Origin of the sequence: Sphingomonas morindae (assembly GCF_023822065.1) — a bacterium.
Lineage (GTDB): Bacteria > Pseudomonadota > Alphaproteobacteria > Sphingomonadales > Sphingomonadaceae > Solisphingomonas > Solisphingomonas morindae.
Map to the genome: position 1 here is coordinate 1,434,445 of NZ_CP084930.1, position 108,673 is coordinate 1,543,117.

At 71.3% G+C, this 108,673-nt stretch carries 111 protein-coding genes and 1 tRNA gene (2 of these 112 running past the window's edge); 61 read left to right on the forward strand and 51 right to left on the reverse strand.

What is annotated here, in order from left to right; all coding sequences use genetic code 11:
* A protein-coding gene (locus tag LHA26_RS06965) for a response regulator (RefSeq protein ID WP_252167991.1) crosses the window boundary here: on the forward strand, positions 1–648 show its 3' portion. 63 nt of this gene lie to the left of the window's left edge; only the last 648 of its 711 coding nucleotides appear in the window; its start codon lies beyond the left edge, outside the window; the stop codon is at positions 646–648.
* 1 nt (position 649) lies between these two features.
* Positions 650–1,978, forward strand: coding sequence for a sensor histidine kinase (locus LHA26_RS06970; RefSeq protein WP_252167992.1), 1,329 nt, complete (start codon positions 650–652; stop codon positions 1,976–1,978).
* A gap of 35 nt (positions 1,979–2,013) precedes the next feature.
* On the opposite strand, the gene ppc is transcribed toward LHA26_RS06970, so the two are convergent.
* Entirely contained in the window at positions 2,014–4,692 is a 2,679-nt protein-coding gene (gene ppc, locus LHA26_RS06975) for a phosphoenolpyruvate carboxylase (protein WP_252167993.1), read from the reverse strand.
* A gap of 138 nt (positions 4,693–4,830) precedes the next feature.
* On the opposite strand from ppc, the gene LHA26_RS06980 reads away from it, so the two are divergent.
* On the forward strand, positions 4,831–5,700 hold the full coding sequence (locus tag LHA26_RS06980; protein ID WP_252167994.1) for a 3-hydroxyacyl-CoA dehydrogenase NAD-binding domain-containing protein: 870 nt from the start codon (positions 4,831–4,833) through the stop codon (positions 5,698–5,700).
* A gap of 13 nt (positions 5,701–5,713) precedes the next feature.
* Here LHA26_RS06980 and LHA26_RS06985 read toward each other — a convergent pair whose 3' ends face one another.
* Positions 5,714–6,955, reverse strand: coding sequence for a NupC/NupG family nucleoside CNT transporter (locus tag LHA26_RS06985; protein WP_252167995.1), 1,242 nt, complete (start codon positions 6,953–6,955; stop codon positions 5,714–5,716).
* A gap of 163 nt (positions 6,956–7,118) precedes the next feature.
* Here LHA26_RS06985 and LHA26_RS06990 point away from each other — a divergent pair, with 163 nt between their 5' ends.
* The 3 genes from LHA26_RS06990 (at position 7,119) to argB (ending at position 9,369) form a co-directional block, all read left to right on the forward strand.
* Positions 7,119–7,688: a hypothetical protein gene (locus LHA26_RS06990; RefSeq protein ID WP_252167996.1), complete on the forward strand. Its 570-nt coding sequence runs from the start codon at positions 7,119–7,121 to the stop codon at positions 7,686–7,688.
* 85 nt (positions 7,689–7,773) lie between these two features.
* The gene (locus LHA26_RS06995) at positions 7,774–8,430 is read left to right on the forward strand and encodes a queuosine precursor transporter (protein ID WP_252167997.1); all 657 of its coding nucleotides are present in this window, start codon (positions 7,774–7,776) and stop codon (positions 8,428–8,430) included.
* Positions 8,431–8,457: 27 nt separating this feature from the next.
* The gene (gene argB / locus LHA26_RS07000) at positions 8,458–9,369 is read left to right on the forward strand and encodes an acetylglutamate kinase (protein WP_252167998.1); all 912 of its coding nucleotides are present in this window, start codon (positions 8,458–8,460) and stop codon (positions 9,367–9,369) included.
* A gap of 6 nt (positions 9,370–9,375) precedes the next feature.
* Here the strand turns inward: argB and gluQRS are convergent, their stop codons facing one another.
* A complete protein-coding gene (gene gluQRS, locus LHA26_RS07005) occupies positions 9,376–10,248 on the reverse strand; it encodes a tRNA glutamyl-Q(34) synthetase GluQRS (protein ID WP_252167999.1) in 873 nt (290 codons plus the stop codon).
* Between the two features lie 155 nt (positions 10,249–10,403).
* On the opposite strand from gluQRS, the gene LHA26_RS07010 reads away from it, so the two are divergent.
* On the forward strand, positions 10,404–10,970 hold the full coding sequence (locus LHA26_RS07010; RefSeq protein ID WP_252168000.1) for an HNH endonuclease: 567 nt from the start codon (positions 10,404–10,406) through the stop codon (positions 10,968–10,970).
* Positions 10,971–10,980: 10 nt separating this feature from the next.
* On the opposite strand, the gene egtD is transcribed toward LHA26_RS07010, so the two are convergent.
* The 4 genes from egtD to LHA26_RS07030 all read right to left on the reverse strand — a co-directional run bounded on the left by egtD (position 10,981) and on the right by LHA26_RS07030 (position 14,178).
* The gene (gene egtD, locus LHA26_RS07015) at positions 10,981–11,964 is read right to left on the reverse strand and encodes an L-histidine N(alpha)-methyltransferase (RefSeq protein WP_252168001.1); all 984 of its coding nucleotides are present in this window, start codon (positions 11,962–11,964) and stop codon (positions 10,981–10,983) included.
* A gap of 1 nt (position 11,965) precedes the next feature.
* A complete protein-coding gene (egtB, locus tag LHA26_RS07020) occupies positions 11,966–13,261 on the reverse strand; it encodes an ergothioneine biosynthesis protein EgtB (protein WP_302898053.1) in 1,296 nt (431 codons plus the stop codon).
* Positions 13,262–13,350: 89 nt separating this feature from the next.
* Positions 13,351–13,932, reverse strand: a complete 582-nt coding sequence (locus LHA26_RS07025; protein WP_252168002.1) for a cob(I)yrinic acid a,c-diamide adenosyltransferase — start codon at positions 13,930–13,932, stop codon at positions 13,351–13,353.
* A 9-nt stretch (positions 13,933–13,941) separates the two neighbouring features.
* Positions 13,942–14,178, reverse strand: a complete 237-nt coding sequence (locus tag LHA26_RS07030) for an HIG1 domain-containing protein (RefSeq protein WP_252168003.1) — start codon at positions 14,176–14,178, stop codon at positions 13,942–13,944.
* Between the two features lie 80 nt (positions 14,179–14,258).
* Here LHA26_RS07030 and LHA26_RS07035 point away from each other — a divergent pair, with 80 nt between their 5' ends.
* From LHA26_RS07035 to LHA26_RS07045, 3 genes are read left to right on the forward strand one after another with little or no spacing between them, the layout of a single operon-like run.
* Positions 14,259–14,564, forward strand: a complete 306-nt coding sequence (locus tag LHA26_RS07035) for a YggT family protein (protein ID WP_252168004.1) — start codon at positions 14,259–14,261, stop codon at positions 14,562–14,564.
* Positions 14,561–15,448: a bifunctional methylenetetrahydrofolate dehydrogenase/methenyltetrahydrofolate cyclohydrolase FolD gene (folD, locus tag LHA26_RS07040; protein ID WP_252168005.1), complete on the forward strand. Its 888-nt coding sequence runs from the start codon at positions 14,561–14,563 to the stop codon at positions 15,446–15,448. Before LHA26_RS07035 ends, folD begins: the two co-directional genes overlap by 4 nt.
* Positions 15,448–16,074 carry a MarC family protein gene (locus LHA26_RS07045; RefSeq protein WP_252168006.1) on the forward strand — a complete coding sequence of 209 codons (627 nt, stop codon included), beginning with the start codon at positions 15,448–15,450 and terminating at the stop codon, positions 16,072–16,074. Before folD ends, LHA26_RS07045 begins: the two co-directional genes overlap by 1 nt.
* A gap of 6 nt (positions 16,075–16,080) precedes the next feature.
* On the opposite strand, the gene LHA26_RS07050 is transcribed toward LHA26_RS07045, so the two are convergent.
* Positions 16,081–17,874 (reverse strand): AcrB/AcrD/AcrF family protein, encoded by a 1,794-nt coding sequence (locus tag LHA26_RS07050; protein ID WP_252168007.1) that lies wholly within the window; start codon positions 17,872–17,874, stop codon positions 16,081–16,083.
* 93 nt (positions 17,875–17,967) lie between these two features.
* On the opposite strand from LHA26_RS07050, the gene LHA26_RS07055 reads away from it, so the two are divergent.
* Genes LHA26_RS07055 through LHA26_RS07065 form a run of 3 tightly spaced genes read left to right on the forward strand, consistent with a single transcriptional unit; the run spans position 17,968 to position 20,113 of the window.
* Positions 17,968–18,399, forward strand: coding sequence for a GtrA family protein (locus LHA26_RS07055; protein WP_252168008.1), 432 nt, complete (start codon positions 17,968–17,970; stop codon positions 18,397–18,399).
* Positions 18,396–19,385 (forward strand): glycosyltransferase family 2 protein, encoded by a 990-nt coding sequence (locus LHA26_RS07060; protein WP_252168009.1) that lies wholly within the window; start codon positions 18,396–18,398, stop codon positions 19,383–19,385. Before LHA26_RS07055 ends, LHA26_RS07060 begins: the two co-directional genes overlap by 4 nt.
* Positions 19,385–20,113 carry a class I SAM-dependent methyltransferase gene (locus tag LHA26_RS07065; protein WP_252168010.1) on the forward strand — a complete coding sequence of 243 codons (729 nt, stop codon included), beginning with the start codon at positions 19,385–19,387 and terminating at the stop codon, positions 20,111–20,113. The genes LHA26_RS07060 and LHA26_RS07065 overlap by 1 nt, the downstream gene beginning before the upstream one ends.
* Here LHA26_RS07065 and LHA26_RS07070 read toward each other — a convergent pair.
* A complete protein-coding gene (locus LHA26_RS07070; protein WP_252168011.1) occupies positions 20,047–21,639 on the reverse strand; it encodes a hypothetical protein in 1,593 nt (530 codons plus the stop codon). The two genes, LHA26_RS07065 and LHA26_RS07070, sit on opposite strands and share 67 nt — an antisense overlap.
* Positions 21,640–21,748: 109 nt before the next feature.
* Between LHA26_RS07070 and LHA26_RS07075 the strand changes: the two genes are divergently transcribed.
* Entirely contained in the window at positions 21,749–23,365 is a 1,617-nt protein-coding gene (locus tag LHA26_RS07075) for a hypothetical protein (RefSeq protein WP_252168012.1), read from the forward strand.
* Here the strand turns inward: LHA26_RS07075 and LHA26_RS07080 are convergent.
* Positions 23,319–24,539 carry an argininosuccinate synthase gene (locus tag LHA26_RS07080; RefSeq protein ID WP_252168013.1) on the reverse strand — a complete coding sequence of 407 codons (1,221 nt, stop codon included), beginning with the start codon at positions 24,537–24,539 and terminating at the stop codon, positions 23,319–23,321. The two genes, LHA26_RS07075 and LHA26_RS07080, sit on opposite strands and share 47 nt — an antisense overlap.
* 83 nt (positions 24,540–24,622) lie before the next feature.
* On the opposite strand from LHA26_RS07080, the gene LHA26_RS07085 reads away from it, so the two are divergent.
* A complete protein-coding gene (locus LHA26_RS07085; RefSeq protein WP_252168014.1) occupies positions 24,623–25,060 on the forward strand; it encodes an EF-hand domain-containing protein in 438 nt (145 codons plus the stop codon).
* A 6-nt stretch (positions 25,061–25,066) separates the two neighbouring features.
* Here LHA26_RS07085 and LHA26_RS07090 read toward each other — a convergent pair whose 3' ends face one another.
* From LHA26_RS07090 to LHA26_RS07100, 3 genes are all read right to left on the reverse strand, one after another.
* Positions 25,067–26,284: an SAM-dependent methyltransferase gene (locus LHA26_RS07090; RefSeq protein WP_252168015.1), complete on the reverse strand. Its 1,218-nt coding sequence runs from the start codon at positions 26,282–26,284 to the stop codon at positions 25,067–25,069.
* A 42-nt stretch (positions 26,285–26,326) separates the two neighbouring features.
* Positions 26,327–27,532, reverse strand: coding sequence for a dual-specificity RNA methyltransferase RlmN (gene rlmN, locus LHA26_RS07095; protein WP_252168016.1), 1,206 nt, complete (start codon positions 27,530–27,532; stop codon positions 26,327–26,329).
* Positions 27,533–27,783: 251 nt separating this feature from the next.
* A complete protein-coding gene (locus LHA26_RS07100) occupies positions 27,784–28,287 on the reverse strand; it encodes an invasion associated locus B family protein (protein ID WP_252168017.1) in 504 nt (167 codons plus the stop codon).
* A 75-nt stretch (positions 28,288–28,362) separates the two neighbouring features.
* Between LHA26_RS07100 and LHA26_RS07105 the strand changes: the two genes are divergently transcribed.
* The 6 genes from LHA26_RS07105 to LHA26_RS07130 all read left to right on the forward strand — a co-directional run bounded on the left by LHA26_RS07105 (position 28,363) and on the right by LHA26_RS07130 (position 35,919).
* The gene (locus LHA26_RS07105; RefSeq protein ID WP_252168018.1) at positions 28,363–28,938 is read left to right on the forward strand and encodes an outer membrane protein; all 576 of its coding nucleotides are present in this window, start codon (positions 28,363–28,365) and stop codon (positions 28,936–28,938) included.
* Positions 28,939–29,046: 108 nt separating this feature from the next.
* Positions 29,047–30,165, forward strand: a complete 1,119-nt coding sequence (gene dnaN / locus LHA26_RS07110; protein WP_252168019.1) for a DNA polymerase III subunit beta — start codon at positions 29,047–29,049, stop codon at positions 30,163–30,165.
* Positions 30,166–30,199: 34 nt separating this feature from the next.
* The gene (locus LHA26_RS07115; protein WP_252168020.1) at positions 30,200–31,492 is read left to right on the forward strand and encodes an MFS transporter; all 1,293 of its coding nucleotides are present in this window, start codon (positions 30,200–30,202) and stop codon (positions 31,490–31,492) included.
* A 1-nt stretch (position 31,493) separates the two neighbouring features.
* Positions 31,494–32,579 (forward strand): DNA replication/repair protein RecF, encoded by a 1,086-nt coding sequence (gene recF, locus LHA26_RS07120; RefSeq protein ID WP_252168021.1) that lies wholly within the window; start codon positions 31,494–31,496, stop codon positions 32,577–32,579.
* Between the two features lie 30 nt (positions 32,580–32,609).
* On the forward strand, positions 32,610–35,063 hold the full coding sequence (gene gyrB / locus LHA26_RS07125) for a DNA topoisomerase (ATP-hydrolyzing) subunit B (RefSeq protein ID WP_252168022.1): 2,454 nt from the start codon (positions 32,610–32,612) through the stop codon (positions 35,061–35,063).
* 28 nt (positions 35,064–35,091) lie between these two features.
* The gene (locus tag LHA26_RS07130) at positions 35,092–35,919 is read left to right on the forward strand and encodes a ferritin-like domain-containing protein (RefSeq protein ID WP_252168023.1); all 828 of its coding nucleotides are present in this window, start codon (positions 35,092–35,094) and stop codon (positions 35,917–35,919) included.
* A gap of 7 nt (positions 35,920–35,926) precedes the next feature.
* Here LHA26_RS07130 and LHA26_RS07135 read toward each other — a convergent pair whose 3' ends face one another.
* Both LHA26_RS07135 and polA read right to left on the reverse strand, forming a co-directional pair.
* The gene (locus LHA26_RS07135) at positions 35,927–37,447 is read right to left on the reverse strand and encodes a lipopolysaccharide biosynthesis protein (RefSeq protein WP_252168024.1); all 1,521 of its coding nucleotides are present in this window, start codon (positions 37,445–37,447) and stop codon (positions 35,927–35,929) included.
* On the reverse strand, positions 37,444–40,197 hold the full coding sequence (gene polA, locus LHA26_RS07140; protein WP_252168025.1) for a DNA polymerase I: 2,754 nt from the start codon (positions 40,195–40,197) through the stop codon (positions 37,444–37,446). Before polA ends, LHA26_RS07135 begins: the two co-directional genes overlap by 4 nt.
* A 121-nt stretch (positions 40,198–40,318) precedes the next feature.
* On the opposite strand from polA, the gene LHA26_RS07145 reads away from it, so the two are divergent.
* Entirely contained in the window at positions 40,319–40,834 is a 516-nt protein-coding gene (locus tag LHA26_RS07145) for a superoxide dismutase family protein (protein ID WP_252168026.1), read from the forward strand.
* 13 nt (positions 40,835–40,847) lie between these two features.
* On the opposite strand, the gene LHA26_RS07150 is transcribed toward LHA26_RS07145, so the two are convergent.
* From LHA26_RS07150 to LHA26_RS07160, 3 genes are all read right to left on the reverse strand, one after another.
* Positions 40,848–42,116 (reverse strand): methyl-accepting chemotaxis protein, encoded by a 1,269-nt coding sequence (locus LHA26_RS07150; protein WP_252168027.1) that lies wholly within the window; start codon positions 42,114–42,116, stop codon positions 40,848–40,850.
* 100 nt (positions 42,117–42,216) lie between these two features.
* Complete coding sequence (gene nadB / locus LHA26_RS07155; protein WP_252168028.1) at positions 42,217–43,812, reverse strand: L-aspartate oxidase; 1,596 nt, start codon at positions 43,810–43,812, stop codon at positions 42,217–42,219.
* Positions 43,812–44,729, reverse strand: a complete 918-nt coding sequence (locus LHA26_RS07160) for an ABC transporter ATP-binding protein (RefSeq protein WP_252168029.1) — start codon at positions 44,727–44,729, stop codon at positions 43,812–43,814. Before LHA26_RS07160 ends, nadB begins: the two co-directional genes overlap by 1 nt.
* 102 nt (positions 44,730–44,831) lie before the next feature.
* On the opposite strand from LHA26_RS07160, the gene LHA26_RS07165 reads away from it, so the two are divergent.
* The 4 genes from LHA26_RS07165 (at position 44,832) to LHA26_RS07180 (ending at position 48,462) form a co-directional block, all read left to right on the forward strand.
* A complete protein-coding gene (locus tag LHA26_RS07165) occupies positions 44,832–45,041 on the forward strand; it encodes a zinc-finger domain-containing protein (protein ID WP_252168030.1) in 210 nt (69 codons plus the stop codon).
* Positions 45,042–45,108: 67 nt separating this feature from the next.
* Positions 45,109–46,539: a metalloprotease TldD gene (gene tldD / locus LHA26_RS07170; protein ID WP_252168031.1), complete on the forward strand. Its 1,431-nt coding sequence runs from the start codon at positions 45,109–45,111 to the stop codon at positions 46,537–46,539.
* 215 nt (positions 46,540–46,754) lie between these two features.
* The gene (locus LHA26_RS07175; RefSeq protein WP_252168032.1) at positions 46,755–47,093 is read left to right on the forward strand and encodes a P-II family nitrogen regulator; all 339 of its coding nucleotides are present in this window, start codon (positions 46,755–46,757) and stop codon (positions 47,091–47,093) included.
* Positions 47,094–47,109: 16 nt separating this feature from the next.
* On the forward strand, positions 47,110–48,462 hold the full coding sequence (locus LHA26_RS07180) for an ammonium transporter (RefSeq protein WP_252168033.1): 1,353 nt from the start codon (positions 47,110–47,112) through the stop codon (positions 48,460–48,462).
* A gap of 76 nt (positions 48,463–48,538) precedes the next feature.
* Here LHA26_RS07180 and LHA26_RS07185 read toward each other — a convergent pair whose 3' ends face one another.
* Genes LHA26_RS07185 through LHA26_RS07195 form a run of 3 tightly spaced genes read right to left on the reverse strand, consistent with a single transcriptional unit; the run spans position 48,539 to position 51,309 of the window.
* Positions 48,539–48,961: a protein tyrosine phosphatase family protein gene (locus LHA26_RS07185; RefSeq protein WP_252168034.1), complete on the reverse strand. Its 423-nt coding sequence runs from the start codon at positions 48,959–48,961 to the stop codon at positions 48,539–48,541.
* A gap of 10 nt (positions 48,962–48,971) precedes the next feature.
* Positions 48,972–50,738 (reverse strand): DNA helicase RecQ, encoded by a 1,767-nt coding sequence (recQ, locus tag LHA26_RS07190; protein WP_252168035.1) that lies wholly within the window; start codon positions 50,736–50,738, stop codon positions 48,972–48,974.
* A gap of 4 nt (positions 50,739–50,742) precedes the next feature.
* Entirely contained in the window at positions 50,743–51,309 is a 567-nt protein-coding gene (locus LHA26_RS07195; protein ID WP_252168036.1) for a thiamine phosphate synthase, read from the reverse strand.
* Between the two features lie 22 nt (positions 51,310–51,331).
* Here LHA26_RS07195 and LHA26_RS07200 point away from each other — a divergent pair, with 22 nt between their 5' ends.
* Complete coding sequence (locus tag LHA26_RS07200) at positions 51,332–52,003, forward strand: YggS family pyridoxal phosphate-dependent enzyme (RefSeq protein ID WP_252168037.1); 672 nt, start codon at positions 51,332–51,334, stop codon at positions 52,001–52,003.
* Positions 52,004–52,033: 30 nt separating this feature from the next.
* On the opposite strand, the gene rho is transcribed toward LHA26_RS07200, so the two are convergent.
* From rho to hemE, 3 genes are all read right to left on the reverse strand, one after another.
* Positions 52,034–53,290 (reverse strand): transcription termination factor Rho, encoded by a 1,257-nt coding sequence (rho, locus tag LHA26_RS07205; RefSeq protein ID WP_252168038.1) that lies wholly within the window; start codon positions 53,288–53,290, stop codon positions 52,034–52,036.
* 196 nt (positions 53,291–53,486) lie between these two features.
* On the reverse strand, positions 53,487–53,939 hold the full coding sequence (locus tag LHA26_RS07210; RefSeq protein WP_252168039.1) for a CopD family protein: 453 nt from the start codon (positions 53,937–53,939) through the stop codon (positions 53,487–53,489).
* The gene (hemE, locus tag LHA26_RS07215) at positions 53,939–54,985 is read right to left on the reverse strand and encodes a uroporphyrinogen decarboxylase (RefSeq protein WP_252168040.1); all 1,047 of its coding nucleotides are present in this window, start codon (positions 54,983–54,985) and stop codon (positions 53,939–53,941) included. Before hemE ends, LHA26_RS07210 begins: the two co-directional genes overlap by 1 nt.
* A 316-nt stretch (positions 54,986–55,301) precedes the next feature.
* On the opposite strand from hemE, the gene LHA26_RS07220 reads away from it, so the two are divergent.
* From LHA26_RS07220 to LHA26_RS07260, 9 genes are read left to right on the forward strand one after another with little or no spacing between them, the layout of a single operon-like run.
* Positions 55,302–56,135 carry a pyruvate, water dikinase regulatory protein gene (locus tag LHA26_RS07220; protein ID WP_252168041.1) on the forward strand — a complete coding sequence of 278 codons (834 nt, stop codon included), beginning with the start codon at positions 55,302–55,304 and terminating at the stop codon, positions 56,133–56,135.
* A complete protein-coding gene (locus tag LHA26_RS07225; RefSeq protein WP_252168042.1) occupies positions 56,132–56,728 on the forward strand; it encodes a Maf family protein in 597 nt (198 codons plus the stop codon). The genes LHA26_RS07220 and LHA26_RS07225 overlap by 4 nt, the downstream gene beginning before the upstream one ends.
* A complete protein-coding gene (gene aroE / locus LHA26_RS07230; RefSeq protein WP_252168043.1) occupies positions 56,725–57,582 on the forward strand; it encodes a shikimate dehydrogenase in 858 nt (285 codons plus the stop codon). The genes LHA26_RS07225 and aroE overlap by 4 nt, the downstream gene beginning before the upstream one ends.
* Positions 57,579–58,220 carry a dephospho-CoA kinase gene (gene coaE, locus LHA26_RS07235; RefSeq protein ID WP_252168044.1) on the forward strand — a complete coding sequence of 214 codons (642 nt, stop codon included), beginning with the start codon at positions 57,579–57,581 and terminating at the stop codon, positions 58,218–58,220. Before aroE ends, coaE begins: the two co-directional genes overlap by 4 nt.
* Positions 58,181–58,888: a DNA polymerase III subunit epsilon gene (gene dnaQ / locus LHA26_RS07240; protein WP_252168045.1), complete on the forward strand. Its 708-nt coding sequence runs from the start codon at positions 58,181–58,183 to the stop codon at positions 58,886–58,888. The genes coaE and dnaQ overlap by 40 nt, the downstream gene beginning before the upstream one ends.
* Positions 58,889–58,938: 50 nt before the next feature.
* Entirely contained in the window at positions 58,939–59,529 is a 591-nt protein-coding gene (gene hpf / locus LHA26_RS07245) for a ribosome hibernation-promoting factor, HPF/YfiA family (RefSeq protein ID WP_252168046.1), read from the forward strand.
* A gap of 20 nt (positions 59,530–59,549) precedes the next feature.
* Complete coding sequence (locus LHA26_RS07250) at positions 59,550–60,017, forward strand: PTS sugar transporter subunit IIA (protein ID WP_252168047.1); 468 nt, start codon at positions 59,550–59,552, stop codon at positions 60,015–60,017.
* Positions 60,014–60,478, forward strand: a complete 465-nt coding sequence (locus LHA26_RS07255) for a PaaI family thioesterase (protein ID WP_252168048.1) — start codon at positions 60,014–60,016, stop codon at positions 60,476–60,478. Before LHA26_RS07250 ends, LHA26_RS07255 begins: the two co-directional genes overlap by 4 nt.
* Complete coding sequence (locus tag LHA26_RS07260) at positions 60,475–60,819, forward strand: DUF1491 family protein (protein ID WP_252168049.1); 345 nt, start codon at positions 60,475–60,477, stop codon at positions 60,817–60,819. Before LHA26_RS07255 ends, LHA26_RS07260 begins: the two co-directional genes overlap by 4 nt.
* A 155-nt stretch (positions 60,820–60,974) precedes the next feature.
* Here the strand turns inward: LHA26_RS07260 and LHA26_RS07265 are convergent, their stop codons facing one another.
* Entirely contained in the window at positions 60,975–61,112 is a 138-nt protein-coding gene (locus LHA26_RS07265) for a hypothetical protein (protein WP_252168050.1), read from the reverse strand.
* Between LHA26_RS07265 and LHA26_RS07270 the strand changes: the two genes are divergently transcribed.
* Both LHA26_RS07270 and LHA26_RS07275 read left to right on the forward strand, forming a co-directional pair.
* Positions 61,096–61,638 carry a cell wall hydrolase gene (locus LHA26_RS07270; RefSeq protein WP_252168051.1) on the forward strand — a complete coding sequence of 181 codons (543 nt, stop codon included), beginning with the start codon at positions 61,096–61,098 and terminating at the stop codon, positions 61,636–61,638. The two genes, LHA26_RS07265 and LHA26_RS07270, sit on opposite strands and share 17 nt — an antisense overlap.
* Positions 61,639–61,679: 41 nt before the next feature.
* A complete protein-coding gene (locus LHA26_RS07275; protein WP_252168052.1) occupies positions 61,680–62,168 on the forward strand; it encodes an MmcB family DNA repair protein in 489 nt (162 codons plus the stop codon).
* 9 nt (positions 62,169–62,177) lie between these two features.
* On the opposite strand, the gene LHA26_RS07280 is transcribed toward LHA26_RS07275, so the two are convergent.
* Positions 62,178–62,786: an ankyrin repeat domain-containing protein gene (locus tag LHA26_RS07280; protein ID WP_252168053.1), complete on the reverse strand. Its 609-nt coding sequence runs from the start codon at positions 62,784–62,786 to the stop codon at positions 62,178–62,180.
* Between the two features lie 53 nt (positions 62,787–62,839).
* Between LHA26_RS07280 and LHA26_RS07285 the strand changes: the two genes are divergently transcribed.
* Genes LHA26_RS07285 through LHA26_RS07295 form a run of 3 tightly spaced genes read left to right on the forward strand, consistent with a single transcriptional unit; the run spans position 62,840 to position 64,564 of the window.
* Positions 62,840–63,421, forward strand: a complete 582-nt coding sequence (locus LHA26_RS07285) for an SCO family protein (RefSeq protein ID WP_252168054.1) — start codon at positions 62,840–62,842, stop codon at positions 63,419–63,421.
* The gene (locus LHA26_RS07290; protein ID WP_252168055.1) at positions 63,418–63,852 is read left to right on the forward strand and encodes a YcgN family cysteine cluster protein; all 435 of its coding nucleotides are present in this window, start codon (positions 63,418–63,420) and stop codon (positions 63,850–63,852) included. The genes LHA26_RS07285 and LHA26_RS07290 overlap by 4 nt, the downstream gene beginning before the upstream one ends.
* Positions 63,809–64,564: a M48 family metallopeptidase gene (locus tag LHA26_RS07295; protein ID WP_437441249.1), complete on the forward strand. Its 756-nt coding sequence runs from the start codon at positions 63,809–63,811 to the stop codon at positions 64,562–64,564. The genes LHA26_RS07290 and LHA26_RS07295 overlap by 44 nt, the downstream gene beginning before the upstream one ends.
* Positions 64,565–64,576: 12 nt before the next feature.
* Here the strand turns inward: LHA26_RS07295 and LHA26_RS07300 are convergent, their stop codons facing one another.
* The 5 genes from LHA26_RS07300 to LHA26_RS07320 all read right to left on the reverse strand — a co-directional run bounded on the left by LHA26_RS07300 (position 64,577) and on the right by LHA26_RS07320 (position 68,639).
* Positions 64,577–65,293 (reverse strand): sulfate/molybdate ABC transporter ATP-binding protein, encoded by a 717-nt coding sequence (locus tag LHA26_RS07300; protein ID WP_252168057.1) that lies wholly within the window; start codon positions 65,291–65,293, stop codon positions 64,577–64,579.
* Positions 65,290–66,126, reverse strand: coding sequence for a sulfate ABC transporter permease subunit CysW (gene cysW / locus LHA26_RS07305; protein WP_252168058.1), 837 nt, complete (start codon positions 66,124–66,126; stop codon positions 65,290–65,292). The genes LHA26_RS07300 and cysW overlap by 4 nt, the downstream gene beginning before the upstream one ends.
* Positions 66,123–66,974: a sulfate ABC transporter permease subunit CysT gene (gene cysT, locus LHA26_RS07310; RefSeq protein ID WP_252168059.1), complete on the reverse strand. Its 852-nt coding sequence runs from the start codon at positions 66,972–66,974 to the stop codon at positions 66,123–66,125. The genes cysW and cysT overlap by 4 nt, the downstream gene beginning before the upstream one ends.
* A 55-nt stretch (positions 66,975–67,029) precedes the next feature.
* Positions 67,030–68,055 (reverse strand): sulfate ABC transporter substrate-binding protein, encoded by a 1,026-nt coding sequence (locus LHA26_RS07315; protein WP_252168060.1) that lies wholly within the window; start codon positions 68,053–68,055, stop codon positions 67,030–67,032.
* An 89-nt stretch (positions 68,056–68,144) separates the two neighbouring features.
* Positions 68,145–68,639, reverse strand: a complete 495-nt coding sequence (locus tag LHA26_RS07320; RefSeq protein ID WP_367890743.1) for an RrF2 family transcriptional regulator — start codon at positions 68,637–68,639, stop codon at positions 68,145–68,147.
* A 137-nt stretch (positions 68,640–68,776) separates the two neighbouring features.
* Between LHA26_RS07320 and infA the strand changes: the two genes are divergently transcribed.
* From infA to LHA26_RS07345, 5 genes are all read left to right on the forward strand, one after another.
* Positions 68,777–68,995, forward strand: coding sequence for a translation initiation factor IF-1 (infA, locus tag LHA26_RS07325; RefSeq protein WP_003049127.1), 219 nt, complete (start codon positions 68,777–68,779; stop codon positions 68,993–68,995).
* Positions 68,996–69,006: 11 nt separating this feature from the next.
* The gene (locus tag LHA26_RS07330; protein WP_252168061.1) at positions 69,007–69,579 is read left to right on the forward strand and encodes a Maf family protein; all 573 of its coding nucleotides are present in this window, start codon (positions 69,007–69,009) and stop codon (positions 69,577–69,579) included.
* Complete coding sequence (locus LHA26_RS07335) at positions 69,572–70,549, forward strand: ribonuclease (RefSeq protein ID WP_252168062.1); 978 nt, start codon at positions 69,572–69,574, stop codon at positions 70,547–70,549. Before LHA26_RS07330 ends, LHA26_RS07335 begins: the two co-directional genes overlap by 8 nt.
* Positions 70,524–70,697: a DNA gyrase inhibitor YacG gene (locus LHA26_RS07340; protein ID WP_437441238.1), complete on the forward strand. Its 174-nt coding sequence runs from the start codon at positions 70,524–70,526 to the stop codon at positions 70,695–70,697. The genes LHA26_RS07335 and LHA26_RS07340 overlap by 26 nt, the downstream gene beginning before the upstream one ends.
* Before the next feature lie 100 nt (positions 70,698–70,797).
* Positions 70,798–70,873 (forward strand) — tRNA-Phe (locus LHA26_RS07345).
* Between the two features lie 102 nt (positions 70,874–70,975).
* Here the strand turns inward: LHA26_RS07345 and LHA26_RS07350 are convergent.
* Positions 70,976–71,410: a hypothetical protein gene (locus tag LHA26_RS07350; protein ID WP_252168063.1), complete on the reverse strand. Its 435-nt coding sequence runs from the start codon at positions 71,408–71,410 to the stop codon at positions 70,976–70,978.
* A 52-nt stretch (positions 71,411–71,462) separates the two neighbouring features.
* On the opposite strand from LHA26_RS07350, the gene LHA26_RS07355 reads away from it, so the two are divergent.
* Positions 71,463–71,756 (forward strand): hypothetical protein, encoded by a 294-nt coding sequence (locus LHA26_RS07355; protein ID WP_252168064.1) that lies wholly within the window; start codon positions 71,463–71,465, stop codon positions 71,754–71,756.
* Positions 71,753–71,968, forward strand: a complete 216-nt coding sequence (locus LHA26_RS07360; protein ID WP_252168065.1) for a hypothetical protein — start codon at positions 71,753–71,755, stop codon at positions 71,966–71,968. Before LHA26_RS07355 ends, LHA26_RS07360 begins: the two co-directional genes overlap by 4 nt.
* Before the next feature lie 18 nt (positions 71,969–71,986).
* Here LHA26_RS07360 and LHA26_RS07365 read toward each other — a convergent pair whose 3' ends face one another.
* From LHA26_RS07365 to hisG, 5 genes are all read right to left on the reverse strand, one after another.
* Positions 71,987–74,080, reverse strand: coding sequence for a sodium-translocating pyrophosphatase (locus LHA26_RS07365; RefSeq protein ID WP_252168066.1), 2,094 nt, complete (start codon positions 74,078–74,080; stop codon positions 71,987–71,989).
* A gap of 115 nt (positions 74,081–74,195) precedes the next feature.
* A complete protein-coding gene (gene thiL / locus LHA26_RS07370) occupies positions 74,196–75,110 on the reverse strand; it encodes a thiamine-phosphate kinase (RefSeq protein ID WP_252168067.1) in 915 nt (304 codons plus the stop codon).
* An 11-nt stretch (positions 75,111–75,121) separates the two neighbouring features.
* Positions 75,122–75,577 (reverse strand): transcription antitermination factor NusB, encoded by a 456-nt coding sequence (nusB, locus tag LHA26_RS07375; RefSeq protein WP_252168068.1) that lies wholly within the window; start codon positions 75,575–75,577, stop codon positions 75,122–75,124.
* On the reverse strand, positions 75,574–76,890 hold the full coding sequence (hisD, locus tag LHA26_RS07380; protein ID WP_252168069.1) for a histidinol dehydrogenase: 1,317 nt from the start codon (positions 76,888–76,890) through the stop codon (positions 75,574–75,576). The genes nusB and hisD overlap by 4 nt, the downstream gene beginning before the upstream one ends.
* Positions 76,880–77,548 (reverse strand): ATP phosphoribosyltransferase, encoded by a 669-nt coding sequence (gene hisG, locus LHA26_RS07385; protein ID WP_252168070.1) that lies wholly within the window; start codon positions 77,546–77,548, stop codon positions 76,880–76,882. Before hisG ends, hisD begins: the two co-directional genes overlap by 11 nt.
* Positions 77,549–77,634: 86 nt before the next feature.
* Between hisG and pheS the strand changes: the two genes are divergently transcribed.
* Positions 77,635–78,720: a phenylalanine--tRNA ligase subunit alpha gene (pheS, locus tag LHA26_RS07390; RefSeq protein WP_252168071.1), complete on the forward strand. Its 1,086-nt coding sequence runs from the start codon at positions 77,635–77,637 to the stop codon at positions 78,718–78,720.
* Positions 78,717–81,083, forward strand: coding sequence for a phenylalanine--tRNA ligase subunit beta (pheT, locus tag LHA26_RS07395; RefSeq protein ID WP_252168072.1), 2,367 nt, complete (start codon positions 78,717–78,719; stop codon positions 81,081–81,083). Before pheS ends, pheT begins: the two co-directional genes overlap by 4 nt.
* Positions 81,084–81,173: 90 nt before the next feature.
* On the opposite strand, the gene LHA26_RS07400 is transcribed toward pheT, so the two are convergent.
* From LHA26_RS07400 to LHA26_RS07415, 4 genes are all read right to left on the reverse strand, one after another.
* On the reverse strand, positions 81,174–81,692 hold the full coding sequence (locus LHA26_RS07400; RefSeq protein WP_252168316.1) for a CarD family transcriptional regulator: 519 nt from the start codon (positions 81,690–81,692) through the stop codon (positions 81,174–81,176).
* Between the two features lie 205 nt (positions 81,693–81,897).
* Complete coding sequence (gene fdxA, locus LHA26_RS07405; protein ID WP_252168073.1) at positions 81,898–82,236, reverse strand: ferredoxin FdxA; 339 nt, start codon at positions 82,234–82,236, stop codon at positions 81,898–81,900.
* Between the two features lie 61 nt (positions 82,237–82,297).
* Positions 82,298–82,570: an RNA-binding S4 domain-containing protein gene (locus LHA26_RS07410; RefSeq protein WP_252168074.1), complete on the reverse strand. Its 273-nt coding sequence runs from the start codon at positions 82,568–82,570 to the stop codon at positions 82,298–82,300.
* Positions 82,563–85,112, reverse strand: coding sequence for a helicase-related protein (locus LHA26_RS07415; protein ID WP_252168075.1), 2,550 nt, complete (start codon positions 85,110–85,112; stop codon positions 82,563–82,565). Before LHA26_RS07415 ends, LHA26_RS07410 begins: the two co-directional genes overlap by 8 nt.
* Before the next feature lie 183 nt (positions 85,113–85,295).
* On the opposite strand from LHA26_RS07415, the gene LHA26_RS07420 reads away from it, so the two are divergent.
* Complete coding sequence (locus LHA26_RS07420) at positions 85,296–86,627, forward strand: M23 family metallopeptidase (protein WP_252168076.1); 1,332 nt, start codon at positions 85,296–85,298, stop codon at positions 86,625–86,627.
* Here the strand turns inward: LHA26_RS07420 and LHA26_RS07425 are convergent.
* From LHA26_RS07425 to LHA26_RS07445, 5 genes are all read right to left on the reverse strand, one after another.
* Positions 86,599–88,233 carry an ATP-binding protein gene (locus LHA26_RS07425; RefSeq protein WP_252168077.1) on the reverse strand — a complete coding sequence of 545 codons (1,635 nt, stop codon included), beginning with the start codon at positions 88,231–88,233 and terminating at the stop codon, positions 86,599–86,601. The genes LHA26_RS07420 and LHA26_RS07425 overlap by 29 nt on opposite strands.
* A gap of 63 nt (positions 88,234–88,296) precedes the next feature.
* A complete protein-coding gene (locus LHA26_RS07430) occupies positions 88,297–89,061 on the reverse strand; it encodes a TIGR02186 family protein (protein ID WP_252168078.1) in 765 nt (254 codons plus the stop codon).
* Positions 89,058–89,972 (reverse strand): sulfite exporter TauE/SafE family protein, encoded by a 915-nt coding sequence (locus LHA26_RS07435; RefSeq protein WP_252168317.1) that lies wholly within the window; start codon positions 89,970–89,972, stop codon positions 89,058–89,060. The genes LHA26_RS07430 and LHA26_RS07435 overlap by 4 nt, the downstream gene beginning before the upstream one ends.
* Positions 89,973–90,061: 89 nt before the next feature.
* Positions 90,062–90,883, reverse strand: coding sequence for a hypothetical protein (locus LHA26_RS07440; RefSeq protein WP_252168079.1), 822 nt, complete (start codon positions 90,881–90,883; stop codon positions 90,062–90,064).
* Between the two features lie 761 nt (positions 90,884–91,644).
* Positions 91,645–93,006 carry a glycosyl transferase family protein gene (locus LHA26_RS07445; RefSeq protein ID WP_252168080.1) on the reverse strand — a complete coding sequence of 454 codons (1,362 nt, stop codon included), beginning with the start codon at positions 93,004–93,006 and terminating at the stop codon, positions 91,645–91,647.
* Positions 93,007–93,218: 212 nt separating this feature from the next.
* On the opposite strand from LHA26_RS07445, the gene LHA26_RS20255 reads away from it, so the two are divergent.
* On the forward strand, positions 93,219–93,815 hold the full coding sequence (locus LHA26_RS20255) for a MarR family winged helix-turn-helix transcriptional regulator (RefSeq protein WP_437441239.1): 597 nt from the start codon (positions 93,219–93,221) through the stop codon (positions 93,813–93,815).
* Positions 93,816–94,600: 785 nt separating this feature from the next.
* Here the strand turns inward: LHA26_RS20255 and LHA26_RS07460 are convergent.
* Positions 94,601–95,266: a uroporphyrinogen-III synthase gene (locus tag LHA26_RS07460; RefSeq protein WP_252168082.1), complete on the reverse strand. Its 666-nt coding sequence runs from the start codon at positions 95,264–95,266 to the stop codon at positions 94,601–94,603.
* Positions 95,263–96,198 carry a hydroxymethylbilane synthase gene (gene hemC / locus LHA26_RS07465; protein WP_252168083.1) on the reverse strand — a complete coding sequence of 312 codons (936 nt, stop codon included), beginning with the start codon at positions 96,196–96,198 and terminating at the stop codon, positions 95,263–95,265. The genes LHA26_RS07460 and hemC overlap by 4 nt, the downstream gene beginning before the upstream one ends.
* A gap of 45 nt (positions 96,199–96,243) precedes the next feature.
* On the opposite strand from hemC, the gene tsaD reads away from it, so the two are divergent.
* Together tsaD and LHA26_RS07475 are read left to right on the forward strand one after the other, a co-directional pair.
* Positions 96,244–97,278 carry a tRNA (adenosine(37)-N6)-threonylcarbamoyltransferase complex transferase subunit TsaD gene (gene tsaD / locus LHA26_RS07470; protein WP_252168084.1) on the forward strand — a complete coding sequence of 345 codons (1,035 nt, stop codon included), beginning with the start codon at positions 96,244–96,246 and terminating at the stop codon, positions 97,276–97,278.
* The gene (locus LHA26_RS07475; protein ID WP_252168085.1) at positions 97,275–98,249 is read left to right on the forward strand and encodes an NAD(P)H-dependent glycerol-3-phosphate dehydrogenase; all 975 of its coding nucleotides are present in this window, start codon (positions 97,275–97,277) and stop codon (positions 98,247–98,249) included. The genes tsaD and LHA26_RS07475 overlap by 4 nt, the downstream gene beginning before the upstream one ends.
* Before the next feature lie 29 nt (positions 98,250–98,278).
* Here LHA26_RS07475 and LHA26_RS07480 read toward each other — a convergent pair whose 3' ends face one another.
* Positions 98,279–98,461 (reverse strand): DUF1674 domain-containing protein, encoded by a 183-nt coding sequence (locus LHA26_RS07480; protein WP_252168086.1) that lies wholly within the window; start codon positions 98,459–98,461, stop codon positions 98,279–98,281.
* Between the two features lie 13 nt (positions 98,462–98,474).
* Here LHA26_RS07480 and LHA26_RS07485 point away from each other — a divergent pair, with 13 nt between their 5' ends.
* The 4 genes from LHA26_RS07485 to purH are packed head-to-tail and all read left to right on the forward strand — an operon-like array spanning position 98,475 to position 103,835.
* Positions 98,475–99,752: an RsmB/NOP family class I SAM-dependent RNA methyltransferase gene (locus LHA26_RS07485; protein ID WP_252168087.1), complete on the forward strand. Its 1,278-nt coding sequence runs from the start codon at positions 98,475–98,477 to the stop codon at positions 99,750–99,752.
* A 34-nt stretch (positions 99,753–99,786) separates the two neighbouring features.
* Entirely contained in the window at positions 99,787–100,449 is a 663-nt protein-coding gene (gene rpe / locus LHA26_RS07490) for a ribulose-phosphate 3-epimerase (protein ID WP_252168318.1), read from the forward strand.
* Positions 100,446–102,188, forward strand: a complete 1,743-nt coding sequence (locus tag LHA26_RS07495) for a heparinase II/III family protein (RefSeq protein ID WP_252168088.1) — start codon at positions 100,446–100,448, stop codon at positions 102,186–102,188. The genes rpe and LHA26_RS07495 overlap by 4 nt, the downstream gene beginning before the upstream one ends.
* A gap of 27 nt (positions 102,189–102,215) precedes the next feature.
* Positions 102,216–103,835 carry a bifunctional phosphoribosylaminoimidazolecarboxamide formyltransferase/IMP cyclohydrolase gene (purH, locus tag LHA26_RS07500; RefSeq protein ID WP_252168089.1) on the forward strand — a complete coding sequence of 540 codons (1,620 nt, stop codon included), beginning with the start codon at positions 102,216–102,218 and terminating at the stop codon, positions 103,833–103,835.
* Between the two features lie 19 nt (positions 103,836–103,854).
* On the opposite strand, the gene LHA26_RS07505 is transcribed toward purH, so the two are convergent.
* Together LHA26_RS07505 and LHA26_RS07510 are read right to left on the reverse strand one after the other, a co-directional pair.
* On the reverse strand, positions 103,855–104,472 hold the full coding sequence (locus tag LHA26_RS07505; RefSeq protein ID WP_252168090.1) for a phosphatase PAP2 family protein: 618 nt from the start codon (positions 104,470–104,472) through the stop codon (positions 103,855–103,857).
* Between the two features lie 14 nt (positions 104,473–104,486).
* Complete coding sequence (locus LHA26_RS07510) at positions 104,487–105,206, reverse strand: hypothetical protein (protein WP_252168091.1); 720 nt, start codon at positions 105,204–105,206, stop codon at positions 104,487–104,489.
* A gap of 249 nt (positions 105,207–105,455) precedes the next feature.
* Between LHA26_RS07510 and LHA26_RS07515 the strand changes: the two genes are divergently transcribed.
* The 3 genes in view from LHA26_RS07515 to lptE are tightly spaced (at most 13 nt apart) and all read left to right on the forward strand, a layout consistent with a single transcriptional unit that may run on beyond the window.
* Positions 105,456–105,905 carry a DUF3576 domain-containing protein gene (locus LHA26_RS07515; protein ID WP_252168092.1) on the forward strand — a complete coding sequence of 150 codons (450 nt, stop codon included), beginning with the start codon at positions 105,456–105,458 and terminating at the stop codon, positions 105,903–105,905.
* Positions 105,906–105,918: 13 nt separating this feature from the next.
* A complete protein-coding gene (gene leuS / locus LHA26_RS07520) occupies positions 105,919–108,426 on the forward strand; it encodes a leucine--tRNA ligase (protein WP_252168093.1) in 2,508 nt (835 codons plus the stop codon).
* On the forward strand, positions 108,423–108,673 hold the 5' portion of the coding sequence (lptE, locus tag LHA26_RS07525) for an LPS assembly lipoprotein LptE (RefSeq protein ID WP_252168094.1). 253 nt of this gene lie beyond the right edge of the window; 251 of the gene's 504 nt are visible here — the first part of the coding sequence; its start codon is at positions 108,423–108,425; the stop codon falls past the right edge of the window. The genes leuS and lptE overlap by 4 nt, the downstream gene beginning before the upstream one ends.

The window sequence follows — 108,673 nt, forward strand, 5'->3', positions numbered from 1 at the left end:
ATCGCCGGCTTTCTGCGCGATCATCACCTCACCGTCGACACCGCCGCCGATGCCACCGCCATGGACGCCGCGCTGGCGCGCCAGCGCTATGTTTGCGTGATCCTCGATCTGATGATGCCGGGCGAGGACGGGCTTTCGGTGCTGCGCCGGCTGCGCACCCGCGATCGCACGCCGGTGATCATGCTGTCGGCGATGAGCGAGGATGTCGATCGCATCGTCGGGCTCGAAGTCGGCGCCGACGATTATCTCGGCAAGCCCTGCAATCCGCGCGAGTTGCTGGCGCGGGTGCGGGCGCTGCTGCGGCGCGCGGCCGAGCGCGGCGCCGAGCCCGCGCCGGGATCGCCGCGCCGCCGCTTCGGCGATTGGGGGCTCGATCTGGTCGAGCGGGTGCTGCATCGCACGGGCTTTCCGCAGGCCCCGCTCACCGATGCCGAGTTCCGCGTGCTGACCGCCTTTCTGGACCGGCCGCAGCGCGTGCTCTCGCGCGATACGCTGATCGAACTCGCCAAGGGCTCCGACGCGGACGTGTTCGACCGCGCAATCGACGTGACGATCAGCCGGCTGCGCAAGAAGCTCGGGCCGGGCGATCCCATCCGCACCATCCGCAATGAAGGCTATATGTTCGCGCTGCGGCCCGAGGAGGGCTGAGATGCCGGCGCGGTTCCGATCGCTGCCGATCTTCTGGCAGACGCTGGCGCTGCTGCTGGGCGGGCTGGTCGTCTCGCAGATCGTCGCCATCCTGCTCATCATGTACCTGCCGGCGCCGCGACCGGACTTCTACACGATGAGCGAGATCGCCGAGGCGCTGGCGAGCGAGGATGCGACGCCGAGCCCGCTCGCGGCGCAGCGCCGCGCCACCGCGCCCGGCCCCCAGCCGGGCATGATCGCGACGCCCGGCCTGAGCCAGCGGCTGGCCGGCATGGTCCATCGCCCGCTCGGCGAGGTGCGGCTCTTCTTCCAGGCGGATCAGTCGGAAAGCTTCCCCTGGGGACGGCGCACCGGGCGCGGCGCGGTGCCCATCCACCATGGGCAGCCCTATTTCTTCAACACGGTGGAGGCGGCGCTGGCGCTGCCCGAGGGCGGCTGGCGGGTGGTGCGCACGCCGCCGCCGCCGCTGATCTCCTCCTGGCAGAAGCGGACCATCATCTGCTTCGGCTTCTCGGCGCTGGCGATGCTGCCCTTCGCCTTCCTGTTCGCGCGCGCGCTCACCCGGCCGATCCGCCGGCTGGCGGCGGCGGTGGAGCGGATCGATCATGACGCCGCCGCGCCGCCGGTGCCGGCGGAAGGGCCGAGCGAGCTGCGCCTCACCGCCCACGCGCTCAACACGCTGCGCACCAATCTCCACGCCTATCTGCGCGAACGCACCGCGATGATCGGCGCGATCGCGCATGATCTGCGCAGCCCGCTGGCGCGCATCGCCTTCCGCATCGAGCGCGCGCCGCAGGCGATCCGCGTGCCGGTGCAGCACGATATCGAGCAGATGCAGGCGATGATCGCGACCACCATCGGCTTTGTGCGCGATGGCGCGGGCGTGGGCGAGCGGCGCCCCGTGGAATTGTCGGCGCTGGCGCGGCGGCTGGCGCAGCAGGCGCGCGAGACCGGATCGGAGGTGCGGCTGGGCAGCGTCGTCGCCGCCACGGTGGAGGGCGATCGCGGCGCGCTGGAACGGCTGGTGCAGAATCTCATCGACAATGCGGTGAAATATGCCGGCGGCGCCGAGCTGACGATCGAGCGCGCCGAGGATCGCGCACGGCTCTGCGTCACCGATCGCGGCCCCGGCATCGCCGAGGAAGCGCTGGAGCGCATGTTCGAGCCCTTCGCCCGCGCCGATCCCTCGCGCAGCCGCTCCACCGGCGGGATCGGGCTTGGCCTGGCCATCGCCCGCTCGATCGCCGCCGCGCATGGCGGCAGCATCACCGCCGCCAACCGCCATGCCGGCGGCCTGGCGATGACCGTGGAACTGCCGCTGGCCGATTGAGGCGGGGCCGAGGCGGGTCGCCGCCCCGGCGCGCCTCAGCCGCTGTTGCGCAGCGCGGTCGCGATCGCGTTGATCGAAAGCTCGATGCCCTCGCGGATGCGGGGATCGTCCTCGCCCGCGCGGTGGCGCTTGAGCAGCTCCACCTGGAGCAGGTTGAGCGGCTCGATATAGGGAAGGCGCAGCCGGATCGAGGCGTCGAGCGAGGGATGTTTCTCGAGCAGCCGCGTCTGGCGGGTGATAGCGAGCAGGCTGTCGTGCGCGCGCGACCAGCCGGCCTTGATCCGGCCGAAGATCGCCTCGGCGGCGGCGCGATCCTCGACCAGCGGCAGATAATGTTCGGCGATGGCGAGATCGGATTTGGCGAGCACCATCTCCATATTGGCGAGGGTGGAGGCGAGGAAGGGCCAGGCCTCCACCATCTCGCGCAGCAGGGCCATGTCGCCGAACGCCGCCAGCGCATCGCCCACGCCGTACCAGCCGGGCAGCATGATCCGCGCCTGCGCCCAGGAAAACACCCAGGGGATGGCGCGCAGATCCTCGATGCGATCGGATTTGGTGCGGCTGGCGGGGCGCGATCCGATCTTCAGCCCGGCGATTTCGGGCAGCGGCGTGATCTGGCGGAAGAAGTGGCGGAAGCCCTCGGTGCCGTAGACAAGATCGCGATAGCTGGCGAAGGCGGCCTCGGAGATGCGCGCCATGGCGTCGCCGAAGCGCGCCTGATCGGCGGCCGAGAGCGCGGGCGCCTCAAGGCTCGCCAGCAGCGTCGCCGAGGCCATCGCCTCCAAATTGGTCGCCGCGCTTTCAGGCGTGCCATATTTGGCGGCGATCACCTCGCCCTGCTCGGTGATGCGGATACGGCCCTGCACCGATCCCGGCGGCTGGGCGAGGATCGCCGCGAAGGAGGAGCCGCCGCCGCGCCCGACCGCGCCGCCGCGGCCGTGGAAGAGCTGCATCGTCACCCCGGCTTCCTCGAACACCGGGGCCAGCGCCTGGCCGGCGCGGTGCAGCGACCAGACCGAGGTGAGATAGCCGCCATCCTTGTTGCTGTCCGAATAGCCGACCATCACTTCCTGATGGCCGCGCGCGCGGGCGAGCGCGCCGATCTCGGGCAGCGCGAACCAGGCGCGCATCACATCGGGCGCGTTCTGGAGATCGGCGATCGTCTCGAACAGCGGCACCGCCATGATCCGCGCCTCGGGGGGCGCCTCGCCCTCGCCCGGCCGGTACAGCCCCGCCTCCTTGAGCAGGACATGGACCTCGAGCAGATCGGACACGCTTTCGGACTTGGAGATGTTGTAGATCTGGATGCAGCCGGCGCCGTAGCGCGCCTGCGCCTCGGCGGCGGCGCGCACGATCGCCAGTTCGGACAGGGTTTCGTCCGAATAGCGCGCGAAGGGGCTGGCAAGCAGGCGCGGCGAGGCCAGTTCGCGGCGCAGCAGCGCGATGCGTTCCGCCTCGTCGAGCGTGGCATAATCGGGCGTCACCCCGGCATGGGCGAGCAGTTCGCCCACCACCCGCTCGTGGACATCGGCATTCTGGCGCAGATCGAGCGTGGCGAGGTGGAAGCCGAAGCAATCCACCGCGCGGATCAGCCGCGACAGCTTGCCGCCGGTGGCAAGCGCGCCCGCGCCCGCGCGCAGCGACTGGGCGATCGTCACCAGATCGGCGCGGAAGGCGGCGGGATCGGCATAGGGCTCTCCGGAGACGCGCGCCGCGCGCGGCGGGGCCTGGCCGGTGAGCGCCTGATAGGTGGCGGCGAGCCGGGCATAGAGGCCGGTGAGCGCGCGGCGATAGGGCTCGTCGCCGCGCGCGCGGCCGGGATCCTGCGCCGCCTCGGCCAGCGCCGCCAGCTCGGGCGTCACCGCCGCCAATTCGGTGGAGATGGACAGTTCGGCGCCGAGTTCGTGGACGCCCTCGAGATAATAAGCGAGCACCGCCTCGGCGGCGCGCGCCAGCACCAGCCGCAGCGTCTCAGCATTGACATAGGGGTTGCCGTCGCGATCGCCGCCGATCCAGTTGCCGACGCGCAGGAAGGACGGCGCGCGCGCGCCGAGCGCGCGGTCCCAGCGCGCGTAGAGGGCGGGCAGCGCGGGCAGGAACACCTCGCGCAGATAGGCGAGCACGGTGTCGATCTCGTCGGCCACGAACAGCCGCTCGCGGCGCAGCGCGCGCGTCTGCCAGAGCAGCGCCACCTGCCGCGCGATGGCATCCTCCACCCGATCGCCGCTGGCCGTCTCGGCGACGCCGCGATCGCGCAGCGCCATCAGCTCGGCGATATGGTTGCGGTGATCGATCATGCTCTTGCGCCGCACCTCGGTGGGGTGGGCGGTCAGCACGGGCACGATCAGCGCGCGCTCGAGCAGCGCCATCACAGCGGCGCGGTCCAGCCCCTTGGCCTCGAGCCGGGCGAGCGCATGGGCGAGATCGGCCTCGGGCTCGGCGGCGACGCCCTGCCGATCCTCGGCGAGGTTGGCGAGCATGGAGAAGAGCATGAAGCCCCGCACAAAGGCCAGCATGTCGTCGAGGCCGAGCGATTCCAGGCCGCTCGCGATCGAATCGCCGCTGAGTATGCCGCGCGCCCGGTCCACCGAGGTGGAGCGGATATATTCGATGCGGCGGAACAGCGCCTCGCCCGAGGTTTCGCGAATGACATCGCCGAGCACGCGGCCCAGGAAGCGGATGTCGGGGTTCTGCGTGATCGAAGGCGCGGCCATGCGGCGATGCTGCAATGCGAAGCGGGCCGGGTCAATCGCGCACTGCGCCGCGGCGTGCGCGGCGGCCACGCCATGGCTCGCTTCGCCGCGCGCGGACCGCTAGGAGCGGGGCAACGGACAAGAAGCGAGGAGGCGGAGATGCGGACCATCGGCGTGATCGGAGCGGGGCAGATGGGGGCGGGGATCGCCCAGGTCGCGGCGCAGGCGGGCTTTCAGGTGCTGCTCGCGGACCGCGCGATCGAGCTGGCCGAGCGCGGCAAGGCGGGCATCGCCAAGCGCCTGGGCAGCGCGGTGGAGAAGGAGAAGATCAGCGCCACCGATGCCGAGGCGGCGCTCGCCCGCATCGAGGCACTGGGCGATACCAGCGGCTTCGGCGCGGCCTTTCTGGTGATCGAGGCGGCGACCGAGCGCGAGGAGATCAAGCGCGCCATCTTCGCCGAGGTCGGGCCGCGGCTGGACGCGGACGCCGTGCTCGCCACCAACACCTCGTCGATCCCGATCACCCGGCTCGCCCAGGCCGCGCCCGATCCGGCGCGCTTCCTCGGCGTCCATTTCTTCAATCCCGTGCCGGTGATGAAGCCGATCGAGCTGATCCGCGGCCTCGCCACCTCCGATGCGGCGGTGGCGGTGGTGCGCGACTTCGCGGCGGCGATCGAGAAGGTGATCGTCACCGTCGAGGATGCGCCCGGCTTCGTGGTGAACCGCGTGCTGATGCCGATGCTCAACGAGGCGATCTTCGCGCTGGGCGAAGGCGTGGCGGGCGTGGCCGATATCGACGCGGCGGTGCGGCTCGGGCTCAACCATCCGATGGGCCCGCTCACTTTGGCCGATTTCATCGGGCTCGATACCTGTCTGGAAATCTGCCGCGTGCTCTTCACCGGCACGGGCGATCCCAAATTCCGCCCGGCGCCGCTGCTGGTGAAATATGTCGAGGCCGGCTGGCTCGGCCGCAAGACCAAGCGCGGCTTCTACGATTATAACGGCGCCGAGCCGGTGCCGACGCGCTGAGCGCCCGCGCCGCTCAGGGCGCGAGCAACAGGCCGGCGAAGGCGGCCGACATGAGATTGGCGAGGCTGCCCGCGATCAGCGCGCGCAGCCCCAGCCGCGCGATCGTCGGCCGCTGATTGGGCGCGAGATTGCCCGTCACCGCCATCTGGATCGCGATCGAGGAGAAATTGGCGAAGCCGCACAGCGCGAAGGTGACGACCGCCACGGTGTGCGGGCTGAGCCGGCCCAGCTCCTTGCCGAGCGAGATATAAGCGACGAACTCGTTGAGCACGATCTTCTCGCCGAACAGGCCGCCCGCGATCCCCGCCTCGTTCCACGGCACGTTCAGCAGGAACATGACCGGCGCGAAGACATAGCCCAGCAGCCGCTGGAAGGTGAGATCCTCGATCCCGAACCAGTGGCCGAAGCCGGTGAGCAGGCCGTTGCCCAGCGCCACCAGCGCGACGAAGGCGAGCACCATCGCGCCGACCGCGACCGCCAGCCGCACCCCGGTCTGCGCCCCCTGCGCCGCCGCCATGATGAGGTTGGCGGGCACCTCGTCGCCATGCGGCGCCTCCGCCACGGCGACCGCGTCGGTCTCGTCGAGCGGCGCGCCGCGGACGCGGTCGGGCATGATGATCTTGGCCATCAACAGCCCGCCCGGCGCCGACATGAAGCTGGCGGCGAGCAGATAATCGATCCTGATCCCCATCGCCGCATAGGCGGCGAGGATGGTGCCGGCCACGCCCGCCATGCCGCTGGTCATCACCGCGAACACCTGGCGCTCGTCGAGCGCCGCGAGATAGGGGCGGATCACCAGCGGGCTCTCGCTCTGGCCGACGAAGATGTTCGCCGCCGCGCACAGCGATTCGACCTTGGAGGTGCCGACGACGCGCTCGATGCCGCCGCCGATCCAGCGCACCACGAACTGCATGATGCCGAGATGGTAGAGAATGCCCACCAGCGCCGCGAAGAAGATGATCACCGGCAGCGCCTGGATGGCGAACATCTGGCCGAGCCGATCGCTGGCGAGCGCGCCGAACAGGAATTGCGTGCCGGCGCTGGCATAGCCGAGCAGATTGGCGACTCCGGCCGAGAGCACGCCGAGCGCGGCGCGCCCCCAAGGCACGTGCAGCACCAGCACCGCGATGCCGGCCTGGAGCGCGAAGGCGCTGCCGACGACGCGCGGCCGGATCGCGCGGCGATCCACGGACAGTGCGTAGGCGATCGCCAGGATCACCAGGATGCCGGCCAGACCAATGAGATATTTGAGCATGCACCGCCGCGGGAAGAGACTGAACGAAGCACCGGCGCCCCCGCCCATGCCGGGCGCGATACTACACGCCCCGCCGGCCGGGGCCAGCCCGTTCAACGCGGGTTCAGTCGTCCGCGCCATCATGGCGCCGGCATTCGATGCTTCTGCAAGAGAGAGGGAGACGATGCGCTTTTCCAAGACTGTGGCGCTGGCCGGCTCGGCCGCGCTGCTCGCCGGCCTCGGTGTCGCCGCGACGGCCGAACGGCCCGCCGATCATCTTCTGCGCGTGCTGCTGCCGGACGGATCGGTGCGGCAGATCCGCTATAGCGGCGATGCCCCGCCCCGGCTGGTGATGCTGGCGCCGGTGGCGCCCGACCCGCTGGACGCGATCGCGGCGCTGATGGCCGACGAGGCCGAGGCCATGTCGGCGCAGATGGCGGCGCTGCACCAGGCCGCGCTGGCCGGCATGGCGGCCACCCCGGCGGCGCCCGGCGCGCCGCTCAGCCTGACCGGCGCCACGGCAGGGGCGCTGCCCGCCGGCACCGGCTATAGCTATGTCTCGACCGTGACGGTGAACGGCAAGACCTGCACCACCCGCATCCACAGCGTCGCCGGCGCCCAGGGCGCGGCGCCGCAGCTGCTGCGCCAGGTGTCGGGCGATGGCTGCACCGCCGCCGCGCCGAGCGCGCCGAAGCCGCCGGTGCCGCCCGCGCCGCCCGCCACGCCGCGCCCGCCGGCGCCCGACACGATCTGATCGCCGGCCGCGCCCCGCCCGCCATCGCGCCGGGCGGGGCGCTGTTTTTCTTTGCGAAGGCGCGCCGCCGCGGCTAGCCAGACCTATGGCATCTTCCGCCCCGGCGACGGCCCTGCCCCGCTCGCTCTTCTTCTTCGCGCTGCTCTATGGCGGCATGGTGTGCATGGCCGGCGTGCTGGGCAACAAGCTGCTCGCGCTCGGGCCGCTGGCGGTGGAAGGCGGCATCTTCGCCTTTCTGATCCTGGTCGTCACCTCGAGCGCGGTCGCCGAGCTGCACGGCGCGGCCATGGCCAATCGGCTGGTGCGCTGGGGCTTCGTGCCGATGCTGGTGGCGATCGCGCTGATCCAGCTGATCCTCGCCCTGCCCGCCGCCGGCGCGATGGAGCCGAGCCGGCTGGCCGCCTTCCACACCATCCTCGCGCAGGGCGCGCGGCTGATGTTCGCCGGCCTGATCGCCTATGGCACGTCGCAGACGCTCAACGTCACCCTGTTCAGCGCGCTCAAGGGGCGCGAGGGCGGGCGGCTGCTGTGGCTGCGCGCGGGCATCGCCAGCATCGCCAGCCAGGTGGTGGATACCTTCCTGTTCGTGACGATCGCCTTTTACGGCGTGTTCCCGATCACCGGGATCATCATCGGCCAGATGATCGCCAAGGTGGTGCTCTCGGCGGTGCTGGTGCCGCCCGCCGTCTACGCCATGGTCGCGCTCGGCCGCCGGCTGGACGCCGGAATCCCGGTTGGATAAGCGCGGCGGCGCCGCTATGGCGCGGCCATGACCAGCTTTCCCGATATGGCGCCCGATCCGGCGCTGCTCGCCAAGGCCGAAACGCTGACCGAGGCGCTGCCCTATCTGCAGCGCTATGCCGGGCAGACCTTCGTGGTCAAATATGGCGGGCACGCCATGGGCGATCCCGACATGGCGCGCAGCTTCGCCGAGGATGTGGTGCTGCTCAAGGCGGTGGGCATCAACCCGGTGGTGGTGCATGGCGGCGGCCCGCAGATCGGCGCGATGCTGAAGCGGCTGGGCGTGCAATCGCGCTTCATCGACGGGCTGCGCGTCACCGATGCCGAGACGGCGCAGATCGCCGAAATGGTGCTGGCGGGATCGATCAACAAGGAGATCGTCTCCTGGATCGGCCAGGCCGGCGGCAAGGCGGTGGGCCTGTCGGGCAAGGACGGGCGGATGGTGGTGGCGGACAAGGTGGGCCGCGCCGCGCCCGATCCGCTCCAGGGCATCGAGCGCCATGTCGATCTCGGCTTTGTCGGCGAGCCGCGCCGGGTCGATCGCGCGCTGCTGGACACGCTTTCGGGCCAAGGCTTCATCCCCGTGGTCGCGCCGATCGCGATCGGCGAGGACGGCCATACCTACAACGTGAACGCCGATACCATGGCCGGCGCCATCGCCGCCGCGCTCGGCGCCGCGCGCTTCTTCCTGCTCACCGACGTGGCGGGCGTGATGACGAAGGACAAGCAGCTCGTCTCCGATCTCACCCCCGCGCTGATCGCGGCGCTGCGCGAGGACGGCACCATCTCGGGCGGCATGATCCCCAAGGTGGAGACCTGCGTGCGCGCGGTGGAAGCCGGGGTGGACGCGGCGGTCATTCTCGACGGCCGGGTGCGCCACGCCATGCTGCTCGAAATCTTCACCCGCCGCGGCGCGGGCTCGCTCGTCCGCGCGGGCTGAGCCGGCTCAGCCGGGCGCGGCGGCGAGCCGCGCCGCCTCGGCGCGGATCTCGGCCAGCAGCGCCGCCGGCGCCACGCCCGCCGCACGCAGCGCCGCCAGCGCGGGCGCGCCGTCGCGCTTGGCGAGGCGGCGGCCATCGGGCCCGCGCATCAGCCCATGATGGTGGTAGAGTGGCGTCGGCAGCCCCAGCAGCGCCTGGAGCAGGCGGTGGACATGGGTGGCGGCGAACAGATCCACCCCGCGCACGACATCGGTGACGCCCTGAAAGCCATCGTCGATCGTCACCGCCAGATGATAGGCGGCGGGCGCATCCTTGCGGGCGAGCACGACATCGCCGAACGGCGCGGGCGCCGCCTCCACAAGGCCGGCGCGGCTGTCGTGCCACGCCAGCGGACCGGCGAGCGCGAGGGCGCGCCGCATGTCCAGCCGCCAGGCATGGGGCGCGGCGGCGCGGCGGGCGGGATCGTCGGCCAGGCCCCGGCAGGTGCCGGGATAGACGCTTCCCTCCGGCCCGTGCGGCGCCGAGGCGGCGGCGGCGATATCGGCGCGCGAGCAGAAACAGGCATAGAGCAGGCCCATGGCGCGCAGCCGCGCGAGCGCCGCGCGATAGGCGGGCAGGCGCGTCGACTGGCGCAGCACCGGCCCGTCCCAGGCGAGGCCGAGCCAGGCGAGATCCGCGACGATGCCCTCGACAAAGGCCTCGCGCGTGCGGCCGGGATCGATATCCTCGATCCGCAGCAGGAAGCGGCCGCCGGCGGCGCGCGCGCGATCATGCGCCAGCACCGCCGCTACGGCATGGCCGCGATGCAGCCGTCCGGTTGGGCTCGGGGCGAATCGGCTGATCACCGCATCATCCTGGCCCGACACCCTATTGACCATGAGTCATCGCCCGTGCTGTCATGCTGCCGTCACCAGAACCGTGCACGGGGTTCGGCGACGAAGTTGACGCGGCCGGTACGGCATCGCGTCCTGGGTGCGACAGGGCTGAAGCCGCAGCGGGCGTGATCGCGCACCGTGGAGGTTCATGTCGTCCCATGTATCATCCCGATCTGATCCGCCACCCCGATGGCTGCCCGACCCTGGTGCTGAACGCGGACTATACCCCGCTCAGCTATTACCCCCTCTCGCTCTGGCCGTGGCAGACGGCCGTCAAGGCCGTGTTCCTCGAACGGGTCGATATTGTCGACACCTATGAGCGCGCGGTCCACTCGCCCAATTTCTCGATGAAGCTGCCTTCGGTGATCGCGCTGCGCCAGTTCGTGAAGCCTTCGGCGCATCCCGCCTTCACCCGCTTCAACCTGTTCCTGCGCGACAGCTTCGCCTGCCAATATTGCGGCGCGCGGCATGATCTCACCTTCGATCATGTCGTGCCGCGCGCGCAGGGCGGGCGGACCACCTGGGAGAATGTCGCGACCGCCTGCGCGCCCTGCAATCTGCGCAAGGGCGGCCGCACGCCGGCCCAGGCGCGGATGACGCTGGCGACGCGGCCGGTGCGGCCCACCAGCTGGGCGCTGCAGGAAAATGGCCGCCGCTTCCCGCCCAATTATCTGCACGAAAGCTGGCGCGACTGGCTCTATTGGGACGTGCCGCTGGAAGCCTGAGCGGCCCCGCTCAGGGCGCGGCGGGGGCCGGCCGCGCCTCGGCGAGCAGCAGCGCGAAGCGATCCTCGGCGTCGGTCCATTCCGCCCGGGGCTGCCAGCCGCCGGCGCGGAGCAGCAGCCGGGCATCGCGCGGGCCATATTTGTGGCTGTTCTCGGTGTGGATCGTCTCGCCCGCGCCGATCTGGAAGGCGCGGCCCGCCACGGTGAAGCGGCAGGCCTCGCGCGCCTCGAGATGCATCTCGATGCGCGCCTCCGCCTCGTTCCACCGCGCGACATGGCGGAAGCGATCGACCGGGATATCCCCCTCCAGCTCGCGATTGATGCGGTGGAGCAGGTTGAGATTGAAGGCGGCGGTGACGCCGGCCGCATCGTCATAGGCGGGCACCAGCACGGTGGGCGACTTGATGCGATCGATCCCGATCAGCAGCAGCGCGCCCTCGCCCAGCGTGTCGGCCATGGCGGCGAGCAGGCCGACGGCGGCCTGGGGGCCCATATTGCCGATCGTCGAGCCCGGGAAGAAACCCAGGCGCGGCGTGCCGGCGATGGAGCGGGGCAGCGTCAGCGGCCGCATGAAATCGGCCTCGACGGGATGGACCGGCAGCCCCGGGAAGCGCGCCCCCAGCGCGGCCGCCGAGGCGCGCAGAAAGGCACCCGAAATATCGATCGGCACATAGGCGCTGGGCGCCACCGCGCCGAGCAGCAGCGGGGTCTTGGCGGAGGAGCCCGAGCCGAACTCCACCACCGCGCGGCCGGCACCGACCCGCTCGGCGATGGCGGGGGCGGCCTCGGCCAGGATCGCACGCTCGGTGCGGGTGGGATAATATTCGGGCAGCGCGGTGATCGCCTCGAACAGCTCCGAGCCGCGGCGATCGTAGAACCAGCGCGCCGGAATGGCGCGCGGCCGCGCGGCGAGGCCCGACAACACATCGGCGCGGAAGGCGGGATCGACCATGTCCGTTTCCGTCGCCGCCTCGCGATCGCGGTCCATCAGCATGTCAGAGGTCCTTGGCCAGGCGCACGCCGGTGAACTGCCAGCGCTGGTGCGGGTAGAAGAAATTGCGGTAGCTGGCGCGGACATGGCCGCGCGGGGTGGCGCAGCTGCCGCCCTTGAGCACGAATTGGCCCGACATGAACTTGCCGTTATATTCGCCGACCGCGCCCTCGGCCGGGCGGAAGCCGGGATGCGGCAGATAGGCCGAGCCGGTCCATTCCCACACATCGCCGAACATCTGCCGCAGCCCCGCGCCGGCGGCCGCCGGCCTAGGCCGCACCGGGCCGGCCTGGTCGAGCAGCGTGCCGCGCGTCGGATCGAGCCCGGCGGCGGCGCTTTCCCATTCCGCCTCGGTGGGCAGGCGCGCGCCCGCCCAGCGCGCGAAGGCGTCGGCCTCATAATAGCTGATGTGCCGCACCGGCGCCGCCAGATCCATGAGATCGAGCCCGTCCAGGCCGAAGCGCCGCGTCCACCCGCCGGCCTCGTCCTGCCGCCAATAGGCGGGCGCGACGATGCCCTCCGCCTGCACCCAGGCCCAGCCATCGGCGAGCCACAGGCTGGCGGTGCGATAGCCGCCATCCTCGACAAAGGCGCGCCATTCGCCGTTGGTGATCGGGCGATCGGCCAGCGCATGCGGCACCAGCCACTGAACGTGGCGCGGCCCTTCGCAATCGAAGGCGAAGCCGGCGCCGTCATGGCCGATCTCGACGGCGCCGCTGCGCCCCTCGACCCAGGCGAGCGGCGCGGGCGCGGCGCTCGGCCGGCGCGGCTCGGCGGCGAAGGCGGCGGGAGCGAGCGGATTTTGCGCGAACAGATGCAGCAGATCGGTGAGCAGCAATTCCTGGTGCTGCTCCTCATGCTCGCAGCCGAGCGCGATCAGCGCGCGCGCCGCCTCGTCCAGCGCGGGGAGCGCCGCATCGAGCGCCGCGTCCACCGCCGCGCGATAGGCGCGCACCTCGTCCAGCGAGGGGCGGGTCAGCAGGCCCCGGCGCGGCCGCGCCATGCGCGCGCCTTCGGCCTCGTAATAGCTGTTGAACAGAAAGGCCCAGCGCGGATCATAGGGCGTGTAGCCGGGCACATGATCGCGCAGCACGAAGGTTTCGAAAAACCAGCTGGTGTGCGCCAGATGCCATTTGGCGGGCGAGGCATCGGGCATGGACTGGGCGCTGGCATCGGCGTCCGAAAGCCCCGCGGCGAGCGCCATCGTGCGCGCGCGCACGGCCTGCAACCGCAGCCCGAGTGGATCCGCCGCCTGTCCGCAATCCGCCGACGCCGCCCGCGCCTCGTGCCCGCCCGCCATGAACGCCCTTTCCAATGACCCAGGTTAACGAAGCGGCCCGGCGAAAGGTTGCCGCGCCCGAGGTTCGCATCGATTTCAGGTAGATGCTCTTAGCGGGTCGCGCCCGGCCGCCAAAGCGGATCGCCACCGCCGGCGGCGTTGAGCTGGCGGCAAAGCGTGAAGAGATGATCCGACAGCCGATTGAGATAGGCGAGCGCGGCCGGATTGAGCGCCTGTTCCGCCGCCGCCGCCATCGCCGCCCGTTCGGCGCGGCGCGTCACCGCGCGGGCAAGGTGCAGCGCCGCCGCCGCCGCGCTGCCGCCGGGCAGGATGAAGGAGGCGAGCGGCGCAAGATCCGCGTTCATCGCGTCGATCTCGGCTTCCAGCCGCGCGATCTGCGCGGGCAGGATGCGCAGCGCGCCATCGCCGCCCTCGAAACCGTCGCCGGGCGTGGCGAGATCGGCGCCGAGATCGAACAGCTCGTTCTGGATGCGGCCGAGCATGGCGCGCGCGGCATCGCCCTCCGGGCCGGCGGCGAGCGCAGCGACCGCGACGCCGATCGCCGAATTGGCCTCGTCCACCTCGCCGATCGCGACGATGCGCGCATCATGCTTGGCGACGCGGCTGCCATCCACCAGCCCGGTGGTGCCGGCATCGCCGGTGCGCGTGTAGATGCGCGTCAGCTTCACCATCGCCGGGGTTCAGCCGCGCGGATGGATCAGCAGCAGCAACAGCACCGCCGCCGCGACGGCGAGGAACTGGAACTGGATGCGGCGCCACATCATGCGGTTCTGGCGCAGGCCCGAGCGACTCGGCCCCTCGCCGGTGCGGCGCAGCGCGCTATCCTCGGTGCGGAGGAAGATCACGATCCCGCGCACCAGCGCGCCGAGCGCCGCCAGCGCGAACACGATCACCAACAGGGTGAGCAGGATCGTCATGCCCCCATCCTACGCGGTTGTTGCCGCCATGGAAAGCGGCGAGCGGCTCGGCTAGGAGGGGCGCACGGGAGGACCACCGCATGTTCGCGATCTACCAGATTCTCCAGCTGCTGCTGACGATCCTTTTCTGGATCATCATGATCCAGGTCGTCATCTCCTGGCTCTTCGCCTTCAACGTCATCAACCATCACAACGAGATGGTTCGCTCGATCGTGCGCGGCCTCGATGCCGTGACCGAACCCATCTATCGGCCGATCCGGCGCATCCTGCCCGATTTCGGCGGGCTGGATTTCGCGCCCATGGTGGTGCTGCTGCTGATCTACATCCTCCAGCGCATCCTGCTGCCCTCGATCTTCGCCTCGCTGATCGTGCCGGGGGCGATGTGAGCGACGCCGCGATCATCGACGGCAAGGCCCATGCCGCCGCGCTGCGCGCGCAGGTGGCGGACGGCGTCGCCGCCTTCGCCGCCGCCGCCGGCCGCGTGCCGGGGCTCGCCGTGGTGCTGGTCGGCGAGGATCCGGCGAGCCAGGTCTATGTCCGCTCCAAGGGCCAGGCCACCGAGGCCGCCGGCATGGCGAGCTTCAGCCACCGCCTGCCGGCCGAAGCGTCCGAGGCGGAATTGCTCGCGCTGATCGCGCTGCTCAACGCCGATTCCGCGGTGGACGGCATTCTCGTCCAGCTGCCGCTGCCGCACCAGATCGACGAGGACCGGGTGATCGCCGCGATCCATCCCGACAAGGATGTGGACGGCTTCTCGATCGCCAATGTCGGGCGGCTCAGCGTCGGCCAGCCGGGCTTCGTGCCGTGCACGCCGCTCGGCTGCGCGATGCTGCTGGAGGACCGGCTCGGCGACCTGGCCGGGCTGGATGCGATCGTCATCGGCCGCTCCAACATCGTCGGCAAGCCGATGGCGCAGCTGCTGCTGGCGCGCAACTGCACCGTCACCATCGCCCATTCGCGCACGCGCGACCTGGCCGAGAAGGTGCGCCGCGCCGATATCGTGGTGGCGGCGGTGGGCCGCCCGCATTTCGTGCGCGGCGACTGGATCAAGCCGGGCGCGACCGTGATCGATGTCGGCATCAACCGGATCGAGGCCGGCGACGGCAAGACCCGGCTGGTGGGCGACGTCGCCTTCGACGAGGCGCGCGCGGTGGCCGGAGCGATCACGCCCGTGCCCGGCGGGGTCGGGCCGATGACGATCGCGGTGCTGATGCGCAACACGCTGGTCGCCGCCCATCGCACCGCCGGCCTCCCCTATACGGGGATCTGATGCTCGAACATTTCCTCAGCGCCTTCGTCACTTTGTTCGTGGTGATCGATCCGTTCGGCTGCGCGCCGATCTTCGCCGGGCTGACCGGCGGGGCGAGCGCGCAGCATCGCCGGTCGATGGCGGTGCGTTCGACCGCGATCGCCTCGGTGATCCTGCTGATCTTCGCGCTGCTCGGCGAGCCGCTGCTCAAGGTGCTGGGGATCAGCCTGGATGCCTTCCGCATCGCGGGCGGGGTGATGCTGGCGCTGATCGCGCTGGAGATGGTGTTCGAGAAGCGCACCCAGCGCCGCTCGGAACGCGCCAGCAAGGTCGCGCGCGAGCCCGGGCCGGTCGAGGATATCGCCGTCTTCCCCATGGCCATGCCGATGATCGCGGGCCCCGGCTCGATCGCCTCGGCGATGCTGCTGATGGGCCGCAGCCATGGCCTGATCGAGCATGCGCTGGTGCTCGCCGCTTTGGGCGCGGTGCTGGCGCTGATGCTGCTGTCGCTGCTCGCGGCGGGCGCGCTGATGCGGCGCGTGGGCGAGAGCGTGGAAGGCGTGATCACCCGGCTGCTGGGCGTGCTGCTCGCCGCGCTGGCCGTCCAGTTCATCCTGGACGGGCTGCGCGGCGCCTTCCACCTCTAGCGCGGATCAGGGGCGCAGCCGCCAGATCCGCCACGGATTGCCGGGCGGCAGCGCGATCGGGATCAGCCAGGCCGGGGTCCAGCCCCCGGCCAGCTTGGCGTAGAAGCCGCCCGGCGCCTCGGATCGGTAGATGGTCGATTCCGACATATTGGGGCAGACGAGCAGATAGTCCGCCCGGTGCGCCAGCATGATCGCATGCGCCTGTTCCGGCGTGCCGCGCATCGCATGCTCGACATCGAGGATCGCGCCGGCGTTGCGATGATAGGGTCCGGCCACGGCGCTGTGATGGGTGAGCGCGATCAGCCGCGGCCCGGCATCCACGAAGGTGAAGACCACCCCCTTGGGCAGCCGGCCGATCGGCCGCAGCGCGGGGATGGTGGGGCAGCGCCGATTGGCGCGCCGCACCGGATCGGGCCGCGCCTTGCCCGCGCGCGGCCGCGCCTTGCCGGGCAGCCAGGCTTCGAGCGGCGTCATCAGCCCGCCCGAGAGCAGCGCCACGATCGCCGCCCCGGCGACGCCGCGCACCCAGAGCGGGCGATCCCCCAGCCGCAGGATCAGCGTCCAGCAGGCCCAGGCCACCACCGGCACCGCCAGCATCTGCGCGCTGGCGATGGTGCGGAACTGCCAGAAGGTGAGCGCGAAGGCGAAGAGGCCGAAGGCGAGGCCCGGCAGCCAGGGGCCGAGCAGGCGCCGCCGCCCGGCGCTCCACAGCAGCGCCAGTCCACAGGCCAGCCCGATCGCGGGGAGCGCGGCGGCGGGCAGCGCGACATCGCGCGGATGCGCGGTGATCGGCCGCGCCTCGCGGACATGGCTGAGCCACAGCCGCTCGGCCTCGGGCGGGATATTCTCCAGCCGGTGGCCCCAGCATTGCGGGAAGAGCAGGCGATAGGCGAGCAGCGCCACCAGCCCGGCGGCGCAGACGAGCAGCAGCCGCGTCACCCGGCCGCGCGCCGGAACCAGCGAGAGCCCGGCCAGCAGCAGCGCCGCCAGCACCACCGTGACCAGCCAGACCGGGGTCAGCGCATCGCAGCGCGGCGCCCAATTGTCGGTGGAGGCGAAGGCGAGAAAGGCCGCGCCGGTGGATCCCGCGAGCGCCAGCCCATAGGCGCGCATCCGCAGCGCGGCCTCCGCCTCCCACGCCCAGCGGAGCGCGATCGCCGCGCCGGCAAAGACGATATAGGGCAGCATCTCCAGCCCGATCGCCAGCGACAGCGAAGAGGAGAGCGCGACCAGCACGCCCGCGCGCACCGGCCGGGGATCGCTGAGCCCGGCGAGCGTCACCATCAGCAAGGCGAGCTGCCAGCCATGATGATCGATCCGCAGGGGCGACCACATCAGCATCGCCGATCCCGCGCAGCACAGCAGCACCAGCGCCACCGGATAGGCGAGCGGCGCGATCAGCCGGCGCACCACCAGCGCCAGCGCCAGCATCGCCACCAGCATCGGCAGCAGCGGCGCCACCGCCACCGCGAACCGCCAGGCATCCAGCGTGCCGAGCAGCGGCCGCGCCAGCAGCACCAGCCCCGCGATCGGCAGGTCCACCAGCCGCGACCAGTGGATGTTGAAGCCCTGCGGCGGGTTCAGCCGATATTGGCGGAGATCGTACCAGCCCTGCCCGCCCAGCCAATCCCGCACCTGGACGAATCGGATATTGTCATCGGTATCGCCGAGCGCGAGCCAGTGGATGGCGGCCCATTTCTGCCACAGCAGCACCGCCGCCGCGCCGATCCAGAACAGCAGAACCGCCAGTCGCCAGCGGCGATCTAGCCAATCGGCCAGCGCGGCCAGGGTCCGGGCCATAAGTCGTAACGCCCCTCAGGATTGAGATTCCAAGGGAGCCGCTCTAGTCGGGTTGTCGACGGGGGCAAGGGCTGCAGGCAAGGACGGGAACGGGTGCGATCGGGCATAGCCAGGCTCTGGCACATTTTGGAGGACGATCACCGCGTGATGGTGGCGCAGCTCGCGCGCTACGGATTCGCGGGCGTGGGCGTCACCCTGTTCCAGATCGCGGTGTACAACGCGCTGGCGGGGCCGCACGGCTATGCGCCGCTGATCGCCAACAGCTTCGCCTTCGTGGCGGCGATGCTGCTGGGCTATACCATCCACAGCCGCTTCAGCTTTCAGGGCCATGGCCGCCGCGACAATGTCGCCCGCTCCGCCGGCCGCTTCGTCATCGCCTCGCTGATCGGTTTCGCGATCAACAGCTTCTGGGTCTGGTCGCTGACCGGGCTGCTGCACCTGCCGCACTGGGCGCCATCGCTGCCGATGTTCTTCGTCACCCCCTTCGCGCTGTTCTGGCTCAACCGCCGCTGGGTGTTCGGATGATCGATCCCGGCTTCAGCGCGGGGGCGGCGGCGCGCCCGCTGATCACCATCCTCGCCCCGGTCAAGGATGAGGAGGCCGCGATCGGCCCCTTTGTCCGCCGCGTCGCCACGGTGCTCGACGCGCTCGACGAGCCCGCCGGCTGGGAGATCCTGTTCATCGACGATGGCAGCCGCGACGCCACGCTCGCCGCCATCCTCGCCGCGCACGCCGCCGATCCGCGCATCCGCTGCCTCTCGCTCTCGCGCAATTTCGGCAAGGAAGCGGCGCTTTCGGCCGGGCTCGATCATGCCGCCGGCCAGGTGGTGATTCCGCTCGACGTCGATCTGCAGGATCCGCCCGAGGTGATCGGCACCATGTTGGCGAGCTGGCGCGAGGGCAATGACGTGGTCTATGGCGTGCGCCGCAACCGCGAGGCCGACACGCTGCCCAAGCGGCTGACCGCCGATCTCTATTATCGCGCGCACAATTGGCTCTCGGCGGACAAGATCCCCGAGCATGCCGGCGATTTCCGGCTGCTCGACCGCAAGGTGGTGGACGTGATCCGCCGCATGCCCGAGCGCAACCGCTTCATGAAGGGGCTGTTCGCCTGGGCGGGCTTCCGCCAGGCGGCGGTGGAATATGATCGCGTCTCGCGCGATGTCGGCACCACCAAGTTCAACTATTGGAAGCTCTGGACGCTCGCGCTCGACGGCATCACCTCCGGCTCCACCCTGCCGCTGCGGATCTGGAGCTATCTGGGCGCGATGGTGGCGGTGGTGGCGCTGTTCTACGCCGTGTTCATCGGCGTGCGCACGCTCGTCTTCGGGGTCGATGTGCCGGGCTATCCCTCGCTGATGGTGGCGACGCTCTTCTTCGGCGGGGTGCAGCTCATCTCGCTCGGCGTGCTGGGCGAATATGTCGGGCGCATCCTGGTGGAGACCAAGCATCGCCCGATCTACGTGGTGCGCGAGCGGATCGGTGCCGAGCTTCAGCCGGTGGCGTGCTGATGGAGCGCGCCATCTATGAGCGCATGGCCGAAATCGATGGCGAACATTGGTGGTTCACCGCGCGGCGGCAGATCGTGGCGCAGGCGATCCGCGACCGGGTGACGCTGCCGCCGGCGCCGCGCATCCTGGAGATCGGCGCGGGCACCGGCGCCAACCTGCCGATGCTGGCGGCGTTCGGCACGGTCGACGCGGTCGAGCCCGACGAGGCGGCGCGCGCGCTCGCCAGCCGGCGCAGCGGCATCGCGGTGAAGGGCGGGCTGCTGCCGCACGCGGTGGCGCTGCCCGATGGCGGCTACGACCTGATCGTGCTGCTCGACGTGCTGGAGCATATTCCCGACGATCGCGGCGCGCTGACGGTGCTGCGCGCCAAGCTGGCGCCGGGCGGAACGCTGCTGATGACGGTGCCCGCCGCGCCCTGGATGTGGAGCGCGCACGATGTCGCGCATCATCACCACCGCCGCTACACCGCGCGCAGCTTCGCCGCGGTGATGCGCGACGGCGGCTTCCGGGTGCGGCATCTCAGCCACTTCAACACGCTGCTCTTCCCGCTGATCGCCGGGGTGCGGCTGCTGCACCGGCTGACCGGCCGCGAGGGCGGCGACGACGCGCTGCCGGGCGCGACCACGAACCGGATGCTCGCGCGCATCTTTGCGGCCGAGCGTTATTGGGTGACGCGGCGCGCGCTGCCCTTCGGTGTCTCGCTGCTGGCGATCGCCGAGCCGTCCTGATTGGCGGTGATCCGGTAGAGAATGCCGAAGCGCCGCCCCGTCCACACCGGGACGAGGCCGGGATCGCGCGGCCAGCGATCGCGCGGCATGTCGATCATCCACAGATAATCGAACGCGGCGCGCGGGAATTTGGCGAGCGCCAGCTCGAGCACGGGCTCGTTGCGGGCGCGGCAATCCGGCCGGCGCAGCAGCTGCGAGGGATCGTGGCTGAAATAGCGGCCGGCGGCGCGGTAGCGGATCCTGAGCAGCTGCGCGCCGGGCGCCACCCACTGATCGTTGACGAAGGAATGGCGCCGCACCGTCGCCATCGAGCTCAGATGCTCCATGCGCGTGGTGTACCAGACATTGCGGCACGGCACCGTGGCCAGCACCATCACCCGCGCGCCCATCGGCACATGATCGAGCGCCTTGAGCTGCGCCTGGTAATTGCGCTCATAGCGGAGGAAGGCGGCGGTCGAGACGGCGATGCGCGCGGCGAAGAAGCCCGTCGCCACCAGCGCCACCGCCAGCGCCACGCGCGGGCGCGCGATCGGCCGCAGCGCGAGGATGGCGAGCGCCAGCATATAGGGGACCAGCCGCATATCGGCATAGGCCGAGCTGAGCAGGACGCGCGGCAGGCAGACGAACACGATCGCCAGCAGCAGCGCCGCCAGGCCGAGCACGGCATCGTAGCGGCGGCGCGGCGCCACCAGCCCCGACAGGGCGACGGCGTAGAGCAGCGCCGCGCCGGCGCGATCCCACAGCTCGACCCGCTCGCGCAGCACCGAATAGAGCCAGCGCCATTTGAAGTTCCAGTTGAACCAATCGAAGGTGCCGCGCGGGGCGGCGCCACCGCGCCACGGCAGCAGCAGCAGCGCCGGCGGCGCCAGCGGCAGCACCGCCAGCCCCGCCTTCCACAGCGCCGGGAGCCAGGCCATGCCGGCGCGGCGGCCGCGAACCGCCTCGGCGATGAAGCAGAGCAGCCCCAGCGTGCCCCAGGCGAAACTGTGCGCCACCCAGATGAGGAAGGCGACGACCAGGAAGATCCAGGGCCGCGCCGCCAGCCGGCCGGTGCGCGCCAGCCGCAGCCACCAGGCGAAGGCGATCAGCATCAGCGCCATCGCCAGCGCGAAATTGAGGAAGCCGAACTGGAAGGGATAGCCATAGGCGAGCGGCAGCGCGAACAGCGCGGTCGGCGGCACGCGGCCGTGGATCTCGCGCGCGAGCAGCAGCAGCCCGGCCACGGTGAGCGGCGGGATGGCGAGCACGATCAGCTTGACCGCCAGCTCGAGCCCGAGCAGCGGGCCGAGCAGCTCGACCAGCAGATCGCAGCCGAGATTGCCGATCAGCCCCCAGTCGAAGCGGTAATAGCGGCCGAGCCAGGGCGAGCTGCCGATATCCAGCTGCACGCGATAGCGGCCCATATGGCCCATGAGATCGGTGAGCGGCGGGATCGGCGGCAGCAGCAAGGGTATCGCCGCCAGCGCGATCATGGCGATGGCGAACCAGCGCGTTTCCCACCAGGCGTGTTTCGGGGAGGCGTTCATCGGACCGGAAGAGCCTTAGAGCCTGATCGGTCGCGGTGGAAGCGTCTGTCGCGGTGGAAGCGGCCAAGGCGCTTCCCTACACGGCCCGGCTCGGGCAGAGCGGATCCTCGTGGATCGAAGGACGCCGGTGCCGCCATCATCGCTGACCGAACGACGCGCGCGCGCCGCGCTGCTGCTGCTGGCCGTGACGCTGCTCGCCGCCGGGCTGCGGCTGTGGCACGGCTTCGCCCACCCCTTCTGGCTGGACGAGGCCTATAGCGCCTATGCCGCCGATCACGGCTTCGCCTTTCTGTGGCACGTGGTGCCGCGCTACGAGACGCATCCGCCCTTCTATTACTCGCTGGTGCGGCTGTGGAGCCTCGCCTTTGGCGAGACGCTGGCGGCGCGCCGCTCGCTGGGGCTGATCGCGGGGATCGCGGCGGTGCCGGTGGCGATGCTGGCGGCGCGCCGGCTGGCGGCGCTGATCGGGCTCGCGCCGCGCCGCGCCGCGCTGCTGGCCCTGCTGGTGGGGCTGTTCGCCGCCTGCCATCCGCTGATGCTGCAGATGAGCCGGCAGGTGCGGCCCTATCCGGTGATGACTTTGGTCTATGCGCTGGCGCTGCTGCCGCTGTTCCGCCTCGCCGCCGCCGCGCGCGCCGGCCGGCCGCTGCCCACCGGCGCGCTGGCGGGCTTCGCGCTCGCCGAGGCGGCGATGCTGTGGCTCCATTCGCTCGGCCCGCTGTTCGGCGCGGCGCTGGGGCTGGCGCTGCTGCTGGTGACGGTGCGCCCCGGCCTGGCGCGGCGCGACGCGGTGGCGCTGCTCGCCAGCCAGGCGCTGGCGGGCCTGCTCTACCTGCCCGCCTTCGCGATCATGCTCGGCCAGGCGCCGACCTGGATCCAATCGACCTGGCTGGTGTTCCGCCCGGCCACGCTGATCGCGCAGCTGGGGCTGATCTACGCCAGCTGGAACCGCTGGGTGAGCCTGATCGCGCTGCTCCTCGCGCTGGCGGGCGCGGCGAGCCTGGGGCGCCGCCATTGGGGCGGCCGCGTCGCGGCGGCGCTGGCGATCCTCGCCATCCTGCCGGTGGCGGCGGCGATCCTGCTGTCGCTGACGGTGGCGCCCGTCTTCCTCACCCGCACGCTGAGCCCGGTGACGGTGCCGGGGCTGCTGCTGATCGCCGCCGGCGCGGCGCAGACCGGGCGGCTGGCGCTGGCGACGCTGCCGCTGGCGGCGCTGCTGCTGACGGGCGAGGCGGCGGTGACGCGCCTGATGCTGCGCGCCGGCCCGATGCAGGACTGGTATGGCGCCATCGCCTGGCTGCGGCCGCGCATGGCCCCGGGCGACACCCTATGGGCCTATCCCAATGAGGGAGCGCTGCCGCTCTCCTACGCGCTGCGCGACGAGCGGCGGACCCTGCCGATCCGCGCCATTCCGGCGCCGGTGCCGGCCTTTGGCATGGGCGGCTATTTCCCGACCGGCAGCCGCGGCGTGGTGTCGCTCTACCCGGACCAGATCGCCCGGCTGATGGCGAGCCCGGCGGCGCGCACGCCACCCACCATCTGGGTGCTGCGGCTGGGGCCGTGGAAATATGATCCCGGCGACCGGCTGGTCCGCGCGCTGGCGGCGGACCGGCGCGTGGTGGGCCATTTCCGGCGCGGCGCGATCGACCTGATCGGTCTGCGCCGCGCCGGGGACGGGCTCAGCGCCCGTCGCGACGCCCCAGCAGCCGCAGACGCAGCGCGTTGAGCTTGATGAAGCCGGCCGCGTCGCGCTGATCATAGGCGCCGGCATCGTCCTCGAAGGTGACGACCTTCTCGGAATAGAGCGTATCGGGCGACTTGCGGCCGACGACCGAGGCGAGCCCCTTGTAGAGCTTGAGCCGCACCGTGCCGTTGACGCGCGCCTGGCTGTGATCGATCGCGGCCTGGAGCATCTCGCGCTCGGGCGAGAACCAGAAGCCGTTATAGACCAGCTCGGCATAGCGCACCGCCAGCTCGTCCTTGAGATGGGCGGCGCCGCGATCGAGCGTGATCTGCTCGATTCCGCGATGCGCGGCATGGTAGATGGTGCCGCCCGGCGTTTCGTACATGCCGCGCGACTTCATGCCGACGAAGCGGTTCTCGACCAGATCGAGCCGGCCGATGCCATGGGCGCGGCCGAGATCGTTGAGCCGGGCGAGCAGCACCGCCGGCGACAGCGCCTCGCCGTTCAGCGCGACGCCGTCGCCGCGCTCGAAATCGATCGTGATATAGTCCGGCCGGTCGGGCGCATCCTCGGGATTGACGGTGCGCGAATAGACATAGTCCGGCACTTCCTGCCACGGATCCTCGAGCACCTTGCCCTCGGACGAGGTGTGGAGGAGATTCGCGTCGGTGGAGAAGGGGCTTTCGCCGCGCTTGTCCTTGGGCACCGGAATCTGGTGCGCCTCGGCATATTCGATCAGCCGGGTGCGGCTGGTGAGATCCCATTCGCGCCAGGGCGCGATCACCTTGATGTCGGGCTGGAGCGCATAATAGCCCAGCTCGAAGCGGACCTGATCATTGCCCTTGCCGGTGGCGCCATGGCTGACCGCATCGGCGCCGACCTGGCGCGCGATCTCGATCTGGCGCTTGGCGATGAGCGGCCGCGCGATCGAGGTGCCGAGCAGATAGAGCCCCTCATAGGTGGCGTTGGCCCGCATCATCGGAAAGACATAGTCGCGCACGAACTCCTCGCGGAGATCGTCGATGAAGATATGCTCGGGCTTGACGCCCATCAGCTCGGCCTTGGCGCGCGCCGGCTCCAGCTCCTCGCCCTGGCCGAGATCGGCCGTGAAGGTGACGACCTCGCACTGATAGGTCTCGCGCAGCCATTTGAGGATGACGCTGGTATCGAGGCCGCCCGAATAGGCGAGCACGACGCGATTGACGGGCTGCGTCATGGACTGATCCTTACGGCTAGGGGTATCGGAACGCGCGGGCCTGTGCCATCGCGACCGCCTCGGTTCAAGCGTCGGATGCGCGAATGATGAAGAAGACCATCGGCCTCGCCCTGCTGGCCGCCGCCGGCGCCGCCTGGGCGGACCCCCCGCCGGTGGCGCGCGCCACCGTCGCCGCGCGCGCCGCCACCATGTTCGGCAAGGCCGACACCGACCGCGACGGCTGGCTGAGCCGCGCCGAATATCGCGCCGCCGTGCTCGCCGTGGCGCGTCGCTACGACCCCAAGATCCCGAGCGAAGGCAAGGGGATGGACGCGGCGCTGGCGCAGTTCGACAGCCTCGACCGGCGCCATGAGGGCCGCATTCCGCGCGCCGATTTCATCGCCGCCGCGCTCGCCCATTTCGACGGCGCCGATCTCAACCATGACGGCGTCATCACCCCCGACGAGGCGCGGCGCGCCGCCAAGATCAAGCAGAAGGCGATTCTCTCGGCCAAGCCCGCCGCCGCGCCCGCGACGCGCTAGACCGGCTCAGCCCTGGGCGAGCAGCGCCTGCTCGCGCTCGGCCATATAGTCGCGCGTGATCGGCAGGCTGTGCCGGTTGCGCGCGAATTGCAGCTGGAAATTGACCATGTCGGCATGGCGGAAGGCGGTGCAGGCGCCGGCGAGATAGAAGCGCCACATGCGGTAGAAGCGCGCATCGTACATGCGCTCGATCTCCGCGCGGGCGGCGCCGGTGCGCGCATACCAGTGCGCCAGCGTCAGCCCGTAATGGAAGCGCAGCACCTCGACATCGGTGAGCGCGAGATGCGCCTTCTCGCTGGCCGCGACGGTTTCCGACAGCGCCGGGATATAGCCGCCGGGGAAGATATATTTGGCGGTGAAGCTGTCGGTGTAGCTGGGCGGCCCGAGCCGGCCGATGGTGTGGACCAGCGCCACGCCATCCTCGGTCAGGAGATCGTGGACGCGCTCGAAATAGGCGCGGAAGTGCGGCGCGCCGACATGCTCGAACATGCCGACCGAGACGATGCGATCGAACCGGCCCTCGAGCTGGCGGTAATCGATCAGCTCGAAGCGGACGCGATCCGCCACGCCGGCGGCGCTGGCGCGCTCGCGCGCGATCTTGAGCTGCTCCTCCGACAAAGTGATGCCGAGCACATCGACATCGGCGACGCGGTTCAGATACAGCGCCATGCCGCCCCAGCCGCAGCCGATATCGAGCACGCGCTGGCCGGGTCGGAGATCGAGCTTGGCGGCGATATGCGCCTTCTTGGCGAGCTGCGCCTGATCCAGATCGGTCTCGCCGCCGGCGAAATAGGCGCAGCTATATTGCCGGTCGCGATCGAGGAACAGCTCGTAGAGACGGGCCGAGAGATCGTAATGATGGGCGACGTTGCGCTTCGCCTGGATCAGCGAATTGGCGCGGAACAGGCGCATCAGCAGCGGCGACTCGCCGATCGCCAGCGCGCCGCGGACATGGCGCTCCCAGCTGATGTTGAAGCGGAAGAGATCGAGAAAGGCGAGGATGTCGTCGCCCTCCACCTCGATCCGGTGATCCATATAGGCTTCCGGAAAGCCGAGCACCGGCCGCCGCATGATGTCCAGGGGGACTTTCGCGTCGGCGAACCGGATATGGACGGGCGCGCGCCCCGGATCGGGGCTGCCATAGCGATGCGTCGTGCCGCTCGCCTCGGTCACCACCAGTTCGCCGGTGGTGATCAGGCGGCGCAGATAGGTGTCGAGTAACATTTCGGGGCCGTCTGTAGGCGCAGGCGGCCGCCGCTGACAAGCTCAGTCGAGCGCGGCCTGTTTTTCGGCGGCGATCCGATCCAGCTCGGCGCGGCTCTTGCGCTCGGCGGCCGATTTCAGCTGGCCGCAGGCGGCCATGATGTCGCGGCCGCGCGGGGTGCGGACCGGCGCCGAGATGCCGGCCTGGAAGACGATCTCCGAAAAGGCGCGGACCCGCTCGGGCGTCGAGGTTTCGTAGGGCGCGCCGGGCCAGGGATTGAAGGGGATGAGGTTGACCTTGGCCGGCAGGCGATAGTGGCGCAGCAGGCGCACCAGCTCGCGCGCGTCGGCGTCGCTGTCATTCTTGTCCTTCAGCATCACATATTCGAAGGTGATGCGGCGGGCATTGTTGGCGCCCGGATAGGCGGCGCAGGCGGCGAGCAGATCGTCGATGCCATATTTCTTGTTGAGCGGCACGATCTCGTCGCGCACCGCCTTGGTGACGGCGTGGAGCGACACGGCGAGATTGACGCCGATCTCCTCGCCGGCGCGCGCCATCATCGGCACCACGCCCGAGGTGGACAGGGTGATTCGCCGCTTGGACAAAGCGAGCCCGTCGCCGTCCATCACGATCCGCAGCGCATCGCGCACGGCATCGAAATTGTAGAGCGGCTCGCCCATGCCCATCAGCACGATATTGGTGAGGAGCCGCCCCTCGGGCTGGCTCGGCCACTCGCCCAGCGCATCGCGCGCGAGCATCACCTGGCCGACGATCTCGCCCGCCGTCAGGTTGCGGACCAGCTTCATCGTGCCGGTGAAGCAGAAGCGGCAGTTGAGCGTGCAGCCGACCTGGCTCGACACGCACAGGGTGCCGCGATCCGCATCGGGAATGAAGACCATTTCGAAATCATGGCCGTCATGGCTGCGCAACAGCCATTTGCGCGTGCCGTCGGTGGAAAGCTGCGCGGTCACCACCTCGGGGCGGGTGATGACGAAATGCTCGGCGAGCCAGGGATGCTGCGCCTTGGCGATATCCGTCATGCCCGTGAAATCGGTGACGCCGCGATTATAGATCCAGTGCCACAGCTGCTTGGCGCGCAGCTTGGCCTGGCGCGCCTCCAGCCCGCGGGCGAGCAGCGCCTCGCGAATCGCCTCGCGCGAGAGACCGACAAGATCGATCCGCCCGTCGGCGCGCGGCGATTCGGCGCGCGGCACCGGCACGGGATCGACATGGCCGGGAATCGGCATCAGGGCTTCGACGGTCTGCATCGCGGCCACATAGGCCAGACGGGCCCGATTTTCCAGTCGCGCGCCGCCGTCATCCCTCCGTCGAACCGCTCCTTTCGCCGCGTCGATGTTGAAGCTTCGGCAAGGCTTTGGGCATAAGACGCGGGTGAATCATCGGGTGGGGTACCTTATGCTGTTCCAGATCGCCGCTTCGACCATGGGCTCGGTCATCGCGCTCTCCTTCCTGTCGCTCTACCGCCAGGCCGGCCGGATCTGATCGCGCGCGGCGGCGCTCACCGCCCGGGGGGGCAGGCGAGCATCGCCGCGTCGATCGCGCTGGCCGCGCCGCGCAGCCGATAGACATCGGCATAGGCGCGGCCATCCTCGGCGACGGTCGAAACGCTCATCGAACTGCCCGAGCGCATCGCCGCGACGATCGCCGCATCCGCGCGGCGATCGGCCGCCCAGGCGCGTCCGGCCGCCACCACCAGCCGGAAGCCGCTATCGCCGATGCTCAGCGTCACCGGCGCGGCGGGCTGATGGCCGCGACTCAGCCGCACCGAGAGCTGGGCGCGGATGCGCTGCGCCGGGAAGGCGGCGACGCTCGCCACCGCGCCGAGGCCGAAGGCGCTGGTGCCGGGCGGCGGCTCGGCCATGGCGAAGCACCGGTCCGACGCCGGCTCGCGAAACGCGGCCCAATCGTGGAACACGCCCAATGTCTCGCGCGCCGGTGCCGCCGCCACGAGCAGCACCAGCGCCAGCGCCGCCCGCTTATGGTTTACGCGAGGTTCAGGCACGGCTTGCCAGGGCGGGGACGCGCCGCCGCGCGATCTGCGCGCGCGGCGCCTGTCCATGGTCCACGGGAGTTGCTTATGCGTTTGCGCACGTCCACCTTCATCCTCGCCCTGCCGCTTGCGCTTGGCGCGGCGCCGGCCTTTGCGCAACAGGCACCCTTCACCGGCGCGCGCGTGGAAGGGCTGATCGGCTGGGACCGGCTCCAGAACAACGGCCATAGCGACGATATCGTCTATGGCGTCCAGGGCGGCTACGACGTGCAGATGGGCCCGGCGCTGGTCGGCATCGAGGGCGGCATCGACGACAGCAACAACAAGAGCTGCTTCGGCGCCCGCACCGCCGCGGATCCGCGCGTCTGCGCCAAGGCCGCGCGCGATCTCTATATCGGGGCGCGGGTCGGCAAGGTGCTGACGCCGCGCGCGCTGATCTATGCCAAGGCCGGCTACACCAATGCCCGCGTCAAGGAGACGCTGAACGACGGCGATACCCAGGCGACGCTGTTCCACACCGATCTCGACGGCGTGCGGCTCGGCGCGGGCGCGGAATATGCGGTCGGCCCCAATTCCTACCTCAAGGCCGAATATCGCTATTCCAATTACGAGCGCGGGTTCAGCCGCAACCAGCTGGTCGCCGGGTTCGGCTTCCGCTTCTGATCGCCCGCCGAGCGGTGCCGGCGCCGCCCATCGGATCGCACGCGGTTTGATGTGGCGGCGGCGCGGGCAGGCGCTATAAACACGGTCCGACATGATTGGGGTGGGTTGATGAAGGCGACGATTGAACGGGCTGCACTGCTGAAGGGGCTTAGCCATGTGCAGTCGGTGGTGGAGCGCAGGAACACCATCCCGATCCTCTCCAACGTGCTGCTCGATGCCGCCGCCGGCGGCGGGCTGAAGCTGATGGCCACCGATCTCGACCTGCAGATCGTCGAGACCGTCGCCGCCGCGGTCGACCAGCCGGGCGCGACCACTGTCTCCGCCCACACGCTGTTCGATATCGTGCGCAAGCTGCCCGAGGGCGCGCAGGTCCAGCTTTCGGCGGCCGACGGCAAGATGCTGGTCGCCGCCGGCCGCGCCCGCTTCAACCTCGCCACCCTGCCGCGCGACGATTTCCCGGTGATCGCCGAGGGCGATCTGCCCACCCAGTTCGAGCTGCCCGCGGCGATGCTGCGCCAGATCATCGACAAGACGCGCTTCGCCATCTCCACCGAGGAGACGCGCTATTATCTCAACGGCATCTACCTCCATGTCGCCGAGGAAGGCCCGTCCGGCCCGGTGCTGAAGGCGGCCGCCACCGACGGCCATCGCCTGGCGCGCGTGACGGTGCCGGCGCCCGCCGGCGCCGAGGCGATGCCCGGCGTGATCGTGCCGCGCAAGTGCGTGGCCGAACTGCGCAAGCTTCTGGACGAGGTGGACGGCACCGTCGACCTCTCGCTGTCCGCCACCAAGATCCGCTTCGGGCTGGGCACCGCCATCCTCACCTCCAAGCTGATCGACGGCACCTTCCCCGATTATTCGCGCGTGATCCCCACCGCCAACGACAAGCTGCTCAAGATCGACCCCAAGAGCTTCGCGCAGGGGGTGGACCGGGTGGCCACGATCGCCAGCGAGAAGACGCGCGCGGTGAAGATGACGCTGGACCGCGACAAGGTGGTGCTCTCCGTCACCAGCCCCGAAAACGGCACCGCCGCCGAGGAAGTGCCCGGCGACTATACCGCGCTGGGCTTCGATATCGGCTTCAACGCGCGCTATCTGATGGACATTCTCGGCCAGATCGACGGCGATCTGGTGGAGGTGCACCTCGCCGACGCGGCCGCGCCCACGCTGATCCGCGAGAATGACAAGGCGGCCGCCTTGTACGTGCTGATGCCGATGCGCGTCTGATCCGGCGGGCGGAGCGAGCGCGGCGGCGGCGGCGATGAGCGTGTCCGTCCCCCTCTCGACCGGCGCGCGGCTCCGGTCGATCCTGGGCGGCGCGGCGGGCAATCTGGTCGAGTGGTACGACTGGTACGCCTATTCGGCCTTCGCGCTCTATTTCGCGCACATCTTCTTCCCGAGCGGCGATCGCACCGCGCAGCTGCTCAACACCGCCGCGATCTTCGCGCTCGGCTTCGTCATGCGGCCGCTGGGCGGGTGGATCATGGGCCGCTTCGCCGATCGGCGCGGCCGCAAGGCGGGGCTGACGCTTTCGGTGACGCTGATGTGCGCGGGATCGCTGCTGATCGCGCTGTGCCCGCCCTATGCCCGTATCGGCGCCGCCGCGCCCGCGCTGCTGGTGCTGGCGCGCCTGCTCCAGGGGCTCAGCGTCGGCGGCGAATATGGCGCCAGCGCGACCTATCTGTCCGAGATGGCCGGCCGCGCGCATCGCGGATTCTGGAGCAGCTTCCAATATGTCACGCTGATCGGCGGGCAATTGCTGGCGCTGGCGCTGCTCCTGGTGCTGCAGGCGCTGCTGAGCCCGGCGCAGATGGATGGCTGGGGCTGGCGTGTGCCCTTCGCGATCGGCGCGCTGCTGGCGCTGCTGGTGTGGCGGATGCGGCGCGGCCTGGCCGAGACCGAGAGCTTCCGCCGCGCCGAACGCGCCGCCGCCCCGCGCGGCGCGCTCGCCGATCTGTTCGGCCGCCACCGCCGCGAGACCGCGCTGGTGCTCGCGCTCACCGCCGGGGGTACGCTCGCCTTCTACGCCTATTCCATCTACATGCAGAAATTCCTCGCCAACACGGCGGGACTGCCGCCGGCGGTGGCGAGCGCGATCATGGCCTGGGCGCTGCTGCTCTACGCGCTGCTCCAGCCCGCCTTCGGGGCGCTCAGCGATCGGATCGGGCGCAAGCCGCTGCTGCTGGGCTTCTCGATCGGCGGCGCGCTGCTGACCGTGCCCGTCTTCACGCTGCTGGAGACGGTGCGATCGCCGCTGATCGCCTTCGCGCTGGTGATGCTGCTGCTGCTTCTGGTGTCCGGCTACACCGCGATCAACGCGGTGGTGAAGGCCGAGCTTTTCCCCGCCGCGATCCGCGCCACCGGCGTGGCGCTGCCCTATGCCATCGCCAATGCGCTGTTCGGCGGCACCGCCGAATATGTCGCGCTGTGTTTCAAGAATAGCGGGCTGGAGCGCGGCTTCTACTGGTATGTGGCGGGGATGGTGGCTTTGTCGGGGCTGGTCTATGCGCGGATGCGGGACACGCGCGACGCGAGCCTGATCACCGAGGACTGACATGGCGGTCGCCCGCCTGACGCTGACCGACTTCCGCTCCTACCCGCTGCTCCAGCTCGCCGTGCCGCCCGGCTTCGTGGTGCTGACGGGCGAGAATGGCGCGGGCAAGACCAATATATTGGAGGCGGTGTCGCTGCTCGCGCCGGGACGCGGGCTGCGCGGCGCGGCGCTGGCCGAGATGGCGCGCAGCGACGGCCCCGGCGGTTTCGCCGTCGCCGCGCGGCTGACGGACGCGACCGAGATCGGCACCGGCACGCTCGCCGCCGCGCCCGAACGCCGGCAGGTGCGCATCAACGCCGCCGCCGCCGCCGCCACCGCGCTTTCGGAACGGCTCTCCGTGCTGTGGCTGACACCCGCCATGGACCGGCTGTTCAGCGACAGCGCGGGCGGCCGCCGCCGCTTTCTGGATCGGCTGGTGCTGGCGCTGGAGCCCGGCCATGGCCATCATGCCGCGCGCTACGAGGCGGCGATGCGCGCGCGCAACAAGCTTCTGGCCGAGCCCGAGGGCGCCGATCCCGCCTGGCTGCGCGCGCTGGAGGCCGGCATGGCCGAGCATGGCGAGGCGCTGGCGGGCGCGCGCGCGCGGGTGGTGGCGGCGCTGACGGAGCGGCTCGCCGCGGCGCCCGAGGGCCCCTTCGCGCGCGCTGCGCTGGCGCTGGAGGGGTGGCGCGGCGGCGATCTGGCGGCCGAGCTGCGCGCCGGCCGCGCGCGCGACGCCGCCGCCGGGCGGACGCTCGCCGGGCCGCACCGCAGTGATCTCGCCGTCACCCATATCGGCAAGGGCCAGCCCGCCGCGCGCTGTTCCACCGGCGAGCAGAAGGCGCTGCTGATCGGGCTGGTGCTCGCCCATGCCGGGCTGGTGGCGGAGCGGCTCGGCCGGCCGCCGCTGCTGCTGCTGGACGAGGTGGCGGCGCATCTCGACCCCGGCCGCCGCGCCGCGCTGTTCGAGCGGCTGGCGGCGATGGGCGGCCAGGTCTGGATGACGGGGACCGAGCCCGCTCTGTTCGCCGAACTGCCCGGCGCGACGGCGCGGCTGGCGGTGGCGGACGGCCGTGTGGCGGCCCTGTCCGGGTCCATTTCGCTTTAGTTTCGCGGCTCGCGCCCCTATATCATCGGCATGGCAGACACCTCGCAGAACGACTACGGCGCCTCCTCGATCAAGGTGCTGAAAGGCCTCGATGCCGTGCGCAAGCGGCCGGGCATGTATATTGGCGACACCGATGATGGCTCGGGCCTGCACCACATGGTGTTCGAGGTCTCCGACAATGCCATCGACGAGGCGCTGGCGGGCCATTGCGATCGCGTCATCATCCAGCTCAACCCCGATGGCTCGGTGTCGGTGGAGGATAATGGCCGCGGCATCCCCACCGGCATCCATCCCGAGGAAGGCGTGTCGGCCGCCGAAGTCATCATGACGCAGCTTCATGCCGGCGGTAAGTTCGACAACAATGCCGACAGCAACGCCTACAAGGTTTCGGGCGGGCTGCACGGGGTCGGCGTGTCGGTGGTCAACGCGCTGAGCGACTTCCTCGATCTCACCATCTGGCGGGATGGGGAGGAGCATTATATGCGCTTCCAGCGCGGCGATGCGGTGGCGCCGCTCGCGATGGTGGGCCCGGCCGAAGGCAAGCGCGGCACCCGCGTCACCTTCCTGCCCTCGGCCGAGACCTTCAAGATCACCGAGTTCGATTTCGACCGGCTGGAGCATCGCTATCGCGAACTCGCCTTCCTCAATTCGGGCGTGCGCCTCTTCCTGGTGGATGCGCGCCACGCCGAGAAGAAGGAGGTGGAGCTTTATTATGAAGGCGGGATCGCCGCCTTTGTGAAATGGCTGGACCGCGCCAAGACGCCGCTGATGCCCGAGCCGGTGGCGATCACGGGCCAGCGCGACGATGTCGGCATCGATGTCGCGCTCGAATGGAATGACAGCTATTACGAGCAGGTTCTCTGCTTCACCAACAATATCCCGCAGCGCGACGGCGGCACCCATCTGGCGGCCTTCCGCGCCGCGCTGACGCGCACGCTCAACGGCTATGCGGACAAATCCGGCCTGCTCAAGAAGGAGAAGGTGAGCCTCACCGGCGACGATATGCGCGAGGGGCTGACCGCGATCGTTTCGGTGAAGCTGCCCGACCCGAAATTCAGCTCGCAGACCAAGGACAAGCTCGTCTCGTCCGAGGTGCGTGCGCCGCTGGAAAGCCTGATGGCCGACAAGCTCGCGGAGTGGCTGGAGGAAAATCCCGGCCATGCGCGCTCGATCGTGCAGAAGGTGATCGATGCCGCCGCCGCGCGCGAGGCGGCGCGCAAGGCGCGCGAGCTGACGCGGCGCAAGGGGGTGATGGACATCGCCTCGCTGCCCGGCAAGCTGGCCGATTGCCAGGAGCGCGACCCCGCCAAGTCCGAATTGTTCATCGTCGAGGGCGACAGCGCCGGCGGCTCGGCCAAGCAGGGGCGCAACCGCCACAATCAGGCGATCCTGCCGCTCAAGGGCAAGATCCTGAACGTGGAGCGCGCGCGGTTCGACCGGATGCTCTCGTCCAAGGAAGTCGGCACGCTGATCCAGGCGCTGGGCACGGGCATCGGCCGCGACGATTTCAACGCCGACAAGCTGCGCTACCACAAGATCGTGATCATGACGGACGCCGATGTCGACGGCGCGCATATCCGCACGCTGCTGCTCACCTTCTTCTACCGCCAGATGCCCGAGCTGATCCAGCGCGGCCATCTCTTCATCGCCCAGCCGCCGCTCTACAAGGTCACCAAGGGCCGGTCCGAAGTCTATCTCAAGGACCAGGCGGCGCTGGACGAATATCTGGTGCAGGCCGGCGTCGCGACGCTGGCGCTGGATACGGTGGGCGGCCGGCGTTCGGGCCAGGATCTGCGCACGCTGATCGATCACGCCCGGCGCATGCGCACGCTGATGGGCTATGTGCCGCGCCGCTACGAGCCGGCGATGGTCGAGGCGCTGGCGCTGACCGGCGCGCTGGCGCCCGACGCGGACCGCGCGGCGGCGGCGGCGCGGGTCGCCGCCTGGCTCGGCCGATCCGATCGCGAGGCGGCCTGGACCGGCGAGGCCGCGCCCGAGGGCGGCTATCATCTGATCCGCAAATGGCGCGGCGTCAGCGATCATCATGTCGTCGACGCGGCGTTCCTGGGCTCGGCCGAGGCGCGCAAGCTGCACGCGCTCGCCGCCGAACAGGCCGAGGGCTATGCCGAGCCGAGCCGGCTCGTCTCGCTCAAGCAGGCCGAGCGCCAGGACGGCGACGATGAGGAGATCGCGCCGGATCCCAAGGGCGTGGCCGTGTCGCGCCCATCCGAATTGCTGGAGGCGGTGTTCGCCGCCGGCCGCAAGGGGCTGGCGATCGCGCGCTACAAGGGGCTGGGCGAGATGAACGCGGAACAGCTGTGGGAAACCACGCTCGATCCCGCCAACCGCTCGCTGCTGAAGGTGGAAGTCACGCAGAGCGAGATCGCCGACGAGATCTTCACCCGGCTGATGGGCGATGTGGTGGAGCCGCGGCGCGAGTTCATCCAGGAAAACGCGCTGTCCGTCGCCAATCTCGACGTGTGAGGGCGCGCGGCGTGCGCGCGGCGGCCTGGTGGGCGGGCGGACGGTGACGGGGCGCGCGGCGGTGGCGGCGGCCCGCCATCTCGGCGAGGCCTGCCGCGCGGTGCTGGAGACGATCGACCCGCGCGAAAAGGCGATGGCGGCGCGCGCCGCCGCGCGCGCGTGGAGGAGCGGCCGGCTGGCGGCGGGGGGCGCGATCGCGCTGCCCGATACGCCGCCGCGCGGGGCGCGTCCCGAATTGCTGCCGCCGGGGCGCATGCCCAAGCGCGGTCGGGCGGGATCGCCGCGCTCGCGCATCGCGCTGCTGCATGCGCTGGCCCATATCGAATATGTGGCGATCGACCTCGCCTTCGATTGCGCGGCGCGGTTCGCGGCGGGGCGGCCGCGCGCCTTTGTCGACGATTGGCTGGGCGTGGGCGCCGACGAGGCGCTGCATTTCTGCCTGCTCGACCGGCGTCTGCGCGCGCTGGGCAGCTTTTATGGCGCGCTCCCCGCCCATGCCGGCCTGTGGGACGCGGCCGAGCGCACGCGCGCCGATTGCGCCGCGCGGCTCGCGGTGGTGCCGATGGCGCTCGAGGCGCGGGGACTGGACGTGACGCCGGCCACCGTCGCCCGCTTCGAGGCGGCCGAGGATCGGCGCTCCGCCGCCATTCTCGCCCGCATCTATCGCGACGAGATCCGCCATGTCGCGATCGGCCGGCGCTGGTTCGAGGCGGAATGCGGGGCGCGCGGCGCCGAGCCGGTCGCCCTGTGGCGCGCGCTGGTCTCGGACGGATTCCAGGGCATCGTCAAGCCGCCCTTCAACGCCGCCGCCCGCGCAGAGGCGGGGCTCGTCGCCGCCTATTACGAAGCGCTCTAGCGGCGCGTCACGCCGCCGCGGCGGGCTTGGCCTTGAGGCTGAACAGCATCCGGTCCTCCTGGCCGAAGCCGCGATACCAGATGACCACGCCATAGGCGCCGAGGATGGCGGGCACGCCGAGCAGCAGCTCCAGCCATTCGGGCAGCAGCAGCGCCGCCACACCGACCGCCGTGCCCGCCGCCGCCGCCGGGATCAGCGCCCAGCGCCAGCCCGACACGCGGCCGCCGAGCAGGCGGCGCAGCAGCCCCGCCTTGGCCAGCGAGGCGACGCCGAGGCCGAGCAGCAGCGCGATCGCGGGGCCGGCGGCGGCGATCGGATCGTCGCGCCAGTTCGCCACCGGGTGGAGCGTGCGGATCAGCCAGATCAGCACCACCGACAGCAGCGTCTGCGCCACGATCATGGCGATGGAGATCATCAGATTGCGCTTGGCGGCGATATAGATCAGCGCCGCTTCGCTGACGACGGCGGTGGCGGCGATCGCCTCCGCCGCGAGCAGCACGCCGAGCGCGCCCGAGCCGCCGACGAATTTGGGGCCGACCAGCCCCATCACCGCCTCGCCCGGGATACCCAGCGCGAGCGCGATGCCGACCTGCGCGGCGATGATCCAGAAGCCGACCTGGCGGACCTGCTTGGCCACGGCGGCGCGATTATCATCGGCCAGTTCGCGCGTGATGACGGGGCCGAGAATGGGATCGAAGCTGGTCTTGAGCTTCTGCGGCAGCGACGCGACCTGCTGCGCCACATAGTAGATGCCGACGATCGCCGGCGAGAAGAAGAGGCCGAGAATGGCGATGTCGAGCCGGCGCGAGCCCCATTCGATCGCGTCCGCGCCCGCCAGCGGCAGGTTGCGGCGCATGATCTTGAGCAGCCGGCGCGGCTGCGGCGCCCAGCCGCGCGGGGGGCCGTAATTGCGCATCAGCGGCACGATCGAGGCGATCAGCGCGGCGATGGCGGAGAGGGCATAGCTGAGGATCAGCCCGTCGCGCAGCGAGTAGAAGGACAGGGCCGCCGCCGCGATCGAGATCACCCAGGGCTCGATCAGCGAGCGGGCGCGCACCGTGGCGGCGATATCGCCGCGATAGGCCAGGCCCGCCAGCGCGATATCCGACCCCGCCCAGCCGAAGATGGTGAGCGGCAGCAGCCAATCGAAGCCGTTCAGCTCGCTATTGGGAAAGAGCAGCACCGGCCAGATCATCAGGATCGCGGCGGCCAGCGCCGAGACGATCCAGCCGACCAGCAGCCCGTCCCACACGACATGGACATGCGGCCGCCGCGTGGTGGCGAGCTGCTGCGCGAGGCCGCGCTTCAGGCCCAGCGTAGCGAGCTGGCCGGCGAACTCGACGATGATCGTGGCATAGGCGAAGCGGCCCAGCACCGCCGCGCCATAGATGCGGCCGGCGATGAACAGAAAGGGCAGGCGCGCCGCGAGCCGCAGCAGGAAGCCGAAGAAATTGGTGCGGCCGCCCTTGGCGAGCGCGGCGATATCGCCCGGACCCTGCGGCTCGCGCGTGCGGCTGAAGGCGTTCAATGCGCGGCGCCCCAGCTCGGCCCGGTGCCGATCTCGACGCCGAGCGGCACCGACAGGGTGACGGCCGGGCCGGCCGCCGCTTCCATCACCGCGCGGATCACCTCGGCGGCGCGCGCGGCCTCCTCCTCCGGCACTTCGAACACGAGTTCGTCATGCACCTGGAGCAGCATGCGGACGCGATCGAGCCCGGCGGCGGCGAGCGCGGGCCCCATGCGCACCATGGCGCGCTTGATGAGATCGGCGGACGTGCCCTGGATCGGCGCGTTGATCGCCTGGCGCTCGGCGCCCTGCCGCTCGCCCACCGTCTTGCCCTTGATCCCGGGCAGCCAGGTCTTGCGGCCGAACAAAGTGGTGACATGGCCCTGCGCGCGGACCTGCGCCACCGTATCGGCGATATAGCGGCTGACCCCGGGGAAGCGGGCGAAATAGCGATCGATGATCGCCTGCGCCTCGCCCCGGTCCACCCCCAGCCGGCCGGCCAGCCCGAAGGCCGAGATGCCGTAGAGGATGGCGAAATTGATCGTCTTGGCGCGGCCGCGCGTCTCCCGCGTCACCTCGCCGAACAATTCCTGCGCGGTGAGGCTGTGAATGTCCGCGCCGGTGGCGAAGGCCTCGCGCAGCTCGGGCACATCGGCCATGTGCGCGGCGAGGCGCAGCTCGATCTGCGAATAGTCCGCCGAGAGGATGACATGGCCCGGCGCGGCGACAAAGGCATCGCGGATGCGGCGCCCCAACTCGGTGCGGATGGGGATGTTCTGGAGATTGGGATCGGTGGAGGACAGCCGCCCCGTCTGCGCCACGGCGAGGCTGAAGCTGGTATGGACCCGGCCCGTCTCGGGATTGATCTGCTGCTGCAGGGCATCGGTATAGGTGGTCTTGAGCTTGGTGAGCTGGCGCCATTCCAGCACCAGCCGCGCCACCTCCACGCCATCGCCCGCCAGCCGTTCCAGCTCGTTCACATCGGTGGAATAGACGCCCGACTTGCCCTTGCGGCCGCCCTTGAGTCCGAGCCGCTCGAACAGCACCTCGCCGAGCTGCTTGGGCGAGCCGATGGTGAAGGGGCCGCCCGCGGCTTCGTGGATCACGCCCTCCAGCCGCGCGATCTCGACCGCGTAATCGGCCGAGAGCCGCTGCAATTCGTCGCGATCCACCCGGACGCCAGCGCGCTCCATCGCCGCGACGACGGGCACCAGCGGCCGATCGACCAGCTCATAGACGCGGGTCGCGCCCTCGGCGGCGAGACGCGGCTTGAGCCGGCGCCACAGCCGCAGCGTCACATCGGCGTCCTCGGCGGCATAATGGGTGGCGCGCTCAAGCCCGACCCGATCGAAGCTGACCTGATTCTTGCCCGAGCCGCAGACATCCTTGAAGGCGATGGTGGTGTGGGCGAGATGCGTCTTGCACAGATCGTCCATGCCATGGCTCTGGCGGCCGGCATCGAGATCGTAGCTGATCAGCATCGTATCGTCATAGCCGACCAGATCGAGCCCGGCGCGCGCCAGCACCAGCATGTCGAACTTCAGATTCTGCCCGATCTTGAGCACGGCGGGATCGGCGAGCAGCGGCGCCAGCCGCGCCAGCACCAGCGCGCGGGGCAGCTGCACCGGCACCTCGGCGAGCAGGCCCTCGCCCTCGCCGACATGGCCGATCGGGATATAGCAGGCCTGGCCGGGCACCAGGGCGAGGCTGACGCCGACCAGATTGGCCCGCATCGCATCGAGATGATCGGTCTCGGTATCGATCGCGACATGGCCCTGCGCGGTGGCCGCCGCGATCCAGCGGTCGAGCGCCTCGATCTCCACCACCGTCTCATAGGCCTCGTGGCGGAAGGGCGGATCATCGGGCAGCGCCGCCGCCGCAGCGGCCGGCACGGGCGCCGCGCCGCCATCGCCGAGCTTGGTGAGCAGCGAGCGGAAGCCCTGATCCTCCAGAAAGGCGCGCAGCGGCGCCGGCGGAATGCCCTGGAGCGAGAGCCCGTCGAGCGGTTCGGGCAGCGGCGCGGCGCAGTGCAGCTCCACCAGCCGGCGCGAGAGCCGCGCCGTATCGGCGTGCTCGATCAGCGCCTGGCGCAGCTTGGGCTTGGTGATCGACTCGGCGGCCGCCAGCACCGATTCGAGATCGCCATAGGTCTGGATCAGCTGGCTCGCCGTTTTCGGCCCGACGCCGGGCACGCCGGGCACATTGTCGACGCTGTCGCCCATCAGCGCCAGCACATCGCCGAGCTTGTCCGGTCCGACGCCGAACTTCTCGACGACATAGTCCGGCCCGATCCGGCGATCATTCATCGTGTCCAGCATGTCGAGCCCGGGCTCGATCAGCTGCATCAGATCCTTGTCGGACGAGACGATGGTGACGGCCCAGCCCTCGGCCAGCGCCGCCTTGGCGTAGCAGGCGATGATATCGTCCGCCTCGAAGCCGGCCACTTCGATGCACGGCACCGAAAAGGCGCGCGTCGCATCGCGGATCATCGGGAATTGCGGGACGAGATCCTCGGGCGGCGGCGGGCGGTGCGCCTTGTACTGATCGTACATCTCGTTGCGGAAGCTGTGGCTGCCCTTGTCGAAGATCACGGCCAGATGGCTCGGCCCCTCCGGACCGGCCAGCTCGTTCAGCAGCTTCCACAACATGGTGGTGAAGCCATAGACGGCGCCGGCGGGCTGTCCGTGCCGATTGGTCAGCGGCGGCAGCCGGTGATAGGCGCGGAAGATATAGCTCGATCCGTCGACGAGATAGAGATGGCTGGCGGGCATCGGCCGCGTCTAGCAGCGCCGCGCGGCGATGGCGACTGCCCGAGCGCCGGAGCGTGCCGCCTTTCCCCCGGCGCTGTGGCCGGTTTACCATGCGGCTCCGGTCCCTTCAGGAGTCGCCGTCATGCGCATCCCCCTCGCCGCCCTGCTCGTCGCCGCGCTCGCCGCGCCCCTTCCCGCCCAGGCGCCGAGCCGCACGGTCAGCTTCCGCTCGGCGACGGGCGCGGCCGGCACCGCCACCCTCACCGCCGCGCCCAAGGGGCTGCTGATCCATGTCGAGGCCGAGGGGCTGAGCCCCGGCTGGCACGCCATCCATGTCCATGCCGTGGGCGACTGCTCCGACGCCGGCTTCAAGAAGGCGGGCGGCCATGTCCATGGCGATGGCGCGGCGGTGCACGGCCTGCTCAACCCCGCCGCCACCGATCGCGGCGATCTGCCCAATATCTACGCCGATGCCGACGGCCATGCGCGCGCCGAACTCTTCACCCCCATGCTGGCGCTGGCCGACGGCCAGGGCGACCGGCTCAACATCCTCGATGCCGATGGCGCGGCGCTGGTGATCCACGCCAACAAGGACGATTATACGAGCCAGCCGATCGGGGGCGCCGGCGACCGGGTGGCGTGCGCGGTGGTGAAATAGCGGGCGCGGCGGCTCACACCGCCCGCATCGCCCCCACGAACAGGCCGACGCGCGCGCTCAGCGCGTCGGCGCGCTCGGCGATCAGCCCGGCATTGCGCGACAGCACCGTGGCGCCGATTCCGGCCTCGCCGACGCTGCTATCGATCACGCGCAGATTTTCGCCGATATGCTGGCAGGCGAGCACCGCCTGATCGGCGTGGAGCACGATCTCGCGCACCGCGTCGCTCTCGGCGCCGACCGCCGCCTCGATCGCCTGGCTGGCATGATCGATCCGGCCGAACGCCTGCTCGATGCCGCCCTGCGAGGCGCTGACGCTGCCCATCATCTCGCGCATCTGATCGATCCGGTGGCCGATATCGCCGGCCGCCCGGCGCGCCTGGCCGGCGAGCCCCTTCACTTCCTGCGCCACCACCGCGAAGCCGCGCCCCGCCTCGCCGGCGCGCGCCGCCTCGATGGTGGCGTTGATGGCGAGCAGATTGACCCGCGCCGCCAGCGCTTCGATCATCGCCACCGCCTGGCTCACCTCCTCCGCCCCGGCGGCGAGCGCGCGGGTGCGCCCGGCGGCGAGCCCGACGAGCGCCTCGGCCTCCGCCCTGGTTTCGCGCGCGGCCTCGAGATGGCGGCCGATCGCGCCGAACATCTCGCCCAGCCGCCGCGCGCGGCCGGCGATATCGCCCATGCCGACCGTGGTCTGGGTGGCGGCGGCGGCGGTGGCGGCGCTGCGCTCGCCGATTTCGGCGCCGCGCTCGGTCATCTGCTGGCCCATCTGATCGACCTCGTCGGCGGCGCTGCCGAGCAGCCGGGCCAGCACCGCCACATCGCCGACGAAATCCTCGCTCATCGCGTCGAGCCGGATGAGGCGATCGGCGTGACGCCGCGCCTGGCGCCGCTCGCGCTCGGCGGCGAGCGCGACGATCGCCTGGTTGCCGAGCACGCCGGCAAATTCGCCCTCCCGGGTCAGGATCATGCCCTCGCGGCCGCCGCTGGCGGCGTAGACATCGAGCAGGTCGGCGACGTCGAGCCGGATCTCGGCGACGGGGCAGGCATGGACGCGGCGCGCCAGGCCCTGGGTGTAGGCGGGGTTCTGCAGCAGCGCGAAGCCGTAGGGATTGAACAGGATGCGGCGGATATCGGCCTCGAACAGCGCGCCGAGCGGGCGGCGATCATCATCCAGCACCGCGATCAGCCGGCGCTGCGGACGCGCCAGGAAAAGCTCGACCGCGCGCACCAGCGGCGTGTCCAACGGCAGGGCCGCATCTTCCTCGATCCAGCTGTCCAGCACGCCCGCCCATCCGTAGCCATTCGAGATGGATCTAGACGAAAGTCGGTAAAGGCGGAGTTAGCCGAATGTTACGGACGGGTGACGAAGAGGTATCGGAAAGTCAGGGAACAAGGACCGTATCGCGCGCCTCGCCAAGCGTTTCCGGGTAATCGAGTGTGTAGTGCAGCCCCCGGCTCTCCTTGCGGGCGAGCGCACAGCGGACGATAAGATCCGCCGTTTCCACGAGGTTGCGCAGCTCGATCAGATCGGCGGTGACGCGGAACTCGCCGTAATAGTCTTCGACTTCGCGGCGAAGCATGCGGATGCGGTGCTGCGCGCGCTCCAGCCTTTTGGTGGTGCGGACGATGCCCACATAATCCCACATGAAGCGCCGGATCTCGCGCCAATTGTGCTGCACGATCACCTCCTCGTCCGAGTCGGTGACGCGGCTGGCATCCCAGGGCCGGATCGGCGGCGGCGGCGGCAACTCGTCCCAATGGCGCGCGATGTGCGACGCCGCCGCCTCGCCATAGACGAAACATTCGAGCAGCGAATTGGAGGCGAGGCGATTGGCGCCGTGCAGGCCCGATTGCGTTACCTCGCCGGCGGCATAGAGGCCGGGCAGATCGGTGCGGCCCTTGCGGTCCACGATCACCCCGCCACAGGTATAATGCTGGGCCGGCACGACCGGGATCGGCTCGCGCGTGATATCGATCCCCAGCCCCATCAGCTTGGCGTGGATGGTGGGGAAATGGCCGATGATGAAGTCGGCCGGCTGGTTGCTGATGTCGAGATGGACATAGTCCAGCCCCAGCCGCTTGATCTCGTGATCGATCGCGCGCGCCACCACGTCGCGCGGGGCGAGTTCGGCGCGGGGATCGAAATCGGGCATGAAGCGGTGGCCCGCCCCCGGCACGCCCGGCGGCAGCTTCAGCTGGCCGCCCTCGCCGCGCATCGCCTCGGTGATCAGGAAATTCTTGACCTCGAGATTCCACAGGCAGGTGGGGTGGAACTGCATCATCTCCATGTTGGAGACGCGCGCGCCCGCGCGCCACGCCATGGCGATGCCGTCGCCGGTCGCGCCGCGCGGCGCGGTGGAATAGAGATAGGTGCGGCCGGCGCCGCCCGTCGCCAGGATGGTGGCGCGGCCGGTGAACAGCTCCACCTCGCCCGATCGCCGATCCAGCGCATAGACGCCCCAGACGCGGCCATCGCCCAGATAGCGCTCGCCATGGCGCGAGGTGGCGAGATCCACCGCCGCCATGCCCGGCACCAGCGTGATATTGGGATGCGCGGCCGCCGCCGCCTGCAGCGCCACCTGCACCGCGCGCCCGGTGGCATCGTCGACATGGACGATGCGGCGATGGCTGTGGCCGCCTTCGCGCGTCAGGTGCAGGCTGTTGCCGGCCATGTTGAAGGGCACGCCCAGCGCGATCAGCCGCTCGATCGCGCGCGGCGCATTCTCGATCACGAACTCGACGGTGGCGCGATCGTTGAGGCCCGCGCCGGCGATCATCGTGTCTTCGATATGGCTTTCGAAGGTATCGCCTTCCTCCAGCACGGCGGCGATTCCGCCCTGCGCCCAGTTGGTCGATCCGTCGTCGAGGCCGCCCTTGGCCAGCACCACCACGCGGAAGCGTTCCGCCAGGCTCAGCGCGGCGGTGAGGCCGGCCGCGCCGGAGCCGACGATGACGACGTCATAGGCCGCTATGGCCATCAGCCGCGCCGGGTGAGCGAGAGGAACACATCCTCCAGATCCGCCTCGCGGGTGGAGACGTCCACCACGCTCAGCCCGGCATCGGCGAGCGCGGTGAGCACGTCGCCGGCATGGACGCGGGTCTTGTCATAGCTGATGACGATGGTGCGCGGGCCCTTCAGCTCGACCTTCTCGAAGCAGCGCGCCTCGGGCGGGGCGGCGAGGTCGCGATCCACCGTCACCTCCACCACCTTCTCGGTCGCCTTGGCGAGCAGCGCGGCGGTGGGCTCGTTGGCGATGAGCCGGCCATTGTTGATGATCGCGATGCGATCGCACAATTCCTGCGCTTCCTCGAGATAATGGGTGGTCAGCACCACCGTCGTGCCCTGGCGGTTGAGCTCGCGCACATAGGCCCAGAGCTGCTGGCGCAGCTCCAGATCGACGCCGGCGGTGGGCTCGTCCAGCACCAGCACCGGCGGCGTATGGACGAGCGCCTTGGCGACGAGCAGCCGCCGCTTCATGCCGCCCGACAGGGTGCGCGCGAAGGCATTGGCCTTGTCGGCCAGATGCACCGCGCGCAGCAATTCCTGGGTGCGCCGCTGCGCCTTGGGCACGCCATAGAGGCCGGCGTAGATTTCCAGCGTCTCGGCCGGGGTGAAGAAGGGATCGAACAGGATCTCCTGGGGCACGATGCCGATCGAGACCTTGGCGTTGCGCGGATGCTCGTCGATGTCGAAGCCCCAGATCGAGGCGGTGCCCCCGGTCTTGTTGACGAGGCCGGCGAGGATGTTGATGAGCGTCGACTTGCCGGCGCCATTGGGGCCGAGCAGGCCGAATATCTGGCCGCGCGGCACATCGAAGCTGACGCCGTCCAGCGCGCGCTTGCCGCCCTGATAGGTTTTTTCGAGCTGCCGGATGCTGATCGCCGCCTGTTCCATGCGCCGCCAGATAGACGCTGCGCCGCGCCGCCGCCAGAGCCCGCATCACGCTCGCGCACGGGCATGATTGCGCGGCGGCGGCCGGCTTGCTATCCGCGCGCCATGATCCAGCCGCCTGAAACGATCCGCGTATCGCATCGCCGCGTCGTCTGCGACGGCGCCACCGACATTCCGAGCGGTTCGGCGCTCGGCCATCCGCGCGTCTGGCTCGAGATCGACGAGGATGGCTTTGTCGAATGCGGCTATTGCGATCGCCGCTTCGTGCTGATCGGCGGCCCGGCCGATCACCCGCCGGCGGGCCAGGCCGCCTGAGCCAGGCCGGCTTCCCCCCGCGCCAAGGGGGGATGCGCCACGCCAACGGGGCGCCTATATCGCCGCCATGGCCACCGCTCCCGATCCCCGCTCCCTGCTGTATCGCGACGGCTTCGATCCCGACGCCGCGCTCCGCCTGACCGCCGAGGCGCTGGGGCGCTGCGACGATGGCGAGCTTTATCTCCAGCACAGCGTCTCCGAGAGCTTCGGCTTCGACGACGGCCGCCTCAAGACGGCCGATTTCACCACCCAGAGCGGCTTCGGGCTGCGCGGCGTCTCGGGCGAGACGACCGCCTTCGCCCATGCCAACGAGATCAGCGCCCCCGCGATCCGGCGCGCCGCCGAGACGATGCGGCTGCTCGATCCCGCCGCGCAGGGGCCGGCGGCGCCGCCGCCGCGCACCAACCGCCACCTCTATACCGGCAGCGATCCGCTCAGCATCGTGCCCTTCGCGCGCAAGGTGGCTTTGTGCCAGACGATCGACGCGCTGGCGCGCGCCCGCGATCCGCGCGTGGCGCAAGTTTCGGTCGGGCTGGCGGGCAGCTGGAGCGTGATCGAGATCGTGCGGCCCGACGGCTTCCTCGCCACCGATATCAGGCCGCTGGTGCGGCTCAACGTCACCATCGTGGTGGAGCAGAATGGCCGCCGCGAGAGCGGCACCTTCGGCATGGGCGGACGCTATCTCTACGACCGGCTGTTCGAGCAGCCGACCTGGGAGCGCGCGATCGGCGAGGCGCTGGCGCAGGCGCTGGTCAATCTGGAGGCGGTCGCCGCGCCCGCGGGCGAGATGACGGTGGTGTGCGGCCCGGGCTGGCCCGGCGTGCTGCTGCACGAGGCGATCGGCCATGGCCTGGAGGGCGATTTCAACCGCAAGGGCTCGTCCGCCTTTTCCGGCCGGATCGGCGAGCGCGTCGCCGCGCCGGGGGTGACGGTGATCGACGATGGCTCGATCGCCGATCGGCGCGGCTCGCTCTCGATCGATGACGAGGGCACGCCGACCCAGGCCAATGTCCTGATCGAGGACGGCATCCTGCGCGGCTATATGCAGGACCGGCTGAATGCGCGGCTGATGGGCGTGGCCGCCACCGGCAATGGCCGCCGCGAGAATTTCGCCTATGCGCCGATGCCGCGCATGACCAACACCTTCATGCTGGGCGGCAACGACGATCCGCAGGAGATCATCGCCCGCGCCGGGAACGGCATCTACGCCAAGAGCTTCGGCGGCGGCCAGGTGGACATCACCTCGGGCAAGTTCGTCTTCTCCTGCACCGAGGCCTATCGCATCGAGAATGGCCGGCTGGGCGCGCCCATCAAGGGCGCGACGCTGATCGGCGACGGGCCCTCGGTGCTGACCCGGGTGCGCGCGATCGGCAACGACATGGCGCTGGACGAGGGCATCGGCATGTGCGGCAAGGGCGGCCAGTCGGTGCCGGCGGGGGTGGGCCAGCCCAGCCTGCTGATCGACCGGTTGACCGTGGGCGGCACCGCCGCCGGCTGATCCTCGGGAACCGCTTGGCGCCAAGGACGTTCGGCGGCGGTTCACCCCTCAGTCTGCACCGCGCCCTCTGCCTATTTTCTGGGCAGCCGGTAACAATTGCTCAATAATCGGGCGCACGATTGGCCGCGTTTCCGCGCGCACCCCGCATGACGCGGGCCTTTTGCCTCTGGCACGGCTCTTGCTGGAAGACAGCGGGAGACAAACAGGGGAGCGGCATGAAACTCGTCATCGCGATCATCAAGCCCTTCAAGCTCGACGAGGTCCGCGAGGCGCTGTCCGATGTTGGCGTGGCCGGCATGACGGTGACCGAAGTCAAGGGCTTCGGGCGGCAGAAGGGGCAGACCGAGATCTATCGGGGCGCCGAGTACAGCACCAACATGGTGCCGAAGATCAAGGTCGAGGTCGCCTGTGGCGACGATCTCTCGCACCGGGTGGTGGAAGCCATCCAGCAGGCGGCGAACACCGGCGCGATCGGCGACGGCAAGATCTTCGTGCTCGATCTCGCCCAGGCGGTGCGAATCCGCACCGGCGAGACCGACGATGTGGCGCTCTAAGGGGAAAGGGGCAGAAATGAAGCCAATCACGAAATTGGCCGGATGCGCGGGGGCGCTCGGGCTGGCCATGTTCGCGGCGCTGCCCGCCTGGGCGCAGGATGCGGCGCTCCAGGCGCCCGCCGCCGCGCCTTCGCCGCCGACCGTCAACAAGGGCGACACCGCCTGGATGATGACATCCACGCTGCTGGTGCTGATGATGATCGTGCCGGGCCTGGCGCTCTTCTATGGCGGCCTCACCCGCGCCAAGAACATGCTCTCCACCATGACGCAGATCGGCGCGGTCGCCTGCTTCGCCATGCTGATCTGGGTGATGTGGGGCTATACCGAGGCGTTCGGCGATGGCGGCGGCGCCTTCATCTCGGGCTTCGGCAAGGCTTTCCTCAAGGGCGTCACCTCGGACAGCACGGCGGCGACCTTCACGCCCGGCGTCGCCATCCCCGAATATGTCTTCATCTGCTTCCAGATGACCTTCGCCGCCATCACCGTCGCGCTGGTGCTCGGCTCGGTGGTGGAGCGGATGAAATTCTCGGCGGTGATGGTGTTCGCCCTAGTGTGGCTGACGCTCGTCTATTTCCCGGTGGCGCACATGGTGTGGGCGTCGAACGGCTTCTTCTTCGCCAAGGGCGCGCTGGATTTCGCGGGCGGCACGGTGGTGCACATCAATGCCGGCGTCTCGGCGCTGGTCGCCGCGCTGATCCTCGGCAAGCGGCTCGGCTATCCGCATGAGCGGATCGTGCCGCACTCGCTCACCATGACGGGCATCGGCACCGGCCTGCTCTGGGTGGGCTGGTTCGGCTTCAACGCCGGATCCGCGCTCGAGGCCAATGGCTCGGCCGGACTGGCGATGATCAACACCTTCGTCGCCACCGCCTCGGCGGGCCTGTTCTGGATGCTGGCGGAGCGGCTCAACGGCCATAAGGGCTCGGCGCTGGGCTTCTGCTCGGGCATCGTCGCGGGCCTCGTCGCGGTGACGCCGGCGGCGGGCAATTCCGGACCGTTCGGCGCGATCATCCTCGGCGCGATCGCGAGCATCGTCTGCTTCTACGCCGTGTCGGTGCTCAAGCCGCGGCTCGGCTATGACGACGCGCTGGATGCCTTCGGCGTCCACGGCATCGGCGGCATGATCGGCGCGATCGGCACCGGCATCGTCTATGCCCCCGGGCTGGGCGGCCCCGGCAAGCCCGATTTCAACATGGGCCACCAGCTGGCGGTACAGATCGAGGCGGTGCTCACCACCATCGTCTGGGCCGGCATCGGCACGGTGATCGCCATCTTCATCGCCAAGGCGGTGACGGGGCTGCGCGTCAGCGCCGAAGTCGAGCGCGAAGGCCTCGATCTCGGCGAGCATGGCGAGCGCGCCTACAACTGAGCTTCCTCCTGCGAAGAGCCTGGGCCGGCGAGGCAACTCGCCGGCTCTTTTTTCGGCCCGCGCGCCCGCGCGCGGCTCAGCCCTGGAGCTGCGTCATCAGCCCCATCAGCGGGGTGAGATCATAGCCGGCATTGGCCGCCTTGGCGCGGATCTGGTCGGGTGAATCGCCGGCGCGCGCCCGCGCCAGCGCCCAGAGATAGGTGGAGCGCGTGCCCGACCGGCAATAGGCGAGCGTGCGGCCCTCCACCCCGTCCAGCGCCGCGCCCATCGCCTCGACCTGATCGAGCGACAGGCCGGCATGATCCACCGGGATCGCGACATAGCCGAGCCCGGCCGCGCGCGCCGCCGCCTCAATCGCGGCGCCCTCGGGCTGGCCCGGCTCCTCGCCCTCTGGCCGGTTGTTGATGATCAGCACCACGCCCTGATCGGCGGCGGCGGCGATATCGGCGGGGCCGATCTGCGGCGATACCAGCATCGTCTCGTCGAGCGTCCTGAACATAGTACCTCCTTCAGCCGCGCCAGCCGCGCAGCACCTCGAGAAAGGCATCGCCATAGGCCTCGCGCTTGGCCTGGCCCACCCCCGTCACCTGCGCCAGGCCTTCCAGCGTTGTGGGATGGAGCCCCGCCATCTCGCGCAGCGTCGAATCGTGGAAGATGACATAGGGCGGCACGCCGCGCGCCTGCGCGATTTCGCGCCGCCGGGCGCGCAGCGCCTCGAACAGCGGATCATGGGCATGGCTCTCCTCGCCCGCCCCGCCACGCCGGCGCCGCGCCTTGGGCGCGGGCAGCGCCACCGCCAGGCTGTGCTCGCCCTTGAGGATGGGGCGCGCGGCCGGGCCGAAGCTGAGGCCGCCATAATCGTCGGCGCGCAGCGCGTCGCGCGCCAGGAGCGCACGCGCCACGGGGCGCACCAGCTTCTGCTCGGCCTCGTCGGCGATGCCGAACACCGACAGGCGGTGATGGCCGTTGCCGATCACCTTGTCGGTCTCGCGGCCGGCCAGCACGTCCAGCAAATGGCCCACCCCGAAGCGCATCTCGGTGCGGAAGGCGGCCGAGAGCAGCTTGCGCGCCACCTCGGTGGCATCCACCGTCGCGGGCGGGGCGAGGCAATTGTCGCAATTGCCGCAAGGCGCGCGCGGATCCTCGCCGAAATAGCGCAGCAGCACCATGCGCCGGCATTCGCTCGTCTCGACCAGCCCGGCCAGCGCCGAGAGCCGCGCCCGCTCGCCGCTGGCGCGGGCCTCGTCCACCTCGCTCAGCCGCTTGCGGGCGCGCGCGAAATCCTCCGCGCCCCAGAAGAGATGGGCGATCGCGGGCTCGCCGTCGCGGCCCGCGCGCCCGGTTTCCTGATAATAGCCCTCGATCGATTTGGGCAGGCCGGCATGGGCGACGAAGCGGACATCGGGCTTGTCGATGCCCATGCCGAAGGCGACCGTCGCGACCATCACCATATCCTCGGACGCGACGAAATCCTGCTGGTTGCGCCGGCGCACGCCCGGATCCATGCCGGCATGATAGGCGCGCACCGTGCGGCCGCCGGCGGCGAGCTGCGCGGCGATCCGCTCGGTGGCGTCGCGCGTGGGCGCATAGACGATGCCCGCGCCCGCCTGATTCGCCAGCACCGTCTTGAGCTGGCCCTGCAGGCCATCGCGCGGGCTGATCATGTAGCGGATATTGGGGCGATCGAAGCCGGCGACGATCAGCCCGTCCTGCGGGAGGCCGAGCTGCTCCAGGATATCGGCGCGGGTGTGGCGATCGGCGGTGGCCGTCAGCGCCAGCCGCGGCACCTCGGGAAAGGCATCGAGCAGCGGCCGCAGCAGCCGGTAATCGGGCCGGAAATCATGGCCCCATTCGCTCACGCAATGGGCTTCGTCGATCGCGAACAAGGCCAGGCTGGTGGCGCGCAACAGGCTGCGGAAGCTCTCGCCCGAGGCGCGCTCGGGCGCGACATAGAGAAGATCGAGCTGCCCATCGCGGAAGCGGCGCATCGTCTCGGCGCGGTCCTCGTCGGCCGAGGTGAGCGCCGCCGCGCGGATGCCGAAGGCCTCGGCCGAGCGGACCTGATCGTGCATCAGCGCGATCAGCGGCGAGACGATCACCGCCGTGCCCGGCCGCGCCAGGGCGGGCAGCTGGTAGCAGAGCGACTTGCCGGCGCCGGTGGGCATCACCGCCAGCGTTCCGGCGCCGCGCATCACGCGCGCGACCACCGCCTCCTGGACGCCGCGAAAGCCGGGAAAGCCGAAAACCTCGTGAAGGAGCGTGAGCGGATCGCGCATCGCGCTACCCGGTAGCGCCCCCGGCCGCCGCCGTCATCCCCGCAAGCGCATCGATCGCCGCCCAGCCGGCGAGACCGAGCGGGCGCAGCCGGCGCGCGTGGGCGGGCGACATGCCGCCAAGCGCGATCGCGCGCCGCTCCGCGCCCAGCAGCAGCCCCAGCCGCACCGGGCCGAGCGCCGGCGCGCCGGGATGCGAGCGGGTGGGGAAGACGGGCGAGACGAAGCGCAGATCGGCGCGGCGCGCGGCGTGGAGCTGGCGGCGATCATGCACCGCCATGGTGCGCAGCAGCGGCCGCGCGGTACGGCGATGCGGGCTCGGCCCGTGCGCACCCGCCGCGCCCCAGGAGATGGCGAGGCGGGGCGGCCCGGCGAGGAGCAGCACCTGCCTCCGCGCGCGCGCCACCGCGCGCACCTGGCGGAACAGCGCCTGCCGCGCGGCGGGCGCCAGGCCATAATGGCGGAAGATCACGCCGGCGCCGCGCGGCAAGCGGCTAAGGGCGGGCAGCAGCGCCGCGCCGATCCGCTCGTCGGTCATCAGCCACAATCGGGGCAGGGTCTGGCGGGGGCGCATCGCCGCTCCTATAGGCGCGGCCATGGCCGATCCCCAATCCCCCGATGCGCGGCTCGCCGCGCTGCGCGACCGCCTCGATCACGCCGCCGGGCTGGCGGGCCGCGCGCCCGGCGCGGTGACGCTGATCGCCGTTTCCAAGACGATCGCGCCCGAGGCCATCACCCCGCTGATCGCCGCCGGGCAGCGCGTGTTCGGCGAGAATCGGGTGCAGGAGGCGCAGGCGAAATGGCCCGCGCTGCGCGAGGCGACGCCGGATTGCCGGCTGCATCTGGTCGGCCAGCTGCAATCCAACAAGGCGGACGAGGCGGTGCGGCTGTTCGACGCGATCCATGCGGTCGACCGGCCGTCGCTGGTCGCGGCGCTGGCGCGCGCGATGGACAAGGCGGGACGCCGGCCGGACTGTTTCGTGCAGGTGAATATCGGCGAGGAGCCGCAGAAGGGCGGCGTCGCGCTGGCCGATCTGCCCGCGCTGCTCGCCGAGGCGCGCGCCGCGGCGCTGCCGGTGATCGGACTGATGGCGGTGCCCCCCGCCGATCGCGAGCCGGCGCCCTATTTCGCGCTGCTCGCCAAGCTCGCCCGCGACCATGGCCTGGCCGGGCTGAGCATGGGCATGTCGGGCGATTTCGAGACGGCGGCGCTGCTGGGCGCCACCCATGTGCGGATCGGCACCGCGCTGTTCGGCGCGCGCGGCTAGGGGCCCGCGCCCCCGGCCGCGCCGGCCGGCCTATTGGTTCATCGAATCGAAGAAATCCTCGTTCGTCTTCGAGTCCTTCATCTTGTCGAGCAGGAACTCCATCGCGTCGGTGGTGCCCATCTGCATGAGGATGCGGCGCAGCACCCACATCTTCGAGAGCTTGGACTTCTCGACCAGCAGCTCTTCCTTGCGGGTGCCCGACTTGCCGACGTCCATCGCCGGGAAGATGCGCTTGTCCGCGACCTTGCGGTCCAGCACGATCTCGGAATTGCCGGTGCCCTTAAACTCTTCGAAGATCACCTCGTCCATGCGGCTGCCGGTGTCGATCAGCGCGGTGGCGATGATGGAGAGCGAGCCGCCTTCCTCGATGTTGCGCGCCGCGCCGAAGAAGCGCTTGGGCCGCTGCAGCGCGTTGGCGTCGACACCGCCGGTCAGCACCTTGCCCGAGCTGGGCACGACCGTGTTGTAGGCGCGGCCGAGCCGGGTGATGGAATCGAGCAGGATCACCACGTCCTTCTTGTGCTCGACCAGACGCTTGGCCTTTTCGATCACCATCTCGGCGACCTGCACGTGGCGCTGGGCGGGCTCGTCGAAGGTGGAGGAGATGACCTCGCCCTTCACCGAGCGCTGCATATCGGTGACTTCCTCGGGCCGCTCGTCGATGAGCAGCACGATCAGGAAGACCTCGGGATGATTGTCCGTGATCGCCTTGGCGATGTTCTGGAGCAGCACCGTCTTGCCGACGCGCGGCGGCGCCACGATCAGCGAGCGCTGGCCCTTGCCCTGCGGCGCGACGATATCGATCACCCGCGCCGACCGGTCCTTCACCGTCGGATCGAGCGTGTCGAGCGTCAGCTTCTGTTCGGGATAGAGCGGGGTGAGATTGTCGAAATTGACGCGGTGGCGGACCACGTCGGGATCGTCGAAATTGATCGAGATGAGCCGCGTCAGCGCGAAATAGCGCTCGCCGTCCTTGGGCGCGCGGATCTCGCCCTCCACCGTATCGCCCGTGCGCAGCCCGAATTTGCGGACCTGATTGGGGCTGACATAGATATCGTCCGGACCGGCGAGATAATTGGCTTCGGGCGAACGGAGGAAGCCGAAGCCATCGGGCAGCACCTCGATCGTGCCGACGCCCATGATCTGATCGCCCTGCTCCGCCTGCTCCTTGAGGATGGCGAACAGCAGATCCTGCTTGCGCATGGTCGACGCGCCCTCGACACCGAGTTGCTCGGCCATCGAAACCAGTTCGGCGGGCGACGTCTTTTTGAGATCTTTAAGATGCATGGAGCGGGCTTGGTCCTGAGGAGGCGGCGCGGCTGGCGGGACGGGAACGACGATGTCGGGAAAGGCGCCGCCGCGAGGAAAAGCAGGGCACCGTCAGCGCGCGGTTAAAGCGGCGCGCAACCCAAGTCAAGCGGCCGGGCGCGGCCTGCGCCGACCGGATATGGGGATCGGACGGATGGTGGGCAAGCGGCGCGGCTCAGAAGGGCTTCACGATCACCAGCAGCACGATCAGGATGGTCGCCAGGCTGGGCACCTCATTGGCCAGCCGCAGCCCGCGCGTCGAGGCCGGACGCCAACCCCGCGCCAGCTTGCGGCTAAGCCCCACCGCCCAGCCATGATAGGCCGAGAGCAGCAGCACCAGCGCCAGCTTGGCGTGGAACCAGCCCTGCGCGAAGGCATCGATGTGCAGCGCCAGCGCGAGACCGAGCAGCCACACCGCGATCATCGCGGGGGTGACGATGATCCGCCGCAGCCGCACCAGGCGCGCCACCCAGGCGCGATCCTCCGGCGATCCGGGCGCGCATTCGGCCTGGTAAATGGCGTAGCGCGGCAGCATGAACAGCCCCGCCATCCAGAAGATCACGAAGATCAGGTGCGCCGCCTTCACCCAGAGATAGGCCTCGCCCAGCCAGCCCGTCAGCGCCGCCATCACGCCCCCCGTACCAGGCTGAGCAGCGCTTCGACATGCGCCACCGGCACTTCGGGCACGATGCCGTGGCCCAGATTGAAGATATGCGGCCGCTCCGCGAAGGCGGCGCGGATCCGCGCCACGCCTTCCGCCAGCGCCGCGCCGCCGGCGAGCAGCGCCAGCGGATCGAGATTGCCCTGCACCGGCAGCCCGGGCGGCAGCGCCGCATCGGCCCAGGCCGGATCGACGCTTTCGTCCAGCCCCAGCGCGTCGGCTTCCACCTCGCGCGCATAGGCGGCCAGCCGCCCGCCCGCGCCCTTGGGAAAGCCGATCACCGGCACGCCGGGGTGGCGGGCGTGGAGCGCCGCGACGATCCGGGCCGCCGGCGCGATCACCCAACGCTCGAACTCGGCCGGGGCAAGGCTGCCCGCCCAGCTGTCGAACAGCTGCACGGCGTGCACGCCGGCCTCGATCTGGCCCGAGAGATAGTGGATGGTGGCCTCGGTGACCGCCTCGATAATCGCGCCGAACCGGGCCGGATCGCGATAGGCGAGGCCGCGTGCCGCCGCCTGGTCGCGGCTGCCCTCGCCCGCCACCATATAGGTCGCCACCGTCCAGGGCGCGCCCGCGAAGCCGAGAAAGGTGGTGGCCGGCGGCAAGGCGGCGGCGACGCGGCGCACCGTCTCATAGACCGGATCCAGCCGCGCCGGCGCGGCGGCGAGATCGGCGAGCTTATGGTCCGCGAGCGGCGGGGCGAGGCGCGGCCCCTCGCCCGCCACGAAGCTGAGCGTCTGGCCCAGCGCATGGGGGATCACCAGAATGTCGGAGAACAGGATGGCGCCATCGAAGCCGAAGCGGCGGATAGGCTGGAGCGTCACCTCGGCGGCGGCCTCGGGATCGTAGCAAAGCTCGAGAAAGCCGCCCTTGCTCGCCCGCAGCGCGCGATATTCGGGAAGATAGCGCCCGGCCTGGCGCATCAGCCAGATCGGCGGCGGATCGCGCCGCGCGCCGCGCAGCACCGCGAGCAGGAGCCGATCGGGCCTACCCGCGGAAAGATCGGTTCCCATCCTTATCCCTTATATGAATCGAAGAATCTGTAGGAGTCAGTAGGCGGCTCCGAACCGGGGTTTATTCAGCGGCGGCGAATCTGCCAACAGCTTGACGTGGCGCCCCGGCGCGGTCGCCCGCCGAGTCGGTGGCGCCGCCCCCGCTATCCACAGCCTGTGGATAAGCGGCCGCGGCTGTGGAGAAGAGAGTCGAAAAGCAGACGGACAGTGGGGCTGGATCCGTGCTTCGGCTTTGTCACCGGCTTGCCCTGCGGCTACACGGCGGCTTATCCACAGGCTTGGCCACACAGGCGTCGAAGCCCAGCACGGACCGCGCATGACCAGGCTGCACCTGCATCTCCTTTCCGACTCCACCGGCGAAACGCTGGAGAATGTGGCCAAGGCGGGCCTCGCCCAGTTCGAGGGCGTGGAGGCGATCAAGCATTTCTGGCCGATGGTGCGATCCGAAGGCCATCTCGATCGCGTGCTGGTGGAGATCGCGCAGAAGCCCGGGCTCATCATCTACACGCTCGTCAATTCGTCGGTCCGGCGCCGGCTGGAGGCGCGCTGCGCCGCGCTGGGGCTGAGCGCGGTGTCCGCGCTCGATCCGGTGATCGAGGCGCTGTCGCACCTGCTCGGCCAGGCGACGATCGGCCGGCCGGGGCGCCAGCATGTGCTCGACGAGGCCTATTTCGCCCGGGTCGAGGCGATCCACTATACCATCGCGCACGATGATGGCGTCGCCCCCGAGGATTGGGAGGATGCCGATATCGTGCTGGCGGGCGTGTCGCGCTCGTCCAAGACGCCGACCTCGATCTACCTCGCCAATCGCGGCTATCGCGTCGCCAATATCCCGCTGGTGGTGGAGAGCCCGCCGCCCCCCAACCTCTTCACGCTGCGCCGGCCGCTGGTGGTGGGCCTGACGACCAGCCCCGAACGGCTCGTGCAGATCCGGCGCAACCGCCTGCTCTCGCTGAACGAGATGACCGAGACCGCCTATGTCGATCAGGATCGGGTGGCGCGCGAGCTGGCCTTCGCCCGGCGCATGTTCTCCGACAATGGCTGGCCGGTGATCGACGTCACGCGCCGCTCGATCGAGGAGACGGCGGCGGCGATCATCAATCTGGCCAATGAGCGCGAGGATCGCGCCGCCGAAACGGTGGCGCCATGACGCTGATCCTCGCCTCCGGCAGCGCCTCGCGCCGCGCGATGCTGGACGCGGCCGGCGTCGATTACGAGAGCCAGGCGCCGCGCGTGGACGAGGAGGCCGCCAAGGCCTCGCTCAAGGCCGAGGGGATCGACGCGCGCGATCTGGCGGATGCGTTGGCGGAGCTGAAGGCGCTGGCGGTGTCGCGCCGCGCGCCCGGCCGGCTGGTGATCGGATCGGATTCGCTGGTGGCGCTGGCCGACGGCACGCTGCTCGACAAGCCGGACAGCCGCGATCAGGCCGCCGCCCAGCTGCGCGCGATGCGCGGCGGCCGGCATCGGCTGGTGAGCGCGGTGGTGGCGGCGCGCGACGGCGTGCCGATCTGGCGCGCGGTGGATCAGGCGACGCTCGAGGTGCGCGATTTTTCCGAGGCGTTCCTCGAGGCCTATCTGGACGCGGAATGGCCGGCGATCGCCGCCTGTGTCGGCTGCTTCCGGATCGAAGGCCGGGGCGTGCAGCTTTTCTCACGGCTCAGCGGCAGCCAGTTCACGATCCTCGGCATGCCGTTGATGCCGCTGCTCGCCTGGCTGCGCGATACGGGCGTGATGGCGGCATGAGCCTGCCCTATGCCGAGGTGATCGGCGATCCGGTCGATCATTCCAAATCGCCGCTGATCCATGGCTTCTGGCTGGAGGCGCTGGGCCTGGCCGGCCGCTACGGGCGCACCGCCGTCTCCGCCGACGATCTGCCCGCCTTTTTCGCCGCGCGGCGCCGCGATCCGGACTGGCGCGGCTGCAATGTCACCGTGCCGCACAAGGAGCGGGTGATCGCGCGGCTCGACCGGCTCGATCCGCTGGCGGCGCGCATCGGCGCCGTCAACACGGTGGTGCGCGAGGCCGATGGCGCGCTGGTCGGCCATAATAGCGACGCGCCCGGCTTCCTGCGGCCGCTCGCGCCGCTGCTCGCGCGCCCGCACCTTTTCCGCATGGCGCGCGTGCTCGGCACCGGCGGCGCGGCGCGGGCGATCGTCGCCGCGCTCGCGGACCAGGGCTTCACCCTGGTCGTGGCCGGGCGCGATCCCGGCAAGGCGCGGGCGCTGCTCGATGAGCTGGCGCCGGGCGAGGGCCATCATGCGATCACGCTGGCGCAGTTCGCCGAGCCCACCGACTTCCCGTTCGACGATCGCGCGGGCTGCCTCGATCTGGTGGTGAACGCCACCAGCCTCGGCATGGCGGGCCAGCCGCCGCTTCCCTTCGACATCAGCCACGCGCCGCCCGGCAGCCTTGTCTACGACATCGTCTACGCCCCGCTCGAGACGCCGCTGCTCGCCGCCGCGCGCGCGCGCGGCCTGCCGGTGATCGACGGGCTGGAGATGCTGGTGGGCCAGGCCGCGATCGCCTTTGGCCGCTTCTTCGGCCAGGCGCCCCCACCCGGCGGCGATCGTGCGCTGCGGGAGCGGCTGCTGGCATGATCCTGCTCGGGCTGACAGGCTCGATCGGCATGGGCAAGACCACGGTCGCCACCATGTTCCGGCGGATGGGCGTGCCGGTGTTCGACGCCGATGCGACAGTGCGTAGCCTGCAGGGGCCGGGCGGCGCGCTGCTGCCCGCGATCGAGGCGGCGTTCCCCGGCACCACCGGGCCCGACGGGGTGGACCGCGCGGCCCTAGGCGCGCGCGTGTTCGGCGATCGCGCCGCGCTGCGCCGACTGGAGGCGATCGTGCACCCCGCGGTCGATCGGGCGCGGCGCGGCTTCGTGCGTCGCCATCGCGCGCGGCCGCTGCTGGTCGACGACGTGCCGCTGCTGTTCGAGACGGGCGGCGATCGCCGCGTCGACGCGGTGCTGGTCGTCTCCGCGCCGGCCTGGCGGCAGCGGCGGCGCGTGCTCGCCCGGCCGGGGATGAGCGCGCTCCGGCTGCGCCAGGTGCTGGCCCGGCAGATACCCGACCCGATCAAGCGCCGGCGCGCCGATTTCGTGGTGGACAGCGGCGCCGATCTGGCCACGACGCGGGCGGCGGTGCGCCGACTGGTCGCTTGCCTCACGGCGCACGGAGTCCGATACTGCCGGACATGCGCGAAATCGTCTTCGATACCGAAACCACCGGCCTGAGCCCGGCCGATGGCCACCGTCTGGTGGAGATCGGCTGTGTCGAGATCATCAACCGCGTGGAGACGGGCCGTAGCTTCCACGCCTATTTCCATCCCGAGCGGGACATGCCGGTGGAGGCCGAGCGGGTGCACGGGCTGTCGCTCGCCTTCCTCTCCGACAAGCCGCGCTTCGGCGAGGGCGCCGCGGCGCTGCTGGACTTTCTCGGCGAGGCGCCGCTGGTGGCGCACAATGCCAGCTTCGATTTCGGCTTTCTCAACTGGGAGCTCAACGCCTGCGGCCACCCGCCCATCGCCATGCACCGCATGGTGGATACGCTGGCGATCGCGCGGGCGCGGCATCCCGGCGCCAAGCACAGCCTCGATGCGCTGTGCACCCGCTACGGCATCGATCGCAGCCATCGCGTGAAGCACGGCGCCCTGCTCGATGCGCAGCTGCTCGCCCAGCTCTATGTCGAGCTGATGGGCGGCCGCCAGATCGGGCTCGGCCTTGCCGAGGCCGCGCCGATCCTCGTCGAGACGGACGAGGCGGCGGTGCTGGCGGCGGCGCCGGCGCGCGAGGCGCGGCCGCCGCGCCGCTTCCAGCCGAGCGCGGACGAGATGGAGCGGCACCGCGCCTTCGTCGCAACGTTGTCCAATCCCGTGTGGGCGCGCTACGCGCCCGCCGGCTGACCAGAAGCGGGCGGCGGTCGCCGTCCGGCGAAGACATAAGGAGGATGGACATGGAAATTCGCGTCTCCGGCCACCAGGTCGATACGGGCGACGCCCTGCGCGAGCATGTCATCGAGCGATTGAACGGGATCGCCGACAAATATTTCAGCCGCGCGATCTGGGCCCAGGCGACCTTCGGCAAGGGACCGCACGACAATGGCTTCAGCTGCGACATCGTCGCCCATGTCACCCAGGGGCTGGTGCTGAAGGCGGCCGGCTTCGGGATGGAGGCGCACCCCGCCTTCGACGAGGCCGCCGCCAAGATCGAGAAGCAGGTGCGCCGCTATTCCAAGCGGCTCAAGGCGCATGGCGCCACCACCGGCGCGGTGAGCGAGGCCGAGCTGTTCGACAATGCCAATGCCGGCTACACCGTCTTCCGCGCCGGCGCCGAGGAGGAGGAGCCGGTCGAGGACAATCCGCTGATCATCGCGGAAACGCGCGTGGACGTGCCGGACGCCTCGGTGTCGGACGCGGTGATGATGCTCGATCTGCGCAACACCTCGGCGCTGCTCTTCAAGAATAGCGGGACGGGCGCGCTCAACATGGTCTATCGGCGCGGCGACGGGACGATCGGTTGGGTCGAGCCCAATCGCGGCGGCTGAGGAACCGAATACCTTCCCACATGGACGATCTGAGCGACATCCTCGCGCCCGAGGCGGTGTTCCATGATCTGAACGCCGCGTCCAAGAAGGCGCTGTTCGCCACGCTTGCCGGGCTCGCCGCTCGGCAGGCGGGGCTGGACGCGCGCCTGGTGGGCGAGCGGCTGCAGGAGCGCGAGCGGCTCGGATCGACCGGCTTCGGCGCGGGCGTGGCGATCCCGCACGGCAAGATCGACGGGCTGGACCGGGTGATCGGCCTCTTCGCCAAGCTGGATCGCCCGATCGACTTCGCCGCGATCGATCAGCTTCCCGTCGATCTCGTCTTCGTGCTGCTGTCGCCGCCGGCGGCGGGCGTGGATCATCTGAAAGCGCTGGCCCGCGTCTCGCGGCGGCTGCGCGATCGCGGCTTTGTCGCCAAGCTGCGCGGCGCGGGCTCGGCCGACGCGCTCTACGCGCTGTTCGTCAACGGCGACGCGCGCGACGCCGCGTGAGCGCCGCGCCCACCGGCGAGACCGCCCATTTCCGGGCGCTGGAATCGCTCTATGCGGCCGCGCCGATCAACCGCCTGTTCGAATCGCGGCTGGAAATCGCCGAGGCCGGGCTGGCGCGCATCCATTTCGAGGTGGATGCGCGCGTCCACCATGCCGCCGGCGCGGCGCATGGCACGCTCTATTTCAAGATGCTCGACGATGCCGCCTTCTATGCCGCCAACAGCCTCGTCTCGGACACCTTCCTGCTCACCACCGCGTTCAATCTGCTGCTCACCGCGCCGATCCGCGCCGGGCGGCTGGTGGCGGAGGGGCGCTGGGTGAGCGGCCGGCGGCGCGTGCTCGTCGCCGATGCGCGGCTGATCGATCCCGCCGGCGAGGAGATCGCCCGCGGCACGGGCACCTTCATGCGGTCGCGCTTCGCCCTCTCCTCGCTGCCCGGCTATGCCGTGCCCGCCGCATGAGCGCCGCCCGGCTCGCCGCGCGCATCGAGGCGACCGCGCTGATGCGGCTGGCCGAGGCGCGCGGCGGCAGCGCCGCCTTGCTCCATCGCGGTCATGCCGAGGCCGGAACGATTCTCGTCTATCTTGCTGATCGCGGCGCGTTTTTCGGGCTGTTCGAGCGGCTGCTCCAGGCCGATTCGCGCTATCGCTGGACCAAGGTCGGACCACAAGATGTTGAGAATTCAGAGGCTCTTAACACCTATATCCGGGGACGCACCCGAATCGATCCGGACCTGTGGGTGGTGGAACTGGATATCGCCGGAGTCGAACGCTTCGCCGCTGAAATGATCGCGACGGGTTGACGCAGCCGCCACCGCCGGGTCAAAGGACCGTCATTCATTGGTAACGGCTGCCGCCCGTGTTTCTCAAGGTGGCTCCCGTAGTCGGGGGATCGCGTCAGGCCCGGAAGTTCGGGGGGCCGAGCTTGATTCACCGCCTCATTACGGACTGAAATGCGTCAAGCGCTGCGCGCGGCCGTCACGGCTGCGTCCTTCTTCTGCGTCGTCGGTGCGACGGTGGTTTCGGCCCCGTCCTTCGCTTCCGAAACGCCGGGTGCGCCGGCGGGAAGCGCCACCGCGATGCTCGCGGCGGTCACCGGCCCGCTCCTCGCCGTGGATGTCCACGCGCTTCAGCAAAGCGATCCGGACTTCTCAACGCAGGCCGATCCCGCCCGTTCCGCCACGACCGACACGCTGGGCAGCGCCAGTCCCCAGTCGCTCGAGACGCTGGTCGCCGATCACCTGGACGATAGCACCGCCACCGAGGAAGAGCGCTGCCTCGCCACCAGCGTTTATTACGAGAGCAAGGGCGAGCCCCTGCCCGGCCAGCTCGCTGTCGCGCAGACGATCCTCAACCGGTCCAAGTCGGGCCGCTTCCCCGATTCGGTGTGCGGCGTGGTCCGGCAGCCGGGCCAATTCTCCTTCCTGCGTGGCGGCGATCTGCCGAGCCCGCCTCAGGCGAGCAGCGCCTGGCAGCGCGCCGTCGCCATCGCCAAGGTGGCGCGCGAGGGGCTGTGGAAGCAGATCGCCCCGGCGGCGCTCTATTTCCATGCGCGGCGCGTGTCGCCGGGCTGGGGCAAGGTCCGCATCGCCTCGATCGGAAACCACATCTTCTTCCGCTGAGCGGACTTTCAACCGTTCGCGCGATGTTCTAAGGCGGGGCCGTGTCCGGCTCCGCTTCCGCTGAATGCCTCGCCGACGCCCCGCCCGTGGCGCGGGACGTGGCGCGGGGCGTCTCCCGCTTCTTCTTCCGCGCCGATCGCATGGCGCTGTGCGAGGTGCCGCTCGGCAATAGCCGCCGCGCCGACATCATGGCGCTGGACGGCAAGGGGCGGATCGTGATCGTCGAGATCAAGGTCTCGCGCGCCGATCTGCTCGGCGATGGCAAATGGCCCGAATATCTGGATTATTGCGACAGTTTCTACTGGGCGGTGCCGCCCGGCTTCGATCTCGCTCCGTTCGAGACCGAGGCGTTCCGCCCCGATCTCTGCGGGCTGATCGTCGCCGATCGCTACGATGCCGCCATCGTGCGCGAGGCGCCGTGCCGCCCGCTGGCCGCCGCGCGCCGCAAGGCCGAGACGCTGCGCTTCGCGCGCCGGGCCGCGCGCCGCGTGCTCGGCGGGCTCGATCCCGATGCGATCGGCTGGGACTGAGCCATGGCCTCAGCCGTTGATCCCCGGCCCCGCCACTGCCTTCTTGGTCTTGGGCTTGGCTTCCTGAAGCACCTTGAGGATCACCGCCGAGCGCGGATCGCGCGTGGCATAGTCGATCGCCGAAAGCCCGGCGACGTGATCGGCGATGCGCGGATCGGCGCCCTGGGTGATGAGCGCGCGCACCACCGGCAGGCTGTGCGCCTCGGTGGCGAGGATCAGCGGGGTTTCGCCCTGGTTATTGGGCAAGTCCACATTGGCGCCGTAGGTGAGAAGATCCTGCACGCCCTCCGCCCAGCCGAGCTGCGCGGCGATGGCCAGCGCCGTCATCCCGTCGCGGTCGCGCGCGTTGATGTCCGCGCCCTTGCCGAGCATGAAGTTCATCCAGGTCAGATCGCGGCGGCGGGTGACGATGTGCAGCGCCGTCTCGCCCGTATTGCTGTCGCGGCCCTGGATGATGGTGGTGGCCGGCTTGTCCAGAAGCTCGGTCGCCTTGGTGCCGTCGCGATCGCGCACGGCCTTGAGAAAGCTGTAGCTGTCCGACACGAATTGCTGCGCCTGGAGCGGCACGGCGCCCGCCAGCAGCATCGCCCCCGCCCAGGCCCGCCATCCCCGCATCATTCTGCTCCCTTCGCTTGCAATGCGCCTGTTAGCGCAGCATGGCTGGCCCTGTCATGAACCTTCGCCCCTTGTCGTGCGCGGTGCTGCTCTGCCTCGCCGCCTGCCAGGATCGGCACGCGCCGGCCGAGGCGCCGCCGCTGGCGGGCGCGCGGCTGGGCGGACCCTTCAGCCTGACCGACCAGGCCGGCCGCCCCGTCAGCGACCGCAGCTTCGCCGGGCGCTACCGGCTGATCTATTTCGGCTACAGCTATTGCCCCGATGTCTGCCCCACCACGCTCCAGGCGCTGATGGCGGGCTATCACCGGCTGCCGGCCGAGGTGGCGCGGCGGATCGTGCCGATCTTCATCACCGTCGATCCCGCGCGCGACACGCCGCCGGTGCTCGCGCGCTATGTCGCCGCCTTCGGGCCCGAGCTTGTCGGGCTGACCGGACCGGCCGACCGCATCGCGCCGATCGCGCGCGCCTATGGCGTCTCCTTCCATGCCCAGCCGGCCGCTCCGGGCAGCACCGGCTATCTGGTCGATCATGTCAGCCAGCCTATCCTCTACGGGCCGGACGGCGCCCCGATCGTGCTGCTGCCCGCCGATCAGGGGCCGGACGCGGTGGCGGCGACGCTGCGCCGGTGGGTGCGATGAGCGCGCGCTTCTGGGAGACCAAGCGGCTTGAGGATATGAGCCGCGAGGAGTGGGAATCGCTCTGCGACGGCTGCGGCAAATGCTGCCTGCACAAGCTCGAGGACGAGGAGACCGGCGAGGTCTTTCCCACCAACGTCGCCTGCCGTCTGCTCGATCGACGCTCGGGCCGGTGCAGCGATTATCGCCGGCGCCAGGCCTTTGTGCCCGAATGCGTGCGGCTCACGCCGCGCAGCCTCGCGACGATCGACTGGCTGCCCGGCACCTGCGCCTATCGCCTGCTCGCCGATGGCGCGCCGCTGCCGGACTGGCATCCGCTGATCACCGGCGATCCCGAATCGGTGCATCGCGCCGGCATTTCGGTGCGCGGCTGGACGGTGAGCGAGGATGATGCGGGCGATCTCGAACATCATATCGTCGAGCGTGATCTCTGAGCCGCGCTTCTCGGCCGGGGGGCTGAGCCGCACGCTGGAGATCCGCCGCGTCGCCACCGCGCGCGGGCTGCGGCTGACGGTGGATCCGCGCGACGGCGCGGTGCGGCTCAGCATGCCGCCGCGCCATTCCGAAGCCAAGGCGCGCGCCTGGGCCGAGAGCAAGCGCGGCTGGATCGAGGCGGCGCTCGCGCGTCTGCCCGTGCCCGCGCCGATCCGGCCCGGCGGGCGGCTGCCCTTTCGCGGCGCGGCGCTGACGCTCGACTGGCAGCCGGACGCCGCGCGGCGGCCGCTGCTCGAGGGCCAGCGGCTGCGCGTGGGCGGGCCGCTGCCCGGCTTCGCGCGCCGCGTGCTGGACTGGGCGCGCCGCGAAGCGCTCGCCCAACTCGAGGCGGAGACGCGCGCGCTCGCCGCCGAGGCGGGGGTGACGGTGGGCCGTGTCGCCATCGGCGATCCGCGCGGCCGCTGGGGCAGCTGCTCGGCGAGCGGCGACATCCGCTATTCCTGGCGGCTGATCCTCGCCCCGCCCTTCGTGCTGAGCGCGACGGTCGCGCACGAAGTCGCCCACCGCCTGCACATGGATCACAGCCCCGCCTTCAAGGCCGCCGAACGCCGCCTCGCGGGCGATCCGGGCCCGGCGCGCGCCTGGCTGCGCGCCCATGGCGCCAGCCTCCACTGGATCGGCCGCGAGCCCGAGCCGGACACCCTGGTCTAGCGGCGCCCCACCTCAGCGCACGAATTCGCGGACAAAGGGGGTGGCGGGGTGCGCCTCGATCTCGGCCGGGGTGCCATATTGGGCGACGCGGCCGGCGCTGAGGATGGCGACGCGATCGGCGAGCGCGAAGGCCTCCTCGCGATCATGGGTGACGAAGATGGAGGTGAGGCCGACACGATCATGGATCTCGCGCAGCGCGCCCCGCAGCTCGCGCCGGACCTTGGTATCGAGCGCGCCGAACGGCTCGTCGAGCAGCAGGATGCGCGGCTCGCGGGCGAGCGCGCGGGCCAGCGCCACCCGCTGGCGCTGGCCGCCCGAAAGCTGCGCGGGATAGCGTTTCTCCAGCCCGGTGAGCTGGACGAGCGCGAGCAGATCGGCCACGCGCGCGGCGATGGCGGCGCGCGGCGGCCGCGCCCGGCGCTTCATCACCGTCAGGCCGAAGGCGATGTTCTGCGCCACCGTCATGTGACGGAACAGCGCGTAATGCTGGAAGACGAAGCCGATGCCGCGCGCCTGCACGGGCACATCGGTGACATCCTCGCCGCCGAACCGGATATGGCCCTCATCGGCATGGTCGAGCCCGGCGATGATGCGCAGCAGCGTCGTCTTGCCCGAGCCGGAGGGGCCGAGCAGCGCGACAAAGGCGCCATCGTCGATGGCGAGGCTCACCCCCTCGAGCGCGGCGGCGGTGTCGAAGCGTTTGACGACGGAATCGATGGTGATGGTCATGGTCGGTGTCCGCTGGCGGCGAGCTGGTCGCGGTGGCGCCATTCGAGCAGCGCGCGCGCGGCCAGGGTCACCAGCGCGAGCAGGGCGAGGAGCGAGGCGACCGCGAAGGCGCCGACGAAATCATATTCATTGTACAGCTGCTCCACCTGGAGCGGCATGGTGTTGGTGAGCCCGCGAATATGGCCCGACACCACCGACACCGCGCCGAACTCGCCCATGGCGCGGGCATTGGTGAGCAGGACGCCATAGAGCAGGCCGAAGCGGATATTGGGCAGCGTCACATGCCAGAAGGTGGCGAACCCGCCCGCGCCCAGCGTGAGCGCGGCCTCTTCCTCGGCGCGGCCCTGCGCGGTCATCAGCGGGATCAGCTCGCGCGCGACATAGGGGAAGGTGACGATCGTCGTGGCCAGCACGATTCCCGGCACGGCGAACATGATGCGGATGCCATGGCCGAGGAGCAGCGGCCCGAACCAGCCGCGCGAGCCGAACAGCAGCACATACATCAGCCCCGCCACCACGGGCGAGATCGAGAAGGGCAAATCGATCAGGCTGACGAGCAGATTCTTGCCCCGGAAATCATGCTTGGTGATCGCCCAGGCGGCGGCGACGCCGCACAGCGTGTTGATCGGCACCGTCAGCGCCGCGGTCAGCAGCGTGAGGCGGATCGCGGCCAGCGTATCGGGCTGGCCGAGCGCGGCGAGAAAGGCGGGCACGCCCTTGGCGAGCGCGCCGGCGAACACCATCGCCAGCGGCAGCAGGATGAGCAGCCCCAGCCAGGCGAGCGCCAGCGCGATCAGCCAGCGGCGCGGCGACGAGGCGCGGCGCGGCGTCATCCCTGGCCCAGCCGTCGCCGTTCGCGACCCTGAAGGATGTTGATCCCGGTCAGCAGCACGAAGGAGGTGGCGAGCAGCACCGCCGCGATCGCGGTGGCGCCGGCATAATCATATTGCTCGAGCTGGGTGACGATGAGCAGCGGCGCGATTTCCGTATGATAGGGCATGTTGCCGGCGATGAAGATGACCGAGCCATATTCGCCGACGCCGCGCGCGAAGGCGAGCGCGAAGCCGGTGATCAGCGCCGGCGCGATTTCCGGCAGCAGCACGCGCAGGAAGATGGCGCTGCGCCCGGCGCCGAGCGTGGCGGCGGCCTCCTCGATATCATGGCCGAGATCGGCGAGCACCGGTTCGACCGTGCGCACGATGAAGGGCAGGCCGACGAAGATCAGCGCCAGCACCACGCCGGCGGGGGTATAGGCGACGGGAAGCCCCAGCCGCGCGAGCGGCGCGCCGATCCAGCCATTGCGCGCATAGAGCGCGGTGAGCGCGATGCCGGCAACGGCGGTGGGCAGGGCAAAGGGCAGGTCCACCATCGCGCCGGCCAGCCTCTTGCCGGGAAATTCGTAGCGCACCAGCACCCAGGCGATGAGCAGGCCGATGCCGCAATTGATCCCGGCGGCGGCGAGCGCGGCGCCGAAGCTCAGCCGATAGGCGGCGAGCGCGCGCGCGCTGAAGCCGATCGCCAGGAAATGGCCCGGCCCCAGCGACACCGAGCGCCACAGGATCGCCGCCAGCGGCAGCAGCACGATTAGCCCGAGCCAGGCCAGGCTGAGCCCCAGCGTCAGGCCCAGCCCCGGCATGGCGCCCCGATGGCGGCGGCGGCGCGAAAGGGAAAGGCGGCTCATCGGCCCATCAAGGATCGCATTTGCGCGCGCCTGTCCAGTCGGGGCGGCGCCGGGCTCAGTGCTTGGCCGCCGCGAAAATCTGGTCGAACGCCGCGCCATCGGCGAAATGGGCCGCCTGGGCGCGCGTCCAGCCGCCGAAATTGCGCTCCACGGTGAACAGCTTCAGGCGGGGAAAGCGGCTGGCGTAGCGCGCCGAGACGGCGGCATCGATCGGGCGGTACCAGTTCTGCGCGATCACCGCCTGGGCGGCGGGGGTGTAGAGATAGCGCAGATAGGCCTCGGCCACCGCGCGGCTGCCCTTGCGATCGACATTCTGGTCCACCAGCGCCACCGGCGGCTCGGCGCGGATCGAGACCGAGGGCACGACCACCTCGAACTTGCCGCCGCCGCTCTCCTGCATCGCCAGATAGGCCTCGTTTTCCCAGGCGATCAGCACATCGCCCTGGCCGCGCTGCACGAAGCTGGTGGTCGCCCCGCGCGAGCCCGAGTCGAGCACGGGCACATTGTGGAACAGGCGGGTCATGAAATCGCGCGCGCCCGCATCGCTGCCGGTGGCGCCGCGCGCATAGCCCCAGGCGGCCAGATAATTCCAGCGCGCGCCGCCCGATGTCTTGGGATTGGGCGTAATCACCTGCACGCCGGGCTTCACCAGATCGCCCCAGTCATGGATCGCCTTGGGATTGCCCTTGCGGACGAGGAAGACGATCGTGGAATAATAGGGCGTGGAGTGATCGGGCAGCCTGGTCTGCCAGTTGGCGGGCAGCAGCTTGGCCTGGCTGGCGATCGCATCAATGTCATAGGCGAGCGCCAGCGTCACCACATCGGCCGGCAGACCATCGATCACCGCGCGCGCCTGCGCGCCCGAGCCGCCATGGCTCTGGCGGATCGTGACCGTCTGCCCCGTCTTGCGCTTCCACGCGGCGGCGAAATCGGCATTCACCGCACGATAAAGCTCGCGCGTGGGATCATAGGAGACGTTGAGCAGCTCGATCGGCGCGGGCGCGGGCGCGGGTGCGGCGGCGAGCGGGCCGGCGGCGGCGAGCGCGGCAAGGCCCGCGAGCAGGACGGAACGTCGGCGCATCAGCAGCATCTCCCCATGTGCCTTTCCCTGCTATGGGGTGGCGGCCGTCGGGAGAAAGCGGAAAATCTTGGCCGGGGCCTATAAAGACTTCAGGCGTGCAGCGCGTCCGCGCGCGCCGAGGCCGCCGCGCGCGGCTCCGGATCGGCCGCGTCGCCCTCGTCGCCGGCGATCTCGAAGCTGGCGGCATCGGCGAGCGACGTGCCCGCCAGCGTGCGCAGCGTATCCTCGCGCACCTGCACCATCAGCCGGCGGATGGCGCAGCGCGCCTCGTCATGACAATCGTCGCATCGGGCGTAAAAATTATGGCTGGCACAGGGCACCAGCGCGATCGGCCCGTCGGTGATGCGGATGACATCGGCGAAGCTGATCTCGGCGGGCGGCTTGGCCAGCACATAGCCGCCGCCCGGCCCGCGCCGGCTGCCGATAAAGCCCGCCTTCTTGAGATCCAGCAGGATCAACTCCAAATACTTGCGCGGCACCCGCTGCTGGCTGGCAATTTCCTGGGCCTGTACCGGGCGGCCGGCTTCGGCTTCGGCGAGGTGCAACAGCGCGCGCAGCGCATAGCGGGTTTTCTGCGATAGCATGGCGGCTCCGCCTTATGCCTCCAAAGCTTGACCGGCAATGACTGCGCCTTGGATAAATGGACCGATGGCTTCCCTTTGCGGGCGGCAATCGCTATGGCGGCGCCGGTTATGCGGCTCCTGCCCGATACAGAGGTTTGATGGCGAAAGAAGAACTGCTCGAGATGCGGGGCCAGGTGGTGGAGCTGCTGCCCAACGCCATGTTCCGCGTGCGACTCGAAAATGATCATGAGATTCTTGGTCATACCGCCGGCAAGATGCGCAAGAACCGCATTCGTGTGCTGGTCGGCGATGAGGTGCTTGTCGAACTCACGCCCTATGACCTGACCAAGGGCCGCATCACCTACCGCTTCAAATAAGGCGGCCGGCCATGCGCCTGGTGCTCGCCTCCGCCTCGCCGAGGCGGCTTGATCTGCTGGCGCGGATCGGGATCGTGCCCGAAGCGGTCGATCCCGCCGATCTCGACGAAAGCCCGCGTCGCGCCGAGCTGCCCCTGCCCTATGCCGAGCGGCTGGCGGCCGAAAAGGCGCGGGCGGTGGCCGTGCGCCACCCCGGCTGCGCGGTGCTCGCCTGCGATACGGTGGTGGCCTGCGGCCGCCGCATCCTGCCCAAGGCGGAGGACGAGGCCAGCGCGCGCGCCTGCCTCGCGCTGCTCTCGGGTCGGCGCCACCGCGTCCATTCGGCGGTGGCGCTCATCACCCCCGAAGGCGCGCTGCGCCGCCGCCAGGCGACCAGCGTCGTCGGCTTCAAGCGGCTCTCGAGCGACGAGATCCAGGCCTATCTGGCCGGCGGCGAATGGCACGGCAAGGCGGGAGGCTATGCCATTCAGGGCTTCGCCGAGAGCTTTGTCCGCTTCCTCTCCGGCAGCCATTCCGGCGTGATCGGCCTGCCGCTGTTCGAGACGCGGGCGCTGCTGATCGGCGCCGGGCTGATCCATGGCTGAATGGCTGGTCGACGCGGGCGTCGGCGAACAGCGCGCCGCCCTTGTCGAGCAGGACTGCATCCTCGAAGCCGCGATCGACCGCGACGACGACCGGCTGCGTGTCGGCGAGATCGTCGCGGCGCGGCTGGGCGAGCGGATCGGGCGCGGCGCCTGGCTGCGGCTGGAGCGCGGCGCGTGCGTGCTGGAGGCGGTGCCGCCCGGCCTTTCGGAAGGGCGGCCGCTGCACGCCGAGATCATTCGCGAGGCGCTGCCCGAACCCGGCCGCGCCAAGCCGGCGCGCGCGCGGATCACCGAGGCGCCGCCGCGTGCCGCGCCCGCGCTGGCGGAGCGGCTGCAGGGCGCGCCCGTCCGGATGCTGGGCGCGCACGAGGCGGGCCGGCTGGAGGCGCTTGGCTGGAGCGCGCTGATCGAGGAGGCGATCAGCGGCGAAATCGCCTTTCCCGGTGGCGCGCTGCGCCTCTCGCCCACGCCCGCCATGGCGCTGTTCGACGTGGATGGCGGTCTGCCGCCCTTTGAACTCGCCTGCGCCGGTGCCCGTGCGGCGGGCGCGGCGATCCGCCGCCTCGGCATTGGCGGCTCGATCGGGCTCGATCTGCCGACGCTCGGCAACAAGGCCGAACGCAGCGCGGCGGCGGCGGCGCTGGATGCGGTGCTGCCCCCGCCCTTCGAGCGGACCGCCGTGAACGGCTTCGGTTTCCTGCAGATCGTCCGGCCGCGCGCGCGCGCCTCGCTGCCCGAGCTGGTGCGCGCCGATCCCGCGCTCACCGCCGCGCTCGATCTGCTGCGCCGCGCCGCCGGGCTGGTGGGCGCGGTGACGTTGGTCGCGGCGCCGGCGGTGATCGCGCGGCTCGAGGCGCGGCCGGACTGGCTCGCCGCGCTCGGCCGCCGTGTGGGGGGCGCGATCGCCTTGCGGGCCGATCCCGCGCGCGCCATATCCCCCGCCTATGCCGATGCCGTCCCGGGGCGCTGACGCCGCCTGCCCGCTCTGCCGCCGCCCGGTCCAGCCGGACTTCGCGCCCTTTTGCAGCCAGGGCTGCCGCGATCGCGATCTTCTGCAATGGCTGGGCGAAGGCTATCGCCTGCCCGGCCGCGCGATGGATACGGAGGAGGAGGGCTGAGCGCGCCGCTTCCGGGCCGCCGCGCACGTGTGCGAAATGGCTCTAGACAGGCGCCGCTCCCGCCCTCTATAGGCGCCGCTCCCACGCAGGACATGCGTTGGCCCGGGTAGCTCAGTTGGTAGAGCACGTGACTGAAAATCACGGTGTCGGTGGTTCGATTCCGCCCCCGGGCACCACAAGCGCGAAGAAGGCCCGCCTGGCCCCCCAGATCGCATCCGCTGAAGCCTCTCCCGCGCCCGCGAGTGCCGGCGCCTTTCCGCGTGGCCAAGGCTGTACACTCAGAGCGAGGTCTCGCGCCGCGTGAGTGCCAGAAATTCGTCCGGCACGGGCAAATCCTTGGGCCAGTAGCCCGCCCCCTTCAGGTTCCAGAAGCGCCGCGATCGCCAGATGTTGGTGCCGAGCACCTTGACCTTGTCGGTGCCGTCGAGCCGGTGGCCGGCCGCCTCGAGCCCGGCGACCAGCTGGCTCCGGGTGAGCGGGCGGCCCGCCTCCACGATCAGCCCGCGCGCATCGTCGAGCAAGGTGCTGAGCTGGGCGCTCTGCTCCGCGCGCGAACGCCCGGCGCGGCCGACCGGGAAAAGCGTGTCGCCCATGTCGAAATTGATCTGGCCTTCCTGGATGCGGGCATAGGTGTGGATCAGCCGATCCAGGGCCTCCAACTCCGCGCGCAGTTGGCTCCGTCGTTCGAGTGCTTTGCGCAGCAGATCGTCCATTCCGTTCCCCCTGCCCGATCCGGCTCCGTGCGGATGGAGCCGCACTCTCCTCATGATCCGGAGGCCCGGGCGGGAAACAAGTTTGGAATATTACTTGGGCGCGTGCGGCTTTGGGCGAAGAGAATGGCTTTTTAAGAAAAGCTTGGTTAACGCGGGCGTATCTTCGTGGAACATCGGGGCAAGCGACGCGCTGATGCGATCGCCGTCGACGAGGGAGAGCATCGTGGAACGGGTGAAGATCTTGCTGGCCGCCGGAACGATCGCGGCGCTGGCGATGGCGGCCATGCCCGCCAAGACCGCGCAGGTCGAGACGCCGGCTGCATCGGTGGCGGCCCCCGCGCGATGAGCGACGATCCGCTCGGCGACGCCATGCTGCGCGAAGCTGCGGCCCGGCGCCGGGCCAATGCCCGACCCGAGGCGGATGCAGCCTCGGCGGCGGGCGAGCGCAGCCTGCGCCGCTGGCGCCGCGGCGCGGATATCGGCCTCCTCGCCCTGCTCGGCCTAGTAGCGGCGCGGATCATCGCCCGCCGCCCTGGCGCGCGCGGCGGCGACGCCTGAGCGCCGCCGCCGGCCCGATCATCGGGCGAGCGCCGCCAGCAGCAGCAGCGCGACGATATTGGTGATCTTGATCATCGGGTTCACCGCCGGCCCGGCGGTGTCCTTATAGGGATCGCCCACGGTGTCGCCCGTCACCGCGGCCTTGTGCGCCTCCGAGCCCTTGCCGCCATAATTGCCATCCTCGATGAACTTCTTGGCATTGTCCCAGGCACCGCCGCCGCTGGTCATGGACACGGCGACGAACAGGCCTGACACGATCACGCCCAGCAGCAGCGCGCCAAGCGCGGCGAAGCCGTTGTCGAGCCCCGCTACGGCGCGCACCAGCAGGAACACCAGCACCGGCGCCAGCACCGGCAGCAGGCTCGGCACGATCATCTCGCGAATCGCCGCGCGCGTGACGAGATCGACCGTGCGCGCATAATCGGGCCGGGCAGTGCCCTGCATGATGCCGGGATTGGCGCGGAACTGCGCGCGCACCTCCTCCACCACCGCGCCCGCCGCGCGGCCCACCGCCGTCATGCCGAAGGCGCCGAACAGATAGGGGAGCAGCGCGCCGAGCAGCAGGCCGACGATCACATAGGGGTTGCCGAGCGCGAAATCGACCGTGACGCCAGGGAAGAAGGCCTTGAGATCGGAGGTATAGGCGCCGAACAGCACCAGCGCCGCCAGCCCCGCCGAACCGATCGCATAGCCCTTGGTCACTGCCTTGGTGGTGTTGCCCACCGCGTCCAGCGCATCGGTGCGGCCGCGCACGCTCGCTTCCAGCCCCGCCATCTCGGCGATGCCGCCGGCATTGTCGGTGACCGGGCCATAGGCATCGAGCGCGACGACCATGCCCGCCAGCGCCAGCATCGCCGTGGCGGCGAAGGCTATCCCCAGCAGCCCGGCGAGCTGGTGCGCCGCCACCACCGCGATCACGATCGCGATCGTCGGCAGCGCGGTCGATTCCAGGCTGATCGCCAGGCCCTGGATCACGTTGGTGCCGTGGCCGGTCGCGCTCGCGCGGGCGATGGCCTTGACCGGCCGATAATTGGTGCCGGTATAATATTCGGTGATCCACACCAGCGCGCCGGTCAGCGCGAGGCCGATGACCATGCACAGGAACAGGCTGGTGCCGGTGGCGCCGGTGGCGGCGATCGGCTGGTCCATCGCGCCCAGGGTGAAGCGCGTGGCGCCATAGAGCGCCGGCACCGCGAGCAGCGCCGCCGTCCAGAAGCCCTTGTAGAGCGCGCCCATGATCGTGCCGCTGCCGAGCCGCACGAAGAAGGTGCCGAGGATCGAGGTGAGGATGCACACGCCCCCGATCAGCAGCGGCAGCGCCATCAGCCGCAGCGTGGCCGCGGGATCGCCCGTGCCGGCGAACAGCGCCACCGAGATCATGGTGACGCCGAGCGTGACGACATAGGTTTCGAACAGATCCGCCGCCATGCCCGCGCAATCGCCGACATTGTCCCCCACATTGTCGGCGATCACCGCCGGGTTGCGGGGATCGTCCTCGGGAATGCCCGCCTCGACCTTGCCGACCAGATCGGCGCCGACATCGGCCGCCTTGGTGAAGATTCCGCCGCCCAGCCGGGCGAAGATGGAGATGAGCGAGGCGCCGAACGACAGCGCGACCAGTCCGTCCACGATCGCGCGGTCCTGCGTATCGCCGGGGCGATGCCCGGCCGCCAGAAGCGCGGCGAAGAAGAGCGCGATGGCGAGCAGCCCGAGCCCGGCGACGAGCAGGCCGGTGACCGCGCCCGAGCGGAAGGCGGTGGTCAGCCCCGCCTGCAGCCCGTGGCGCGCCGCCTCGGCGGTGCGGACATTGGCGCGCACCGAGATCATCATCCCGATAAAGCCGGTCAGGCCCGACAGGAGCGCGCCGATCGTGAAGCCGATCGCCGGCACCGCGCCGAGCAGGGCCAGCACCAGCGCCGCCATCACCACGCCGACCAGCGCGATGGTGCGGTATTGGCGCGCCAGATAGGCACCGGCCCCTTCCTGGATGGCGGCGGCGATTTCGATCATGCGCGGCGATCCGGGCGGCAGGGCCAGCAGCTGGCGGCTGGTGACAAGGCCGTAGAGCACGGCGACCGCCCCGCATGCGATAGCCAGATAGATGACGATCATGGGCATCCTCCTCACGAGGCCCGTGTGATCGAGTGCGCCCGCCGCGTTTGCCGGGGTCGGCCGCGCCGGGCCTCTGTCGGAGATAGAACAAGGCTTTGCGCGCCTTGGCAACCGGTCAGAGCGCGGAGCCATGCTCCCAGCCCAGCCGATCCGGCGGCGCCAGCGCGGCGCCGCGCCAGCGCAGCGCCAGCCCCTCGCCCGCCGCGAACCGGCCGATCCGCACCGCGCCCAGCGCCGCGAGCGCCGGCGCGCTGGCCTCCGCCGCGGCGAGGATCAGCGCATAATCGTCGCCGGCGGTGGCGGCACGCAGCCGGCTGTCGCGATCGGCGCCGGCAAAGGCGGCGAGCGCGGGCGAGCAGGGCACGGCATCGAGCGCGATCGTCACCGCCAGGCCAGAGGCGGCGGCGATGCGCGCCGAATCGATCAGCAGCCCGTCGGACACGTCCGCCATGGCATGGGCGTGCGGCGCCAGCGCGCGGCCGAGCGCGAGCAGCGGCTGCGGCCGGCGATAGGCGGCGAGCAGCGCCGCCGGCCCGGGGACGCCGCGCGCGATGGCGAGCCCGGCCCCCGCCTCGCCGATCGCGCCGGCCAGCCAGAGATCGTCGCCCGCGCGCGCGCCGCGCCGGTCGGGCGCGATGTCGCTGCGGCCGAGCGCGGTCAGCCCCATCATCCGCGGGGCGCCACGGGGCATGGAGACGGTGTCGCCTCCCAGCAGCGGCACCTCGAACCGGGCGAGCGCCCGCTCGAGCCCGTCCACGAAGCGCGCGTCCCACCCCGCCTCGCCCAAGGGATAGCCGAGCAGCACGCCCAGCGGCACGGCCCCCTTGGCGGCGAGATCGGAGAGATTCACCGCCACCAGCTTCCAGGCGACGTCCTCGGCCGGATCGTCGGGAAGATAATGCACGCCTTCGACGAGCATATCATGGGTGAGCACGAGATCGCCGAGCACGGCGGCATCATCGGCAAGGCCGCGCGCGGCCGGATGGGTGGCGAGGCGACGGAGCCGGGTGATGAAGTCGGCCTCGGCCACGGCGCCCGGCCTCAGCCGCGCACGTCGCGCGCCACCGCGTCGAGCAGGCCGTTGACGAAGCCCTTTTCGCGCTTGTCGTAGAAGGCGTCGGCGACATCGACATATTCGGAGATGACCGAGGCCACCGGCACGTCCGGACGGGCGATCAGTTCATAGGCGCCGGCGCGCAGGATCTGGCGCATCGGCCGGTCGAGCCGGTCCATCGTCCAGCCGGCCGCGAGCCGGGTGGCGATGCGCGCGTCCAGCTCCGCGCGCCGGCTGTCCACGCCGGCGACGATATCGTCGAAGAAGCTCACCTCGGCATCGGCGTACTCGACCTCGTCAATGGTCGCGCCGAGCCGGTGATTGTGGAATTCGGTGAGCAGCATGGGCAGCGGCGTGCCCTCCATCTCCTGCTGGTACAGCGCCTGCACGGCGGCGAGGCGCGCGGCGGAGCGCGCGCGCGATCGGTTCGGGGTCTTGGTCATGCGGTCGGATCCAGGCGGAGCGCCACCGAACGGGCATGGGCGGGCAGCCCCTCGGCTTCGGCCAGCGCCACCGCCGCCGGGCCGATCCGCTGGATCGAGGCCGCGTCGCAGGCGAGGAAGCTGGTGCGCTTCATGAAATCGAGCACCGATAGGCCGGAGGCGAAGCGCGCCCGGCGGCCGGTGGGAAGGACATGGTTGGGGCCGGCGACGTAATCGCCCACCGCCTCAGGCGTGTGGCGGCCGAGAAAGACCGAGCCCGCATGGCGGACGCGCGCGAAGAGCGGATCGGGATCCGCCACCGCAAGCTCCAGATGCTCGGGCGCGAGCCGATCGCAGAGCGGGATCGCATCGGCGAGCGTGGCGACGCGGATGATCGCGCCATTGGCCTGCCAGCTCGCCCGCGCGGTCGCGCCGGTGGCGAGCGCCGCCAGCTGCGTCTCCACCGCCGCCGCCACCGCGTCTGCAAAGCCTTGATCGTCGGTGAAGAGGATCGACTGGCTGGTCGGATCATGCTCGGCCTGGCTCAGCAGATCGGCGGCGATCCAGGCGGGATCATTGCCCGCATCGGCGACCACGACGATCTCCGAAGGGCCGGCGACCATGTCGATCCCCACCCGCCCGTAGAGCTGGCGCTTGGCCTCGGCCACCCAGCCATTGCCGGGGCCTACGATCACGTCCACCGGCGCGATCCGCGCGGTGCCATAGGCCAGCGCCGCCACCGCCTGGGCGCCGCCGATGCGCCAGATCTCGTCCACGCCGGCCAGCGCGGCGGCGGCCAGCACCAGCGGGTTGATCACGCCGTCGGGCGTCGGCGTCACCATCGCCAGCCGTTCCACCCCGGCCACCTTGGCGGGGATCGCGTTCATCAGCAGCGAGGAGGGATAGGCCGCCCGGCCGCCCGGCACATAGAGGCCCGCCGCCGCGACCGGCAGCCAGCGCGCGCCCAGCCGCACGCCCGCGCCATCGATGGTGTCGCGATCGGCGGGGCGCTGGCTCTCGTGATAGGCGCGGATCCGCGTGGCGGCGAGTTCCAGCGCCGTGCGCAGCGCCGGGTCGAGCGCGGCCAGGGCGGCGTCGCAGGCGGCGCGCTCGATGCGCCAGCCGGTGGCGTCGAGATCGTGGCGATCGAAGCGGGCGGTGCGCTCCGCCACCGCCGCGTCGCCGCGCACGCGGACATCGGCGAGAATGGCGGCGACATCGCGCGACACATCGTCATCGGCCTCGCGCCGCGCCTCGACCAGCGCGGTGAAGCGCTCGGCGAAATCGCCGGCGGCGGCGTCGAGCCGCAGCGGGCCCCGGGTTTCAGGCGGCACGCGGCATCTCCTGCGCGGCGGCGCGGAAGGCGGCGACCAGCGGCGCCAGCACATCGGCGCGCGTCTTGTAGGCGGCGCGGTTGACGATCAGCCGGGCGCTCACCTCGGCGATCGTCTCCACCTCGACCAGGCCATTCTCCGCCAGCGTCCGGCCCGAGGAGACGAGATCGACGATGCGATCGGCGAGCCCCAGCGCCGGCGCGATCTCCATCGCGCCGTTCAGCTTCACGCACTCGGCCTGGACGCCGCGCGCCTCGAAGTGGCGGCGCGTGGTGTTGGGATATTTGGTGGCGACGCGCACATGGCTCCAGCCCCGCGGATCGTCGGTCGCGGCGAGGCCGCGCGGTTCGGCCACCGCGATGCGGCAATGGCCGATGCCGAGATCGACCGGCGCGTAGAGTTCGGAATAGTCGAATTCCGCGATCACGTCCGAACCGACGATGCCGATCTGCGCCGCGCCGTGCGCCACGAACGTCGCGACATCGAAGGCGCGCACGCGAATCATCGCGATATCCGCGCGATCGGTGGCGAATCGCAGCGCGCGGCTGGCTTCGTCGCCAAAGCTCGGCTCGGGCCGGATGCCGGCACGCGCGAGCAGCGGCAGCGCTTCGCCCAGGATGCGGCCCTTGGGCACGGCGAGGATGATCGGATCGGCCATGATTGCGCCGCGAGATAGCGCTGGCGGCGGCGGCCGGCAAGGATGCTGGGCTTGATCCTCGCGCGCGAGCGTCTAGGCACGCGCGCATGACTGAGATCGATCCCTTGCAGGAAGAGCTGCTCGCCCGCATCGCCGCCGCCGACAGCGCCGAGGCGCTGGAAGCCGCGCGCATCCATGCGCTTGGCAAGCAGGGCGTGGTGACGGCCCTGCTCAAGACGCTGGGCGCGATGAGCCCCGAGGAGCGGCTCGCGCGCGCGCCCGCCATCCAGGGGCTGCGCGAGGCGGTGGCGGCGGCGCTGCAGGCGCGCAAGACCGGTTTCGAGCGCGCCGCGCTCGACGCGCGGCTGGCGGCGGAGACGCTGGATCTCTCGCTGCCGGTCGAGCCGGGCGAGCGCGGCAGCATCCACCCGGTGAGCCAGGTGATGGACGAGCTGGCGGAGATTTTCGCCGATCTCGGCTTCGCCGTCGCCACCGGTCCCGAGATCGAGGACGACTGGCACAATTTCACCGCGCTCAACATTCCCGACGCGCATCCCGCGCGGGCGATGCACGACACTTTCTATTTCGACCGGACCGACGAGTCCGGGCGCAAGATGCTGCTGCGCACCCACACTTCGCCGGTGCAGATCCGCACCATGGTGCAGGGCGCGGTGCCGATCCGCATCATCGCGCCCGGCCGCACCTATCGCAGCGATTCGGATGCCACCCACACGCCCATGTTCCACCAGGTGGAAGGGCTGGTGATCGATCGCGGCATCACGCTCGGCCATCTGAAATGGACGCTGGAGACGTTCGTCCGCGCCTATTTCGAGCGCGACGACATCGTGCTGCGGCTGCGGCCCAGCTATTTCCCCTTCACCGAGCCCTCGATGGAGGTGGATGTGGGCTATCAGCTGATCGGCGGAAAGCGCGTGATCGGCGGCAACGAGCCCGATGGCTGGATGGAGATTCTCGGCTCCGGCATGGTGCATCCCAAGGTGATCGCCGCCTGCGGGCTGGATCCGGAGCAGTGGCAGGGCTTCGCCTTTGGCTGCGGGATCGATCGGCTGGCGATGCTGAAATATGGCATGGATGATCTGCGCGCCTTCTTCGACGGCGATCTCCGGTGGTTGCGGCATTATGGCTTCGGCGCGCTCGACGTGCCGACGCTGAGTGGGGGAGTCGGCGCGTGAAGTTCACCCTATCCTGGCTGAAGAGCCATCTCGATACCGAGGCGGACGCCGCGCGGGTGGCCGATGCGCTGACGCGGATCGGGCTGGAGGTGGAGAGCGTCTCCAACCCCGCCGATGCGCTGCGCGCCTTCACCATCGCGCGCGTGCTCACCGCCGCGCCGCATCCCCAGGCGGATAAGCTGCAGGTCCTGTCGGTCGATGCCGGCGGCGGGCCGCTCCAGGTGGTGTGCGGCGCGCCCAATGCGCGTGCCGGGCTGGTCGGCATTTTCGGACCGCCGGGCGCCTATGTGCCGGGGCCGGGCATCACGCTCAAGGTCGCCGCGATCCGGGGTGTCGAATCGAACGGCATGATGTGCTCGTTCCGGGAATTGGAGCTCGGCGAGGATCATGACGGCATCGTCGAACTGCCGGCGGACGCGCCGGTCGGCACCGCCTATGCCGAATGGGCGGGGCTGGACGATCCGCTGTTCGATGTCGCGATCACGCCCAACCGTCAGGATTGCATGGGCGTGCGCGGCATCGCGCGCGATCTCGCCGCCTTCGGGCTTGGCCGGCTGCGGCCGCTGGCGGTGCCGTCCATCACCGCCGAAGGGCCGGCCAGCATCGCGATCGATACCGAGGACGCGGCGGGCTGCCCGGCGCTGTATGGCCGCACCGTCGCGGGCCTGCGCAATCCGGCCTCCCCCGCCTGGCTCGAGCGGCGGCTGAAGAGCATCGGCCAGCGGCCGATCTCGGCGCTGGTCGATATCACCAATTTCCTGATGTTCGATCTCGGCCGTCCGCTGCACGTCTATGATCGCGCCAAGCTCGGCGCGCGGCTGGTCGCGCGTCGCGCGCGCGCGGGCGAAACCGTGCTGGCGCTCAACGGCAAGCGCTACACGCTCGGCGACCGCATGACGGTGATTGCCGATGAGCGCGCGGTGCACGATATCGGCGGCATCATGGGCGGCGAGGAGAGCGGCGTGTCCGCCGACACGCGCGAGATCGTGATCGAGTGCGCCTATTTCGATCCGGATACGATCGCCCTCACCGGCCAGGCGCTGGGCCTTGGCTCCGATGCGCGGAGCCGCTTCGAGCGCGGGGTCGATCCCGCCTTTCTCGACGATGCGCTCGCCATCGCCACCGGGCTGGTGCTGGATCTGTGCGGCGGCGTGGCGAGCGCGCCCGTCCGCGCCGGCACGCCGCCGCTCGCATCGCGCCGCATCGCCTATGATCCGGCGAAATGCCTCGCCCTTGCCGGGCTGGACGTGCCGGAGGAGACACAGCGCGCGCTGCTCGAGCGGCTCGGCTTCGCGATCGGGCCGGACTGGACGGTGACGGTGCCGAGCTGGCGCCGCGACGTGGATGGCGCCGCCGATCTGGTCGAGGAGGTGATCCGTCTCCATGGTCTGGAGAAGGTGCCCGCCACGCCGCTGCCGCGCGCGGCCGGCGTGGCGCGGCCCACCGCCAGCCCCGAGCAGAGGCTGGAGCGCCGGCTGCGTCGCGCCGCCGCCGCGCGCGGCTTCTGCGAGGCGGTGACGTGGAGCTTCCTGTCGGACAAGGAGGCGTCTGCCATGGGCGGCGGCAGCTGGACGCTCGCCAATCCGATCAGCGAGGAGCTGAAGGTGATGCGGCCCTCGCTGCTGCCCGGCCTGGCCCGCGCCGCCCAGCGCAACCGCGATCGCGGCGCCACCGGCGTGCGCCTGTTCGAGCTTGGCCGGCGCTATCTGGACGAGGGCGAGCGGCCGACGCTGGCGGTGCTGATCGCCGGCGAGGCGAGCCCGCGCGACTGGCGGACGGGCCGCGCCCGCCCCGCCGACGCCTATGACGCCAAGGCGGAGGCGATCGCCCTGCTCGCCGCCGCCGGGGTGCCGGTGGAACGGCTCCAGCTCGTCGGTCCCGGCGGCCCGCACTGGCATCCCGGCCGCTCGGGCCAACTCGGGCTCGGGCCCAAGATGGTGCTGGCGCGCTTCGGCGAGCTGCATCCCGATACGCTGCGCGCGCTCGATGTGGAGGGGCCGCTGGTCGCCGCCGAACTCTATCTCGATGCGATTCCCGCGCGGCGGGAGAGCGGCCGGGCGCGCGCCGGCTATGCGCCGCCGCCGCTCCAGCCGGTGCGGCGCGATTTCGCCTTCCTGCTGCCCGAGGCGGTGCCCGCGGACAAGCTGCTGCGCGCGGTGGCGGGCGCGGACAAGCAGGCGATCACCCAGGTCCGGCTGTTCGATGTCTTCACCGGCGCGGGCGTCGGCGAGGGGATGAAATCGTTGGCGGTGGAGGTGCTGCTCCAGCCGCAGGACAAGAGCTTCGCCGAGGCGGATCTGAAGGCGATCGCCGACAGGGTGGTGGCGGCCGCCGCCAAGCTGGGCGCGACGCTGCGCGGCTGAAGGCCGGCCCTGCGGGCGCCGCCCGTGGGGCCGATACGAAAAAGGGCGGCGCGAACGGCCGCCCTTTTCCACATTTACCGGACCATGATGCTATTTATTGTGGATCGCCGCGGCTTCGCGGAGGATCTCGAGGATCTTCTCCTGCGCGCGGGTCTCGTCGGTCTCTTCCATCGCGGCCAGTTCCCGCGCGAGGCGGCTGGTCGCCCCCTCGAAGATCTGCCGCTCGGAATAGCTCTGCTCGGGCTGATCGTCGGCGCGGAACAGATCGCGCACTACCTCGGCGATCGAGACGAGATCGCCGGAGTTGATCTTCGCCTCATATTCCTGCGCGCGGCGCGACCACATGGTGCGCTTCACCTTGGGCTTGCCCTTCAGCGTGGTGAGCGCCTCCTGCAGCGTGACGGAGGAGGACAGCTTGCGCATCCCCACCGACTCGGCCTTGTTGGTGGGCACGCGCAGAGTCATGCGCTCCTTCTCGAACCGGAGCACGTAAAGTTCCAGTTTAGCGCCCGCGATCTCCTGGCTTTGCAGTTCGATCACGCGCCCGACGCCGTGCTTGGGATAGACGACATAGTCGCCGACGTCGAAAATCAGCGCCTTGGCAGCCATTGTGTACCTTTCCGGAATTAAGCCGGCGATTCCGCGCAATCCACGCGACGCCATGGCCGCGCGGCCACGGGGCAATGCACCGGCCACCCACGTCAAAGAGGGATGGCCTGTTCCCCGCACGACGGAAAAGGCCATCCCCCGACGGGTAGGCCTTATACCACAATTAAGGATCGAATGGTAGGCGCTCCGCCCGGAAAAGCGCGGGTCAGTCGCCCTGGCCGGGTTCGGGCGAGAAGAACTTCTCATATTTGCCCTCGACCGCCTTGAAGGAATCGGCATCGGCCGGCGCGTCGCGCTTGCGCGTGATGTTGGGCCATTGCGCCGAGAAGCTGGCGTTCAGCTCGAGCCACTGCTCGAGCCCGCTCTCGGTATCGGGCAGGATCGCCTCAGCCGGGCATTCCGGCTCGCACACCCCGCAATCGATGCACTCATTGGGGTTGATGACGAGCATATTGTCGCCCTCGTAGAAGCAGTCCACCGGACATACCTCGACGCAATCCATATACTTGCAGCGGATGCAGGCATCGGTGACGACGTAGGTCATGCGGGGCTAACTCTTCAGGCGGACAATGGACGGGCCCTGCTAGTGGCAGTGCCGCACCGGGTCAACCGGCCGCGCCTAGTTCCGTGTAGCAGGCCTGCGCCTCGGGCGCCGGGCCGCGCCGCTGCGGCAGCGCCTCCACCCGGACGATGCGGACATCGCCGCCGATCGGCAGGCCCAATATCGAGCCGACCCGCACCGCCGCCGCCGGCTTGCTCACCGGACGGCCATCGATCCGGACATGGCCTTCGCCCACAATGCTCTGGGCGAGGCTGCGCGTCTTGGCGAAGCGCGCGAACCACAGGAAGCGATCGAGCCGGATCGAGGTTTCAGCCATGCGTTCCTTCCGGAGCCAGGAGTGAGGCGAGCGAACCAAAGGCGTTGCCGGGGCGCTGCGGGCGCGGCGCCGGGCCCGGCCGTTCCGGCCGGCGGCCCCGCCACAGCCAGGCGATGGCGCTGTCATGGCCGGCGCGGTGCTGGGCGAAGCCGAGCAGCCGCATCAGCCGCGCGACGGCGGGGGGCTTGAGGCCGAGCGAGGTGGACAGCGAGGCATCGGGCACGAAGGGCCGCTTGCCCTCGCGCGCGTCATGCGCCTGGCGGGCAAGCCGCTCGACCAGATCGACGCGCAGCATCTGGTCGCCCAGCAGCCGGAAGCCCGCGCGCCGCGCCGCGCCCGCCAGCAGCGGGCCGGGGCGATCGATCATCGCCGCGCCCGCCGGCGGCAGCGGCGGCATCATCGCCTCGTCGCGCGCGGCGGCGAGCGCCAGCCGCCAGCGGATCGGCTCGGGCTTGAGCAGCGCCGGCACGAACAGATCGAGCGTGCCGATGCGCAGCCCGAGCCGACCGACCGCGTGGCGCTGCGGCCGGTCGAGCGGCGGCAGCGCGGCGGCCACCTGCTCGCGGGCCACCACGCCCCCGCCATCCGCCAGCGGCACCAGCAGCGCGCGCACCAGCGCCGGCGTCGCCGCATCGCGCGCGGCGGCGCTGATCGTAACGAGCGGTGCGAGATGGCGGCCGATCTGCGCGTCGAGCCAGCTCCGCAGCCGCGCCGCCACCGCGCCGCGCTGCTCGGGGGAAAGCGGATCCAGCGTGCGGTGCAGCGTGATGCGCGGCTCGGTGAGCGCCTTGCCGCGGCCGAGCCGGGCGACGACATCGCCCCGCCAGAAGATCGCCACCGGCCGGCCGATATCGGTGGCGAGCGTGAAGGCCTCGTCGCCATCCTCGATCAGCGCGGCGGCGCGGCGCGCCAGCTCGGTGCCGAGCCGGCGTTCGGCGGCGGCGAGCAGCCGCTTCATATCGGCATGGCGCGCGGCGGCGTCGGCGACGAAGCGGAAGCCGGTGAGATGGCCGATCGCCTCGTCCGCGACCAGCACCTGGCCCGCCTCGGTGATCGTCACCGGCAGCATGTCGGCGCCGCGCGCGGACAGGTCGCGCAGCAGCACCGAGGTGCGGCGATCCACGAAGCGCTGGGTCAGCCGGTCGTGCAGCGCGTCGGACAATTTCTCCTCGAGCGCGCGGGTGCGGTCGGCCCAATGGCCCGGCTCCGCCAGCCAATCGGCGCGATGCGCGATATAGGCCCAGGTCCGCGCCGCCGCGATGCGATCGGCGAGCGTCTCGACATCGCCCTGCACCGTATCGAGCCGCGCCAGCTCGTCGGCGAACCAGCCGGCGGGGATGCGGCGGTCGCCCTCGCTGAGATGCTGGAAGATCCGCGCCACCAGCCGGGCGTGATGCTCGGGTCCGGTCTTGCGGAAATCGGGCAGGCCGCAGGCATCCCATAGCCGCTTGGTCATCGCCGCGCCGCGCGCGCGATGCGCCATGTCGGGCTCGCCCGCCAGCCGCTTGAGCACGGCGAGATCGGTGGATTGCGGCGCCGCGCGCAGGCCGGGCCGGTCGGGCCGCGCCTCCAGGCTGGCGATCAGCGCGTCGACGCCGCGGAAATCGGGCAGGCCGGTGCGCCAGTAGAGATGATCGAGCGGCGGGAACTGGTGATTCTCGATCGCGAACACCTCGTCGGGCTCGAACAGCGCACCGCCGCCCCCCTCGCTGCCGAGCGTGCCGAAGCTGCCGTCGCGCTGGTGGCGGCCGGCGCGGCCCGCGATCTGCGCCATTTCGGGCACCGTCAGGCGGCGGCTGCGGCGGCCGTCGAACTTGCGTAGCGAGGCGAAGGCGACATGGGCGACATCCATGTTCAGCCCCATGCCGATCGCGTCGGTGGCGACGAGATAATCCACCTCGCCCGCCTGATACATGGCGACCTGCGCGTTGCGCGTGCGCGGGCTCAGCGCGCCCATCACCACCGCCGCGCCGCCGCGCAGCCGCCGCAGCATCTCGGCGACGGCATAGACCTCCTCCGCCGAGAAGGCGACGATCACCGAACGCTTGGGCAGGCGCGACAATTTCTTCGGGCCGGCATAGGAGAGGGTGGAAAAGCGCGGCCGGCCGGTGATCTCGGCGCCGGGCACCAGCGCGCGCAGCATCGGCCGCAGGCTCTCGGAGCCGAGGATCATCGTCTCCTCGCGCCCGCGCGCGCGCAGCAGCCGATCGGTGAAGACATGGCCGCGCTCGGGATCGGTGCCGAGCTGCGCCTCGTCCAGCGCGACAAAGGCGAAGTCGCGATCCAGCGGCATGCTCTCGGCGGTGGTGAGGAAGTAGCGCGCCGTGGGCGGCACGATCTTTTCCTCGCCCGTCACCAGCGCGACCTGTGCCTCGCCCTTCTGCTTGACCACGCGGTCATAGACCTCGCGCGCCAGCAGCCGCAGCGGGAACCCCATGAGACCGGAAGAATGGCCGCACATCCGCTCGATCGCGAGATGCGTCTTGCCCGTGTTGGTCGGGCCCAGCACGGCGATCAGCCGGCCATCAGGAGCGTTGCCCATCCTGCACCCAAGGTGGCGACTGCGCGGCCGGTTGGCAAGACCGGCTCGGCGCGCGCGGGACTCGCTTCATCCTTGGTCGAACGCCGCCGCCAGGCTTAGGGCCGCCTTAACCCTGTCGGGGCACAAGCACGGATCGGTTTTGCGGGACGATCTATGCAGCAAGAGGCGCGCACGGCGGGGGACATGGCGGGTCGCGTCCGGCGCCGCCCGCCCGTCGCCGGCCGCCGCGCGGGCGGCAGCCAGGGCCTGTGCGTCGATCTCGGCGCCGAGATCGGCTCGCCCGTCTGGTGGCGCGGTCTCGCCACGCTCGCCGCGATGATCGGCACGCTGCTGCATGTCGCGCCCGGACCGGAGGCGCTCGTCCCGCCCCGTCCCGCGCCGGCCGCGCCGCGCTCCGCCCCGCCCCGGATCGCGCCGGCCCCCGCCCCGGCCGCGCGCCTGCGCCTGATCGTGAGCGCCGAGACCGCGCTGCCCGCGCTGCTGATGGCGGCCGGGGTTGCGCCGGTCGAGGCGGCGCGCGCGGCGGCGCTGCTCGCGCCCGCCCAGGCGGGGCTTGCCCGCCCCGCCCCGCTCACGCTGAGCCTCGGCGCCGCCCGGCCCGGGGGTGGCCGCGCGCTGGCGCTCGCCGAGCTGCGTCCCAGCCTCGCGCTGCGGCTGCGCGTCCGCCCCCAGGCCGGAAGCCTCGTGCTGGAAAGCCGCCGGCTGGCGCTGCAGAGCGGGGCGCTGCGCCTGTCGCTGCCGATCGGGCGCAGCCTCTACCATGCCGCGCGCGATGCCGGCGTGCCGCTGCCCGCCCTGGCCGACTATCTTCGCGCGATCGCGCAGCATGTTGCGATCGAGGCGCTGCGCCCCGAGGATCGGTGCGAGATGGTGCTCGCCTATGTCCGCGCCGCCGATGGCGTCGGCGCGCCGGGCCGGCTGCTCGCGGCGGGGCTGGAGCATGACGGCGAGCGCCTCCGCCTCGCCCGCTGGACGGATGCGGACGGTACCGAGAATTGGTTCGACGCGCAGGGGCGCGGCCCCGCTCGCGCCGGCCTCGCCTGGCCCGTCGCCGGCCAGCTCAGCTCGGGCTTCGGCATGCGCCTCCACCCGATCCTCGGCTACAGCCGGATGCACCAAGGGGTCGATCTCGCCGCGCCCGCCGGAACGCCGGTAGTGGCGGCGGAGGATGGCCAAGTCGGCTTTGCCGGCTGGCATGGCGGCCATGGCAATTATGTGCAGATCCGGCACGATCCGGCGCTGGTGAGCGGCTATGGCCATCTCAGCCGCATCCTGGTGCGTCCCGGCGAGCGCGTGCGCCAGGGCATGTTGATCGGCTATGTCGGCTCCACCGGCCTCTCGACCGGGCCGCATCTCCATTTCGAGCTGTTCCGCGATGGCGTGGCGATCGATCCGCGCACCGCGCCGCTCACCCGCACGGTCCGGCTCGGCGCGGCGGCGCTGCCCGCCTTCCGCGCCGCCTTCGCCCGGCTGGCCACGCTCCCCGTCAGCGCCCCTGGCGGCGCCAACGGTTGATCACGCGGGCGATCGTCTCCTCCTCCTCGCCCGAGCCGCGCCACAGATCGGAGAAGAGCGGATCGCCCGAGGCGGGACGCCGCCCCTTGTCCAGCGTGTCCAGCGAGACGCGCACCGGCACCGACACGCCCTCGCCGCAGACGATGCATTCGCGGTTGCGCAGCGCCGGCACCATATCGAGGAAGCCGCGCGCGCCCTCGGGCATGGCCGCGCGGACATGCGCCTGATCGCGCTCATTGTTGAGCCGCATCGCGATGATCGTCCCGCATTGCGAGAGCACGCCCTCGGCGAGATCGGACGGGCGCTGGGTGACAAGCCCCAGCGCCACGCCATATTTCCGCCCCTCCTTGGCGATCCGCTCCAGCACGCGGCGGACCGCGGCGCCGCTCGACACCCGCTCCGAGGGCACGTAGCGATGCGCCTCCTCGCAGACGAGCAGGATCGGCCGGGTCTGTTCGTGTCGCGCCCAGATGGCATAGTCGAACACCAGCCGCGACAGCAGCGCGACCACCACCGACGTCACCTCCGACGGCACGCCGGACACGTCGATGATCGAGATCGGCTTGCCGCGCGTCGGCAGGCGGAACAGCCGCGCCAGCGTCGAGGCCATGGTATCGCCCACCAGCATGCCGGAGAACATGAAGGCGAAGCGCGGATCGGAGCGGAGCTCGTCCAGCCGCGTCTTGATCCGGACATGCGCGCCGGTGTCGCCCGCGCGCTCCAGCTTGCCCATATCCTGCACCACGATCGCGACCAGATCGGAGAGAAGATAGGGCAAGGGGCTGTCCACCGTCACCTTGCTCATCCCCTCGGCGAGCCGGCTCTTCTGGCGCGCGGCGAGCAGGCAGCGGCCCAGCACCTCGAGGTCGCGCTGCCGCTCCGGCCCGCTCACCGTCAGCATGATCTCGGCATGCTCCTCGAAATTCATCAGCCAGTAGGGAAGCGCCAGATTCTCCACGTCGAACAGCTCGCCATAGCCGTCGAAGGCGGCGGCATATTCGCCATGGGGATCGATCATCACGACATGGCCGTCCGGCGCCGCCTCGCAGATGCGGTGCAGGATCAGCGCGAGGCTGGTCGATTTGCCGGTGCCGGTGGAGCCGACCAGCGCGAAATGGCGGCCGAGCAGCGCATCGATCTGCAGCGCGGCGCGCACATCGGCGCTGGGATGCACCATGCCGATCTCGATGTGCGGCCGCTCGTCGGCGGCGAAGATCGCGCGCAGATCGGCCGGATCGGTGGCGATCACCGCCGCCCCCGGCAGCGGATAGCGCGTCACGCCGCGACGGAAGTCGCGCAGCCCCGGCCCATCGCCGACCGGCGCCTCGCCGAGAAAATCGAGCTCGGCGATCGCCTGGTCGGGATCGGTGCGATCCAGCGTGAGGCTGCGCACCGTGCCCACCACCCAGAGCGCGCCGGTGCGGATCTTGACCTGCGCGCCCACCTCGCCCGCGCGGCCGCCGGCGGCGCCGTCGAGCGCGTGCAGCCGGGCGAGGCGGAGCAGGATCTTGGCGCCGCCGCCGGCGACATCGAGCACGAAGCCGATCGCGCGGTCCTCGGCCGCCGCCGGCGCCGGCGCGGCCTCAAGCATGTCCGTGCCGATCATCCCACTCTCTCCAAGCCACGCGCTACCGTGCTGATGGCTAGGCGGCAGGGGTAAAATTTCGGTTCAGATCCGGCGGAACAGCGCGCCCGCGCCCCAGCCGATGACCAGCGAGAGCGCCACCGCCACCAGCCCATAGGCGATCGACCAGCGCCGCGCCGCCTGCGCCACCAGCCGCTCGAACCCCGTCTTGGCGACGCGCACCTCGCGCACCGCCGCCGCCACCACGCGCCCGTCCTGGATCAGGAAGGTCTCGGCGGTGTAGCGCCCCACCGGTACCCGCGCCGGAATGGCGATGCGCGCGCGGTAGAGCACATGATCGCGGATCGCCACGCCGCCCGCCTCCTCGCGATAGAGGCCGGCGCGCCGCTTGAGCGCGATCAGCCCGTCTTTGAAGCGCCGCTGCTCCTCCGGTAGCGCGCCCGACACGGGCGACATCTGCAGGCTGTCCAGCCCCAGCTCGTAGATGAAGGCGGTGCGCGCATCCACCAGCCGGTCGATCGGGCGCGAGCTTGCCACCGCGTAGAAGCTGGGCGCGGAGCGGAACCGCGCGCTCTCCGCATTCACCCATATTCCCGCGATCTTGCGCTTCTGCCGCACGATCACCGATTCGGTCGGACCCTTGAGCACGATCGCGATATCCGCCGGCCGGTCGGGCATGATCCCGCCCGGATAGAGGATGGCGCCGAACAGCAGCAGCTCGTCGCCCGCGAAACTGTAGAGGATGCGCACCGAATCGTCCGACACGTCGGGCACCAGCACCGGCTTGGCGGCGCCCAGGCAGAGCAGAGCGGCGAGCGCCGGCGCCAGCCGGCGGGCGGCCCGGCTCATCCGCGTTCCACGCTGAAGATCTCGCCCGGCTGCCAGGTGAGCCCCACCGCCATGCGCACCGCCACCATCAGCACCAGCAGCGCGAGCAGCAGCCGCAGCCATTCCGGCCGCAGCCGCATCGCGAAGCGCGAGCCGAGCTGCGCGCCCGTGGCCGAGCCGATCAGCAGTAGCAGCGCCAGCACGATATCCACCGCCTGGGTGGTGACGGCGTGGATCATCGTCGTCGCGGCGGTGACGAACAGGATCTGGAACAGGCTGGTGCCCACCACCACCTGCGCCGACATGCCGAGCAGATAGATCATCGCCGGCACCATCACGAAGCCGCCGCCGACGCCGAGCGACACCGTCAGCACGCCGGTCAGCGCGCCGAGCAGGAAGGGCGCGAGCGGCGAGATGTAGAGGCCCGAGCGATAGAAGCGCCAGCGCATCGGCAGCCAGGCGATCAGCGGATGATGGCGGCGCTGGCTGCGCCGGGGCTTGGCGCCGCGCCGCTGCGCGAGGATGGTGGTGGTCGCCTCGTGCGCCATCAGGCCGCCGATCGATCCGAGCAGCAGCACATAGGTGAGCGCGATCACCGTATCGATCTGGCCGAGCCGCTGGAGCAGCCGGAACAGCAGCGCGCCCAGGCCGGAGCCGAGAATGCCGCCCGCCACCATCACGCTGCCCATGCGGAAATCCACGCCGCCGCGCCGCACCTGCGCCAGCACGCCCGACACGCTCGCCCCGGTGATCTGGGTGGCCGAGGAGGCGACCGCGACGGCGGGCGGAATGCCGTAGAAGATCAGCAGCGGCGTGGTGAGGAAGCCGCCGCCGACCCCGAACATGCCCGACAGCAGCCCGACCCCGCCGCCGAGCAGCACCATCACCAGCATGTTCACCGAAAGCCCGGCGATCGGCAGATAGATATGCATCATCGTCAGGCTAGTCGCTGATCCCCGCCGGTGGAAGCGCCACCACCGTCGGAGAGCGTCCGCGTCGGGCCCGGGCGATCCGGCCCGCCTCAGAAGCCGAGCGTCAGCGTCAGCGCCGGGCCGCTCCCGGGCAGGCTGCGGCCGGCGAGGCGGAACCGCCAGTCGAGCGCGGCGCCCATCGTCGCGCCGGCCAGCGGCAGGCGCAGCACCAGGCCCGGACCGGCATCGATGCGCGCCGCGCCCGGCTGGGCGGCCCCCCAAAGGCCGAGCGTCGCCGCCACCTCGCTTCGGCCGCGCGTGGCGAGCGGACGGCCGAGTCGCGCCGCGCCATCGGCAAAGCCGCGCGGCCGCGCCGTGCCGATCAGGCCGGCCTGGCCATAGCCATCCAGCCAGAGGCGGCGCGCCAGCGGCCGATGATGGAGCCCCGCGACGAGCAGCGCCGCCCAATCCGCCGGGCCGCCGCCGCGCAGCGGAACGCGCCGCTCCACCAGCAGATGCACGGGCAGCCTCGCCCGCACGCGCCAGTCGATCCCCGGCGCGATCTCGGCCTGAGGCGGCGCGGCGAGCGCGCGCGAGACGCGCAGCGAGGCCGCCAGCCGCCGCCCCTTGCCGATCGGATGCGTCAGCCGCATCCCCGCCTCGCTCCCGCCAAGCTCCCCGATCTCGGCGATCCGCGTCACCGCCGAGGGCGGCCGCACCAGCACCCACAGCCCGCCCTGCCAGCGGCTAGGTCCGGGCCGATGCCGCGCCGCGACCGGCGCCGGCCCGGGCGGCAGCGCCTCGGTCGGCGCGCGCCCGGCCTCCAGCGCCCGGGCCCGGGCGAGGCGCGCGGCATCCTCGCCATAGCGCGCCGGCGCCTCCGGCCGCGCGCCGAAATCGCCGTCCAGCGGCGGCATGGGCGCGATCGGCACGGTCGCCGACCATCCCGCGCCGATCGCCTCGGCTGCGGTCGGCGCCCGGGACGGCGCGGACGGAGCGGCCGGCGCCGGTGCGGGTCCGGCCGGAGCGATGCGCGACCGGGTGGAAGCCTCTCCCGCCGCGACGACGCCCACCCTACCGTCCGCGCCCCTTGATCGCGCACCATCCGCCGCCTCTCCCGAGCGACCAGCACGCACCGCCAAGCGTGGGGCGCGATCGGGCGCTGGACGTCGGGCCGGATCCGCCCCCGCGCTCGCCTCCGCCACGTCTCGAGGCGCAGCCTGCGCGGAGCGCACCGGCGCGACCGTCCCACTGGTCCCTGCGCCCGCCCGATCTGAAGCCTGCCCCGCAACCCCGGCCCGCCCCTCCTCCGCGCCCGCGAATCGCGCGCCGTCTGCCGCATCTCCCGTCGGCCGCGTCGCGCGCGCCCATGCTGCGGCGGGATCGGGCCTTTCGCGCCGGGCGCGGTCCCGCCCGGCCCCCGCCCCGCGCGCACCGCCAGGCGCGCCCGGCGGGGATCGCACCGGTCTGATCGCGAGGCGGATGTCCGCCGCGCCGGCGCGCCGCGCGATCAGCCCCCGCGCGCCGCCCGGCTTCGGCGTCGCCTTCCGCGTCTCCACGGGGCGCACCGCCTCCAGGCCGGGACGGCGTGCCCGCGTCTCCTCGCCGGCCGCGAGACGCAGCACGATCCGGCCCGCGATCCAGAGCGTGACGATCAGGGCCAGGGCGCGCAGCGGCGGCAGCCGGGCCGCCGTCATGCGTCCGGATCCGGAAAATCATGCTCGGTCTTGTCCCAGCGCACGCGGCCGGTGCGGCGCAGCGCCAGATACAGGCCGATCGCGCGGAGGCTCGCCGCCATCGCCACGAGATTGCCGATCAGGAGGTGCACAGGGGTGAGCAGCGCGAGGCGCCAGCCATGGTCGCGCGCGGTGAAGCCGGCGCGCACCGCCATCCGCCAGCCGAGCAGCGCCAGCGTCGCGCCGATAAGTGGCGGTGGCGGAACCGGTGCCGGGCCGCCGCCGATCGCGCGCGCGATCGCGCCGAGCAGCGGACCGAGATAGGCGGCGAAGAGGATCAGCGCGGCGAGCGGCGGCCGGCGGTCGCGCAGCAGCATCCAGCGATCGGCCGGGCCGCCGCGCCAGCCCAGCCGGGTCCAGCCGAACAGCGCGATCCCCGCGATCCAGCGGCTCTTCTGCTTGGTCGCGGCGGCGAGGCTGGCGGGAAAACAGGCGCGCACCGCCACCGGCGGCGCGCCGGGCCGCGCCGGCAGGCGGACAAAGGCGCTCCGCCCGCCCAGTGCGCGCACGCGCAGGCCGAGTTCATAATCCTCGGTGAGGCTGTCCGCGTCGAACGGACCGGCGCCGCCGCCGGCGAGCCGGGCGAGCATCGCGGGCCGGAGCGCGCAGCCCGTGCCGGCGGAGGGCAGCGCCGCGCCCATCGCCGCGCGGATCGGCAGGAGCTTGCCGTGCGCCTCGGCGAACTCGCCCGCATAATGGCCCGATACCAGCCGCGCCCAGGCGCCGCGCCGCCGCACCGGCACGGCGTGGACGGGCAGCTGGACAAGGTCGAACCGCTCGATCAGCGCGTCGAACAGTGCCAGCTCGTCGCCATGCACCTCATCCTCGGCGTCATGCAGCACCACCGCCTTGGCCGGGCGCCCGGTGCGCGCCTCATCGGCGCGGAGCGCGCGCCACAGCCAGTTGAGGCAACTCGCCTTGGTGGTCGGCCCGGGACGGTCGCCGATCACCAGCCGCATGCGCGGATCGCCGCCGGCGGCGGCGCGCACCGCCACCCGCGTCGGCCGGTCATTGGGATAGGTGCCGATATAGAGGCGCCAGTCGGGATGGCGCAGCCGGGCGCGGGCGGTCGCCACCATCGCGCCGATCACGCGCGCCTCGCCCCAGGCGGGCACGAACAGCACCAGCCGGCCCGGCCGATCGGGGGCGAGATCGGCGAGCGTGGCCGGCGGAGGACGGCGGCGCGACGCCCGGCGGCGTCCCAGGCCGCGCATCAGCCAGGCCAGGTCGATCGCCAGATCGTCCAGCCCGGCCACCAGGATGCCCACCACGGCGAAGAGCATCAGCTCGCGCGCGGCGGCCGCCAGAGCCGCGTCCATTGCCACCCCCCGCGCGGACGATGCGCGGGCCCGGCGTCTCGGTCAGCCTCGTAATGCGCCGGAGCGGTCGGCCGACATTCCCCCAAGTCGCCGCCCTGCGCGCCACCCGCTATGCAGGCGGTTCGCGCGGATCCTTGCCCGGCGGCGCCGACTCAGGCTCGGGCGGGGCCTGCCATATTGTGCCGCGACGCGCGCTCGGCCATGCAGGGGCCATGGCCCGCGCGCTCCGCCTCCAGCATTTCCTGCCCTATCGGCTGTCGATCGCCTCCAACCAGGTGAGCGGGCTGGTGGCCGAGGCCTATGATCGGCTGTTCGGCCTGTCGATCCCCGAATGGCGCGTGGTGACGGTGCTGGCCGAGGCGGCGCCCTTGAGCCAGCTCGATATTGTCGGGCGCACGCTGATGGACAAGATGACGGTGAGCCGCGCGGTGCGGCCGCTGGTGGCGCGCGGCCTTCTGGATCGGGAAACGCACAAGGGTGATCGCCGCGCCCAGCATCTCCGGCTCAGCACCGCCGGCCGATCGCTGTACGAATGCGTCGCCCCCCAGGCGCTGGCGATGGAGGCGGCGCTGCTCGAAGGCTTTACCGCCGCCGAGGTGGCGGCGCTGGAAAGCGCGCTCGATCGGTTGCGCGCGCGCGCGGCGGCGCTGAGCCGCGATGCCGGTCAGTCGGTCGGGGTCGATGCCGGCGCCGCGGCGGCGGCCGGCGATGGCGCGGTGGCGGCGATGGGCAGGCCGGCGGGCGGCGTGCCGGGATCGAGCAGCGCCGCCGTCTCGATCCGGTCGAGCGCGCCGCGCCCGGCCAGATAGCGCCGCGCCGCGCCGATCCAGGCGGCGGCGGGGCGATGATCGGGCAGGCGGATGATCTCGGCCAGCGCGCCATCCACCTGTCCCGCCTCGATCAGCCGCTGCGCGCGCGCGACGCGATCGGCGGGGCGGTTGGCGGGCTCGCCCGAGCGGCGGATCACCACCAGCCCGGCAAAGGCCTGGCGCAGGCTGCGCCACCAGCTCTGATCCGCGCTCTCGCCGCTCGCCAGCTGCGGCGCGATGGCGTCGAGCCCGGTCTGCAGCTCGGCCAGCGTCACCGGCTGGCGCGCGGCGGAGAGCAGCGTCGCCACCGCCTCGGCCTGGTCATGGCCGAAGCGCTGGCGCAGCAGACCCTCGATATAGCCGAGCTGGAGCCCGCGATCGAGCGCGCGGCGCGCGGCGAAGGCGACGAGCAGCCCCTCGGCGCGGCTGGCGTCGCCGGTGGCGGCACGCGCCTGCGTCTCGATCGCGTCCACCTTCTCCTCGAGCAGGGCGATCTCGGCGCGGGTATCGGCGCTCTCCGCCGCCGCCGCGCCGCCACGCGCGATCGGCGCCGAAGCGGCGGTGGCGGACGGCGCGGGCGCCGGGGCGAGGCGGCGCGCCCGCGCGATCGCGGCTTGCGCCTCGGCCTGGGGCACGAGGCCGATCAGCCCGGCCGCGCGCGCATTATGGCCGAGCGCATAGCCCGCCGCCAGCAGCCCGCCGAGAAAGGCGAGCAGCACCAGCAGCAGCCAGGGCCAGAGCCGGCGGGGCGGTGCGCCTGAGAATTCGCTGTCCATCGGCGCCCCCTATTCGTCCTTGCCCTGATCGCACAGCTTGGCCGCCGCCGCCAGCAGCGCGCGGTCGGTGGGCCGCGCGGCGATCGCGGTGGCGCGCCAGCCCGGGCCGGCCGCCGCCAGCGCGCGCGCGCTGATCGCCGCCACCGCGACATCCCCCCGCGACTCCACCAGCGCCGCGAAGCGCGCGGCGGCGCGCGGCGAGTGGAGCAGCGCCACCGCCTGCGGCAGCGCCTGCCGCGCCGCCTCGGGCAGTGTTTCCACCGCATCGGCGGCATAGACGATCCGCACCTCGGCGCGCGCCGGGCGATGCTCGCGGCCCGCCAGGTGGAGCAGCCGCGTCACGCCCTCGGCCTCGGCGCGCGCGACGATCGCTTCGATTCCGGCCTCGCCCGCGATGATCCGGCTGAAGCCCGCCGCGCGCGCCGCCTCGGCGGTGGCGGCGCCGACCGCATAGACCGGCAGCGCGCGATAGGCGGCGAGCGCCGCCCCGCCCTCGCGCGCGGCATTGGCGCTGGTCATCAGAATGGCTTCGGGCGGCGCGGGAGGCGGGGTCCAGGCGATCGGCCGCACGGTGAAGAGCGGCGCCACCACCGGCGCGAGGCCCAGCGCCTCGGCGGCGCGCGCCGTCTCCTCCGCCCCCGGCGCCGGCCGCAGCACGAGCACCGCGCGGCTCATCGCGGCGGCGTGAACAGGCGCGCCAGCGCGGGCGGCGCGTCGGCGAGCAGCGCGTGCGCGAGCGCGGCCGCCGCGCCCGGCGTGTCGCGCGGCAGCGCGCGCACGCCCTGGCAGGTCAGTGCGCCATCCTCGCTGAGCAGCTGCGCCACCAGGGTCAGCTCGCGCGCGCCCGTCACCTGCGCCAGCGCCGCCACCGGCGCGCGGCAATCGGCGCCGAGCGCGGCCAGCAGCGCCCGCTCGGCGGCGACGCAGACATGGGTGTCGTCATCGTCGATCGCGGCGAGCCGCGCCGCCAGCGCCGCATCATCGGCGCGGCACTCGACGCCCACCGCGCCCTGCGCCGGCGCCGGCAGCATCGCCTCGATCGCGAGCGGCACGCCAACGCTGTCGCGCCCGAGCCGGATCAGCCCGGCGGCGGCGAGCAGCGTCGCCTCGGCCTCGCCCGCCGCGAGCTTGGCGAGCCGCGTGTCGACATTGCCGCGAAACGGCATCACGCGCAGATCGGGCCGGCGATGGCGCAGCTGCGCGGCGCGGCGCGGCGAGGAGGTGCCGATCCGCGCGCCCGCCGCCAGCGCGTCGAGCGTGGGCGCGCCCACCAGCCGATCGCGCACATCGGCGCGCGGCAGCATCGCCGCGATGCGCAGCGTGGCGGGGCGGATCGTCTCGACATCCTTCATCGAATGCACCGCGCAATCGATGCGGCCCTCGTGCAGCGCCTGGTCCAGCTCCTTGGTCCACAGCGCCTTGCCGCCGATCTCGGCGAGCGGCCGATCCTGCACGCGATCGCCGGTGGTGCGCAGCGGCACGATCTCGATGCCCTCCTCGCCAAGGCCATGGGCGGCGCGCAGCCGCTCCGCGACCATGCGGGCCTGGACGAGCGCGAGCGGCGAACCGCGCGTGCCGAGACGGATCGGACGGGACAATATCGTCATCAATGGTTGCCCTAGCCGCCCCGGGCGGTGCAGGGAAGCTGGCCCATGCCTCTCATTCTCGGCCTTGAGTCCTCCTGCGACGAAACCGCCGCCGCGCTTGTCGACGACAGCCGCCGCATCCGCGCCCATGCGCTCGCCGGCCAGGAGGCGGCGCATGCGCCCTTTGGCGGCGTCGTGCCCGAGATCGCCGCGCGCGCCCATGTCGAGGCGCTCGGCCCGCTGGTCGAGCGCGCCTTGGCCGAGGCCGGGGTCGGGCTCGACGCGGTGGATGCGATCGCCGCCACCGCCGGGCCGGGGCTGATCGGCGGGGTCATGGTCGGCCTGCTGATGGCCAAGGGCCTCGCGCTCGCCACGGGCAAGCCGCTGATCGCGGTCAACCATCTCGAAGGCCATGCGCTCTCGCCGCGGCTCGCGGCGCCCGACCTCGCCTTTCCCTATCTGCTGCTGCTGGTGTCGGGGGGGCATTGCCAGCTGCTCTTCGTGGAAGGGGTCGGCCGCTATCGCCGGCTCGCCACCACCATCGACGATGCCGCCGGCGAGGCCTTTGACAAGACGGCCAAGCTGCTCGGCCTCGGCTTTCCCGGCGGGCCGGCGGTGGAGCGCGCCGCCGCGCGCGGCGATGCCCGCGCGGTGCCGCTGCCGCGCCCGCTCAAGGGCTCGGCCGAGCCGCATTTCTCCTTCGCCGGCCTGAAGAGCGCGGTGCTCCGCGCCCGCGATTCGGGGCGCTACCGGGCCGAGGACATCGCCGCCTCCTTCCAGCAGGCGGTGGTCGAGTGCCTGATCGATCGCACCGCCCGGGCGCTCGCCGCCAGCGCCGGCGCCACCGCGCTGGTGGTGGCGGGCGGGGTCGCCGCCAATGGCGCGGTGCGGGGCGCGCTCCAGGCGCTCGCCGCCGCGCACGATCTCCCCTTCGTCGCGCCGCCGCAATGGCTGTGCACCGACAATGGCGCGATGATCGCCTGGGCCGGGGCCGAACGGCTCGCCGCCGGGTTGGTCGATCCGCTGGACACGCCGGCGCGGGCGCGCTGGCCGCTCGATCCCGAGGCGGAGCGGGTGCGCGGCGCGGGAGTCAAGGCATGAGGCTCGGAGTGGTCGGCGCCGGCGCCTGGGGCACCGCGCTCGCGCAGGTCGCGGCGGCGCGCGGCCCGGTGACGCTTTGGGCGCGCTCGCCCGCGCTCGCCGCCGATCTGCGCGCGCGCCGCGTCAACGAGGCCTATCTTCCGGGCATCGCGCTGGCCGACGCGATCGAGCCCAGCGCCGATCTCGCGGCGCTCGATGCCTGCGACGCGCTGCTGCTCGTCACTCCGGCGCAGGCGATGCGCGCGGTGCTCGGCGCCATCCCGAGCGGCGGGCGCCCGCTGATCCTCTGCTCCAAGGGGATCGAGGCGAACAGCCGGCTGCTGATGTCCGAAGTGGCGGCGTCGCTCCGGCCGGGGGCGCCGATCGCGGTCCTGTCCGGGCCGACCTTCGCGCACGAGGTGGCCGCCGGCCTCCCCGCCGCCGTCACCCTCGCCTGCGCCGATTCGGACATGTGCGAGGCGCTCGCCGCGCGCATCGCGGTGCCCACCTTCCGCGCCTATGTGAGCGACGATGTGATCGGCGCCGAGATCGGCGGCGCGGTCAAGAATGTGCTCGCCATTGCCTGCGGCGTGGTGGAAGGCGCGGGGCTGGGCCGCAATGCGGCGGCGGCGCTGATCGCGCGCGGCTTCGCCGAGATGCGCCGCTTCGGCGCGGCGCGCGGCGCGCGCATGGAGACGCTGGCGGGCCTGTCGGGGCTGGGCGATCTGGTGCTCACCTGCACCTCCACCGCCTCGCGCAACTATAGCCTGGGCCTGGGCCTCGGCCGGGGCCAATCCGCCGCCGCGCTGCTCGCCAATCGCCGCACCGTGGCGGAAGGCGCCTTCACCGCGCCGGTGCTCGCCGCGGCGGCGGCGGCGGCGGGGGTGGAGATGCCGATCGTCCAGGCGGTCTGCGCGCTGCTCGCGGACGAGGCGGCGGTGGAGGCGGTGGTGGAGCGGCTGCTCGCCCGGCCGCGCCGGGCGGAGGGCTGATCATGGCGCACCGCTCCGCTCGCGCCGGCTCAGAAGTCGATCGCGATGCCCTTCAGCTCCCAATCGCCATAGCGCGTCGGCTCGGGGCCCTTGGGGCCGCCCGCCTCGGGCTGATCGACCGGGATGGGCGCGGGCTCGGGCACCGGCGGGCTCTTCGAGAGATAGGCCGGCGGTCGGACATGCGGCGGCCGGGGCGATCCGCTGGACGGCATGGTGACACTCCTCATGGCTAGGCCCGGCCAAGATCGGCGTCCGGCCGCCGGCGCGCAAGTCCCCGGCCTCGCCGCGCGCCAGGCGGCGCTGCGCCTGCTCGATGCGGTGCTGCGGCGCGGCCTGCCGCTGGAGGCGGCGCTGTCCGCCGCCACTGCCGCGCTGGCGCGCGAGGAGGATCGCGGCCTCGCCCGGGCGATCGCCTCCGAGGTGCTGCGCCGGCTGCCCGATCTCGACGCCGCGATCGACGGCGCCACCCCGCGCCCGCTGCCGGCGGACGCCAAGGCCCGGTTCGCGCTGCGCATCGCGCTGGTGCAGGCGCTGGTGCTGCGCACGCCGCCCCATGCCGCCATCGCCACCGTGCTGCCGCTGGTGGACGGCGGCCCGCGCCGGCTGGTGCATGGCGTGTTCGGCGCCGTGATGCGCGGCGGCGTGCGCCTCGCCGAGCCGCCGCATTTCCCCGCCGCCGTCGCCGAACGCTGGACGCGCGCCTGGGGCGCGGCGGCGGTGGAAGCGGCGCGGCAGGGGCTGGCCGGCCGGCCGCCGCTCGATCTCACCCTCGCCGCGCCCGATGCCGAGGCGCCCGCCGGCACGGCGCTGCTCCCCGGCCATGTCCGCCTCGCGGAGTCGGGCGATGTCGCCACCCTGCCCGGCTACGAGGCCGGCGCCTGGTGGGTGCAGGATCTCGCCGCCTCGCTGCCGGCGCGGCTGCTCGGCGCCGGGCCCGGCGAGGCGCTCGATCTCTGCGCCGCGCCCGGCGGCAAGACCCTCCAGCTCGCCGCCGCCGGCTGGACGGTGACGGCGGTCGAACTCGCCGCCGAGCGCCTCGCCCGGCTGGAGGCCAATTGCGCGCGCACCGGCCTGTCGGCCCGGCTGGTCGCGGCCGATGTGCTGCGCTGGGCGCCGCCCGCGCCGGTGGATGCGCTGCTGCTCGACGCGCCCTGTTCGGCGAGCGGCATCTATCGCCGCCATCCCGATGTGCTCCACCGCGTGCGCCCCGCCGCGATCAAGGCGCTGGCGGAAACCCAGGCGGCGATGCTCGCGCGCGCCGCCGCCTGGGTGAAGCCGGGCGGCCGGCTGGTCTATGCGGTCTGTTCGCTCGAGCCCGAGGAAGGCGAGGCGATCGCCGCCGGCGCCGCCGCGCTGGGCCTCGCCACGCTTCCCGTCACCGCCGCCGAACTGCCCGCCGGCCTCGCGCCGGATGGCCGGGGTTGGCTGCGCGTGCCGCCCGGCGCGCTCGCCGAGCAGGGCGGCTGCGACGGCTTCTTCGTCGCCCGCTTCGCTAAGACTTGAAGCCCCCCATACGAAAGGTCTAGGCGCCACGATGATGCCAAAGCCCGTTCGCATCGCACCCTCGATCCTCTCGGCCGACTTTGCGCGGCTGGGCGAGGAGGTGCGCGCCATCGACGCCGCCGGAGCGGACTGGATCCATATCGACGTGATGGACGGGCATTTCGTGCCCAACATCTCGCTCGGCCCGGCGGTGGTGAAGGCGCTCCGCCCGCACACCGCCAAGCCGTTCGACGTGCATCTCATGATCGCGCCGATCGATCCCTATCTCGAGGCCTTTGCCGAAGCCGGCGCGGATTGCCTCACCGTGCATCCCGAGGCGGGGCCGCATGTCCACCGCACCGTCCAGACGATCAAGGCGCTCGGCAAGCGCGCCGGCGTGGTGCTGTGCCCCGCGACCCCGGAGGACCGGCTCGATTATCTGCTCGACATCGTCGATCTCGTGCTGGTGATGACGGTCAATCCCGGCTTTGGCGGGCAGAGCTTCCTCCATGCGCAGCTCGCCAAGATCGAGCGGATCCGCGCGATGATCGATCGCTCGGGCCGCGCCATTGATCTCGAGGTGGATGGCGGCATCGATCACGAGACCGCGCCGCTGTGCCTCGCGGCGGGCGCCGATGCGCTGGTCGCCGGCACCGCCAGCTTCCGCGGCGGCGCCAGCCGCTATGCGGAGAATATCCGGGGCCTGCGCGGGGCATGAGCGGCGCCCGTCGCGCCGCGCCCGAGGAGCCGGCGGAAACGCCGGTGGCGCCCGGCCGCAGCCTGATCCGGGTCGCGGACGAGCGTGGCGCCTCGCTGGCGGAGCGGCTGATGGCGCAGCTGGAGCGGCTCGCCTGGAAGACGCCCTTCCACAGCATGCGGCTGCGCGGCCGCTATCCGCTCAAGCTGCTCGGCGTGCCGCGCGATCCGATCGCCGGCGATGCCGAGGCGGGGCTGGATCTGCTCGATGGCGAGGTGACGCTCGGCCGCGCCCGCGCCGATGCCGATACGCTGGATTATGCCGATGCCCGCCACGGCCAGGGCTTTGTCGATCACGTGCAGAGCTTCGCCTGGCTGCGCGATCTCGCCGCCGCCGCGCCGCGCGAAACCGGCGCTCCCGTCGCCGAGGCGCTGATGCGGCGCTGGCTGGATGCGCATGGCGCTGTCATCGCCGAGCCCGCCTGGCGCGCCGATCTCTGGGGCCGCCGCATCCTCGCCTGGACCGCGCACGCGCCGCTGATCCTCTCCTCGTCCGATCTCGTCTATCGCTCGGCGGTGCTCAACACGCTGGCGCGCGGCGCCCGCCATCTCGACCAGACCGCCGAAAAGGCGCCGGTCGGCCTGCCCCGGATCGCGGCGGCGGCGGGGCTGATCGCGGCGGGCCTGCTCATCCCCGGGGGCGAGCCGCGCCTCGCGCGGGGCGAGGCGGCGATGGCCAAGGCGCTCGCCACCGGCGCCACGGGCGATGGCGGCATCGTCAGCCGCGCCCCCGTGGATCTGCTCGCGCTGGTCGAGCTGCTCGCCCAGCTGCTCGCCGTCTATGAGGAGCGCCGGCGCGAGCCGCCGGCCGCGCTCCCCGCCACGCTCGCCCGGGCGGTGCCGGCGCTGCTCGGCGTGACGCTCGGCGATGGCCGGCTGTCCAGCTGGCAGGGCGGTGGCCCGCTCGAGGCGGATCGCGTCGCCCGCGCCATTGCCGGCTCGGGCGTGCGCACGCGGCCGCAGCGCCAGTCGCGCGAATGGGGCTTCCAGCGGCTCGCCGGCGGCGCCACCGTGCTGGTCGCGGATTGCGCGCCGCCGCCCGCCAGCCGGCTCGCGCGGGGCGGCTGCGCCTCCACCCTCGCCTTCGAGTTCGCGGACGGCAGCCAGCGCATCATCGTCAATTGCGGCGGCGATCGGCCCTGGTCGGCGCTGCCGCGCGAGATCGGCGAGGCGCTGCGCACCACCGCCGCCCATTCCACCCTCACGCTCGCCGATTCCAACTCCACCGCCATCCATCCCGATGGCTCGCTCGGCCGCGGCGTCACCGAGGTCGAGCTGGATCGCCAGGAGCAGGAAAGCGCCTCCCGCATCGAGGCGAGCCATGATGGCTATGTGCGCCGCTACGGGCTGATCCATCGCCGCCGCCTCGCGCTCGCCGCCGACGGGCGCGAGCTGGCCGGCGAGGATGTGCTGCTGCCGGCGGGCGGCGGGCGCGGCGCGGCGACCGTCGGCTTCGCCGCGCGCTTCCACCTCGCGCCCGGCGTGGAGGCCACCGCCACCGCCGATGGCCAGGGCGCGCTGCTCCGGCTGGAGGGCGGCGGCCTGTGGCAGTTCCGCTGCCGCGGCGGCACGCTGGCGCTCGAGGAGAGCATCTGGATCGATGGCCGCGGCCGTCCCGCCCATGCCAGCCAGCTCGTCGTCTCCGGCCAGGCGCCGGCGGGCGGCACCAGCATTTCCTGGATCATCAAGCGCGCCGGCTGAGCGCGCCCGTGCCGTGAAGGATAGATCATGTCGGACGTGAAGATCGCGCGCGCGCTGCTGTCGGTATCGGACAAGAGCGGGCTGGTGGACCTGGCCCGCGCGCTCGCCGCCCGCGATGTCGAGCTGGTCTCGACCGGCGGCACCGCGCGCGCGCTGCGCGAGGCCGGGCTCGCGGTGAAGGACGTGTCGGATCTCACCGGCTTTCCCGAGATGATGGACGGCCGCGTCAAGACGCTGCACCCGATGGTGCATGGCGGGCTGCTGGCGGTGCGCGACGATCCCGCCCATGCCGCCGCGATGGAGGCGCACGGCATCGGCGCGATCGATCTGGTGGTGGTCAATCTCTATCCCTTCGCCAGCACCGTGGCCAAGGGCGCCGCGCGCGACGAGGTGATCGAGAATATCGATATCGGCGGCCCGTCGATGGTCCGCTCCGCCGCGAAGAACCATCGCTACGTCACCATCGTCACCGATCCCGCCGATTATCCCGCGCTGATCGCGGAGCTGGGCGAGACCGGCGGCGCCACCCGCGAGGCGACGCGCATCCGCCTCGCCGGCAAGGCCTATGCCCATACCGCTGCCTATGATTCGGCGATCGCCGGCTGGTTCGCGCAGACCGATGCCTTCACCCATCCCGCCGGGCCGGAGGCTTTGGGCGCGACGCGCTTCCCCGCGCTGCTGCCGCTCGCCTTCGCCCGCGCGGAGACGCTGCGCTATGGCGAGAATCCGCACCAGGCGGCGGCGCTGTACCGCGCCTCCGGCACTGATGCGGGCATCGCCCAGGCCCGCCAGCTCCAGGGCAAGGAGCTGAGCTACAACAATTACAACGATGCTGACGCGGCGCTGGAACTGGTCAGCGAATTTCGCGACGGGCCGCCCACCGTGGTCATCGTCAAACATGCCAATCCGTGCGGCGTCGCCTCGGCCGACACGCTGGTCGAGGCCTATCGCGCCGCGCTGGCGTGCGACAGCGTCTCGGCCTTTGGCGGCATCATCGCCTGCAACCGTCCGCTCGACGCCGAGACGGCCGAGGCGATGACGGGCATCTTCACCGAAGTGGTGGTCGCCCCCGATGCCGATGCGGCGGCGCAGGCGGTGTTCGCCCGCAAGAAGAATCTGCGCCTGCTGCTCACCGGTGCGCTGCCCGATCCGGTGCGGCCCGGCCTCGTCTTCAAGTCGATCGCCGGCGGCGTGCTGGTGCAGGGCCGCGACGATGGCCGGCTCGCGCCCGATGCGCTGCGCGTCGTCACCCGCCGCGCGCCGACCGCGCAGGAGCATGCCGATGCGCTGTTCGCCTGGACCGTGGCCAAGCACGTCAAGTCGAACGCGATCGTCTATGCCAAGGATGGCGCCACCGCCGGCATCGGCGCGGGCCAGATGAACCGGCTGGAATCGGCGCGCATCGCCGCATGGAAGGCGCGCGACGCGGCCGAGAAGGCGGGCTGGCCGGCGCCGCGCACGATCGGCTCGGCGGTCGCCTCGGATGCCTTCTTCCCCTTCGCCGATGGCCTGCTCGCCGCCGTCGAGGCCGGGGCCACGGCGGTGATCCAGCCGGGCGGCTCGATCCGCGACGAGGAGGTGATCGCCGCCGCCGACGAGGCCGGCCTCGCCATGCTCTTCACCGGCATGCGCCACTTCCGCCACTGAGGCGCGCGGCGCGGGCGGGTCAGCGGCGCGCGGGGCGCCGCGCCGCCAGCGCGCCGGCGATCCAGATCAGCCCCAGCCCCCAGCCGGCCAGCACGTCGCCCGGCCAGTGCACCGCCAGCGCGAGGCGGGTCCAGCCGATCGCCAGGCTGAACGCCAGCCCCGCCAGCCAGGCGCCGCGTCGTTCGGTCAGCGCCGCCAGCGCCAGCGCCGCCATCATCGTGCCGGCGCTATGCGCGCTCGGAAAGCTCCAGGATCCGACCAGCTCCAGCCGGTCGAGCGCGGGCGGGCGGGGCCGCAGCACCAGCAGCTTGATCGCCTCCACGCCGAGCCGGCCGACGATCAGCGTGATCGCCAGCCAGGCGGCGTCGCGGCCCCGCCCGCGCCAGGCGAGGCCGAGCGCCACCAGGGTCGCGATCGGCCCGATCACCAGCAGCCCGCCCAGCGCCGACAGCGAGATGATCTGCCGGACCCAGCGATCGGCCGGGCCGAGGCGGAAGAAGGAATGCAGCGGCACGTCCCAGCCGAGCCGCCAGCTGAGCAGGCCCAGCAGCAGCAGCGCGCCGCCCGCCGTCAGAAGCAGCGCCGGCGGCGGCTGATAGGGCGCACGGTGGAACGCGGCGGGCCGGGCCTCTGCCAAAATCGCCCGCGCGATCAGAAGCGGAAGGCGGTGCCGATATAGATGGCCTGGCTGTCGCGCCGGCTATCATCGACGACCTGGAAGCGATCGCGATCGACGCGGTAGCGCACCCCGCCCGTCACATCGAGGCGGTTGTTGATCGAGTAGGAGCCGCCCAGATCGACCGAGACGTTCCTGTCATTGTCCACCAGGTGCGGCACGTCGCCCAGCGCGCGTTCGGCGGCGAGCGCGAGGCGCGTGCTCCAGCGGCGGCCGGCATAGCTGAGCGCGATGTCCGCGCTCTCGCGGCTGCCCGGCACGGCGCCGAGATCGACCTTCGCATAGTCGCTGGTCACGGCGAAGCGCTTCCAGCCGAGCGCGACGCCCAGATTATAGGCCGACGGCGCCACGCCCGCGCCCTGGCCGGCCATGGCCTGCCGCTCGGCCTGCTCGGGCGTGTTGGCGCGCGCGCGCACGGCCACGGTGACGCGGCGGCTGCTGCCGGGCGTGCTGGAGGGGGTGAAGCGGAAGCCGCTGCCGCCCATCAGCCCGGCGCGCCCGAAGCTCATCGCCAGCCGCGGATCGGCGGCGGCGGGCGTGAATGAGCCGATCGAGCCCGCCGAACCCGCATGCGACGGCGTGAAGTGGCTGACATGGGGCACCGCGCGGCTGCGGCGATGCGCCTCGCGCGGGCCGGCCAGGACGAGCGCGGGCGCGAGCATCAGCGCAAGCGCCAGCCCCCCCTGCCTCATCATCCCCGACCGATTCGTGCCCATCGCTGTCTCTCTCGCCCCCTTATATTTAGGCGCGGCGCCTAGCATGGCCACAACGCCTCGGCCACAATCTTGCCGCACGCCCGCAAGAATCGGCCCGGCTGTTGCATAAGCTCCACATTCCGGCCGCTCAATTGCGGGAGAGTCCGGTAGCGCGCGGGCCGCTTGCGGGCGCTCGCCGAGCCTCTATAGATGCCCGCTTACGGTTCCCCGGCCCAAAGGCACCTGACGATGCTCGCTTGCTCCCGCTCCCTGCGCCCGATCGGCGGCGCGCTTGGCCTCGCTTTGCTGCTCGCCGGCTGCGGCCATAAACAGCCCAAGAGCGCGAGCGCCGATATCGCTGCCTCCAAGGTCACCCGGATCGGCGTCAACGCCTATCTGTGGCGCGCCTCGCTCGATACGGTTTCGTTCATGCCGCTCGCCCAGGTCGATTCGAACGGCGGTGTGATCGTGACGGACTGGTACACCAATCCCAACACGCCCACCGAGCGGATGAAGCTCACGGTCACCGTGCTGGATCAGGATCTGCGCGCCGATGCGATCCGCGTCGCGGCCTCGCGGCAGGTCAACCAGGGCGGCAATTGGGTCAACGCTCCCGTCGCTGCGCAGACCACGCAGCGCCTCGAGGAGATCATCCTCGGCCGCGCGCGCGATCTTCGTCGCGGCGTGATCTCGGGCTGATCCGGCGGCGGGCATGGAGAAGCGCTACAACCCGCTTGCCGCCGACGCCCGGTGGCAGCGTGCCTGGGACGAGGCGCACTCCTTCCGCGCCAATGATGAGTCGCCCCGGCCGAAAAGCTATGTTCTTGAGATGTTCCCCTATCCTTCGGGGCGCATCCATATGGGGCATGTCCGCAACTACACCATGGGCGATGTGCTCGCGCGCTTCCGGCGGATGCGGGGCTTCGAGGTGCTTCACCCCATGGGCTGGGACGCCTTCGGCATGCCCGCCGAAAATGCCGCGATGGAGCGCAAGGTCCATCCCGGCGAATGGACCCGGCAGAATATCGCCAGCATGAAGGCGCAGCTGCGCCGGCTGGGATTCGCGCTCGATTGGAGCCGCGAGATCGCCACCTGTGAGCCGGATTATTACGGCCAGGAACAGGCGCTGTTCCTCGATATGCTCGAGGCCGGCCTCGTCTATCGCAAGGAGAGCGAGGTCAATTGGGATCCGGTCGATCACACCGTGCTCGCCAATGAGCAGGTGATCGATGGCCGCGGCTGGCGCTCGGGTGCGCCGGTGGAACGGCGCAAGCTCAACCAATGGTTCCTGCGCATCACCGATTTCGCCGAGGAACTGCTCGACGGGCTCGAGACGCTCAGCCACTGGCCGGACAAGGTCAAGCTGATGCAGGCCAATTGGATCGGGCGGTCGCGCGGGCTGCGCTTCCGCTTCCGCCTGGCCACGCCCGTGCCGGCGGCCGAGGCGATCGAGGTCTATTCCACCCGGCCCGACACGATCTACGGCGCCAGCTTCGTCGCCATCGCGGCCGATCATCCGCTCGCGCTGGCGCTCGCCGCCGAGGATGCCGCGCTCGCGGCCTTTGCCGAGGAATGCCGGCAGACGGGCACCGCCACCGCCGAGATCGAGACCGCCGAGAAGAAGGGCTATGACACCGGCCTCTCCGTCGTCCATCCGCTCGATCCGAGCTGGACGCTCCCCGTCTTCGTCGCCAATTTCGTGCTGATGGGCTATGGCACGGGCGCGGTCATGGGCGTGCCCGGTCATGATCAGCGCGATCTCGATTTCGCGCGCAAATATGCGCTGCCCGTCACCCGCGTCGTCGCCGCGAGCCCGGCCGAGGCGGACGCGCCGATCCTGGACGAGGCCTATACCGGTCCCGGCACGCTGGTGCATTCGCGGGCGCTGGATGGTCTCGGCATCGACGAGGCCAAGGCCATGGTGATCGGCTGGGCCGAGGCGCAGGGTTGGGGCGCCGGCACCACCGTCTGGCGGCTGCGCGATTGGGGCGTGTCGCGCCAGCGCTATTGGGGCACGCCGATCCCGATCATCCATTGCGAGACCCACGGCCCGGTGCCGGTGCCCAGGGAGTCGCTGCCGATCCGCCTGCCCGAGGATGTCAGCTTCGATGTGCCCGGCAATCCGCTGGACCGTCATCCGAGCTGGAAGCATGTCCCCTGCCCGATCTGCGGCGCGCCCGCCCGGCGGGAGACCGACACGCTCGATACCTTCGCGGATTCCAGCTGGTATTTCATCCGCTTCGCCAGCCAGCCCGAGGATCGCCCGTTCGATCCCGCGCGCGCCGCGCAATGGCTGCCGGTCGGCCAATATATTGGCGGGGTGGAGCATGCCATCCTCCACCTCCTCTATGCGCGCTTCTGGACCCGCGCGCTCAAGCGCATCGGCAAGCTCGACATCGCCGAGCCCTTCACCGGCCTGTTCACCCAGGGCATGGTGACGCACGAGACCTATAAGGCCCCCGATGGCCGCTGGCTCGCCCCGGACGAGATTCGGGACGGCCAGGTGATCGCGACGGGCGAGCCCGTCACGCTCGGCCGCGTCGAGAAAATGTCCAAGTCGAAGCGCAACACGGTCGATCCGGCGCCGATCGTCGATCAATATGGCGCCGATGCGGTGCGCTGGTTCATGCTGTCGGACAGCCCGCCCGAGCGCGATCTCGAATGGTCCGAGGCGGGCATCGAAGGCGCGTGGCGCTTCGTGCAGCGCGTCTGGCGCCTCGCCACCGACCGCGCGCCCGCCACCGGCGCGGATGCGGCGCTGGATCGCCGTCTGCATCGCACCATCGCCGGCGTCGCCGACGATATCGACTCGCTCTCCTTCAACAAGGCGGTGGCCAAGCTCTACGAGCTGGTGAGCGCTATCGAGAAGGCCGAGGCCAGCGCCTCGCGCACCACCGCCATCGATACGCTGCTGCGCCTGGTCGCGCCGATGATCCCGCATCTCGCCGAGGAAGCCTGGGCGGCGCGCGGCCATCAGGGGCTGATCGTCGACGCGCCCTGGCCCGAAGTGGACGCGGCGCTGCTGGTGGACGAGGAAGTCACCATCGCCGTCCAGGTCAATGGCAAGCTCCGCGATACGCTCACCGCACCCAAGGGCGCCGACAAGGCCGCGCTGGAGGCGATGGCGCGCGCCTCCGAGAAGATTCTCGCCTGCCTCGATGGCAAGGAGCCCCGCAAGGTGATCGTCGTGCCCGATCGGCTCGTGAACCTCGTCGCGTGAGGCGCCGCGCCGCCCTCGCGTTGATGCTGGCCCTGCCCGGCTGCGGCCTGCACCCGCTCTATGGCGGCGGCAGCGCCGGCCCCGTGGGGCAGGCGCTCGGCCAGGTCGAGGTGGCGCCGATCGGCGGCGGCCAGACGGGCTGGCTGATGCGCGCCGCTCTGGCCGATCGCCTGGGCGCGGTGGCGAAGAGCGCGCCCCGCTACCGGCTCGAAGTCGAGCTGGACGATTCGGTGATCGGCCTCGGCAT

Excerpts from the sequence above, each read along its gene's own strand:
- LHA26_RS07355 (WP_252168064.1), top strand. The coding sequence starts at position 71,463 with ATGATCCGGAGGCCCGGGCGGGAAACAAGTTTGGAATATTACTTGGGC.
- LHA26_RS07435 (WP_252168317.1), bottom strand. The coding sequence starts at position 89,972 with ATGCATATCTATCTGCCGATCGCCGGGCTTTCGGTGAACATGCTGGTG.
- LHA26_RS07200 (WP_252168037.1), top strand. The coding sequence starts at position 51,332 with ATGGCCGATCCCCAATCCCCCGATGCGCGGCTCGCCGCGCTGCGCGAC.
- LHA26_RS07365 (WP_252168066.1), bottom strand. The coding sequence starts at position 74,080 with ATGATCGTCATCTATCTGGCTATCGCATGCGGGGCGGTCGCCGTGCTC.
- LHA26_RS07085 (WP_252168014.1), top strand. The coding sequence starts at position 24,623 with ATGATGAAGAAGACCATCGGCCTCGCCCTGCTGGCCGCCGCCGGCGCC.
- LHA26_RS07480 (WP_252168086.1), bottom strand. The coding sequence starts at position 98,461 with ATGCCGTCCAGCGGATCGCCCCGGCCGCCGCATGTCCGACCGCCGGCC.
- LHA26_RS07160 (WP_252168029.1), bottom strand. The coding sequence starts at position 44,729 with ATGGAACAGGCGGCGATCAGCATCCGGCAGCTCGAAAAAACCTATCAG.
- nusB (WP_252168068.1), bottom strand. The coding sequence starts at position 75,577 with ATGACCAAGACCCCGAACCGATCGCGCGCGCGCTCCGCCGCGCGCCTC.
- LHA26_RS07350 (WP_252168063.1), bottom strand. The coding sequence starts at position 71,410 with ATGGACGATCTGCTGCGCAAAGCACTCGAACGACGGAGCCAACTGCGC.
- hisG (WP_252168070.1), bottom strand. The coding sequence starts at position 77,548 with ATGGCCGATCCGATCATCCTCGCCGTGCCCAAGGGCCGCATCCTGGGC.
- LHA26_RS07165 (WP_252168030.1), top strand. The coding sequence starts at position 44,832 with ATGATCCAGCCGCCTGAAACGATCCGCGTATCGCATCGCCGCGTCGTC.
- LHA26_RS07115 (WP_252168020.1), top strand. The coding sequence starts at position 30,200 with ATGAGCGTGTCCGTCCCCCTCTCGACCGGCGCGCGGCTCCGGTCGATC.
- LHA26_RS07045 (WP_252168006.1), top strand. The coding sequence starts at position 15,448 with ATGCTCGAACATTTCCTCAGCGCCTTCGTCACTTTGTTCGTGGTGATC.
- LHA26_RS06970 (WP_252167992.1), top strand. The coding sequence starts at position 650 with ATGCCGGCGCGGTTCCGATCGCTGCCGATCTTCTGGCAGACGCTGGCG.
- tldD (WP_252168031.1), top strand. The coding sequence starts at position 45,109 with ATGGCCACCGCTCCCGATCCCCGCTCCCTGCTGTATCGCGACGGCTTC.
- tsaD (WP_252168084.1), top strand. The coding sequence starts at position 96,244 with ATGCCTCTCATTCTCGGCCTTGAGTCCTCCTGCGACGAAACCGCCGCC.
- egtD (WP_252168001.1), bottom strand. The coding sequence starts at position 11,964 with ATGCTGATGGACCGCGATCGCGAGGCGGCGACGGAAACGGACATGGTC.
- LHA26_RS07070 (WP_252168011.1), bottom strand. The coding sequence starts at position 21,639 with ATGAACGCCTCCCCGAAACACGCCTGGTGGGAAACGCGCTGGTTCGCC.
- LHA26_RS07460 (WP_252168082.1), bottom strand. The coding sequence starts at position 95,266 with ATGAGCCGCGCGGTGCTCGTGCTGCGGCCGGCGCCGGGGGCGGAGGAG.
- LHA26_RS07515 (WP_252168092.1), top strand. The coding sequence starts at position 105,456 with ATGCTCGCTTGCTCCCGCTCCCTGCGCCCGATCGGCGGCGCGCTTGGC.
- infA (WP_003049127.1), top strand. The coding sequence starts at position 68,777 with ATGGCGAAAGAAGAACTGCTCGAGATGCGGGGCCAGGTGGTGGAGCTG.
- nadB (WP_252168028.1), bottom strand. The coding sequence starts at position 43,812 with ATGGCCATAGCGGCCTATGACGTCGTCATCGTCGGCTCCGGCGCGGCC.
- LHA26_RS07025 (WP_252168002.1), bottom strand. The coding sequence starts at position 13,932 with ATGGTGAAGCTGACGCGCATCTACACGCGCACCGGCGATGCCGGCACC.
- LHA26_RS07430 (WP_252168078.1), bottom strand. The coding sequence starts at position 89,061 with ATGAGCCGGGCCGCCCGCCGGCTGGCGCCGGCGCTCGCCGCTCTGCTC.
- LHA26_RS07195 (WP_252168036.1), bottom strand. The coding sequence starts at position 51,309 with ATGCGCCCCCGCCAGACCCTGCCCCGATTGTGGCTGATGACCGACGAG.
- LHA26_RS07260 (WP_252168049.1), top strand. The coding sequence starts at position 60,475 with ATGAGCGCCGCCCGGCTCGCCGCGCGCATCGAGGCGACCGCGCTGATG.
- hpf (WP_252168046.1), top strand. The coding sequence starts at position 58,939 with ATGGAAATTCGCGTCTCCGGCCACCAGGTCGATACGGGCGACGCCCTG.
- fdxA (WP_252168073.1), bottom strand. The coding sequence starts at position 82,236 with ATGACCTACGTCGTCACCGATGCCTGCATCCGCTGCAAGTATATGGAT.
- pheS (WP_252168071.1), top strand. The coding sequence starts at position 77,635 with ATGACTGAGATCGATCCCTTGCAGGAAGAGCTGCTCGCCCGCATCGCC.
- LHA26_RS07400 (WP_252168316.1), bottom strand. The coding sequence starts at position 81,692 with ATGGCTGCCAAGGCGCTGATTTTCGACGTCGGCGACTATGTCGTCTAT.
- argB (WP_252167998.1), top strand. The coding sequence starts at position 8,458 with ATGACCAGCTTTCCCGATATGGCGCCCGATCCGGCGCTGCTCGCCAAG.
- LHA26_RS07185 (WP_252168034.1), bottom strand. The coding sequence starts at position 48,961 with ATGTTCAGGACGCTCGACGAGACGATGCTGGTATCGCCGCAGATCGGC.
- LHA26_RS07315 (WP_252168060.1), bottom strand. The coding sequence starts at position 68,055 with ATGCGCCGACGTTCCGTCCTGCTCGCGGGCCTTGCCGCGCTCGCCGCC.
- LHA26_RS07475 (WP_252168085.1), top strand. The coding sequence starts at position 97,275 with ATGAGGCTCGGAGTGGTCGGCGCCGGCGCCTGGGGCACCGCGCTCGCG.
- LHA26_RS07030 (WP_252168003.1), bottom strand. The coding sequence starts at position 14,178 with ATGACGATCCTGCTCACCCTGTTGGTGATCGTGTTCGCGCTGGCGGCG.
- LHA26_RS07330 (WP_252168061.1), top strand. The coding sequence starts at position 69,007 with ATGCGCCTGGTGCTCGCCTCCGCCTCGCCGAGGCGGCTTGATCTGCTG.
- LHA26_RS07290 (WP_252168055.1), top strand. The coding sequence starts at position 63,418 with ATGAGCGCGCGCTTCTGGGAGACCAAGCGGCTTGAGGATATGAGCCGC.
- coaE (WP_252168044.1), top strand. The coding sequence starts at position 57,579 with ATGATCCTGCTCGGGCTGACAGGCTCGATCGGCATGGGCAAGACCACG.
- LHA26_RS07225 (WP_252168042.1), top strand. The coding sequence starts at position 56,132 with ATGACGCTGATCCTCGCCTCCGGCAGCGCCTCGCGCCGCGCGATGCTG.
- purH (WP_252168089.1), top strand. The coding sequence starts at position 102,216 with ATGTCGGACGTGAAGATCGCGCGCGCGCTGCTGTCGGTATCGGACAAG.
- polA (WP_252168025.1), bottom strand. The coding sequence starts at position 40,197 with ATGCCCGCCAGCCATCTCTATCTCGTCGACGGATCGAGCTATATCTTC.
- LHA26_RS06995 (WP_252167997.1), top strand. The coding sequence starts at position 7,774 with ATGGCATCTTCCGCCCCGGCGACGGCCCTGCCCCGCTCGCTCTTCTTC.
- hemE (WP_252168040.1), bottom strand. The coding sequence starts at position 54,985 with ATGGGAACCGATCTTTCCGCGGGTAGGCCCGATCGGCTCCTGCTCGCG.
- aroE (WP_252168043.1), top strand. The coding sequence starts at position 56,725 with ATGAGCCTGCCCTATGCCGAGGTGATCGGCGATCCGGTCGATCATTCC.
- LHA26_RS07285 (WP_252168054.1), top strand. The coding sequence starts at position 62,840 with ATGAACCTTCGCCCCTTGTCGTGCGCGGTGCTGCTCTGCCTCGCCGCC.
- rho (WP_252168038.1), bottom strand. The coding sequence starts at position 53,290 with ATGCATCTTAAAGATCTCAAAAAGACGTCGCCCGCCGAACTGGTTTCG.
- LHA26_RS07210 (WP_252168039.1), bottom strand. The coding sequence starts at position 53,939 with ATGGCGGCGCTGACGGGCTGGCTGGGCGAGGCCTATCTCTGGGTGAAG.
- LHA26_RS06985 (WP_252167995.1), bottom strand. The coding sequence starts at position 6,955 with ATGCTCAAATATCTCATTGGTCTGGCCGGCATCCTGGTGATCCTGGCG.
- LHA26_RS20255 (WP_437441239.1), top strand. The coding sequence starts at position 93,219 with ATGGCCCGCGCGCTCCGCCTCCAGCATTTCCTGCCCTATCGGCTGTCG.
- LHA26_RS07360 (WP_252168065.1), top strand. The coding sequence starts at position 71,753 with ATGAGCGACGATCCGCTCGGCGACGCCATGCTGCGCGAAGCTGCGGCC.
- LHA26_RS07050 (WP_252168007.1), bottom strand. The coding sequence starts at position 17,874 with ATGGCCCGGACCCTGGCCGCGCTGGCCGATTGGCTAGATCGCCGCTGG.
- LHA26_RS07105 (WP_252168018.1), top strand. The coding sequence starts at position 28,363 with ATGCGTTTGCGCACGTCCACCTTCATCCTCGCCCTGCCGCTTGCGCTT.
- LHA26_RS07510 (WP_252168091.1), bottom strand. The coding sequence starts at position 105,206 with ATGATGAGGCAGGGGGGGCTGGCGCTTGCGCTGATGCTCGCGCCCGCG.
- LHA26_RS07485 (WP_252168087.1), top strand. The coding sequence starts at position 98,475 with ATGGCTAGGCCCGGCCAAGATCGGCGTCCGGCCGCCGGCGCGCAAGTC.
- LHA26_RS07060 (WP_252168009.1), top strand. The coding sequence starts at position 18,396 with ATGATCGATCCCGGCTTCAGCGCGGGGGCGGCGGCGCGCCCGCTGATC.
- LHA26_RS07420 (WP_252168076.1), top strand. The coding sequence starts at position 85,296 with ATGGCGGGTCGCGTCCGGCGCCGCCCGCCCGTCGCCGGCCGCCGCGCG.
- LHA26_RS07090 (WP_252168015.1), bottom strand. The coding sequence starts at position 26,284 with ATGTTACTCGACACCTATCTGCGCCGCCTGATCACCACCGGCGAACTG.
- LHA26_RS07445 (WP_252168080.1), bottom strand. The coding sequence starts at position 93,006 with ATGGACGCGGCTCTGGCGGCCGCCGCGCGCGAGCTGATGCTCTTCGCC.
- LHA26_RS07035 (WP_252168004.1), top strand. The coding sequence starts at position 14,259 with ATGTTCGCGATCTACCAGATTCTCCAGCTGCTGCTGACGATCCTTTTC.
- LHA26_RS06980 (WP_252167994.1), top strand. The coding sequence starts at position 4,831 with ATGCGGACCATCGGCGTGATCGGAGCGGGGCAGATGGGGGCGGGGATC.
- LHA26_RS07175 (WP_252168032.1), top strand. The coding sequence starts at position 46,755 with ATGAAACTCGTCATCGCGATCATCAAGCCCTTCAAGCTCGACGAGGTC.
- LHA26_RS07280 (WP_252168053.1), bottom strand. The coding sequence starts at position 62,786 with ATGATGCGGGGATGGCGGGCCTGGGCGGGGGCGATGCTGCTGGCGGGC.
- LHA26_RS07425 (WP_252168077.1), bottom strand. The coding sequence starts at position 88,233 with ATGATCGGCACGGACATGCTTGAGGCCGCGCCGGCGCCGGCGGCGGCC.
- dnaQ (WP_252168045.1), top strand. The coding sequence starts at position 58,181 with ATGCGCGAAATCGTCTTCGATACCGAAACCACCGGCCTGAGCCCGGCC.
- LHA26_RS07065 (WP_252168010.1), top strand. The coding sequence starts at position 19,385 with ATGGAGCGCGCCATCTATGAGCGCATGGCCGAAATCGATGGCGAACAT.
- recF (WP_252168021.1), top strand. The coding sequence starts at position 31,494 with ATGGCGGTCGCCCGCCTGACGCTGACCGACTTCCGCTCCTACCCGCTG.
- LHA26_RS07250 (WP_252168047.1), top strand. The coding sequence starts at position 59,550 with ATGGACGATCTGAGCGACATCCTCGCGCCCGAGGCGGTGTTCCATGAT.
- cysW (WP_252168058.1), bottom strand. The coding sequence starts at position 66,126 with ATGACGCCGCGCCGCGCCTCGTCGCCGCGCCGCTGGCTGATCGCGCTG.
- LHA26_RS07270 (WP_252168051.1), top strand. The coding sequence starts at position 61,096 with ATGCTCGCGGCGGTCACCGGCCCGCTCCTCGCCGTGGATGTCCACGCG.
- leuS (WP_252168093.1), top strand. The coding sequence starts at position 105,919 with ATGGAGAAGCGCTACAACCCGCTTGCCGCCGACGCCCGGTGGCAGCGT.
- LHA26_RS07295 (WP_437441249.1), top strand. The coding sequence starts at position 63,809 with ATGCGGGCGATCTCGAACATCATATCGTCGAGCGTGATCTCTGAGCCG.
- rpe (WP_252168318.1), top strand. The coding sequence starts at position 99,787 with ATGCCAAAGCCCGTTCGCATCGCACCCTCGATCCTCTCGGCCGACTTT.
- LHA26_RS07180 (WP_252168033.1), top strand. The coding sequence starts at position 47,110 with ATGAAGCCAATCACGAAATTGGCCGGATGCGCGGGGGCGCTCGGGCTG.
- LHA26_RS07340 (WP_437441238.1), top strand. The coding sequence starts at position 70,524 with ATGCCGATGCCGTCCCGGGGCGCTGACGCCGCCTGCCCGCTCTGCCGC.
- LHA26_RS07300 (WP_252168057.1), bottom strand. The coding sequence starts at position 65,293 with ATGACCATCACCATCGATTCCGTCGTCAAACGCTTCGACACCGCCGCC.
- LHA26_RS07220 (WP_252168041.1), top strand. The coding sequence starts at position 55,302 with ATGACCAGGCTGCACCTGCATCTCCTTTCCGACTCCACCGGCGAAACG.
- gyrB (WP_252168022.1), top strand. The coding sequence starts at position 32,610 with ATGGCAGACACCTCGCAGAACGACTACGGCGCCTCCTCGATCAAGGTG.
- LHA26_RS07410 (WP_252168074.1), bottom strand. The coding sequence starts at position 82,570 with ATGGCTGAAACCTCGATCCGGCTCGATCGCTTCCTGTGGTTCGCGCGC.
- LHA26_RS06990 (WP_252167996.1), top strand. The coding sequence starts at position 7,119 with ATGCGCTTTTCCAAGACTGTGGCGCTGGCCGGCTCGGCCGCGCTGCTC.
- LHA26_RS07335 (WP_252168062.1), top strand. The coding sequence starts at position 69,572 with ATGGCTGAATGGCTGGTCGACGCGGGCGTCGGCGAACAGCGCGCCGCC.
- recQ (WP_252168035.1), bottom strand. The coding sequence starts at position 50,738 with ATGCGCGATCCGCTCACGCTCCTTCACGAGGTTTTCGGCTTTCCCGGC.
- LHA26_RS07145 (WP_252168026.1), top strand. The coding sequence starts at position 40,319 with ATGCGCATCCCCCTCGCCGCCCTGCTCGTCGCCGCGCTCGCCGCGCCC.
- gluQRS (WP_252167999.1), bottom strand. The coding sequence starts at position 10,248 with ATGGTCAATAGGGTGTCGGGCCAGGATGATGCGGTGATCAGCCGATTC.
- LHA26_RS07320 (WP_367890743.1), bottom strand. The coding sequence starts at position 68,639 with ATGCTATCGCAGAAAACCCGCTATGCGCTGCGCGCGCTGTTGCACCTC.
- LHA26_RS07010 (WP_252168000.1), top strand. The coding sequence starts at position 10,404 with ATGTATCATCCCGATCTGATCCGCCACCCCGATGGCTGCCCGACCCTG.
- egtB (WP_302898053.1), bottom strand. The coding sequence starts at position 13,261 with ATGGCGGGCGGGCACGAGGCGCGGGCGGCGTCGGCGGATTGCGGACAG.
- ppc (WP_252167993.1), bottom strand. The coding sequence starts at position 4,692 with ATGGCCGCGCCTTCGATCACGCAGAACCCCGACATCCGCTTCCTGGGC.
- cysT (WP_252168059.1), bottom strand. The coding sequence starts at position 66,974 with ATGAGCCGCCTTTCCCTTTCGCGCCGCCGCCGCCATCGGGGCGCCATG.
- LHA26_RS07080 (WP_252168013.1), bottom strand. The coding sequence starts at position 24,539 with ATGACGCAGCCCGTCAATCGCGTCGTGCTCGCCTATTCGGGCGGCCTC.
- dnaN (WP_252168019.1), top strand. The coding sequence starts at position 29,047 with ATGAAGGCGACGATTGAACGGGCTGCACTGCTGAAGGGGCTTAGCCAT.
- hemC (WP_252168083.1), bottom strand. The coding sequence starts at position 96,198 with ATGACGATATTGTCCCGTCCGATCCGTCTCGGCACGCGCGGTTCGCCG.
- LHA26_RS07495 (WP_252168088.1), top strand. The coding sequence starts at position 100,446 with ATGAGCGGCGCCCGTCGCGCCGCGCCCGAGGAGCCGGCGGAAACGCCG.
- rlmN (WP_252168016.1), bottom strand. The coding sequence starts at position 27,532 with ATGCAGACCGTCGAAGCCCTGATGCCGATTCCCGGCCATGTCGATCCC.
- LHA26_RS07415 (WP_252168075.1), bottom strand. The coding sequence starts at position 85,112 with ATGGGCAACGCTCCTGATGGCCGGCTGATCGCCGTGCTGGGCCCGACC.